The organism is Mesorhizobium temperatum (assembly GCF_002284575.1).
GTDB lineage: Bacteria > Pseudomonadota > Alphaproteobacteria > Rhizobiales > Rhizobiaceae > Mesorhizobium > Mesorhizobium temperatum.
In genome coordinates, this window is sequence record NZ_NPKJ01000068.1 from 501,229 (window position 1) to 599,032 (window position 97,804).

The 97,804-nt window shown below is 62.4% G+C and carries 82 protein-coding genes and 2 pseudogenes; 52 read left to right on the plus strand and 32 right to left on the minus strand.

What is annotated here, in order from left to right:
• Nucleotides 1-257 precede the first annotated feature (257 nt).
• Both CIT26_RS28885 and CIT26_RS28890 read left to right on the plus strand, forming a co-directional pair.
• Complete coding sequence (locus CIT26_RS28885) at nt 258-1,217, plus strand: MurR/RpiR family transcriptional regulator (protein WP_095495686.1); 960 nt, start codon at nt 258-260, stop codon at nt 1,215-1,217.
• Between the two features lie 200 nt (nt 1,218-1,417).
• The gene (locus CIT26_RS28890) at nt 1,418-3,199 is read left to right on the plus strand and encodes a flavin-containing monooxygenase (protein WP_095495687.1); all 1,782 of its coding nucleotides are present in this window, start codon (nt 1,418-1,420) and stop codon (nt 3,197-3,199) included.
• A 175-nt stretch (nt 3,200-3,374) separates the two neighbouring features.
• On the opposite strand, the gene CIT26_RS28895 is transcribed toward CIT26_RS28890, so the two are convergent.
• Entirely contained in the window at nt 3,375-4,610 is a 1,236-nt protein-coding gene (locus tag CIT26_RS28895) for an amidohydrolase/deacetylase family metallohydrolase (protein WP_095495688.1), read from the minus strand.
• Entirely contained in the window at nt 4,600-4,992 is a 393-nt protein-coding gene (locus CIT26_RS28900; protein ID WP_095495689.1) for a RidA family protein, read from the minus strand. Before CIT26_RS28900 ends, CIT26_RS28895 begins: the two co-directional genes overlap by 11 nt.
• A gap of 270 nt (nt 4,993-5,262) precedes the next feature.
• Here CIT26_RS28900 and CIT26_RS28905 point away from each other — a divergent pair, with 270 nt between their 5' ends.
• From CIT26_RS28905 to CIT26_RS28920, 4 genes are all read left to right on the plus strand, one after another.
• Nucleotides 5,263-6,021, plus strand: a complete 759-nt coding sequence (locus CIT26_RS28905) for an SDR family NAD(P)-dependent oxidoreductase (protein WP_095495803.1) — start codon at nt 5,263-5,265, stop codon at nt 6,019-6,021.
• Between the two features lie 70 nt (nt 6,022-6,091).
• On the plus strand, nt 6,092-6,577 hold the full coding sequence (locus tag CIT26_RS28910; RefSeq protein WP_095495690.1) for a hypothetical protein: 486 nt from the start codon (nt 6,092-6,094) through the stop codon (nt 6,575-6,577).
• Nucleotides 6,578-6,618: 41 nt separating this feature from the next.
• Entirely contained in the window at nt 6,619-7,362 is a 744-nt protein-coding gene (locus tag CIT26_RS28915) for a COG4280 domain-containing protein (protein ID WP_095495691.1), read from the plus strand.
• Nucleotides 7,359-7,568, plus strand: coding sequence for a hypothetical protein (locus CIT26_RS28920; RefSeq protein ID WP_095495692.1), 210 nt, complete (start codon nt 7,359-7,361; stop codon nt 7,566-7,568). Before CIT26_RS28915 ends, CIT26_RS28920 begins: the two co-directional genes overlap by 4 nt.
• Before the next feature lie 12 nt (nt 7,569-7,580).
• On the opposite strand, the gene CIT26_RS28925 is transcribed toward CIT26_RS28920, so the two are convergent.
• The gene (locus tag CIT26_RS28925; protein WP_095495693.1) at nt 7,581-8,009 is read right to left on the minus strand and encodes an Lrp/AsnC family transcriptional regulator; all 429 of its coding nucleotides are present in this window, start codon (nt 8,007-8,009) and stop codon (nt 7,581-7,583) included.
• Between the two features lie 125 nt (nt 8,010-8,134).
• Between CIT26_RS28925 and CIT26_RS28930 the strand changes: the two genes are divergently transcribed.
• Nucleotides 8,135-9,238 (plus strand): saccharopine dehydrogenase family protein, encoded by a 1,104-nt coding sequence (locus tag CIT26_RS28930; RefSeq protein ID WP_095495694.1) that lies wholly within the window; start codon nt 8,135-8,137, stop codon nt 9,236-9,238.
• Nucleotides 9,239-9,412: 174 nt separating this feature from the next.
• Here CIT26_RS28930 and lpdA read toward each other — a convergent pair whose 3' ends face one another.
• From lpdA to CIT26_RS28950, 4 genes are all read right to left on the minus strand, one after another.
• Nucleotides 9,413-10,810 (minus strand): dihydrolipoyl dehydrogenase, encoded by a 1,398-nt coding sequence (lpdA, locus tag CIT26_RS28935; RefSeq protein ID WP_095495804.1) that lies wholly within the window; start codon nt 10,808-10,810, stop codon nt 9,413-9,415.
• Between the two features lie 179 nt (nt 10,811-10,989).
• Nucleotides 10,990-12,372 carry a dihydrolipoamide acetyltransferase family protein gene (locus tag CIT26_RS28940; protein ID WP_095495695.1) on the minus strand — a complete coding sequence of 461 codons (1,383 nt, stop codon included), beginning with the start codon at nt 12,370-12,372 and terminating at the stop codon, nt 10,990-10,992.
• A 5-nt stretch (nt 12,373-12,377) separates the two neighbouring features.
• On the minus strand, nt 12,378-13,391 hold the full coding sequence (locus tag CIT26_RS28945) for an alpha-ketoacid dehydrogenase subunit beta (RefSeq protein WP_095495696.1): 1,014 nt from the start codon (nt 13,389-13,391) through the stop codon (nt 12,378-12,380).
• Nucleotides 13,392-13,393: 2 nt separating this feature from the next.
• Nucleotides 13,394-14,626, minus strand: coding sequence for a 3-methyl-2-oxobutanoate dehydrogenase (2-methylpropanoyl-transferring) subunit alpha (locus CIT26_RS28950; protein WP_095495697.1), 1,233 nt, complete (start codon nt 14,624-14,626; stop codon nt 13,394-13,396).
• Between the two features lie 434 nt (nt 14,627-15,060).
• On the opposite strand from CIT26_RS28950, the gene holA reads away from it, so the two are divergent.
• The gene (holA, locus tag CIT26_RS28955; protein WP_095495698.1) at nt 15,061-16,113 is read left to right on the plus strand and encodes a DNA polymerase III subunit delta; all 1,053 of its coding nucleotides are present in this window, start codon (nt 15,061-15,063) and stop codon (nt 16,111-16,113) included.
• A 530-nt stretch (nt 16,114-16,643) separates the two neighbouring features.
• On the opposite strand, the gene CIT26_RS28965 is transcribed toward holA, so the two are convergent.
• The 5 genes from CIT26_RS28965 to mnmE form a co-directional block, all read right to left on the minus strand.
• Entirely contained in the window at nt 16,644-17,528 is an 885-nt protein-coding gene (locus CIT26_RS28965; RefSeq protein WP_095495700.1) for a ParB/RepB/Spo0J family partition protein, read from the minus strand.
• A 71-nt stretch (nt 17,529-17,599) separates the two neighbouring features.
• Nucleotides 17,600-18,400: a ParA family protein gene (locus CIT26_RS28970; RefSeq protein ID WP_084646769.1), complete on the minus strand. Its 801-nt coding sequence runs from the start codon at nt 18,398-18,400 to the stop codon at nt 17,600-17,602.
• A gap of 36 nt (nt 18,401-18,436) precedes the next feature.
• Nucleotides 18,437-19,072 carry a 16S rRNA (guanine(527)-N(7))-methyltransferase RsmG gene (gene rsmG / locus CIT26_RS28975; protein WP_095495701.1) on the minus strand — a complete coding sequence of 212 codons (636 nt, stop codon included), beginning with the start codon at nt 19,070-19,072 and terminating at the stop codon, nt 18,437-18,439.
• The gene (gene mnmG, locus CIT26_RS28980) at nt 19,069-20,943 is read right to left on the minus strand and encodes a tRNA uridine-5-carboxymethylaminomethyl(34) synthesis enzyme MnmG (protein WP_095495702.1); all 1,875 of its coding nucleotides are present in this window, start codon (nt 20,941-20,943) and stop codon (nt 19,069-19,071) included. Before mnmG ends, rsmG begins: the two co-directional genes overlap by 4 nt.
• 473 nt (nt 20,944-21,416) lie before the next feature.
• Entirely contained in the window at nt 21,417-22,745 is a 1,329-nt protein-coding gene (mnmE, locus tag CIT26_RS28985) for a tRNA uridine-5-carboxymethylaminomethyl(34) synthesis GTPase MnmE (protein ID WP_095495805.1), read from the minus strand.
• A gap of 64 nt (nt 22,746-22,809) precedes the next feature.
• Here mnmE and CIT26_RS28990 point away from each other — a divergent pair, with 64 nt between their 5' ends.
• Nucleotides 22,810-24,843 carry a thioredoxin domain-containing protein gene (locus CIT26_RS28990; protein ID WP_245319591.1) on the plus strand — a complete coding sequence of 678 codons (2,034 nt, stop codon included), beginning with the start codon at nt 22,810-22,812 and terminating at the stop codon, nt 24,841-24,843.
• 232 nt (nt 24,844-25,075) lie between these two features.
• Here CIT26_RS28990 and rho read toward each other — a convergent pair whose 3' ends face one another.
• The 3 genes from rho to hemE form a co-directional block, all read right to left on the minus strand.
• Entirely contained in the window at nt 25,076-26,341 is a 1,266-nt protein-coding gene (gene rho / locus CIT26_RS28995; protein WP_027153631.1) for a transcription termination factor Rho, read from the minus strand.
• 261 nt (nt 26,342-26,602) lie between these two features.
• On the minus strand, nt 26,603-27,145 hold the full coding sequence (gene hemJ, locus CIT26_RS29000; protein WP_095495704.1) for a protoporphyrinogen oxidase HemJ: 543 nt from the start codon (nt 27,143-27,145) through the stop codon (nt 26,603-26,605).
• Nucleotides 27,142-28,170 (minus strand): uroporphyrinogen decarboxylase, encoded by a 1,029-nt coding sequence (hemE, locus tag CIT26_RS29005; RefSeq protein WP_095495705.1) that lies wholly within the window; start codon nt 28,168-28,170, stop codon nt 27,142-27,144. The genes hemJ and hemE overlap by 4 nt, the downstream gene beginning before the upstream one ends.
• Before the next feature lie 404 nt (nt 28,171-28,574).
• On the opposite strand from hemE, the gene CIT26_RS29010 reads away from it, so the two are divergent.
• The 5 genes from CIT26_RS29010 (at nt 28,575) to dnaQ (ending at nt 32,425) form a co-directional block, all read left to right on the plus strand.
• Nucleotides 28,575-29,396: a pyruvate, water dikinase regulatory protein gene (locus CIT26_RS29010; protein WP_095495706.1), complete on the plus strand. Its 822-nt coding sequence runs from the start codon at nt 28,575-28,577 to the stop codon at nt 29,394-29,396.
• A gap of 169 nt (nt 29,397-29,565) precedes the next feature.
• Nucleotides 29,566-30,165: a Maf-like protein gene (locus tag CIT26_RS29015; RefSeq protein ID WP_095495707.1), complete on the plus strand. Its 600-nt coding sequence runs from the start codon at nt 29,566-29,568 to the stop codon at nt 30,163-30,165.
• Nucleotides 30,158-31,012, plus strand: coding sequence for a shikimate dehydrogenase (locus CIT26_RS29020; protein WP_095495708.1), 855 nt, complete (start codon nt 30,158-30,160; stop codon nt 31,010-31,012). The genes CIT26_RS29015 and CIT26_RS29020 overlap by 8 nt, the downstream gene beginning before the upstream one ends.
• A 5-nt stretch (nt 31,013-31,017) precedes the next feature.
• Nucleotides 31,018-31,620, plus strand: coding sequence for a dephospho-CoA kinase (gene coaE / locus CIT26_RS29025; protein ID WP_095495709.1), 603 nt, complete (start codon nt 31,018-31,020; stop codon nt 31,618-31,620).
• Between the two features lie 85 nt (nt 31,621-31,705).
• A complete protein-coding gene (gene dnaQ / locus CIT26_RS29030; RefSeq protein WP_095495710.1) occupies nt 31,706-32,425 on the plus strand; it encodes a DNA polymerase III subunit epsilon in 720 nt (239 codons plus the stop codon).
• 455 nt (nt 32,426-32,880) lie between these two features.
• Here dnaQ and secB read toward each other — a convergent pair whose 3' ends face one another.
• Both secB and CIT26_RS29045 read right to left on the minus strand, forming a co-directional pair.
• Nucleotides 32,881-33,381, minus strand: a complete 501-nt coding sequence (secB, locus tag CIT26_RS29040) for a protein-export chaperone SecB (RefSeq protein ID WP_029348040.1) — start codon at nt 33,379-33,381, stop codon at nt 32,881-32,883.
• Between the two features lie 99 nt (nt 33,382-33,480).
• Nucleotides 33,481-33,975, minus strand: coding sequence for an FxsA family protein (locus tag CIT26_RS29045; RefSeq protein ID WP_095495806.1), 495 nt, complete (start codon nt 33,973-33,975; stop codon nt 33,481-33,483).
• A 199-nt stretch (nt 33,976-34,174) separates the two neighbouring features.
• On the opposite strand from CIT26_RS29045, the gene CIT26_RS29050 reads away from it, so the two are divergent.
• From CIT26_RS29050 to CIT26_RS29065, 4 genes are read left to right on the plus strand one after another with little or no spacing between them, the layout of a single operon-like run.
• Nucleotides 34,175-34,876, plus strand: coding sequence for a Tim44/TimA family putative adaptor protein (locus CIT26_RS29050; protein ID WP_095495711.1), 702 nt, complete (start codon nt 34,175-34,177; stop codon nt 34,874-34,876).
• Between the two features lie 24 nt (nt 34,877-34,900).
• Complete coding sequence (gene mltA, locus CIT26_RS29055; RefSeq protein WP_095495712.1) at nt 34,901-36,082, plus strand: murein transglycosylase A; 1,182 nt, start codon at nt 34,901-34,903, stop codon at nt 36,080-36,082.
• Nucleotides 36,079-36,612 (plus strand): Smr/MutS family protein, encoded by a 534-nt coding sequence (locus CIT26_RS29060; RefSeq protein ID WP_095495713.1) that lies wholly within the window; start codon nt 36,079-36,081, stop codon nt 36,610-36,612. Before mltA ends, CIT26_RS29060 begins: the two co-directional genes overlap by 4 nt.
• Before the next feature lie 25 nt (nt 36,613-36,637).
• Nucleotides 36,638-37,003 carry a helix-turn-helix domain-containing protein gene (locus CIT26_RS29065; RefSeq protein WP_095495807.1) on the plus strand — a complete coding sequence of 122 codons (366 nt, stop codon included), beginning with the start codon at nt 36,638-36,640 and terminating at the stop codon, nt 37,001-37,003.
• 269 nt (nt 37,004-37,272) lie between these two features.
• On the opposite strand, the gene CIT26_RS29070 is transcribed toward CIT26_RS29065, so the two are convergent.
• The 3 genes from CIT26_RS29070 to CIT26_RS29080 all read right to left on the minus strand — a co-directional run bounded on the left by CIT26_RS29070 (nt 37,273) and on the right by CIT26_RS29080 (nt 39,929).
• The gene (locus tag CIT26_RS29070) at nt 37,273-37,890 is read right to left on the minus strand and encodes a transglutaminase-like cysteine peptidase (RefSeq protein WP_095495714.1); all 618 of its coding nucleotides are present in this window, start codon (nt 37,888-37,890) and stop codon (nt 37,273-37,275) included.
• 169 nt (nt 37,891-38,059) lie between these two features.
• Nucleotides 38,060-39,337, minus strand: a complete 1,278-nt coding sequence (locus CIT26_RS29075) for a polyhydroxyalkanoate depolymerase (RefSeq protein ID WP_095495715.1) — start codon at nt 39,335-39,337, stop codon at nt 38,060-38,062.
• A gap of 232 nt (nt 39,338-39,569) precedes the next feature.
• A complete protein-coding gene (locus CIT26_RS29080; protein WP_095495716.1) occupies nt 39,570-39,929 on the minus strand; it encodes a septal ring lytic transglycosylase RlpA family protein in 360 nt (119 codons plus the stop codon).
• Between the two features lie 282 nt (nt 39,930-40,211).
• Between CIT26_RS29080 and CIT26_RS29085 the strand changes: the two genes are divergently transcribed.
• From CIT26_RS29085 to CIT26_RS29145, 11 genes are all read left to right on the plus strand, one after another.
• Nucleotides 40,212-40,394 carry a hypothetical protein gene (locus CIT26_RS29085; protein WP_095495717.1) on the plus strand — a complete coding sequence of 61 codons (183 nt, stop codon included), beginning with the start codon at nt 40,212-40,214 and terminating at the stop codon, nt 40,392-40,394.
• A 506-nt stretch (nt 40,395-40,900) separates the two neighbouring features.
• Nucleotides 40,901-41,353: an RrF2 family transcriptional regulator gene (locus CIT26_RS29090; RefSeq protein ID WP_095495718.1), complete on the plus strand. Its 453-nt coding sequence runs from the start codon at nt 40,901-40,903 to the stop codon at nt 41,351-41,353.
• Between the two features lie 37 nt (nt 41,354-41,390).
• Complete coding sequence (locus CIT26_RS29095; protein WP_095495719.1) at nt 41,391-42,740, plus strand: FAD/NAD(P)-binding protein; 1,350 nt, start codon at nt 41,391-41,393, stop codon at nt 42,738-42,740.
• 350 nt (nt 42,741-43,090) lie between these two features.
• Nucleotides 43,091-44,563 carry a pyridoxal-phosphate dependent enzyme gene (locus tag CIT26_RS29105; RefSeq protein ID WP_095495720.1) on the plus strand — a complete coding sequence of 491 codons (1,473 nt, stop codon included), beginning with the start codon at nt 43,091-43,093 and terminating at the stop codon, nt 44,561-44,563.
• Nucleotides 44,560-45,741, plus strand: a complete 1,182-nt coding sequence (locus CIT26_RS29110; protein ID WP_095495721.1) for a cystathionine gamma-synthase — start codon at nt 44,560-44,562, stop codon at nt 45,739-45,741. Before CIT26_RS29105 ends, CIT26_RS29110 begins: the two co-directional genes overlap by 4 nt.
• Before the next feature lie 127 nt (nt 45,742-45,868).
• Nucleotides 45,869-46,057, plus strand: a complete 189-nt coding sequence (locus CIT26_RS29115) for a DUF1059 domain-containing protein (RefSeq protein WP_095495722.1) — start codon at nt 45,869-45,871, stop codon at nt 46,055-46,057.
• A 198-nt stretch (nt 46,058-46,255) separates the two neighbouring features.
• Nucleotides 46,256-47,233, plus strand: coding sequence for a GlxA family transcriptional regulator (locus CIT26_RS29120; RefSeq protein ID WP_095495723.1), 978 nt, complete (start codon nt 46,256-46,258; stop codon nt 47,231-47,233).
• Nucleotides 47,234-47,535: 302 nt separating this feature from the next.
• Nucleotides 47,536-48,840: a M24 family metallopeptidase gene (locus tag CIT26_RS29125; protein ID WP_095495724.1), complete on the plus strand. Its 1,305-nt coding sequence runs from the start codon at nt 47,536-47,538 to the stop codon at nt 48,838-48,840.
• Between the two features lie 268 nt (nt 48,841-49,108).
• Nucleotides 49,109-49,789 (plus strand): isochorismatase family protein, encoded by a 681-nt coding sequence (locus CIT26_RS29135; protein ID WP_095495725.1) that lies wholly within the window; start codon nt 49,109-49,111, stop codon nt 49,787-49,789.
• A 34-nt stretch (nt 49,790-49,823) separates the two neighbouring features.
• A complete protein-coding gene (locus CIT26_RS29140; RefSeq protein WP_095495726.1) occupies nt 49,824-50,810 on the plus strand; it encodes an alpha/beta hydrolase in 987 nt (328 codons plus the stop codon).
• Nucleotides 50,811-51,182: 372 nt separating this feature from the next.
• On the plus strand, nt 51,183-52,823 hold the full coding sequence (locus tag CIT26_RS29145) for an ABC transporter substrate-binding protein (protein WP_095495727.1): 1,641 nt from the start codon (nt 51,183-51,185) through the stop codon (nt 52,821-52,823).
• Between the two features lie 237 nt (nt 52,824-53,060).
• Here the strand turns inward: CIT26_RS29145 and CIT26_RS29150 are convergent, their stop codons facing one another.
• Nucleotides 53,061-54,548: a pyridoxal phosphate-dependent decarboxylase family protein gene (locus CIT26_RS29150; RefSeq protein ID WP_425350384.1), complete on the minus strand. Its 1,488-nt coding sequence runs from the start codon at nt 54,546-54,548 to the stop codon at nt 53,061-53,063.
• Nucleotides 54,549-54,579: 31 nt separating this feature from the next.
• The gene (locus tag CIT26_RS29155; protein WP_095495729.1) at nt 54,580-55,668 is read right to left on the minus strand and encodes a PLP-dependent cysteine synthase family protein; all 1,089 of its coding nucleotides are present in this window, start codon (nt 55,666-55,668) and stop codon (nt 54,580-54,582) included.
• 213 nt (nt 55,669-55,881) lie between these two features.
• Here CIT26_RS29155 and CIT26_RS29160 point away from each other — a divergent pair, with 213 nt between their 5' ends.
• Nucleotides 55,882-57,933, plus strand: a complete 2,052-nt coding sequence (locus tag CIT26_RS29160) for a transcriptional regulator (protein ID WP_245319592.1) — start codon at nt 55,882-55,884, stop codon at nt 57,931-57,933.
• 107 nt (nt 57,934-58,040) lie between these two features.
• On the opposite strand, the gene CIT26_RS29165 is transcribed toward CIT26_RS29160, so the two are convergent.
• From CIT26_RS29165 to CIT26_RS29180, 4 genes are all read right to left on the minus strand, one after another.
• On the minus strand, nt 58,041-58,280 hold the full coding sequence (locus CIT26_RS29165) for a hypothetical protein (RefSeq protein WP_095495730.1): 240 nt from the start codon (nt 58,278-58,280) through the stop codon (nt 58,041-58,043).
• Between the two features lie 218 nt (nt 58,281-58,498).
• Nucleotides 58,499-58,828 (minus strand): hypothetical protein, encoded by a 330-nt coding sequence (locus tag CIT26_RS29170; protein ID WP_095495731.1) that lies wholly within the window; start codon nt 58,826-58,828, stop codon nt 58,499-58,501.
• A 40-nt stretch (nt 58,829-58,868) separates the two neighbouring features.
• Complete coding sequence (locus CIT26_RS29175) at nt 58,869-59,561, minus strand: L,D-transpeptidase (RefSeq protein ID WP_167391556.1); 693 nt, start codon at nt 59,559-59,561, stop codon at nt 58,869-58,871.
• Nucleotides 59,558-60,523: an ABC transporter substrate-binding protein gene (locus tag CIT26_RS29180; RefSeq protein ID WP_095495733.1), complete on the minus strand. Its 966-nt coding sequence runs from the start codon at nt 60,521-60,523 to the stop codon at nt 59,558-59,560. The genes CIT26_RS29175 and CIT26_RS29180 overlap by 4 nt, the downstream gene beginning before the upstream one ends.
• Before the next feature lie 481 nt (nt 60,524-61,004).
• Here CIT26_RS29180 and CIT26_RS29185 point away from each other — a divergent pair, with 481 nt between their 5' ends.
• Genes CIT26_RS29185 through CIT26_RS29195 form a run of 3 tightly spaced genes read left to right on the plus strand, consistent with a single transcriptional unit; the run spans nt 61,005 to nt 64,658 of the window.
• On the plus strand, nt 61,005-62,219 hold the full coding sequence (locus CIT26_RS29185) for a glycosyltransferase family protein (protein ID WP_095495734.1): 1,215 nt from the start codon (nt 61,005-61,007) through the stop codon (nt 62,217-62,219).
• 1 nt (nt 62,220) lies between these two features.
• The gene (locus tag CIT26_RS29190) at nt 62,221-63,465 is read left to right on the plus strand and encodes a glycosyltransferase (protein WP_095495735.1); all 1,245 of its coding nucleotides are present in this window, start codon (nt 62,221-62,223) and stop codon (nt 63,463-63,465) included.
• Nucleotides 63,462-64,658 carry a glycosyltransferase family protein gene (locus tag CIT26_RS29195; protein WP_095495736.1) on the plus strand — a complete coding sequence of 399 codons (1,197 nt, stop codon included), beginning with the start codon at nt 63,462-63,464 and terminating at the stop codon, nt 64,656-64,658. The genes CIT26_RS29190 and CIT26_RS29195 overlap by 4 nt, the downstream gene beginning before the upstream one ends.
• 58 nt (nt 64,659-64,716) lie before the next feature.
• Here the strand turns inward: CIT26_RS29195 and CIT26_RS29200 are convergent, their stop codons facing one another.
• On the minus strand, nt 64,717-65,391 hold the full coding sequence (locus CIT26_RS29200; protein ID WP_425350382.1) for a class I SAM-dependent methyltransferase: 675 nt from the start codon (nt 65,389-65,391) through the stop codon (nt 64,717-64,719).
• Nucleotides 65,388-65,825, minus strand: coding sequence for a hypothetical protein (locus tag CIT26_RS36825; RefSeq protein ID WP_167391557.1), 438 nt, complete (start codon nt 65,823-65,825; stop codon nt 65,388-65,390). The genes CIT26_RS29200 and CIT26_RS36825 overlap by 4 nt, the downstream gene beginning before the upstream one ends.
• A 29-nt stretch (nt 65,826-65,854) precedes the next feature.
• Between CIT26_RS36825 and CIT26_RS29210 the strand changes: the two genes are divergently transcribed.
• The 3 genes from CIT26_RS29210 (at nt 65,855) to CIT26_RS29220 (ending at nt 70,158) form a co-directional block, all read left to right on the plus strand.
• On the plus strand, nt 65,855-68,569 hold the full coding sequence (locus CIT26_RS29210) for an ABC transporter transmembrane domain-containing protein (RefSeq protein ID WP_095495738.1): 2,715 nt from the start codon (nt 65,855-65,857) through the stop codon (nt 68,567-68,569).
• 161 nt (nt 68,570-68,730) lie between these two features.
• On the plus strand, nt 68,731-69,180 hold the full coding sequence (locus CIT26_RS29215; RefSeq protein WP_023675957.1) for a cyclic nucleotide-binding domain-containing protein: 450 nt from the start codon (nt 68,731-68,733) through the stop codon (nt 69,178-69,180).
• Nucleotides 69,181-69,303: 123 nt separating this feature from the next.
• A complete protein-coding gene (locus CIT26_RS29220) occupies nt 69,304-70,158 on the plus strand; it encodes an MBL fold metallo-hydrolase (RefSeq protein ID WP_095495739.1) in 855 nt (284 codons plus the stop codon).
• 1 nt (nt 70,159) lies between these two features.
• Here CIT26_RS29220 and CIT26_RS29225 read toward each other — a convergent pair whose 3' ends face one another.
• On the minus strand, nt 70,160-70,924 hold the full coding sequence (locus tag CIT26_RS29225) for a polysaccharide deacetylase family protein (protein WP_095495740.1): 765 nt from the start codon (nt 70,922-70,924) through the stop codon (nt 70,160-70,162).
• Nucleotides 70,921-72,009: a glycosyltransferase family 4 protein gene (locus CIT26_RS29230; RefSeq protein WP_095495741.1), complete on the minus strand. Its 1,089-nt coding sequence runs from the start codon at nt 72,007-72,009 to the stop codon at nt 70,921-70,923. The genes CIT26_RS29225 and CIT26_RS29230 overlap by 4 nt, the downstream gene beginning before the upstream one ends.
• 93 nt (nt 72,010-72,102) lie before the next feature.
• On the opposite strand from CIT26_RS29230, the gene CIT26_RS29235 reads away from it, so the two are divergent.
• The 8 genes from CIT26_RS29235 (at nt 72,103) to CIT26_RS29270 (ending at nt 83,075) form a co-directional block, all read left to right on the plus strand.
• Nucleotides 72,103-73,263 carry a DUF3095 domain-containing protein gene (locus tag CIT26_RS29235; RefSeq protein WP_095495810.1) on the plus strand — a complete coding sequence of 387 codons (1,161 nt, stop codon included), beginning with the start codon at nt 72,103-72,105 and terminating at the stop codon, nt 73,261-73,263.
• A 100-nt stretch (nt 73,264-73,363) separates the two neighbouring features.
• Complete coding sequence (locus CIT26_RS29240; protein ID WP_095495811.1) at nt 73,364-74,707, plus strand: nucleotide sugar dehydrogenase; 1,344 nt, start codon at nt 73,364-73,366, stop codon at nt 74,705-74,707.
• 205 nt (nt 74,708-74,912) lie between these two features.
• Nucleotides 74,913-76,253 (plus strand): adenylate/guanylate cyclase domain-containing protein, encoded by a 1,341-nt coding sequence (locus tag CIT26_RS29245; protein ID WP_095495742.1) that lies wholly within the window; start codon nt 74,913-74,915, stop codon nt 76,251-76,253.
• Between the two features lie 161 nt (nt 76,254-76,414).
• Entirely contained in the window at nt 76,415-78,310 is a 1,896-nt protein-coding gene (locus CIT26_RS29250; protein ID WP_095495743.1) for an ABC transporter ATP-binding protein, read from the plus strand.
• Nucleotides 78,307-80,205, plus strand: coding sequence for an ABC transporter substrate-binding protein (locus CIT26_RS29255; RefSeq protein ID WP_095495744.1), 1,899 nt, complete (start codon nt 78,307-78,309; stop codon nt 80,203-80,205). Before CIT26_RS29250 ends, CIT26_RS29255 begins: the two co-directional genes overlap by 4 nt.
• 2 nt (nt 80,206-80,207) lie before the next feature.
• Nucleotides 80,208-81,206 carry an ABC transporter permease gene (locus CIT26_RS29260; protein ID WP_095495745.1) on the plus strand — a complete coding sequence of 333 codons (999 nt, stop codon included), beginning with the start codon at nt 80,208-80,210 and terminating at the stop codon, nt 81,204-81,206.
• Complete coding sequence (locus CIT26_RS29265; protein WP_095495746.1) at nt 81,203-82,384, plus strand: ABC transporter permease; 1,182 nt, start codon at nt 81,203-81,205, stop codon at nt 82,382-82,384. The genes CIT26_RS29260 and CIT26_RS29265 overlap by 4 nt, the downstream gene beginning before the upstream one ends.
• 211 nt (nt 82,385-82,595) lie before the next feature.
• Nucleotides 82,596-83,075 (plus strand): class I SAM-dependent methyltransferase, encoded by a 480-nt coding sequence (locus tag CIT26_RS29270; RefSeq protein WP_095495747.1) that lies wholly within the window; start codon nt 82,596-82,598, stop codon nt 83,073-83,075.
• A 37-nt stretch (nt 83,076-83,112) separates the two neighbouring features.
• On the opposite strand, the gene CIT26_RS29275 is transcribed toward CIT26_RS29270, so the two are convergent.
• Nucleotides 83,113-84,528, minus strand: a complete 1,416-nt coding sequence (locus tag CIT26_RS29275; RefSeq protein WP_095495748.1) for an adenylate/guanylate cyclase domain-containing protein — start codon at nt 84,526-84,528, stop codon at nt 83,113-83,115.
• 204 nt (nt 84,529-84,732) lie between these two features.
• Between CIT26_RS29275 and CIT26_RS29280 the strand changes: the two genes are divergently transcribed.
• The 5 genes from CIT26_RS29280 to CIT26_RS29300 all read left to right on the plus strand — a co-directional run bounded on the left by CIT26_RS29280 (nt 84,733) and on the right by CIT26_RS29300 (nt 92,020).
• A complete protein-coding gene (locus CIT26_RS29280; protein WP_095495749.1) occupies nt 84,733-85,557 on the plus strand; it encodes a hypothetical protein in 825 nt (274 codons plus the stop codon).
• A gap of 74 nt (nt 85,558-85,631) precedes the next feature.
• Nucleotides 85,632-86,156 (plus strand): GNAT family N-acetyltransferase, encoded by a 525-nt coding sequence (locus CIT26_RS29285; RefSeq protein ID WP_095483612.1) that lies wholly within the window; start codon nt 85,632-85,634, stop codon nt 86,154-86,156.
• Nucleotides 86,157-86,350: 194 nt separating this feature from the next.
• Nucleotides 86,351-87,736: a hypothetical protein gene (locus CIT26_RS29290; RefSeq protein ID WP_095495750.1), complete on the plus strand. Its 1,386-nt coding sequence runs from the start codon at nt 86,351-86,353 to the stop codon at nt 87,734-87,736.
• A 285-nt stretch (nt 87,737-88,021) separates the two neighbouring features.
• Nucleotides 88,022-91,321, plus strand: coding sequence for an ATP-binding protein (locus CIT26_RS29295; RefSeq protein ID WP_143747933.1), 3,300 nt, complete (start codon nt 88,022-88,024; stop codon nt 91,319-91,321).
• Nucleotides 91,322-91,339: 18 nt separating this feature from the next.
• Nucleotides 91,340-92,020, plus strand: a complete 681-nt coding sequence (locus CIT26_RS29300) for a peroxiredoxin-like family protein (RefSeq protein ID WP_095495752.1) — start codon at nt 91,340-91,342, stop codon at nt 92,018-92,020.
• A gap of 45 nt (nt 92,021-92,065) precedes the next feature.
• On the opposite strand, the gene CIT26_RS29305 is transcribed toward CIT26_RS29300, so the two are convergent.
• The gene (locus CIT26_RS29305) at nt 92,066-95,038 is read right to left on the minus strand and encodes a trifunctional glycosyltransferase/class I SAM-dependent methyltransferase/polysaccharide deacetylase (protein WP_095495753.1); all 2,973 of its coding nucleotides are present in this window, start codon (nt 95,036-95,038) and stop codon (nt 92,066-92,068) included.
• 160 nt (nt 95,039-95,198) lie between these two features.
• Here CIT26_RS29305 and CIT26_RS37995 point away from each other — a divergent pair.
• From CIT26_RS37995 to CIT26_RS29320, 3 genes and pseudogenes are all read left to right on the plus strand, one after another.
• Nucleotides 95,199-95,350: pseudogene (locus tag CIT26_RS37995) on the plus strand (IS110 family transposase); the annotation flags it as partial.
• 603 nt (nt 95,351-95,953) lie between these two features.
• The gene (locus CIT26_RS29315; RefSeq protein ID WP_095495754.1) at nt 95,954-96,619 is read left to right on the plus strand and encodes a coiled-coil domain-containing protein; all 666 of its coding nucleotides are present in this window, start codon (nt 95,954-95,956) and stop codon (nt 96,617-96,619) included.
• A 7-nt stretch (nt 96,620-96,626) separates the two neighbouring features.
• Nucleotides 96,627-97,804 (plus strand): annotated as a pseudogene (locus CIT26_RS29320) (OmpA family protein); the annotation flags it as partial.

The window sequence follows — 97,804 nt, forward strand, 5'->3', positions numbered from 1 at the left end:
TTGCGCGATGATCCAATGGTCATCCGTCCGCAAAATCAGTCTGTAACTATCCTACTTTACTGTCAAGCGGCGACCGCAGCTCTGGTCAGAGAGATCGTTTGTACCACGACTACACCATTGATTGAATTAGCTTTTCTATTTCTTGAAATGCTTGTTGCTTTCCTACATACTTCGGAAACCGACCGCATGAGGCGGAGCAGGCAAGCGGTGCGCAAACATGGTAGAGGTCGAGTTCCACGAACGGCAGGGGATAACTCATGACCGAAGCTGACGGCCAGGGACGGCCGACCTCGGACGGCGACCCGGATGGGCGCGATCCAGGTGGACGCGATCATGTCAGGCGCATCCCCGACATCATTTCGCTGGTGAAGGACTCTTACGGTGAATTGCGCCCGGCGGAGCGGCGCGTCGCCGATGTCGTGCTCGACGACGTTAGGTTCGCGGTCGACGCTTCCAATGCCGTACTCGCCCAGCGCGCCCAGGTCAGCGAACCGACCGTGACCCGGTTCTGCCGCGCCATTGGCTGCGAGGGCGTGCGCGACTTCAAGCTGAAACTGGCGCAGAGCCTCGTCGTCGGTGCGCTCTATCTGAGCAAGCCGCCGCCCACCAGCAGCGACAATGGCATGCCGTTCTGGAATGCCGTCTTCGGCGAGGCCCGCCGGGCGCTGCAGGAGGCCGAACGGCAGCTTGATCCGGCACAGCTGGTGAAGGCCGCCGAGCTCATCGCCAAGGCGCGCCAGGTTACCGTGTTCGGCCTCGGCGGCAGCTCTTCGGCGTTGGCGCAGGAAACCCAATACCGGCTGTTCCGCTACGGCATCACCGTCAGCGCCCAGTGCGACCCCTATCTGATGCGGATGACCGCATCGACCCTGAAGCCCAGCGATCTGGTGATCGCCATTTCGGCGACGGGACGCACGCGTGAAGTGATCGAGGCTGTCGAGCTCGCCAAGCATTACCGCGCCAACGCGATCGGCGTGACCGCGCCCGACACCGACCTTGCCCGCGCCTGCGACGTCAGGCTGACGGTGGCGGTGCCCGAATATCCCGACACGCTGAAGCCGACGGCCTCGCGCTTCGCCTTTTTGGCCGCGATCGACCTGATGGCGGTGGCGGCCGCCTACAAGCTCGACGGCTCGGCCCGCGAAACGGTCCGCCGCATCAAATACAACGCCCAGATCCACCGCACGGGCAAAGAGATGGAGCCGCTGGGGGATTGAGGCACAAAGTCCCTTCTCCCCCTGTGGGAGAAGGTGGATTGGCGCGGAGCGCCAAGACGGATGAGGGGTGTTGGACGGAGTGCGGTCGGTGCCGGCCGGACCACCCCTCATCCGACCGAGCTCCGCTCGGCCACCTTTCTCCCACAAGGGGAGAAGGAAAGACCCGGCGGCGGCGACTTGAAAAGGAAGAAGGACAACAGATGCTCGACATCGCACCATCGAAACAGGCGGCCACCTGGCTTTCCTCCTTCTCCCACGCGCTCGAGGCGTGCGACGCTGCAGCCGCGACCAACCTGTTCGTCGAAGATTGCTACTGGCGCGACTTGCTGACCTTCACCTGGAACATCAAGACGATGGAAGGCCGCGCGGCGATCCGCGACATGCTGGAAGCCACGCTGGCGACGACAAAGCCGACCGCCTGGCAGCTCAGTGGCGAGGCAAGCGCGGACGAAGGCATCGTCGAGGCCTGGTTCACCTTCGAGACATCATCGGCGTGGGGCCAAGGCATCATGCGCCTACAGGACGGCAGATGCCGGACGCTGTTCACGGCGATGAGCGACCTCAAGGGTTTTGAGGAGCGCAAGGGACCAGCGCGGCCGCTGGGTGTCCGCCACAAAGCCGACCCGGACCGCGAGACTTGGGCAGAGGCGAGGGCGCGCGAGGCGCGTAGTCTCGGCGCCATTGATCAGCCTTACTGCCTGGTCATCGGCGGCGGCCAGGGCGGCATCATGCTGGGGGCAAGGCTGCGGCAGCTCGGCGTAGCGACCATCATCATCGAGAAGAATGCGGAAGCCGGTGATTCCTGGCGCAACCGCTATCGCTCGCTCGTGCTGCACGACCCGGTCTGGTACGACCATCTGCCCTACATCCCGTTTCCGGAAAACTGGCCTGTGTTCACGCCCAAGGACAAGATGGGCGACTGGCTGGAAATGTATACGCGCGTCATGGAGCTCAATTACTGGACGTCCACAACATGCATCAGCGCGTCCTACGACGAAGTCGAAAAGGTCTGGACGGTCGAGGTCGATCGCGACGGCGAGCGCATCACGCTGAAGCCGAAGCATATCGTCTTTGCGACCGGCGCTTATGGCCCGCCGAGGCAAATCGACCTGCCGGGCGCCGAGGCCTTCCAGGGCGAAATCCTGCACTCCAGCCAATACTCCAGCGGCGAGAAATTCCGTGGCAGACGCGTCGCGGTCATCGGCGCAGCGAGTTCGGGGCACGATGTCGCCGTCGACCTCTGGGAGAGCGGCGCTGAGGTGACCATGATCCAGCGCTCGCCGACGACAGTGGTCAAGTCCGACACGCTGATGGAGGTCGGCTTCGAGATCTTTTCGGAGAAGGCGCTGGCCCGCGGCATCACCACCGAAAAGGCTGACATGATCGTCGCCTCGACGCCGTTCGCGCTGCTGCCGCAAAGCCAGCGGGCGCTCTACGACATCATCAAGGCCCGCGACGCGGCCTTTTACGACCGCTTGCGCGGCGCCGGCTTCGCCATCGATTTCGGCGACGACGAGACCGGGCTGCTGATGAAGGCCTACCGCACCGGTTCGGGCTACTACATCGACGTCGGCGCCTCGGATCTGATCATCGACGGCGAGATCGGCGTCCGCAGCGGTGTCGAGATCAAATCGCTGACGCCGACCGGGATCCTGCTCGACGACGGCACCGAACTGGCGGCCGATGCGATCATCTCCTGCACCGGCTATCAGTCGATGAACGAGACCGTGGCGACGATCGTGTCGCGCGAGGTCGCCGACAAGGTCGGGCCGTGCTGGGGGATTGGCTCGGGCGTGAAAGGCGACCCGAGTCCGTGGCAAGGCGAATTGCGCAACATGTGGAAGCCGACGGCGCAGGAAGCGCTGTGGTTCCACGGCGGCAATTTGGCGCTGTCGCGTTTCTATTCCAAGTTCGTGGCGCTGCAGATCAAGGCGCGCATGGAAGGGGTTGCAACGCCGGTTTACGAGGCGCCGGGGCGGTAGCAGCGCACTTCTCCCTTCTCCCCCTGTGGGAGAAGGTGGATCGGCGCGTAGCGCCGAGACGGTTGAGGGGTGCTGGACGGAGTGCCATCCTTGCCAAGCTGGAACACCCCTCATCCGACCGAGCTTCGCTCGGCCACCTTCTCCCACAAGGGGAGAAGGGAGAGCCGCCCAGCCTTCAACCGTGGCTGTGCCCGAAATGCCGGGCAGCAACCTCGACATGCGTCTCGTGCCCATGCGCTTCGAAGCGCTCGGTGTCGCCAAAATCGTTAGCCGCCTCGTTCGGCCACCAGGTGCCGCCAACCACGATACCATCCGAGACCAGGCTCTGCTCGGCGACCAGCGAGGCGCCGACCGCATCGACGAAGGTGAAGCGCCCCGGACGCAGCCGCAGCACCGCGATGTCGCCGACGGCACCGACCGCAAGTGCGCCAAGATCGGTCCGCCCGATCGCCTCGGCCGGCCGCTGTGTCGCCGCGCGCAGCACCTCGACCAGCGGCATGCCGAGCGCCAGCAGTTTCGACATGCAGACCAGAATGTCGAAGGCGGGACCGTCGACGCAGTAGAGATGCACGTCGCTGCTGATCACATCCGGCGCCAGCCCTTCGCTGAGCATCGCCCTGGCGACCTCGAAATCGAACGAGCCCATGCCGTGGCCGATATCGAAGATGACGCCGCGCTCGCGCGCCAGCCGCATGTCGGGCCGCACCGCGCCCGAGGCGAAGATCGGCGCATTGGGAAACGGCCGGAAGCAGTGGGTGAGGATGTCGCCCTTGCGCAGCCGCGGCAGCACTTCCGAGCGGCCGGGCGGCGGCTCGTCGATATGCGCCATCAGCGGCAGGCCGGCCTGGTCGGCAGCCTCGAGCGCCAGATCAACCGGGGCGATGCCGCTGCTGCCGCCGGCATGGCGACCCGAGCGAACTTTTACGCCGACAACCACGTCTGCGTGCTCGCGCATCGCCGCCACCGTCTCGCGCGGTTCGCAGAGCCGGAGATCGCTGCACTCGCCGACCGCCACGGTCTGCGAGAAGCCGAAGATGCCGGCAAACGAAATGTTGACATAGGCGAGGATGCGGACCTTCGAGCGCTCGATGACATGGCGGCGAAAGCCGAGGAAGTTGCCGGCGCCGGCACTTCCCGCGTCGATGAAGGTGGTGGTGCCGCTTTTGGCGGCGAGGCGGTCGGCATCGACGCCGAGTGAGGTGCCACCCCAATAGACGTGGCTGTGCAGGTCGATGAGGCCGGGCGCGACGATGGAGCCGGTGGCATCGACGACGCGCGCCGCACGGTCGAAGGGAATGTCGGCATCGATCGCGGCGATGCGGCCGTCGGCGATGGCCAGATCGCGTTGCGCGTCGAGGCCGGACGCCGGGTCGATGAGGCGGCCACCCTTCAGGAGGAGATCAAATTGCATCGGCGTCCGCCTTCGTTACGTCCGGTCTGTAGGCGACGGCCTCGACCTCGATCTTGATGTCGATCATCAGGCGCGACTCGACGGTGGTGCGGGCCGGCGGATCCTTTGGGAAATGCCTGGCATAGACAGCATTGAAGGCGCCGAAATCGCGGGCGTCCTCGAGCCAGACCGTCGTCTTGACCACGTCGTCCATGGTGCAGCCGGCCAGCGCCAGGGCTGCCTTGACGTTCGAAAGCACCTGCTCGGTCTGCTCGGCGATGCCGCCCTTGACCACCACGCCGTCGCTGCCGACCGGAACCTGGCCGGAGACATAGACCATGTCACCGGCCCGGACCGCCGGCGACAGCGGGACATGGGATGTTCCAAAACACTGCTTGGGCAAGGAAAAAGTCTCCTGTTCAAAAACATTGGCGCCTTGTCGTCCAGCACGCGGAGCCTCCGCGTGGTTTGGCTCTTTCGCTGCGCCGGTCTGCCCGTTTCCTGCCGCAAGGTCTACGCCTGCCCGAGCGATTCTCATACAGGCCGTGTTGGAAAGCAACATTTTTTGGAATTCATGTTGCTTTATTACAAGAGCATCAGCATCTTGCGTGGCAGGCGGTTGCGTCAAGTCATCGGGCAAGCGAGGATTGGCGAGAGAAAAGCGAGGAGCCGCATGATCGATTTCGGTGGCCGCAGCGTGGTCGTGACAGGTGCGGCCGGCGGCGTCGGCAGTGCACTGGTCGCTGTCCTGTCCGCCTGCGGAGCCAGGGTGATCGCCTGTGATCGTGAGGGCACCGACCTTACCGGCGCTGGAATTGAAGAAGCGCATCATTTCGACCTGCTCGACGACGACGCCGTGGCGGCATTTACCAAGCGCATCGGCGAAAGCCCGGCGCCGGCGGCGGTCATCTCCAACGCCGGCTGGACGCGGGCGGAAACGCTCGCCGAGGTCTCGACGGCAGCCCTCGATCACGAGATGGATCTGAATTTCCGCAGCGCCGCCCTGCTGTCGCAGGCATTGCTCCCCGCCATGCGCAAACAACCGCAGGGCGCCGCCTTCGTGTTCATCTCCTCGGTCAACGCGCAGGCTCATTTCGGCAACCCCGCCTACGCCGCCGCCAAGGCGGCACTCAACGCCTGGATGCGCGCCATCGCCACGGAGGAAGGCCGCAACGGCATCCGCGCCAATGCCGTCATTCCCGGCTCGATCCGGACCGGAGCCTGGGAGCATCGCCTCGCCCACAAGCCGGAGATCCTCGCCGCCGTCGGCAAGCTCTATCCGCTGGGCAGGCTGGTCGAGCCCGTCGAGGTCGCCCGCGCCGCGGTGTTCCTGGCATCACCCTTCGCCAGCGGCATCACCGGCACGACCTTGAATGTCGATGCAGGCCTGATGGCCAGCAATCTGCCGTTTCTGGACCAGATCGGCGGTTGAGCGGATCAAGTCGAGCCTCAGCCGACCGAAACATCGCAACACCCGAAAATCGCAAGATAGGGGAGCAAAAGTGACCTTCGACAAGAACCCGTTTCCGCCCGGCGACGCCGACCGCCATGCGCTTTGGGAGATGCTGGTGCGGCGCGACATCGACGCCTTCCTCGGCCAGGACTGGGCGATGGTCGAGGATGATTTCGTCGCCTCGAGCTTCTTCGGCATGCACGCTCATTTCCTCAGCGATGCGGATGCCTGGCGGCTGCAGTTCCCGACGCTCGCCTCCTACCGCGACGAGTGGCTGCGCCAGGCTAGGGAAACCGCGGCGACGACATTCGCCGAACCGTTGCGCGAGGCGCTGTTTCGCGTCACCAACATGCGCGACATCGACGTCGACGGTGACCGCGCCGTGCTGCACAAGAAGTTCAACGGCTCGGTCGCCAAGACCGACGGCAGCGCCGAGAGGCTGAAATGGCAGACCCTCTATTTCTGCACCAAGGTCGAGGGAAGCTGGAAGATATCAGGCTTCGTCGGCTACATGCCGCATCCGCTCGGCAGCTAGCCGAACGCCACCCTTCGGTCACCCGGCCGGCAAACAAATTTGTGAAGATCGGTGGCGGGTGCACCGCCGCCTTTCTCGCTTCCTTCGTCGAGGTCGTCGAAGCCTTCACGATCGTGCTTGCAGTCGGCGTGACGCGCAGCTGGCGACCGGCGCTGGTCGGCGCGGCGCTGGCGCTGGCGCTGCTCGCCGCACTGGTCCTGGCGTTCGGGCCGCTGCTGGCGCTCGTTCCCATCACTGTTCTGCAGTTCGTCGTCGGTGTCCTGCTGATCCTGTTCGGCATGCGCTGGCTGCGCAAGGCCATCCTGCGCGCCGCCAGTGTCATCGCCCTGCATGACGAGGAGGCGGCCTTTTCCAGGGAAACCGCGGTGCTGCATCGGCAGGCCAATGACCGGCGGGCCGACTATCTGGCGGGGGTGGCGGCGTTCAAGGCGGTGTTGCTCGAAGGTGTCGAGGTGGTGTTCATCGTCATCGCGGTCAGCGCAGCACACGGCCAGACGCTCTATGCGAGCCTCGGCGCCCTGGCGGCGTTCTTCCTGGTGATGCTCATCGGCCTCGCTTTGCATCGGCCACTGGCGCGCGTCCCTGAAAATGCGCTCAAATTCGTCGTCGGGCTGATGCTGACCAGCTTCGGCATCTTCTGGACCGGCGAAGGCATCGATGCGCACTGGCCGGGCGACGATCTGGCCCTGCTCGCGATCTTCGCGATCGTCGCGCTGGCGTCCTTTACCATCGTCCGCCGGCTGCGCAGCGCCTATCCTGCAGCCATCGGAGGGTTGGCCCGATGAACATCGTTCGCCTTGCCGTCAGGGAATTCATCGGCATGTTCGTCGACGATGGCAATCTGGCGCTGCTCGCTCTGCTGCTGATCGCGGCGATTACGGCGTCGGTAAAGTTTCTGGCGCTGCCGCCGCTGCTTGGCGGTGTCCTGCTGCTGATCGGCTGCCTCGCGATCCTGCTGCAGAGCGTCCGCCGCGCCGCGCGGCACCAGTGAACAGGCCAGCGCTCAGCGGTCGATCCGCGTCGACAGGATGATCGAGGACGACGTCCGCTCGACCCCGTCCATCGCGCCGATCTGGTCGAGGAGCGTGTCGAGATCCTTGATCGACGGTGCGTCGACGATGACGATCATGTCGAAATTGCCGCTCACCGAATGCAGCGTCCGCACCGGCGGCAGCGCCTGCAGGCTGCGCACCACCTTGTCGGCGAGCTTGGGCGTGACGGTGAGCAGGACATGCGCCCGCACCAGTCCCTGTTCGTAATCGGGCGAAAGCCTGACGCCATAACCGGTGATGATGCCGCGCTGCTCCAGCCGCTCGATCCGGCTCTGCACCGTTGTCCGCGACACGCCCAGCCGCCGCGCCAGCTCGGCTGTCGAGGCGCGCGCATTCACGCGCAGCAGGGAAAGCAGGGCCTGTTCGGCGTTGCTAAGCACTTTCGACGAACCTCATCGGCAGATTGATCAGAAGGACACTTCGTTTCGAACAATTCCACGCTTCCTTTCGACAGGCAAGCTGCGATTCTGTGCTTCGCAATCAATGTTCGGGCGAGGGAACTGTCATGAAGAAAATCATCGTTGTCGGTGCCGGCAAGATCGGCTCGACCATCGCCGAGATGCTGGCGTCCACGGGCGACTATCAGGTCACCCTCGTCGACCGCTCGGCCGCACAGCTCGGCGCGGCCGAATTGCCTGCCACGGTCGAGACACTGGAGCTCGACATCGAAGCCGCCGGCACGCTTGAAGCGGCCTTGGCCGGCAAGTTCGCGGTGCTCAGCGCAGCACCCTTCCATCTGACCACGCGCACCGCCGAAGCGGCAGCCAGCGCCGGCGTCCACTATCTCGACCTGACCGAGGACGTCGTCGCGACCCGACGCGTCAAGCAACTGGCGCGCTCCGCCAACAGCGCATTCATCCCGCAATGCGGGCTGGCGCCGGGCTTCATCTCGATCGTCGCCAATGATCTCGCCAGCCGCTTCGACACGCTGGAGAGCGTGCGCATGCGGGTCGGCGCGCTGCCGCAATACCCGTCGAACGCGCTGAACTACAATCTGACCTGGAGCACGGACGGCGTCATCAACGAATATTGCGAGCCTTGCGAGGCGATCGTTGAAGGCGAGCTTATCGAGGTGCCGCCGCTGGAGGAGCGCGAGGAATTCTCGCTCGACGGCGTCACTTACGAGGCGTTCAACACGTCGGGAGGGCTCGGCACGCTGGCCGAAACGCTGAAGGGCAAGGTGCGCACGCTGAACTACCGCACCATCCGCTACCCCGGCCACGCCGCGATCATGAAGGCGCTGCTCAACGATCTCGGCCTGCGCCACCGCCGCGACGTGCTGAAGGACATTTTTGAAAGCGCCCTGCCGGCGACGCTGCAGGACGTAGTCATCATCTTCGTCACCGTCAGCGGCCGCAAGAACGGCCGCCTGCTGCAGGAGACCTACGCCAACAAGATCTACGCCAAGCGCGTCGGCAATACGGTGCGCAGCGCCATCCAGATCACCACCGCGTCAGCCATCTGCGCGGTGCTCGACATGCTGGCCGACGGCACCTTGCCGGCGAAGGGTTTCATCAAGCAAGAGGACATTGCGCTCGATGCCTTCCTTGCCAACCGCTTCGGCCACGCCTATGCGCAACACGAGATGGTTAGCCGGCTGGCGGGATGAGGTTCGGACCTGTTTCCTTCTCCCCTTGTGGGAGAAGGTGGATTGGCGCATAGCGCCAAGACGGTTGAGGGGTGCTGGACGAAGCGCCGCGGTGCAGGCTGGAACACCCCTCATCCGTCGCCCTCGGCGACACCCACTCCCACAAGGGGAGAAGGAAGATCGCGCTAGCAGCCCTCAAACATGCAGCGCGTGCCCAAGCGCCTTCAGCGCGGCTTCCTGAAAACCCTCGCCCTGTGTCGGATGGGCATGGATGGTGCCGGCGATGTCCTCCAGCCGCGCGCCCATCTCCAGTGCCAGGCCGAACGCCGCCGACAGTTCCGACACGCCCTGGCCGACCGCCTGGATGCCGAGCACCAGATGGTTGTCCGCGCGGGCAACGACCCGGACAAATCCATCTTCACCCATCTTGGTCATCGCCCGGCCATTGGCGGCAAACGGAAACAGCCCGACCTTGATCTCACCACCGAGCCCCTTTGCCTCCTCCGGCGAAAGGCCTGCGGTGACCAGCTCCGGATCCGTGAAGCAGATGGCGGGAATGCAGCGTTTGTCCCAGCTGCGCTTGTGGCCGGCGACGATCTCGGCGACCATTTCGCCTTGCGCCATCGCCCGGTGCGCCAGCATCGGCTCGCCGGTGACGTCGCCAATGGCAAAGATGCCGCGCATCGAGGTGCGGCACTGGTCGTCGATGCGGATGAATTTGCCTGCCATGTCGAGGTCGATCTGCTCCAGCCCCCAGTCTTCGATCACCGGCTTGCGCCCGACGGTGACCAGAATCCTGTGGGCAGCGATCTTGCCATTCTTGCCGGTGGCCGTCTCGACCAGCAGCGCATCGCGCTTGGTCGACAGCCCCTTGGCCTTGGCGTTCACGAGCACCTCGATACCGAGCTCAGTGAGCCGCTTCACCACCGGCCGGGTCAGTTCGGCATCATATTGCGCCAGTATGCGCGGCAAAGCCTCGACCACGGTCACCCTGGCGCCCATCTTGGCGAAGGCCATGCCGAGCTCGAGCCCGATATAGCCGCCACCGACGACGGCAAGCCTTTCCGGCACTTCGCTCAGCCCCAGCGCTTCGGTGGACGAGATCACCGGCCCACCGAACGGCAGGAGCGGCAATTCGACCGACGCCGAGCCGGTGGCGATCACCACCGTCTCGGCGCGGACGACCTGTGTGCCGGTCTCAGTCTCGACCTCGACGGTCTTGCCGTCACGGAATTTCGCCCAGCCATGCACGGTCTTGACCCCGGCCTTCTTGAGAAGGCCGGCGACGCCGCTGTTCAGCCGGCTAACAATGCCGTCCTTCCAGGCGATGGTCGTTTCGAGATCAATGGATGGTGTTGCGACTGAAATGCCGAGCGGGGTCTTGCCGCCGGCCATGTGCGAGATTTTCTCGAACTCCTCGGCCGCATGGATCAGCGCCTTGGACGGAATGCAGCCGACATTGAGACAAGTGCCGCCCGGCTTGCCGAACTCGACGATAACCGTATCGATGCCGAGCTGGCCGGCGCGAATAGCACAGACATAGCCGCCGGGCCCGGCGCCGATGACGAGCAGCTTGCAGGATATTTCCTTCATGTCGATACGCTCTTTTTGGCGAAGAAAAGCCCCCTCATCCGGCCGCTTCGCGGCCACCTTCTCCCCGTTGGGGAGAAGAGGCTGGCCCGGCGCTGGCGACCTCCTCTCCCCTCGGGGAGAGTGTGGCCGTAGCGAAGCGGTGGCCGGGTGAGGGTGCCTTTGCGACCGTTCTCATCTCATCAATCCACAAAAATCAGCGCCGGGGTTTCCAGCAGCGCCTTGATCCGTTGAATAAACACTGCGGCATCCCAGCCGTCGATCACGCGGTGGTCGAAGCTGGAGGACAGGTTCATCATCTTGCGCGGAATAAATTGGGTGCCGTCCCATACCGGCCGCACCATCATCTTGTTGACGCCGAGGATCGCCACTTCCGGATGATTGATCACCGGCGTCGTCGCCACACCGCCCATGGCGCCGAGCGAGGTGATGGTGATGGTCGATCCCGACAGCTCGTCGCGCGTCGCCGTGCCTGATCTGGCCGCCTCAGCGAGCCGGTTGAGCTCGGCGGCGCAGTCCCAGATGTCGCGCGCCTCGGCGTGCTTGACCACCGGCACCACGAGCCCAGAAGGCGTCTGCGCGGCGATGCCGATATGGACGCCGCCATGCTGGTGGACGATGCCGCCCTCGTCATCGAACAGCGCGTTGATATTTGGCTGGTCGGCGATCGCCTTGACCATCGCCCGCATCAGGAACGGCAGCAGAGTCAGCTTTGGCCTATCCGCCCCGCTGCGCTTTTCCTTGTTGAGCGCCGCGCGCAAATCCTCGAGCGCGGTGACGTCGATCTCCTCGACATAGGTGATGTGCGGGATGCGCGACTTGGCCAGCGTCATCTTCTCGGCGATTTTTCGCCTGAGCCCGATGATCTTGATGTCTTCGACGGCCTCGTTGCGGGCGAGGCCGGAGACCTTTGCCAGCTGCGGCCCGCGTGCCAGGAAAGCCTCGATGTCCTCGTGCTGGATACGCCCGGCCGGGCCGCTTCCCGCAACCTGACGGAGATCGATGCCGGCCTCTTTTGCCCTCAGGCGTATGGCCGGCGATGCCGGCGGCTTTTCACCTTCGAGGCGCGGTGCGCCGAGCGGCGCAGTACCCCCACCCCTAACCCCTCCCCACAAGGGGGAGGCGGATTCCCTATCTGCCTCACGCACACTCTCAATTGGTGCACGCTTCAGTGCGGGTGACTTGGCATCGGCCTTGGGAGCCGAAGCTCGTCCCCCTCCCCCTTGTGGGGAGGGGTCAGGGGTGGGGGTACTGCGGTCGGTGGGGGTACTCTTGGCGCCCGCCTCACCCCCCGACTCCGCGCCTGCCTTCACATTGCCTTCGCCGGCCACCTTCAACCTGACAATGGGCGAGCCGATCGCCACCGTGTCGCCGATCTCGGCGCCCAGCCAGACGATCTCGCCATCGACGGGCGAGGGAATCTCGACGGTCGCCTTGTCGGTCATGACAGCGGCAAGCACCGCGTCCTCGCGCACCAGGTCGCCGACCTTGACCTGCCATTCGACGAGCTCGGCCTCGGCGACGCCTTCGCCGACATCGGGCAGCTTGATCACATATTCGCCCATCGTCGTCAGGCCTCCATCGTTTCAAGCAAGGCGCGGCCGAGCCGGGCGGGACCGGGAAAATAATCCCACTCCTGGGCATGCGGATAGGGCGTGTCCCAGCCGGCGACCCGCGCTACCGGCGCTTCCAGATGATAGAAGCAATGTTCCTGCACCAGCGCCGAAAGTTCGGCGCCGAAGCCGGATGTCAGCGTCGCCTCGTGCACGACCACGCAGCGCCCGGTCTTGTTGACCGAGGCGACGATCGTCTCGAGATCGAGCGGCAGCAGCGTTCTCAGATCGATGATCTCGGCATCGATGCCGGTCTCCTCGGCCGCCGCCTGCGCGACATAAACCATCGTGCCGTAGGCAAACACGGTGACAGCCGCCCCCGGTCGCCGGATCACCGCCTTGCCGAGCGGCACCGTATAATGGCCGTCGGCGACCTCGCCGAGCTCATGCTTCGACCACGGCGTCACCGGGCGGTCGTGATGACCGTCGAACGGACCGTTGTAGAGCCGCTTCGGCTCCAGGAAGATGACTGGATCGGGATCCTCGATCGCTGCAATCAAAAGGCCCTTGGCGTCATGCGGGTTGGACGGCACGACGACCTTCAGGCCGGAGACGTGGGTGAACAGCGCCTCCGGGCTCTGGCTGTGGGTCTGGCCGCCAAAGATGCCGCCGCCGGTCGGCATCCTGACCACGATCGGGCAGGTGAAGTCGCCGTTCGACCGGTAGCGCAGCCGCGCCGCCTCCGAGACGATCTGGTCATAGGCCGGATAGACATAGTCGGCAAACTGCACCTCGACGCAAGGTTTCAGGCCGTAGGCGGCCATGCCGATGGCCGAGCCGACGATGCCGGATTCGCTGATCGGCGTATCGAAGCATCGGCTCTTGCCGTACTTCGCCTGCAAGCCCTGCGTGCAGCGAAAGACGCCGCCGAAAAAGCCGACATCCTCGCCGAACACGATGACGCGTTCGTCACGCGCCATCGACACGTCCATGGCGTCGCGGATCGCCTCGATCATGGTCCGTCTTGGCATGGTCAGACCCCCGCCTGCTGGCGCTGGCGCCTGAGATGCGGCGGCATCTCGGCATAGACGCCCTCGAACATGTCACGCGCCGAGGGCTTGCCGCCGGCATGCAGCGTGCCGTGGCGCTCGGCCTCCCTTTGCGCCGCGATCACCGTTTCGAGAATTTCCGCCTCGGCCTGGGTGTGGCGCTCGTCCGACCAGACGCCGCGCTGGATGAGATGGTTTTTCAGCCTGACGATCGGGTCACCGAGCGGCCACGCGTCAGACTCTGCCTTGGGCCGGTAGGCCGACGGGTCGTCGGAGCTCGAATGCGCGCCGACCCGGTAGGTGACATACTCGATCAGCGTCGGCCCGAGGTTTTTCCGCGCCCGCTCGGCTGCCCATTTCGCCACCGCATGGACGGCGAGATAGTCGTTGCCGTCGACCCGCAGCGACGGAATGCCGAAGCCGAGACCGCGGGCGGCGAAAGTGCCGGAGCCACCGCGGGCGATGCCCTGGAAGGTCGAGATCGCCCACTGGTTGTTGACGACGTTGAGCACGACCGGCGCCTTGTAGGTCGAGGCGAACACGAGCGCCGAATGGAAGTCGGACTCGGCGGTCGAGCCGTCGCCGATCCAGGCGGCGGCGATCTTCGAATCATTGCTGATCGCCGAAGCCATCGCCCAGCCGACCGCCTGGATATATTGCGTCGCCAGATTGCCGGAGATCGAGAAGAAGCCATGCTCCTTCGACGAATACATGATCGGCAGCTGCCGGCCCTTTAGCGGATCGGCCTCGTTCGAATAGATCTGGTTCATCATCGTGACCATCGGATAGCCGTCGGCGATGAGCAGCCCGGCCTGCCGATAGGTCGGAAAATTCATGTCGCCCGGCGCCAGCGCCTTGCGGAAGGCGCAGCTCACCGCCTCTTCGCCGAGGTGCTGCATGTAGAAGGAGGTCTTGCCCTGGCGCTGCGCCATCTGCATGCGCGCGTCGAAGCTGCGCAGCGTCATCATATGGCGCAGCCCTTCCAGCAACTCGTCGTCGGAAAGCAGGCCGGCCCACGGACCGACGGCTTCGCCGGCGCGGTTCAGCACGCGGATGATCGAGAACGCCATGTCGCGGATGGTACGCGGATCGACATCGATCTCCGCGCGCGGCACCGAGCCGGCCTTGGGAATGGTCACATCAGAGAAATCCGGCGTCCCGCCCGGCCGCACCTCCGGCTCCGGCACATGGAAACGCAACATTCCTGCATCAGCCATGACCTTCGTCCTCCAGTGTTGCCCGGCGCGATATTTGCACACCGCTAGACCAGTGCCAATTCGTCGGGCAGGGCTTCAGGCCAGCGACGCGCTAGCCAGCACTCGCCAAGATGAAGATATGTCGGCGAAATTTCTTGTCGATCTTCCGCCGCCATGCGCAATTTGGCGTATGATTGCGCCGGGTTTCCCGCCAGATAAGACAATGCGTCGGATTGAGGCCTCGCGCGGCGCCCCTTTCCTTCTCCCCTCGTTGTGGGAGAAGATGTCGCCGAAGGCGACGGATGAGGGGTGTTCCAGCTTGGCAAGGACGGCACTCCGTCCAACACCCCTCTTCCGGCTTGGCGCTGCGCGCCAATCCACCTTCTCCCACAAGGGGAGAAGGAAAGGAGGAGCGGCGCCGTTCACCCCGCACCGGCATCATGCTATCAGAACCCATGGCACAGAAGAAAGGTTACGAGGTCGATTCGTGGTTGGCGCGGCCGGATCCGCGCATCTCGATCGTCCTGCTTTACGGGCCCGACCGCGGGCTCGTCGCCGAGCGGGCGAAGGCCTTCGCCGGCAAAACCGGCCTGCCGCTCGACGATCCGTTCTCGGTGGTCAGGCTGGACGGTTCGGAAGTCGATCGCGACGAGGGCCGCCTGCTCGACGAGGCGCGCACCGTGCCGATGTTTTCGGAGCGGCGCCTGCTTTGGGTGCGCAATGCCTCCGGCCAGAAGGCGCTGGCCGACGACGTCAAGGCGCTGACATCAGAGCCCGCGCGGGACGCGATCATCCTGATCGAGGCCGGCGACCTGAAGAAAGGCGTCGGGCTGCGTTCCATCGTCGAGGCGGCAGACATTGCCATGGCCTTGCCGTGCTACGCCGACGAGGCCCGGGACATTGATACGGTCATCGACGACGAATTGCGCAAGGCCGGCATGTCGATGACGCTGGAGGCCCGTCAGGCGCTGCGCCGTAACCTCGGTGGTGACCGGCTGGCCTCGCGCGGCGAGATCGAAAAGCTGGTACTTTATGCCCACGGTCAGGCCGAAATCGGCCTCGACGACGTCAAGGCGACGTCGGGCGACGTCTCCGGCCGCTCCTTCGACGACGCCGTCGATGCCTTGCTCGAAGGCAAGGTCAGCGACTTCGACATCGCCTTCACCCGCCACTGCCAGTCCGGCGGCCAGGCTTTTCTGGTGCTTTCCTCGGCGATGCGGCAGCTGCAGGCGATCCAGGCGATGCGCGGCCTGATGGACACCGGCGGCCGCAACGCCGCGGCGGTCGTTGCCGCGGCGCGCCCGCCGGTTTTTTTCTCGCGGCGCAAGCTGGTGGAGAAAGCCCTCGAACGGTGGAACAGCGAGGCGCTTGGCCGCGCTTTGACCAGGCTGCAGACGGCGGTCCTGCAGACGCGGCGCCGGCCGGACCTCTCGGTCGCGCTGGCACGGCAGGCGCTGCTCGGCATTGCTGTGGAAAGCGCCCGGCTGCTCCGAGGTAACGGCTTGTAGGGGCCTCGTGGAAAAGAAGAAACCAAAGCTCAATCTGTCAGAGCGAATCAAGCTCGCATTTCGTTATGGCGATCTTAATCCGACTACTGATTCCGAAGAACTCAAACGAAGGGATGAGTTTCTCGTCAGTATCTCAGGCTATTTCGTTATTATATTCAAACTGATACTCGTGGGCTTCGCCATCTTCGCGATTGCCGCTACAATAGTCATTAATCTTCAGTGAGGGCGTCCAGCCCAGACAAAACTCCAAATTTGGAGGATAGCAGTTGTCGATGGTTGCGCCGCCCCTCATTGCCCTGCCGGGCATTTCTCCCCGTAAACGGGGAGAAAGAGGCTGACCGCAGCCTCGGCACCTTTTCTGCAACGTTGGTGATTGGCGAAACCGTCGATGACAGCCCCCTCTCCCCGTCGCTACGGGGAGAGGATGCCGGCAGGCAGGTGAGGGGCGGCGGAAACGCTGGAGCAGGTAGGCTATAAGGTCGCCTATCCTCGCCTAAAACAAGCAGACCCCGAGGCCATTTGCCGGCTAATCACCGCTCTTGCTTCAACCGCCGGCACAGCTCGTCGAGCTGCTCCAGCGTCCGATAGGCGACGCTGATCACGCCGCCGCGTTCCTTGTGCTCGATCGTGACGATCATGCCGATCGTGCCGGTCATCAACTTTTCCAGCGCCAGCGTATCGGCATCCTTCTGTGCCGGTGCTGCAGGCTGTCGCTTTGCCGTTGGAGCGCCGGTCGGCATCTGCGCCAGCGCTTCGGCCTGGCGCACCGAAAGCCCGTCCTCGACGATCCGCTTGGCCAGGCCCGCCGGATCCTGCGCCGTTACCAATGTGCGGGCGTGGCCGGCCGACAGCGCGCCATCGACCAGCATGTCGCGAATCACGTCCGGCAGCTTCAGCAGCCTGAGCGTGTTGGCGACGTGGCTGCGGCTCTTGCCGATCACCTGGCCGAGATCAGCCTGCGTGTAGCCGTGATCGTCGATCAGCTGCTGGTAGCCCATCGCCTCCTCGACCGGGTTGAGGTCGGTGCGCTGGACGTTTTCGATGATCGCCAGTTCGAGCGCGGTGCGATCGTTGACATCGCGCACGATGATCGGGATCTCGGCCAGCCCGGCGCGCTGCGCCGCGCGCCAGCGCCGCTCGCCGGCGATGATCTCGTAGTGGCCGGGCTGGGTCGGCGACGGCCGTGCCACCACCGGCTGCACCACGCCATGTTCACGGATCGACTGGGCAAGATCGGTCAGGTCGGCGTCGCCAAAATGCCGGCGCGGATTCTTTGGGTTCGGGCTCAGGAACTCGATCGGAACCTTGCCGTCGGCATTCATGCTCTGCTTTTCCGGCGCTGCCGGACGATCGATTTCGCCGATCAGCGCCGCCAGTCCCCGCCCCAGTCTTTTTCTTGAAAGGTCTTCGCTCATCGTCTGTCCAGATCGTTTCGGTATCAAATCAGCTTGTGCATGTCGTTATCCCGATAATTTGGGCGACTGCATTAAGCGGCGCGCAGTTTGCGCTCGCGGCGGATCACCTCGGAGGCAAGCTGCAGATAGGCCTGGCTGCCGGAGCATTTGAGGTCGTAGAGGATCGCCGGCTTGCCGTAGGACGGCGCCTCGGAGACACGCACATTGCGCGGGATCACGGTTTCATAGACCTTGTCGCCCATATGCGCCCGCACGTCCTGCACCACCTGGTTGGCGAGGTTGTTGCGCCCGTCGAACATGGTTAGCACGATGCCCTGGATCGTCAGCTCGGGATTGATCGAGCGGCGAACCTGCTCGACCGTCTCCAGCAGCTGGCTCAAGCCTTCGAGCGCGAAGAACTCGCATTGCAGCGGCACCAGCACGGAATCGGCTGCCGCCATCGAGTTCAGCGTCAGAAGATTGAGCGACGGCGGGCAATCGATCAGCACATAACCAAAATTGGCCGAGCGCTCGGCCGAGGCGCGTAAGGCGTTGCGCAGCCGCAGCACCCGGTCCGGCGCCGAGGCGATCTCCATCTCGATGCCGAGCAGGTCGAGCGTCGACGGCACGATCGACAGGCCCGGCACCGCCGTCGGGATCGCCGCCGCTTCCAGATCGAGCTCGCCGGTCAGCACGTCATAGGAGGAAACGGTGCGGTCGCGCCGGTCGATGCCGAGGCCGGTGCTGGCATTGCCTTGCGGATCGAGATCGACGATCAGCACCCGCTCGCCGATCGCCGCCAGCGCCGTGGCCAGATTGATGGCCGTCGTCGTCTTGCCGACGCCGCCCTTCTGGTTGGCTACGGTGATGATTCGGGGGCCATTCTTCATCATGGGTCTATGCCAGAAATTCATTCCGAGGTCGCCGATCTAAGTCAGTTGGCGCAAATCAGACAGTTCGAGGATGACGCCATGAGCGTCGGTCGCGCTGGCATGTTCTACCAGATCGAATGACCATCGTTGAGCGCTTTCTGCCACCTCAGTGCGGTAATCCCGGCCTTTGTGGAACAGGCCGCGCGCGCCGGCCGTCAGCCACGGCGCCGACAGTTCGAGCAAGACCGGAAGCGACGCCAGCGCTCTGGCAGTGACGATTTGAGGTGTTGAAACAAACGGATAGGCGTCGTCGATGCGACGCGCGACGACCCTGGCGGGCAGGTTGAACTGCCCGACGACCGCTTGCAGGAACGATGCTTTTTTCCGATTGCTTTCAACCAGATCGATGCTGGCGCCGTCGCGCTCGGCAAGCAGGAAGGCAAGCACCAGGCCGGGGAAACCGCCACCCGAGCCCAGATCGACCCAGCGCTTCGCCTCTGGTTTGATTCGCGCCAGCTGCGCGCTGTCGAGGATGTGGCGGTGCCAGACATCGTCCTGCGTCGATTGCGCCGCCAGGTTTATCCGGCGGTTCCATTTCTGGAAGACCGTCTCGAACTCGACCAGGCGGTCGAATGTTTCACGTGAAACCGGACCGGCAGCCTCTTGCAGGCTCGCCCATGAGGCAGCGCTCACGCAACATTCCTTCGCGCAGCAGCCTCGGCGTTGCGGACATGCGCGACAATGATGGCCAATGCAGCCGGCGTCATGCCTTCCATACGCTGGGCGTCGGCGATCGAGCGCGGCTGGCGCGCGAGCATCTTCTGCTTCAGCTCGTTGGACAGGCCCGGAACAGTAGCGAAATCGAGCGAAGCCGGGATCAGCCGGCTCTCCTCATGCCGGATCTGCGTGACATCGGCCTGCTGGCGCTCGAGATAGACCGAATATTTCGCCTCCGTTTCGAGGCGTTCGGCCGTTTTGGCATCGATGGCGCCGAATTCGGGAGCGATTCGGGCCATCCAGGCGACATCAACGCCCGGATAGGCCAGCAACTCATAGGCGGAGCGGCGCACCCCGTCCCTGTTGATCTCGAGCCCATGGCGCGCCGCTTCGTTGGGGGTCATGGTCGTACCAAGCGCAAGGTCCCTCGCCTTTTCAAGGTCCTGCACGACGTCGCTAAACCGTTGCATCCGCTCCTGCGAGGCAATGCCGAGCTTCATCGCCAGCGGCGTCAGCCGCTCATCAGCATTGTCGGCCCTTAGCGACAGCCGGAACTCGGCCCGCGAAGTGAACATACGGTAGGGTTCGGCGATGCCGCGGCTGGTCAAATCGTCGACCATCACCCCGATATAGGCCTCGGTGCGGCTGAGCACGATCTGCTCGCTTGCCGATGCCTGCCGCGCGGCGTTGAGGCCGGCGAGCAGCCCTTGCGCCCCGGCCTCCTCGTAACCGGTGGTGCCGTTGATCTGTCCGGCCAGAAAAAGGCCGCCAATCCGCTTCGTTTCCAGCGTCGGCTTGAGCTCGCGCGGATCGACATGGTCATATTCGATGGCATAGCCGGGCTGCAGCATGGTGGCGCGTTCAAGGCCAGCAATGGTTTTTAGCATGTCGAGTTGCACGTCCTCGGGCAGCGAGGTCGAAATGCCATTCGGGTATACGGTGTCATCGTCCACCCCTTCCGGCTCCAGAAAAATCTGGTGGCCTTCGCGGTCGCCGAACTTGACGATCTTGTCCTCGATCGACGGGCAGTAACGCGGCCCCACGCCTTCGATCGAGCCGGAATACATGGCCGAACGGCCCAGATTGGCGCGGATCAGCTCGTGCGTGGCTCCAGTTGTACGCGTGATGCCGCAATGGATCTGCGGATTGTCGATGCGGTCGGTCATCAGCGAGAACGGCACCGGGTCGTCATCCGCCGCCTGGCTCTCCAGCGACGCCCAATCGATCGTGCGCCCGTCCAGCCGTGGCGGCGTGCCGGTCTTCAGCCGCCCGAGCTTGAAGCCGGCGCGGCTCATCGTCCCCGACAGGCCGAGGCTGGCCTGCTCGTTCATGCGGCCGGCAACGATCTTCTTCTCGCCGATATGGATCAGCCCGCGCAGGAAAGTGCCGGTCGTCAGCACCACAGCGCCGCAGGCAAGCCGGCGGCCATCCGCTAGCAGCACGGCCGCTAGGCGCCCATTGGCGATTTCGAAATCCAGAACCTCGCCCTCGACCACGTCGAGACCCGCCTGTTCGCGAATCGCCGCTTGCATGGCGAGCCGATAGAGTTTTCTGTCCGCTTGCGTGCGCGGCCCGCGAACTGCCGGGCCCTTGCGGCGGTTGAGCAAACGGAACTGGATGCCGGCCGCATCGGCAACGCGCCCCATCAGCCCGTCCATGGCGTCGATCTCGCGAACCAGATGTCCCTTGCCGAGCCCGCCGATCGCTGGATTGCACGACATGACGCCGATCGTATCGAAGCGCAGTGTCACCAAAGCCGTTTTCGCGCCAGCGCGCGCGGCAGCGCTGGCCGCCTCGCAACCAGCATGGCCGCCACCCACCACAACCACATCATAGTGATCGGTCATTTCAGAATCCCGAATTCAAGTCGCCCGACACATGTCGCCGGAGGCGCGCGCTGTCAAGGACAGCTCGGCGAATCGTTTCACGTGAAACAATGCCATCTGCGTGGGTTGGGAGTTGTTTCACGTGAATCACTGCCCCGGTTCCTTCGCCAGAGGAGATGATTTTGCCCGAGCCTAAAAGGAGTGTCGGCGTTGGTCCCCAGCTTTACTTCACCGAAGCGAAGCGCAGTCCCTGCGATCTGCCGGCGCGAGGGAGCTCGCAGCGCCTGTCCTGCCGGATATCACCCCCACACAGGGGGAGATCGGCCGTCATCTCTGCTTTCGCCAATCGCCAACGCTGAAGGAGAGGCGGTACGTTGACGCTGCCAATCTCCCCACTCGTGGGGAGATGTCCGGCAGGACAGAGGGGGGCGCGAAGGATCGCCAGCATTCCGTCTCCATCGCTGTGTTCTCCGCTCCCCAATGTTTCACGTGAGTCATTTGCCGATGCAGAACTGCGAGAAGATCACGTCCAGCATGTCCTCGACATCGACGGCGCCAACGATCCGGCCAAGCCGATCCGCTGCCAGCCGCAATTCCTCGGCCCTCAACTCCTGCCCGCGCCCATTGCCTGTCACTGCCGCAAGCAGGAAGCGTTTCGTCTCGTTGAGAAGCTCGACGTGCCGCAGCCGCGACGGCAGGATATCGCCGGCGTCGCCGATCTGCGCTGCGGCGCGATCGCCGATCTCCGCCAGTAGTTCTGCCAGCCCGGTGCCGTCCTTGGTCGAGATAACCGTGTCGTAGCGCGTCGCAAGCGCCGGCGATTCATCTCGCAGCAGATCGACCTTTGTCCCGACCCGCAATGTCGGGACATCGGCCGGTATTGCGCCGATCGGGGCCGGGTCCGCCATATCCTCCAGCACCAGCAGCAGATCGGCAGTACCGGCCTTGCTCCTTGCCCTTTCGATGCCAATCGCCTCGATCCTCCCGGGCGTCTCGCGCAGACCGGCAGTATCGGTCACCCTTACCCGCATTCCCTCCAAATCCAGCACGACTTCAAGCAGATCGCGGGTCGTGCCGGGCTCCTCCGTCACGATCGCCGCTTCGCGCCGCGCCAGGGCGTTAAACAGGCTTGATTTACCGGCATTCGGCGCGCCGAGAATGACAACCTCGAAACCGTCGCGGATGATCTCGGCCGCTCGGAAACCTTCGACATGATGCTCGATTTCGTCGATCATCGCGCGAACGTCCGACCAGACCGTCTCTGCAACGGAACCCGGCACATCGTCTTCGTCGGCAAAGTCGATCTCGGCCTCGATCATCGCTCGCGCATGAATGAGCCGCCGGCGCCAACCCAGATAGAGTTCGCTCTGCGCACCCTCGGCATTCTGAACGGCAAAGCGCCGCTGCGCCTCCGTCTCGGCATTGACGAGATCGGCCAGCGCCTCGGTCTCGACCAGATCGACCTTGCCGTTGAGAAAGGCGCGGCGGGTGAACTCGCCAGGCTCGGCATGCCTGACGCCGTCGAAGCCGGCGATCGTCTCAAGCATCTTCGCCACGACGGCGCGTCCGCCGTGGACATGGAACTCGGCGATGTCCTCACCAGTGAAGCTGTTAGGGCCGGCAAAGAAAACGACCAGGCCGCTGTCGAGCACCGATCCGTCCGGCGCCCTGAACCAGCGATAGGCCGCAACGCGGTTTTTGACCATCGAGCCGGCAATCGTTTCAACGACGAATCGACTTTGCGGGCCGGAAATGCGGATCACGGCAACACCAGCGGGCAGGCGGCCGCTCGACAGGGCAACTATGGAATCACCTGAAATCATTTGCCGACCCAGCACAACCGCCCTAGCTTCGCTTATTCATCGACAATTCGCCGAGTGCCCGACCGTGACATTACCCGCGCAAAATCTGCCCGCGCAAAATCTACTTGCCGAAGAGGCCAGCCCCTATCTGCAGCAGCATAGCGGCAACCCGGTGCATTGGCGGGCATGGTCGCCAGCATCGCTCGCCGAGGCAAAGGCGCTGCAGCGGCCAATCCTGCTCTCGGTCGGTTACGCCGCCTGCCACTGGTGCCATGTCATGGCGCACGAAAGCTTCGAGAACGATGACGTCGCCGCCGTCATGAACCGTCTCTTCGTCAATATCAAGGTCGATCGCGAGGAGCGGCCGGACATCGACCAGATCTATATGGCCGCACTGTCGTCGATGGGCGAGCAGGGCGGATGGCCGCTGACAATGTTTCTGACGCCGGACGGAAAGCCTTTCTGGGGCGGCACCTATTTTCCGCGCGAAGCCCGTTACGGCCGCCCGGGCTTCGTCCAGGTGCTGGAGGCGGTCGACAAGGCGTGGCGGGAGAAGAAAGAAAGCGTTAACCAAAGCGCCGACGGCCTGACCACGCATGTCGAGGCGCGGCTGGCGGGCACGCATGCCAAGGCCGTGCTCGATCGCGACACGCTCGCCACGCTCGCCAACGGCATCAACGGCATGATCGACCGGGAGCTGGGCGGCCTGCGCGGCGCGCCCAAATTCCCCAATGCGCCGTTCATGCAGACGCTCTGGCTGTCCTGGCTGCGCGACGGCGCCATAGCCCATCGCGACGCCGTCCTGCTCAGCCTAGAAAAGATGCTAGCGGGCGGCATCTACGACCATATCGGCGGCGGGCTGAGCCGCTATTCGACCGATGCCGAGTGGCTGGTGCCGCATTTCGAAAAAATGCTCTACGACAACGCCCAGCTCATCCGGCTGTGCAACTGGGCCTATGCGGCGACCGGCGATAAATTGTTCCGGGTGCGAATCGAAGGGACGATCGACTGGCTCTTGCGTGAGATGCGCGTCGATGGCGGTGCCTTCGCTGCCAGCCTCGACGCCGACAGCGAGGGCGAGGAGGGGTTGTTCTACACCTGGAGCAGGGATGAGATAGAAACCGCTCTCGGCGACGAATCGGCCTTATTTTTCCAGTACTTCACGCTTACCGGCCCGCATGGCTGGGAGGGCAAGCCGATCATCCACCAGACTGACGCCCAGCAAACGCAAAGCGTCGCCGATCGCGACCGGCTCATTCCGCTGAAAGAAGAAATGCTGGTAGCCAGGGAACAGCGTGTAAGGCCCGGGCGTGACGGCAAAGTCCTGACCGATTGGAACGGCCTGGTGATCGCGGCTCTCGCCGAAGCCGGGCGCGCCCTGAAACGGATCGACTGGATCGAGGCGGCGGAACAGGCCTTTGTCGCCATTGCCAGCTCTGCTCGAGACGGCCGCTTGCCCCATTCGATGCTTGGCGTAAAGAAGCTTTTTCCGGCGCTGTCGAGCGACTACGCCGCCATGGCCAACGCCGCGATCTCCTTGTTCGAGGCTACCGGCACATCGAACTACGCCGAGTTGGCCGGCCAATTCATCGCGCAGCTCGACCGATGGCATAGCGATGAGAACAACACCGGCTACTATCTCACCGCGTCGGATAGCAGCGACGTGCCGATCCGCATCAGGGGCGATGCCGACGAGGCCATTCCTTCAGCCACAGGCCAGATCATCGAGGCCATGGTCCGGTTTTCCTCGCTCTCCGGCGATTTCGAATTGCAGGAAAAGACGTGGAAGGTCGCCGAACACGCGGCGGGCCGGGCGGCGCATCAGGCCTATGGCCAGGCAGGCATCGTCAACGCCTGTGCCTTGGCGATCGAGCCGTTGAAACTGGTGCTGGTAGACAACCCTGAAAATCCCGGGCTTGTTCCGGTTGCGAATCGAAATCCGGACCCGCGCCGGATCGACACTATCGTGCCGGTCGGCTCAGCAACGAACCTGCCGATGCTGCCAGGCGGCGCTCTGCCGCCAACCGACACGCCCGGCGCCTGGCTGTGCACGGGGCAGGTCTGCCTGCCGACTATAACAAGCGCTGAGGAGCTCGAGCGGCGGTTGCGGCGCCAGTAGGGGTAGGTGCTGCGCGGTTCTCCCTTCTCCCCTTGTGGGAGAAGGTGGCCGAGCCCACGGGTCTTGCCTCCGGCAAGCCCGAGGACAGGCTCCGCTCGGTCGGATGAGGGGTGTTCCAGCTTGGCACCGCCGCATTCCGTCCAACACCCCTCATCCGTCTTGGCGCTGCGCGCCAATCCACCTTCTCCCACAGGGGGAGAAGGCAAGAGGGGTCAGCGCCAGACCAGTCCCCTTACGTATTCATCGAATCGAAGAAGTCCGCGTTGGTCTTGGTCTGCTTGAGCTTGTCGATCAGGAACTCGATGGCGTCGGTCGTTCCCATCGGCGCCAGGATGCGGCGCAGCACGAAGATCTTCTGCAGGTCCTGGCGGGCGACCAAAAGATCTTCCTTGCGGGTGCCGGACTTGAGGATGTCCATGGCCGGATAAATGCGCTTGTCCGCCACCTTGCGGTCGAGCACGATTTCCGAGTTGCCGGTACCCTTGAACTCTTCGAAGATGACCTCGTCCATGCGGCTGCCGGTGTCGATCAGCGCGGTGGCGATGATGGTCAGCGAGCCGCCTTCCTCGATGTTGCGGGCCGCACCGAAGAAGCGCTTCGGCCGCTGAAGGGCATTTGCGTCGACACCGCCGGTCAGGACCTTGCCGGATGACGGCACCACGGTGTTGTAGGCGCGGCCGAGGCGGGTGATCGAATCCAGCAGGATGACGACGTCGCGCCCGTGCTCGACAAGGCGCTTGGCCTTCTCGATCACCATTTCGGCGACCTGGACGTGGCGCACCGCCGGCTCGTCGAAGGTCGAGGAGACGACCTCGCCCTTCACCGAACGCTGCATGTCGGTGACTTCTTCCGGCCGCTCGTCGATCAAGAGCACGATCAGATAGCATTCGGGATGATTGGTGGTGATCGAGTGGGCGATGTTCTGTAAGAGCACCGTCTTGCCGGTGCGCGGCTGCGCCACGATCAGGGCGCGTTGGCCTTTACCGAGCGGCGCCACCAGGTCGATGACGCGGGCCGAAATGTCCTTCGAGGTCGGAACATCCATTTCCATCTTCAGCCGCGAGGTCGGGTAAAGCGGCGTCAGATTGTCGAAATGGATCTTGTGGCGGATCTTTTCCGGGTCGTCGAAATTGATCGTGTTGACCTTGAGCAGCGCGAAATAGCGCTCGCCCTCTTTCGGGCTACGGATCGGGCCTTCGACCGTGTCGCCGGTCTTCAGCGAGAACCGGCGGATCTGCGACGGCGAGATGTAGATATCGTCCGGACCCGGCAGATAATTGGCATTGGCCGAGCGCAGGAAACCAAAACCGTCCTGCAGCACTTCGACGACGCCGTCACCGATGATCTCGATATCCTGGGTCGCCAGCCGCTTCAGGATCGCGAACATCAGCTCCTGCTTGCGCATCACACTGGCGTTCTCGACCTCGAGCGATTCGGCATAAGCGATCAGCTCTGGCGGTTTCTTGTTCTTGAACTCGGTGAGTTTCATTTCTTGCATCATTAGACGGACTCTGAGTGAGTAAGCATGGGGAAAATATCGGCGGGATGCGACAAATGCCGGGCGCGGCCGAAGCGATGAATGGGCGGCGCATGACGGGAAGGAAGACCCGTCTTTTATCGTCGGTCGACTAAAAGAGCAAGCCGCCTTTTGTGGCCGCTGCGCGTCTCTCTTGACGCGCAAAGGGCGCTGTAGGACTTTTTGAGTTCCGCATCGTACCTTCCGAAAATCGATTCCGATTTTCTGGCCGATGCGGCGGCGTCAAAACGGCTTCACGATGACCAGCACGACGATGACGATCATCAGCAATGTGGGGATCTCGTTGACGATCCGCCAGTGCTTCGCTGGCTTTTCGTTGCGGTCCTCGGCGAATTTGCGAACCGCACCGGCCAGATAGCCGTGAACGGCCGACAGGCCAAGCACCGCGGCGATCTTGGCATGTAGCCAGCCGCCCTGAAAAGCAAAACCCTTCCAGGCAAGCCAGAGGCCGAACGCCCAGGTGATGATCATGGCCGGATTGATAATGCCGCGCAGCAGCCGGCGCTCCATCACCTTGAAGGTTTCCGACTGGACGGAGCCTTTCTCGGCGTCGGCATGATAGACCAGCAGCCGCGGCAGATAGAGCATGCCCGCCATCCACGAGATGACGGCGATGACATGGATCGCCTTTGCCCAGGGGTAGAAATCATCCGGCCCGAATAGGAACAGAAGCCCAGCCAACACGAGGAAAATGGCAATCGCGATCGCTGCGCGACGCATTGCGCCAGCACCACCTTCCACAGAGCCTTTCCCCATCATCGTCATGACGCGCTCCGCACCAGTTTCACCATGGCCTCGACATGCGCGATCGGCGTCTCCGGCGTGATGCCATGGCCGAGATTGAAGATCAGCGGCCCATCGCCCAGCGCTTTCAGGATTGCGTCGACGCCGTCGGCTAGAGCCTTGCCGCCGACCACCAGACGCAACGGATCGAGATTGCCCTGTACGGCGCCATCGCGCTGCAGTTCCTTCGCCGTCGTCAACGGCACGGTCCAGTCTAGCCCCAGCCCCGTCACGCCGGTCTTCTGGCGGTAACTCCGGTAGTGGGCGCCGGCGCCCTTGGGAAAACCGATGATCGGAACGTTGGGATGGACGGCCCGAACCTGCCTGACGATCTCCGCCACCGGCTTGACGCAAAAGGCCTCGAAGGAAACGTCATCGAGCACGCCGGACCACGAGTCAAAGATCTGCACCACATCGGCGCCGGCTTCGATCTGGCGGATCAGATAGGCGGCCGAATGATCGGCAAGGACGTTCAGCAGCTGCAGGAAAGCCACCGGCTCGCGATAGGCAAACAGCCGCGCCGGCGTCTGGTCTGAAGTGCCGTGGCCGGCGATCATATAGGTCGCCACCGTCCACGGCGCGCCGCAGAAGCCGATCAGCGTCGTTTCATCAGGCAGTTTTGCCCGCAGCCGTCTGACCGTCTCGTAGACCGGTTCGAGATTCACGTGAAACGTTTCGCCGTCCAGAGCCGCAATCTCTGCCACCGAGATCGGCGTCAACAGCGGCCCGCGTCCCTCCTCGAAGCGCACGTCGCGGCCCAGCGCATGCGGCACGACAAGGATATCGGAAAACAGGATCGATGCGTCGAAGCCGAACCGTTCGATCGGCTGCAGCGTCACTTCCACGGCAAGATCGGGATCGTAGCAAAGGTCGAGGAACGATCCGGCCCGCCTGCGTGTTTCCCGATATTCCGGCAGATAGCGGCCGGCCTGGCGCATCATCCAGATCGGCGGCGGAAACGCAGCCTTGCCTCTCAACACGTCCAGCATGATCCGGTTTTCAGGCATTCAGCGCTCGCCTCTCCAGGCTTCTCTATAATTTAAATATTCTATTTCTAGGAATCTTATGATTCTAAGAGTCTGTTGGTATCGGTGGTTGTCTGCTGTCCCGCTTTGCCCCGGAAAAGGCCAGCCAGCATATTGTCGCGTGCTTCTTCTGCCGGATAGGAGGAGTTTGGGGACAGTTGGAAATTTCCGACTGGAGTCAATGCGTTGCCGCCCGCGCAAAGAAAACCGACCTGTGGATGACGCCTAGTCAAAAAAGCACGTCCCCGAACTTGTCCCCAGGCGCCCGACGAAGCCGACAGCGCATCGAATTGTGGACAAACTGGCATCTGATACAGTCGCCCCGAACCGGCCGATCTTTCCGACCGACCTTATCCACATCGGCCCACAGCTTGGAACGAACCCCTGTGAACAAACCCCAGAGCTTCTTTCACCTTCACCTGATTTCCGATGCCACCGGTGAAACGCTGCTGGCGGCCGGCCGCGCGGCTTCGGCGCAATATAAGGATGCGCGCGCCATCGAACATATCTACCCGCTCATCCGCACCGAAAAGCAGGTGACGAAAGTGTTCGAGGACATCGAGGAGGAGCCGGGCATCATCCTCTATACGGTCGTCGACCAGAAGCTCGCCCGCGGCATCGACGAACGCTGCGCCGCCATGGGCCTGCCTTGCGTCTCCGTACTGGAACCGGTGCTGACCGTGTTCCAGTCCTATCTCGGCACGCCGGCCGGTCGCCGCGTCGGCGCCCAGCACGTTCTCGACGCCGAATATTTTCGCCGCATCGACGCGCTCAACTTCACCATGGAGCATGATGACGGCCAGCTGCCGGCCAATATGGACGACGCCGACATCGTGCTCGTCGGCATTTCGCGCACCTCGAAGACGCCGACCAGCATCTATCTCGCCAATCGCGGCATCAAGACCGCAAATATCCCGATCGTGCTCGGCGTGCCGGTGCCGGAAAGCCTGGTCAACGCCACGAAGCCGCTGATCGTCGGGCTGATCGCCACCGCCGAGCGCATCTCGCAGGTCCGCCAGAACCGCATCCTCGGCACCACCAGCGCCTATGAGCCGACCGACTATGTCGACCGCGCCGCGATCAGCGAAGAGCTTGCCTATGCCCGCAAGATCTGCACCCGGCATGGCTGGCCGATGATCGACGTCAGCCGCCGCTCGATCGAGGAGACGGCGGCGGCTATCGTTGCCCTGCGGGGAAAGACGCGCTAGGGCGTGTGATATTCAGGTGATGCCGGCCTGCAAACGGCGGCTTCCTGCGCTTCCGGTGCTCACGTACGAAAAGTACGCTCCGCTCCGGTTCTCGGAAGCCACCATTTTCGGCTCGGCCTGACCTGAATCTCGACACACCCTAGTGAGCGTCAGAAATCGGGCGATAAAAATGACCGAAAAAATCATCCTTGCCTCGGGCAGCCCATTCCGCAAGGCGCTGCTTGTCCATGCCGGCGTGGCGGTCGAGGCGGTTCCGGCGGAAGTCGACGAGCGCGCGCTCGAAGCGCCCTTGCAGGGCAGCGGTATCTCGCCCGAGGACGTCGCACTGGTGCTGGCCGAGGCCAAGTCCACCGAGGTCAGCGAGCGAAAGCCCGGCGCCCTTGTGCTCGGTTGCGACCAGACGCTGTCGCTCGGCGACGAAGTGTTCCACAAGCCGGCCGACATGGAAGCCGCGCGCCGCCATCTCTTGGCGCTGTCGGGCAAGACCCATCAGCTCAACAGTGCTGTGGTGCTGGCCCGCAACAGTGAAGTTCTGTGGCGGCATGTCGGTATCGCCAGCCTGACCATGCGAAAGCTCGATCCGGCCTTCATCGGCCGCCATCTGGCGCGGGTCGGCGCCAAGGCGCTGTCCAGCGTCGGCGCCTACCAGATCGAAGGCGAGGGCATCCAGCTGTTCGAAAAAATAGAAGGCGACTATTTCACCATTGTCGGGCTGCCGCTGCTGCCCGTCCTGGCCAAGCTGCGTGACCTCGGCGCCATCGATGGCTGAGGCCGCGAAAAAGGCCTTCGTCACCGGCCACCCGGTAGCGCATTCCCGGTCGCCGAAAATCCACGGCTATTGGCTGGCGAAGTACGGTATCGACGGCAGCTATCAGGCGATCGACGTCACGCCGGAGGCTTTTGCCGAATTCATGAGAACGCTCGCGGCGAATGGCTACCGTGGCGGCAACGTCACCATCCCGCACAAGGAGGCCGCCTTCGCGCTGGCGGCGCGCCGCGACGACGCGGCCGAACAGATCGGCGCGGTCAATACGCTGTGGTTCGAGAGCGGAAAACTGTGGGGCGGAAACACCGACGCCCATGGCTTTACCGCCAATCTCGACGAGCATGCGCCGGGCTGGGCAGACAATGGCCCGGCCGTGGTGCTCGGCGCCGGCGGCGCCTCGCGCGCGGTCATTCAGGCGCTGAAGCAGCGCGGGGTTGACGATATCCGCATCGTCAACCGGACGCTCGCCCGAGCCGAGGAGCTGCGCCACCGCTTCGGCGGCGGGGTCTCGGCCCACAGCACGGCCGCGACCGGCGAGCTGCTTGCCGATGCCGGCCTGCTGGTCAACACGTCAGCGCTCGGCATGCACGGCAATGAGGGCCTGTCCGCCGATCCGGCCAGGCTGCCGGACCATGCCATCGTCACCGACATTGTCTATGTGCCGTTGGAAACGCCATTACTGGCCGCTGCCAGAGCACGGGGCCTGAAGACCGTCGACGGGCTCGGCATGCTTTTGCATCAGGCGGTGCCCGGCTTCGAGCGCTGGTTCGGCATCAGGCCGCAGGTCACTGCCGAATTGCGGCAGATGATCGTCGCCGATCTTGGCGCCCAAGCAATGACCAGGGAATGAAAAGCATGATCGTGCTCGGCCTCACGGGATCGATCGGCATGGGCAAGTCGACGACGGCGAAGATGTTTGCCGAGGCTGGCGTGCCCGTCCACGATTCGGACGAGGCGGTGCATCGCCTCTACGCCGGCAAGGCGGCTCCGCTGGTAGAGGCGGCCTTTCCCGGAACGACAAAATCCGGGTCGGTCGATCGCACCAAGCTGGCCGAGCGGGTGCTCGGCGATGCAGCCGCGCTGAAACGGCTGGAAGCGATCATCCACCCGCTGGTCCGCGCCGACGCCGACGCCTTCCTTGCCAGGAACCGCGCTGCCGGCGTACCGGTTGTCGTTCTCGACATCCCGCTGCTGTTCGAAACCGGCGGCCGCGACCGCGTCGACAAGGTCGTGGTCGTCACCGCCTCGCCCGACATCCAGCGCGCCCGGGTGCTGGCGCGGCCGGGCATGAGCGAGGAGAAACTGGCGTCGATCCTGGCCAGGCAGGTTCCCGACGCCGAAAAGCGCAAGCGCGCCGATTTCATCATCGATACCGGACAAGGTTTTGATGCGGCGCGCGCGGCGGTCGATGCGATCGTCGCCGAACTGGTGGGGGATAAAGCCGGCAAGCCTGCTTAACGCGCTTGCGTCCGGCGTAATATGTTGCCAATTTGTTCCCTTCATGATTCGGCAAAAATGACGCCGGAACCAACGGACTGATTCGATGCGCGAGATCATCTTCGATACGGAAACCACCGGTCTCGATTTCCGTGATGACCGCGTCATTGAGCTTGGCTGCATCGAGTTGGTCAATCGTTTCCCGACCGGCCGCACCTTCCACCATTACATCAATCCGCAAGGACGACCGATTCACGCGGAGGCGCAGGCCGTTCATGGCATTAGCACCGCCGACCTCATGGGCAAGCCGACCTTCAGCGACATCGCCGAGGAGTTTCTTGCCTTCATCGACGGCGCCAAGCTGGTCGCCCACAATGCCACTTTCGACATCGCTTTCCTCAATGTCGAGTTTGGCCGGCTTGGCCACCCGGTCGTCGACCCCGGACTTGTCGTCGACACGCTGGCGCTGGCGCGCCGCAAGCATCCGATGGGCCCCAATTCGCTGGACGCGCTGTGCCGGCGCTATGGCATCGACAATGCCCGCCGAACCAAGCACGGCGCGTTGCTCGATTCGGAATTGCTGGCCGAGGTCTATATCGAGCTCATCGGCGGCAAGCAGGCGGCCCTCATCCTAGACAGTGCCACGGCGCCGGCCGGCGGCAGGAGAAACGTCGACGATATCGACATCAGCATCGGCGTGCGGCCGATTGCGCTGCCGTCTCGCCTGACCGACGCAGAGCGCAGCGCGCACGCGAGCATGGTCGGCACATTAGGCGAAAAGGCGCTCTGGCTGCGCGTCGCCCCCGAAGCGAGTTCCGCGGCATAGTGATGCGGCATAGTGATTTTGACTGGTCGGATGCCGATCGGCAGTGGCGTCGATAGTTTCGTTCGGGGAATCGCAGACTTTTGAGATTGGCCGAAGCACCCCTCCACTTCGTCATCCCAGGGCGGAGCAAGGAGCGCAGCGACGCGGCGCAGACCCTGGGATCCATGCCGTGACATCAGCCGAAGAATGCAGCGTTCAGGATCAGCCGACCCGTAGCGCTCCTTCGCGCCCCCCTCTGTCCTGCCGGACATCTCCCCCACGAGGGGGGAGATTGGCAGTTTCGGCGCTCCGCTCACTCCGGCAAGGTTGGCGATTGGCGAAAGCCGGTGTGAAGTCCGATCTCCCCCCTTGTGGGGGAGATGTCCGGCAGGACAGAGGGGGCGCTGTCCCGCCGGCGTCGCAAACAAAAAACCCGGCGCGAAGCCGGGTTTTTCAAACGTCACCGAGCAATCGCCTCAGCTCACCTTGACCTTGCCGGCGGCCTGGTCCTCGGCCAGCTTCTGCTGGAACATTTGCGCGAAATCGATCGGGTCGAGCATCAGGGGCGGGAAGCCGCCATTGCGGGTTGCCTCGGCGATGATCTGCCTGGCGAACGGGAACAGCAGCCGCGGGCATTCGATGAACAGCAGCGGCAGCATGTGCTCCTGCGGGAAGCCGCTGATGGCGAACACGCCACCATAGACCAGCTCGACGTTGAACAGCACTTCCTTATCGAAGGACGCCTTGGCGTTCAGCGTCAGATTGACGTCGAACTGCTTGTCCGAAAGCGGGTTGGCGTTGACATTGACGTTGATGGCGATGCCGGGGGCCTTATCGCGGCCGCGCAGCGAGTTCGGCGCGCCGGGGCTTTCGAAGGAAAGGTCTTTCACATATTGGGCAAGCACGTTGAGCGAAGGCTGCGTCGCGTCGCCGTTGCCACTGGCCGCGCCGGTCGGCGCGTCGTCTTTGCTGGCCATAAGCTTTGTCCTTTTGCCTCGGCAGCGTTGCTGACCGGATTGAAATCGGGCGTTCGCTATCATGGTCGGCATGACAAGACAAGGTTTGCCGCGCCGACCCTACTCATCCTTGAGGCGGCGCCAGGGGGAATTGTGATCCGGGCCGCGCCCGTCGCCGCGCGAATAGTCGCTGTCGTCGAGGTCGATGGTCTTGTCGCGTTGCCGGGCCCGGAATCCGCCGGTGCCGACACTGGTGGCCAGCACGATGCGGCCTTTCAACAGGCGCCAGGCGAGGTCGCGGACCGGCGGCAGGAACAGCAGAATGCCGAAAATGTCGGTGATGAAGCCGGGAATGATGAGCAGGATCGCGGCCAGAACGATCATGGCGCCGTGCGCGAGCTGGCGGCTTGGATCACGTCCCGCGTCCATTTCGGCACGGACCCGGGTCATGACGCCGAAACCCTGGTATCGCAACAACAGAGCGCCGGTGATGCTCGAAGCCAGCACCAGGCCGACCGTCGCCAGCGCGCCGACCTGGCGGCCGACAATGACGAAACCGGCGATCTCCAGAAGCGGAAGCGCGAGGATGAACAGGGGAAGCAGCGAAATGCGCAAATCTTGACCGATCGTTTCGATGTTTTGTCGGCCGGCGGGCAATCGCCGCTGGCACTGAACCTTTTAGATAGGTATGGCTGCCTTTAATTTGAATGATTGCAGCTTGCGTTCTATATGCTTTGGATGTTGAACGCTATGCGACCGCAGCCATTGCCTGGCCGGGCGGTCCGGCCGGAGTAGGGATTGATTGGCGGAAGATATGGGATTCTTCGACTTCGGCACGATTTTCTTTCTGGTTGCGGCGGTTGTGATTTTTTTCCAGCTGCGCAATGTGCTCGGCCGCCGCACCGGCAGCGAACGCCCGCCCTTCGATCCCTATACGGCGGGCCGCACGCGCGAGGACGCCCAGAAGCCCGAGAATGTGGTCTCGCTGCCGCGCAAGCGAGCGCCGGGAGAGCCGGCAATCGACGCCTATGCGGCGATCGACGCCTTCGCCAAGCCTGACACCGATCTCAACAAGGGCCTGCGCACGATCAAGGACAATGATCCGGCATTCGACCCGAAGACCTTCGTCGACGGCGCCAAGATGGCCTATGAGATGATCGTCATGGCCTATGCCGATGGCGATCGCAAGACGCTGAAGAACCTGTTGTCGCGCGAGGTCTATGACGGCTTTGTCGCGGCCATCGGCGACCGCGAGGCGAAATCGGAAAAGATCCAGTCCTCCTTCGTCGGTATCGACAAGGCCGACATCGTTTCCGCCGAGATGAAGGGCAGCGAGGCGCATATCACGCTGCGCATCGTCAGCGAACTGATTTCGGCGACGCGCGACAAGGCCGGCGCCGTCATCGACGGCGATCCCGAAACCGTCGCCGAGGTCAAGGATGTCTGGACCTTTGCCCGCGATACGCGCTCGCGCGACCCGAACTGGAAGCTCGTCGCCACCGAAGAAGAAGACTGAGCCCGGACCACGGCGGGGTCTGTCGTGTCGCTTTCTCAGGCGTTCAGCGAAAAATCCTTTGACGATCTGCCCGGTTGGGACGAGGACGACCATCTGGCTGCGTTCGCCGCTTTCCGGCGCTCGGCTTTTCATGTCCTGACGAAACCCTATCGCTCCGGCGGGCTCGGCGTCGACTTCAATGCCTTCACCGAAGTCTACGCTGCAGCCCGCACCGTGTCGCCAGCCGACCGGCGCGAAGCCCGCGCCTTCTTCGAGCGGCATTTCATCCCGGCGCACATAGGAGCCGAAAGCGGCGGCGCCGGCCTCGTCACCGGCTTTTATGAACCCGTGGTCGACGCCTCGCCGGTGCGAACCGAACGATTTACGGTGCCGCTGCTGTCGCGTCCGGCCGATCTCGTCGACATCGACGACGCCAACCGGCCACACGGCATGGATCCCTATCTCGCCTTCGGCCGCACCACACCGAACGGGACGGTCGAGTATTTCGACCGCGGCGAGATCGAGCGCGGCGCGCTTGCTGGCAAGGGTTTGGCTGGCAAGGGTTTGGCTGGCAAGAGTGTGGCCGGCAAGAGTGTGGCCGGCAAGGGTTTGGAAATCGCCTGGATCGCCGACAAGGTCGACGCCTTCTTCATCCACGTACAAGGTTCTGCGCGGCTCACCATGACCGACGGCCGGCTTTGCCGCGTCACCTATGCCGCCAAATCCGGCCAGCGCTTTACCGGACCGGGCAAGATCCTGAGCGAGACAGGCGAAATCCCGCTCGAAGCGGTGACCATGCAGTCGGTCCGCGCCTGGTTCAAGGCGCATCCGGATCGCATCGACGAGATCCTTTGGCGCAACCGCTCCTATATTTTTTTCCGCGAGATTTCGGTCAGCGAGGCGGCTGTCGACGACCCGGAACTCGGGCCGATCGCTGCCGCCAAAGTGCCGCTGACACCGGGCCGCTCCGTCGCTGTCGACCGTCTGCTGCATACATTCGGGACGCCGTTCTACATCGATGGGCCGTCGCTGACCGCTTTCGATAACAAGCCGTTCCGGCGGCTGATGATCGCGCAGGACACCGGCTCGGCCATTACCGGGCCAGCCCGTGGCGACCTGTTCGCCGGAACGGGACATGCGGCCGGCGAAATCGCCGGCGTCGTCCGCAACCCTGCCGATTTCTACGCGCTGATCCCGCGTCGGCTTGTTCCCGGGGCGGGGCGATGACCCGGCGCATCGACAGGCTGAGCGAGGACGACCGGGTCCTGTGGAACCTGGTGGCGCGCACCGCCAAGCCGCTGAAGGGCAAGTCCGCCATCGACAGTCCGGACATCGGCCCGGGCATCGCTGATGACACGAAGCCACCGCCGCGTGTCCAGGCGATGGCTTCGGCTGCGGCGGCGAAAGCCAAGACGCAGCATGTTTCGCATGCGCTCGACGAACCGACGCTGGAAAAACTGTCGAAGGGCCGGCTGCCGATCGAAGGCCGCGTCGACCTGCATGGCCTGAGCCAGGACGAAGCCTATTCACTGCTGTTTTCCTTCCTGCACCGGGCGCACGCCGGCGGCATTCGCTACGTGCTGGTCATCACCGGCAAAGGCTCCTCGTCGGGCGGCGACGGCATCCTGCGGCGCGCCGTGCCGGCCTGGCTGTCGACACCTGCATTCAGGCCGCTCGTCTCCAGCCACGACCATGCTGCCCGCAACCATGGCGGCTCGGGCGCGCTCTATGTCCGCCTGCGGCGCGCGCGCACATGAGAATGCACCCCATGAGGATGCACTTGTGACTCCGTTCGGCGAAAAGCTTCGCGCCCTGCGAAGCGAACGCGGCGTCAGTCAGAAGGCGATGGCCGAGGCGATCGGCGTCAGCGCCGCCTATCTGTCGGCGCTGGAGCATGGTCGCCGCGGCGCGCCGACCTGGACGCTGATCCAGAAGATCATCGGCTATTTCAACGTCATATGGGACGATGCCGAAGAACTCGCGCGGCTGGCCGAGACCTCGCACCCACGGGTTAAGCTCGACACATCGGGCCTCAGCCCCGCCGCCACCGAGCTTGCCAATGTTTTGGCCGAAAACATCGAAAAACTCGACGAAGCGGAGCTTCGCCGCATCACCGCATCGATCCGCGCCGCGCTGAAGCAGCCGTAGGGCTTGTCCAACTCGAGCGGAGGCGATCAATTGTTGATGTTGGCACCGCCCCTCATTGCCCCTGCCGGGCATTTCTCTCCGTAAACGGGGAGAAAGAGGCTGACCGCGAACTTGGCACCCCTCTTGCAACGCCGGCGATTGGCGAAATCGTCGATGACAGCGCCCCTCTCCCGTCCCTATACGGGGAGAGGATGCCGGCAGGCAGGTGAGGGGCAGCCCAAATGCCTGGAACAGGTAACGGCGAAAAGCAGCGATCCAGTGCAAAAACCTTACTGGACCGCGCCGACCAGAACCGGCTGGCCATCACGGATCGAGACCCAGCGGCCGGTATTGTCGATCGCTTGTCGCTTGAGGAAGCGGTAGCCGGTCCGGTCCCATGAGCGGACCTTTCCGTCCAGATTGTCGAGGATGTAGTCGCCCTTGCTTGTGCGCACCGTCAGCACGGCATGGCCCTCGCCGTCCGGCTTGCGCACGACGGTCATCAGAAGATTGGCGTAGGACACGCCCAAGCGGTTCAATTCGCGGCGCTTTTCCAGGACATAGTCCTCACAGTCGCCAACGCCCTTGACGGGATAGGCCCAGACCTCGTCCCTGCCATAGATGTCGATGTCGCTTATCGGCTTGACGGCGGTGTTGACGCTGGCATTGACGCTGAGGATCTTGCGCCAGAGCGCACCGGTCATGGTGGCGGGGGCGAGATTGCCCGGGTGGATCGAGCATTCGGCCGGACTGGTCTTGCAGAAATCATAGTGGCCGATCGGCTGCGATGTCGGCCCGCCGGTTGCCATTGGTCCGGCCGCCGATGCCGTCGTCGACCAGCCTGCCGCAAGTGCCAGCCCAAACAGTGCGCACACGCGTAGCGTTCTCGCCAGTGGTGAGGAAATCATTGTCCCCCTCGTCCCTTGTTGTTAACGAAAGGTTAAGGGCGATCTACAGTCCCTGTCAATTATACCAACGGCCAGTTTTGCGACATGGTTACCCGCGCGGCCGAAACAGCGGCTATTGTGCAACAGATCGACTGAGCGGACACGAGACCGCCGTTCCAGGGCCGCTCCCTTACTTTCTGGCGGTGCGAACCAGCTTCGGCTTCACCGCAACGCGGGTCTGGCGGCCATAGCTGGTGATGAAGTCGACGATGCGCGGCACGATTTCGGAGCGGAAGCGCGAGCCGTTGAAGACGCCGTAATGGCCGACCGCCGGCTGCATATAGTGAGCGTGCCTGTCCGCCGGGATGTTGACGCAGAGGTCGTGCGCGGCCTGGGTCTGGCCGAGGCCGGAAATGTCGTCGTTCTCACCCTCGACCGTGAACAGGGCGACATTGCGGATATTGGAGGGATCGATGGCAACGCCCCGATGCGTCATTTCGCCCTTGGGCAAGGCGTGGCGGACAAACACGGTGTCGACCGTCTGCAGGTAGAACTCCGCCGTCAGATCCATCACCGCCATATATTCGTCGTAAAAGTCGCGGTGCTTCTCGGCATTGTCGCCATCATTCTTCACCAGATGCATGAAGAAGTCCTTGTGGGCGATGATGTGGCGGTCGAGATTCATGCTCATGAAGCCCGAAAGCTGCAGGAAGCCGGGATAGACCTCGCGGCCGAAGGCCGGTACCGGCCACGGCGCGTGCATGATAACGTTGTCGCGGAACCAGTCGACGCCCTTTTCCTCGGCCAGAAGGTTGACCGCGGTCGGATTGCGGCGGGTGTCGATCGGCCCGCCCATCAGCGTCATCGTCGAGGGAACGAACGGGTCGCCGCGCGTTTCCATCAGTGCCACCGCCGCCAGGACCGGCACCGAAGGCTGGCACACCGCCATGACATGGGTGTCGGGGCCCAGCGCATGCAGCATGTCGACAATGTAGTCGATATAGTCGTCGAGGTCGAAGCTGCCCTCGCTGAGCGGTACCATGCGGGCGTCGACCCAGTCGGTGATGTGGACGTCGGCATGGGGCAGCATCGCCTCGACCGTGCCGCGCAGGAGCGTCGCGTAGTGGCCGGACATCGGCGCCACGATCAGCAGCTTCGGATCAGGCCGGCGGCCGCCGGGAACGGCCCGCTCGAAACGGAGCAAATTGCAGAACGGCCGCGACCACACCGTCTTTTCGGTGACATCGACGCTTTTCCAGTCGACCACGGTCTTGGTCAGTCCGAATTGCGGCTTGCTGTAGCGGCGCGTCGTGCGCTCGAACAATTCGGCCGTTGCCGCGATCGAACGGCCCCAGGACGTGTGCGTGAACGGATTGAGCGGATTGGTGTAGAACATCCGCATCGCATCGGCATACAGCCGGGCCGGCTGCACGGCGGCGTGGTTCAATTCGTAGAACTGGTAGAACATCGACAACCCCGCTGCTGCGACCGAAGGGACGACGCAGCGCCGAGCCTTGAATCTCTCGCGGGAAGGTTAACAACAAACTGCTGCGATGCAATACGTCAAGTGAAGTGATTTATGCTGATACTTTCGTCTAAGGCGTTGAAAACCGGCTTTGAACGGCCGGAGCCGGCTTATTGTGCAATGCGAAAGTGTAGCGAGGCAGGGCGTGTCCGGCCGTAGCCGGATCCGAGACCGGTCACACGCGGTCGGTGCACACAGAGGTATGGCCCGAACTGATGAAGCCGAGCCGTCTGGCGGCGCCCTTCGACAGGTCGATCACGCGTCCCTTGATGAACGGGCCGCGGTCGTTGATGCGCACGACGACGCTGCGGCCGTTGTTGCGGTTGGTGACCTTCAGCTTGGTGCCAAAAGGCAAGGTGCGGTGGGCGGCGGTCAGCGCCGACGGGTTCATCCGCTCGCCGGAAGCGGTCTTCGAGTGCAGCGCGTACCAGGAGGCGCGGCCGCATTGAGCGGCGGCAGGGGAGGTGGATGCGCCGACCATCAGGCCAGCCGCGATCGTCACCGCGACAAGCGCGGTCTGGTTTGGTTTCTTCATCTGCGGCAAATGGCTCCGTTTGACAACCCGGCCGTTACGGATCGAATGTGGCACGAAATGCGGCAGTCATCTGGCGGTTCCATGACTACAGTACACGTTTGGAGTCGGTGGGAAACACTTTGTCAGAGGGTTATTCGGCGTTGCCGCGTATCCCGATGGTCTTCGTCCCGATATCCGACGTCGATATACAAGCAGAAGCGAATACGATCGGGTCGCTTCCTTTCGCTTTGCCGTCGCGGTCATGGCTGAATTTATTATCGACTGGGGAAGGAAATTCCGACGATGAGATTGATCAAAAATCTGCTGGCGTTGATCGTGCTCGCCATCGGCGCGCTCTGGTCGCTGCAGGGCGTCGGCCTCGTCGGCGGCAGCTTCATGACCGGCCAGTCGCAATGGCTCTATATCGGCATCGTCACCGCGCTGGTCGGCCTGATCGGGCTGGTGTGGGCGAACCCGCGCGGCTGAGAGTCACATTCCGGACGGGCCACTGATCCGGGCCGGTCACAGGAACCACGTCAGCGCATTGCCGCGTTTCGGGCGATTGGCGAATGCAGCCATTGCAAACAAGCATTTCTCGTTTTGCGCCTTCCTTCGGCAAATCCATGCTGCGGATAGCCGACGATTTGAAAACCGGTCCGCTGTATTCGCGATTAAGTACAGTAACCTTATCGACATTAAAGAAATTGGAGAGGACGCTGAGCGACGGCAGCCTCCATATCGATCGCCGGCGGTGCATCGGCCTTCAATGCCGACGCGCTGGCTGCCCAGCCGCCTCTGTGCCCTCAAGGGCACAAAGGTCGGATAAAATGGCCGCAGCGGCTTGAAAACGAAGCAAAATCAACGGTGCTCGGCTTGTATATCATGTCACTAGAATTTATGTGTCATGTCAGCTTGGACGCGGTGGGGACGCACGCCAAGCGTTTCACAATCGGTGGCCCTGCGCCATCGCATGACAGAGAAACGTTCGGTCTATGCTCACGAAAAAGGGCAAGTACGGCCTCAAGGCGCTCGTCCATCTTGCGCGGCTGTCGGTTGGACAGCTCGCCTTCGTTGGCGATATCGCCACCGGAAACAACATTCCGAAGAAATTTCTCGATGCCATCCTGGTCGAGTTGCGCAATGCCGGTTTTGTCCAGAGCCGCAAAGGCAAGGAGGGCGGCTATCGCTTGGCGCGGCCGGCTGATGAAATCAAGATCGGCCATGTCGTGCGCGTGCTCGATGGGCCACTTGCCCCCATCCCCTGCGCCAGCCGCACCCGATATCAGCGCTGTGAAGACTGCAACGAGGCGACATGCCAAGTCCGACATCTGATGCTGGAGGTCCGGCAGGCGATCGCCGAGGTGCTGGATCAGCGCAGCCTCGCCGAGATGCGCGATATCGCCGGCGACGACGACCTTTCGGCTGCGTTGGAGATTCAGGCCTGAGCCGGAACCGACGGCTCCTAAGGCAATTGGTGCGCGCATGACCGGCCGCGCAAATTCGATCGTCCCGAATTCGATCATTATTGTCGGCGGCGGCGCCAGCGGCGTCGTCCTTGCCGCGCATCTGTTGAAGTCGCCCAATCCCGATCTCCGCGTCACGCTGATCGAAAAGCGTCCGCATTTCGGACAGGGCATCGCCTATTCCACGCTGCTGTCGGCGCATGTGCTGAATGTCAGCGCGGCCGGCATGAGCGCCTATGCCGACGACCCCGGCAATTTCTGGCGCTGGCTGCTTGAACGCGGCCTGTCTACCCCAGAGCAGGCGCCGGTCTACGCACCGCGCAGTGTCTATGCCCGCTATCTGAAGGAACTGCTGGACGAGCTCGAGGCTCGCGAGACCGGGCGTCTTCGCCTGATCCGCGAGGAGAGCCTGTCGATCTCGCCGACCGGGTCCGGGGTCGAGGTGGCGCTGGCCAACGGCACCAGCGTCGTCGCCCACCTTGCCGTGCTGGCGACCGGGCATGACGAGGAGCCGGGCGCCGGCCAGGGCCACGCGATCAGGATGGGATCGGAGGCCGACACCGCGCTGGACCCCGAAGCCCGAGTCCTGGTGCTGGGCACCGGCTTGAGCATGGTCGATGCCTTCCTGTCACTCGAACAGCGCGGTCATCGCGGCGAGATCGTTGCGGTGGCGCGGCGCGGCCTGCTGCCTTCGCCGCACCGCAAGGGCAATCCGATCAAGCTCGACGTCGCCGACATTCCGCTCGGCACCCAGCTTTCCTATTTTGTCGGCTGGTTCCGCGACCTGATCCGGGAAAACCAGAAGGCCGGCATCGACTGGCGCGACGTCGTCGACGGTCTCAGGCCGTTCAACCAGAAGATCTGGCAGAACTGGCCGTCGTCGGCCAGGCGCCGCTTTGTCGAGCACACCAAGGCGTGGTGGGATATCCACCGCCATCGCATGGCGCCGGAAGTCTATGGCCGCGTCACCGAGGCGGTGCAGTCGGGCCGCATCCGGCTTGTCGCCGGGCGTGTCGTCGGCATTACGGCGGGCGACGATTTCACCGTGCAGGTCCAGTCGCGGCACACGCAAAACATCGAGACGTTCGAAGTCGCCCGCATCTACGATTGCACCGGCATCGCCAGGGACATCTCGACCACGTCGAACAGCGTGGTGCGGTCGCTGGTCGACCGCGGGCTGGCCCGGCCGGACCCGCTGCGCCTTGGCCTCGACGTATCAGACAATTGCGAGGTCATCGCCTGCGACGGCACCGTATCGGCCAAGATTCTCGCGGTCGGGCCGCTGACGCGCGGCACCTTCTTCGAGATCGACGCCATTCCCGACATCCGCGTCCAATGCGCGCGGGTGAGCCGGCGGCTGCTGGGGTGAGGGTTTGAGGTCGGCGCTCTACGGCCCCCCTCTGTCCTGCCGGACATCTCCCCCACAAGGAGGGAGATCGGCAGCTTCGCTGACTGCGCCATTCTTTCAACGTTTGAGATTGGCGAAACCGATTGCGACATCCAATCTCCCCCCACGTGGGGGGAGATGGCCGGCAGGCCAGAGGGGGGCGCTGTCCCGCAGCCTTTCGCGAGCGGCCCACACGTCCAGCCGTGGAATCCCATTCCCCGTCTGGCCAACGGATTGGCACGATCTATCTTCTTTCAGACTGCAAACGGCTGGAAAAGAAGGATAGGCTGACAGCCTGCCCAAGGCGGTCGCTTGACCATGGAGCATCTGATATGAGCAAGCATAAGATCGCCGCACCCGACAGTGCCCCCTCGGGCAGTGCCCTTTCGGACAGGGCCCCATCCTCTGACAGTGCAATGTCCCGCCTGCGTCCGCCCTATGCATCGGTTCTCGACCTGATCGGGCAGACGCCGGTCGTCGAGCTGACCAAATTCGACATCGGCAAGTGCCGGCTGTTCATCAAGCTCGAAAGCCAGAACCCCGGCGGCTCGATCAAGGACCGCATCGCGCTGTCGATGATTGCCGCCGCCGAAAAACAGGGCAAGCTGAAGCGCGGCGGCACCATCGTCGAGGCGACCGCCGGCAACACCGGTCTTGGCCTCGCCCAGGTCGGTATCCCCAAGGGCTACAGCATCATTCTCGTCGTGCCCGACAAGATGTCGCGCGAAAAGATCCAGCATTTGCGGGCGCTCGGTGCGGAAGTACGCATGACCCGTTCCGATGTCGGCAAGGGTCACGCCGAATACTATCAGGACATGGCCGAAAAGATCGCCGCCGAGCTGCCCGGCGCCTTCTATGCCAATCAGTTCGCCAATCCGGCCAACCCGCTGGCCCATGAAACCACGACCGGTCCGGAAATCTTTCAACAGCTCGATGGCGACGTCGACGCGGTAGTCGTCGGCGTCGGTTCGGGCGGCACGCTGACCGGGCTTGGCCGCTATTTCGCTGATGTCTCGCCGAAGACCGAGATGATTCTCGCCGATCCGGTCGGCTCGGTGCTGGCGCCCCTGATCAAGACCGGCAAGATGATAGAGGCCGGAAGTTGGACCGTGGAAGGCATCGGCGAGGATTTCGTCCCGCCCAATGCCGATCTGTCGCTGGTTAAGAAGGCCTACTCCATCACCGACAAGCAGAGCATGCTGGCCGTGCGCGACCTGCTTTCGCGGGAAGGCATCCTCGCCGGCTCGTCGTCCGGCACGCTGCTTTCGACCGCGCTTCGCTATTGCCGCGAGCAGACCGTGCCGAAACGGGTCGTCACCTTCGTCTGCGACAGCGGCAACAAGTACCTGTCGAAAGTATTCGACGACTTCTGGCTGGCCGAGCAAGGCTTGGCCGAGCAGGAGCAGCACGGCGACCTGCGCGATCTGGTGATGCGCACGCTGCGCACCGGCGACATAGTGTCTGTCGGCCCGGACGAAAGCCTGCTCAACGCCTATGGCCGCATGCGCCGTTCGGATGTCTCGCAACTGCCGGTGCTGGACGACGGCAAGCTGGTCGGCATCGTCGACGAAAGCGATATCCTCGCCCACGTCGAAGGCCCCTATGACAGCCGCTGGGACCGTTTTAAGGCCCCGGTCCGCACGGCGATGACCTCCAATTTGCACACGCTGCAGGCCAGCCAGACGCTGGACGCGCTGCTGCCGGTGTTCGACCGCAACGAAGTCGCCATCGTCTTCGATGGCGACGAATTCATTGGCCTGATAACCCGCATCGACCTGATCAACCATCTGAGGCGCGCCCGATGACCGTAAGAGAAACCCTATCGGGCAGGAACCGTCTGGCCTTCTCGACGCGCACGATCCATGGCGGCCAGAGCCACGACCCGACGACGGGCGCGGTGATGGTGCCGATCTATGCGACCTCGACCTATGGCCAGCAGAGCCCGGGCGTGCACAAGGGATTTGAATACGCCCGCAGCCAGAACCCGACCCGCTTCGCCTTCGAGCGCGCGGTGGCCGATCTCGAAAGCGGCGCAGCCGCCTTCGCCTTTGCCTCGGGCCTGGCGGCGATCGCCACCATTTTCGAACTGCTCGATTCCGGCGCCCATGTCGTCGCCACCGACGACATCTATGGCGGCACCTTCCGGCTGCTCGAGCGGGTGCGCAAGCGCTCGGCCAATTTGCAGGTCGACTTCGTCGACTTCACCGATCTGGCCGCGGTCGAGGCGGCGATCCGCCCGGAAACCAGAATGCTCTGGGTCGAGACGCCGACCAACCCGCTGCTGCGCGTCGTCGATCTCGAAGCGGTCGCAGCACTGGCCAGGCGCAAAGGCGTGCTCTCGGTAGCCGACAACACCTTCTGCAGCCCCTATCTGCAGCGGCCGCTGGAGCTCGGCATCGACATATCAGTCCACTCGACGACGAAATACCTCAACGGCCATTCCGACATGGTCGGCGGCGTCGCCGTGGTCGGCGACAACAAGGATCTCGTCGACCGCCTGAAATTCCTGCAGAACGCCATCGGCGCTATTTCCGGCCCATTCGACAGTTTCCTGGCGCTGCGCGGCCTCAAGACGCTGGCGCTCAGGATGGAGCGCCATTCGTCGAACGGTCAGAAGATCGCGCACTGGCTGGAAAGCCGCCCCGACATTCGCCGCGTCATCTATCCCGGTCTCCCCAGCCACCCGCAGCACGCCGTTGCCAGGCGGCAGATGCATGCCTTCGGCGGCATGATCACGGTCGAGCTCGACCGCGACCTCGCCGGCACCAAACGTTTCCTCGAACACACGCAACTGTTCACGCTGGCCGAAAGCCTCGGCGGCGTCGAAAGCCTGATCGAGCACCCGGCGCTGATGACACATGGCTCGATCCCGGCCGGGAAGCGGGCCACGATCGGGATTTCCGATTCGCTGGTGCGGTTGTCGGCCGGGATCGAGGATGGCGACGATCTGATTGCGGATTTGGATCAGGCGCTGGCGAGTTGAAGGGGGCCGTGCCCTGTTGGATAGTGAGGTCAGTTTGAAATTTCCTGGCTGAATGGCGCATCCAACTGTGAATTGACAAAGCGACGTACCCTCGCTTTGCTATCGGGGCAACCTGGGAGGGAAAGCCATGGCTTACTCGTATCGTTGCAGGGACTATCCAGGAAACGAGGCCTGTCCAGCGACGTTCACGGCAGAGACCGAGGCGGAAGTGATGAAGCACGTCGAGCTTCACGGCGCGATCGCTCATGGGGAAGACCCGAAGCAATGGTCTCCGGAAGACCGTAAACAGGTCAAGAAGCTAATTGTAGCGACCTAAACTCGCTTCTTGTACGGGCCGCGCAGTGCGCCCGTCACTATCTCCAATGCTTCGGCAAGCATTTAGGAGTTCGGCCGATAGGCGACAACGCCTAGGCACGGTCGAAATTTCAAACTGACCCACCACCGCCCGTTGACCTGAGTGGCATCCGGCGGAATTGTGGTCTTTCCTGCAATTGCCGACAGGCACGATTGAAGCATGTCCATTCGCGAGCGCAACCTACCGAGGGCAAACGACGCCCCCCTCACCTTTGCCGTCCTGGTCTTCCCCGGCTTTCCGATGATGGCGTTCAGCTCGGTGATCGAGCCGTTGCGCGCGGCCAATGTGCTGGCGAAGCGGCAATGCTACCGCTGGATCATCGTCGGCGCCGCCGAAGGGCCGGTCGAGGCCTCGAACGGCGTCGTCATCCAGCCCGGCTTTTTTGCCGGCGATGCGCCGAAGGTCGATCGCATCGTCGTCTGCTCGGGCGGTGATGCCGATCATCTCGTCGCCGAGGACGCGGTTAGCTGGATCCGCAGGAGTCTGCGCGGCGGCGCTCATATCGGCGCGGTGGCGGATGCCGCCTTCTTCCTGGCGCGGGCCGGCCTGCTCGACGGCCATGCCTGCACCTTGCACTGGACCAGCCAGGCGGCCTTCACCGAGGCGTTCCCGGACATCGAGCTCAGGCGCGATCTCTATGTCATCGACCGCAAGCGCTTCACCTCGGCCGGCGGCGTTGGCAGCCTCGACATGATGCTGGAGATCATCACCAACGATTTTGGCGCCGAACTCGCGGCCGGCGTCGCCGAATGGTTCGTGCACAGCCAGCTGCGCTCCAGCGTCGACCGCAAGCTGATGCCGCTGCGGTTACGCACCGGCGTCCAGAACGAACTGGTGCTGTCGGCCATCGCCATCATGGAGGATGCGGTGGAGGAGCGGCTCGGCATGGCGGCGCTGGCGGAAAAGCTCGGCGTGTCCTCCGACAAGCTCGAACGAAACTTCCGCTCCGAGCTCAGCATCTCGCCCAACGGCTATTACCGCCGCCTGCGGCTGAAGCGCGCCGCCGATCTCCTGGCGCATTCGACGCTGATGGTGCGCGACGTGGCGCTCGCCTGCGGTTTTGCTTCGATGTCGAGTTTTGCGCGGGCTTTCAGGGAGGAGCATGGCCACGCGCCGAAGGTGGCGCGGAGGCATTAGGCGTCCGCGCGCTGACGCGGCGCAACGACGGCGGGACAGCGCCCCCCTCTGGCCTGCCGGCCATCTCCCCCACTTGGGGGGAGATCGGCTGTCACCGCTGATTTCGCCAATCGCCAACGTTGCAGGAATGTGCGGAACGCCGAAGCCGCCAATCTCCCCCAAGTGGGGGAGATGTCCGGTAGGACAGAGGGGGGCGCCGTAGAGCGCTACGGACGCTAAGCGGCATTCGGCACAACACCTGCGGGATTCCGCACAAGCTCTTCGCGGCGCACAGCTATGTTCAGGGCTTCCAGGAGGCACCCATGAGCATTGTCGTGTTCGACCCCGACAGCACTGAGGACGTCGACTTCAAAAACCGCATGCGCCACCCGGCGGCCGCCGATCCGGCCGGCGGCATGTGGCTGTCCGACACCGAGCCGTCCTTCATCGATGCGGACGCGCTGCGCAAGGGGCGGCTGGCCAAGCTGCGCGCCTGGATGCGCGAGGCCGGTTATGGCGCCGTCGTGCTGTTCGATCCCTATAACCAGCGCTACGCCACCGGCTCGCGCAACATGTTCGGTTATTTCCTTCGCAACTCGACCCGCTACTTCTTCATCCCGACCGAAGGGCCGATCGTGCTGTTCGAATATCCGCAGAGCTATCATGTCTCGATGGTGCTCGACACGATCGACGAGGCGCGGCCGTCCAAGCTGGTGTGGTCTTCGGTGTCGGGCCGCGACGACGAAACCGCGGGTCCCTTCGCCGACGAGATCGCCGAACTGCTCAAGGCGCATGGCGGCGGCTCGATGAAGCTCGGCCTCGACCGTTGCGGCCATCTGCAGGCGCTGGCGCTGGAAAAGCGCGGCTGCGAGGTCCGGGATTGTCAGGGCGAGATCCTCGCCGTGCGGGCGGTCAAGACGCCCGAAGAAATAAAATGCCTGCAGGTCTCGATGGCCGGCGCCGAGGCCGCCGTCTATGCCGTGCGTGAGGCGATCAAGCCCGGCGTGTCCGAAAACGATCTGTTCGCCATCATGTATCACGAGGTGATCCGGCAGGGCGGTGAGTTCATCGAAACGCGTTTGCTGACTTCGGGCCAGCGCACCAACCCGTGGTTCAACGAAGCCAGCGGCCGCAAGATCAGGCCGGGCGAACTTTTGGCGCTGGATACCGATACGATCGGCTGCTACGGCTATTATTCGGACTTCTCGCGCACCTTCCGCTGCGGCCCGGGCAAGCCGACGGATTATCAGAAATCGCTCTACCGCATGGCCCACGACCAGGTTCAGCACAACATCTCGATCGTCAGGCCGGGCATGGCGTTTCGCGAGATTGCCGAAAAGGCCTGGAAGATCCCGGACCGTTTCGTCGACCAGCGCTACACGTCTGTCATGCACGGCGTCGGCATGCATGGCGAGACGCCGTTCATCGCGCACGCCATGGACTACGAGACCTACGGCCGCGACGGTTTTGTCGTGCCCGGCATGGTGGTCAGCGTCGAGAGCTATATCGGCGAAAAAGGCGGACGCGAGGGTGTCAAGCTCGAGGACGAGATCCTGGTCACCGAGACCGGCACCGAGCTTCTGTCGCGCTTTCCCTATGAGGACGATTTTCTGGAGGAACAGGTTTGATCCCAGTATCCACCAGTGGCCCCAGTGCAGTATCGCAAACATTCGAGACTAGCCGCAGCGCTCATGCTTTCGTCATCCTAGGGCGGAGCAAGGAGCGAAGCGACGCAGCGCAGACCCTAAGATCCATGCCGCTACATCTCGGCTTCGAGACGGTGCAGAACTCTGTTCCGCTGCATTCTTCGCTAGAGGTAACGGCATGGATTCCAGGGTCTCCGCGACGCCGCTTCGCGGCTGCTACGCCCTGGAATGACGAAGTTCAGGTATCCGAATGAAAGGCCCGATCTCGATCAAACGCGGCACGGTGGCCGCGGTGTTCGTCGACCTCCAGGAGGAGCATCGGCAGGACAAGCGCTATCTGGTCGAAGGTTTCGCCGACATCCTCGCCAACGTCCAGCGCCTGCAGGCGGCGGCACGGGCCAACGATGTGCTGCTCTACCATTCGGCCTATATCGTCGATCTCACCAGGGAGGCGCGGCGGTTCCATCCGGTCGATGCGAATGGCAGGTCGGCCTTCTCCGACAAGGACGATCCGCTGACGGCGATCTGCCCGGAAGTGGCGCCGGTCGCCGGCGAGATGATGCTGGTCAAGACTGAGGCCAGCGCCTTCGGTGCGGGCCCTGCCGCCGGCCGGCTCAAGGCCGAAGGGATCGAGTGGCTGGTCGTTGCCGGCGTGTGGACCGAGGCCTGCATCGACGCCACCGTCAGGGATGCAGTGTCATCAGGCTTTCGGGTGCTGCTGGTCAAGGATGCGTGCGGCAGCGGCAGCACGGCGATGCACCAGACCGCCATCCTCAACCTTGCCAACCGGCTCTATGGCGGCGCCGTCACCACCACCGACGGCGCCTGCCGGCTGATGGCAGGCGAGACGGTCGATGCATGGCAGGTCGTGGGCTCGGTGCCTTTGCGCTTCACCTATGAAAACGCCGCCCGGCTATACGACGAACTCTGACGCTTCCAGGGTCCAGAAACAAGGGTCCGGAAGGATGGCCACGACTGTCGATCAGCCCGAAACAGCAAAACGGGAAAAATACGCGACGCTGCTCGAGCCGGCACTGTGGACCTATATCGACCGGGTCAACGCATGGTATCCGCCCGAAATGGACCTGCCGGTCGACAAGCAGCGGGCGATCTATGACGCGATGTGCCGGGCATTCCACGCAGGCACTCCCGCAGGCGTCGAAGCCAGTGACGGGACGGTTGCCGCCGGCGACCATGCGATCCCGATCAGGCGCTACCAGTTGGCGGGCAAGGCGCCACAAGCGATGGTCGTCTATTATCACGGCGGCGGCTTTGTGCTTGGCGGGCTCGACAGCCATGACGACATCTGCGCCGAGATCTGCGCCGGCACCGGCTTTGCAGTCTTGTCCGCCGACTACCGGCTGGCGCCAGAACATCTACATCCGGCCGCTTTCGACGATGCGCTGGCGGTGTTCGAGTGGGCGGCGACAACAACGGCCCTGCCGATCGTGCTGTGCGGTGAGAGCGCCGGCGGCAATCTTGCCGCCGGGGTGGCGCATGCGGCGCGCCGCCACCCCCGCCCCGCAATTGGCCAGGTGCTGGTCTACCCCGAGTTGGGCGGTCCGGAGCCAGGCGGCAAAGAGAGCGCCGGCTCGTATGTCGAGCACGCCGAGGCGCCGCTGCTGACGCTCAGCGACATCGAATTCTATCGCCAGGTCCGCTCCGGCAAGGCACAATCACCGGACGACCCGACCTTCCTGCCGCTGCGCGACACTGACTTCTCCGGCCTGCCGCCGACGGTCATCGTCACAGCGCAATGCGATCCGCTGTCATCGGACGGCGAGGCCTATCGCGACCGCATCCTTGCCGCCGGCGGCCGCGCCTGGTGGTACGAGGAGCAGCGCCTCGTGCACAGTTTCCTGCGCGCCCGCAAAACCGTGCCACGGGCCGGCGAAGCGTTCACCCGCATCGTCGCCGCCATCGTCACGCTCGGCAAGGGCGACTGGTTGTAGGGAGGGCGAAGCGCGACGCTCGTGCCGGCCAGGGAAGCGCGAAGGCCCCCTCTCCGGTTTGCTACTGCAAACCACCTCTCCCCCAGTTTGTGGGGGCGAGGAACCCAAGCTTTCCTAGATCGCGACTTCAGCGAATGGCGATTCCTCGCCCCCATTCTTCATGGGGGAGAGGTGGTTTGCGCAGCAAACCGGAGAGGGGCCTTCCTTCCATGCGCTGCCCATCTCTCGTGCGGAACAGCGCACAACAACTGCGGAAACCCGAACACTTCGCCCGTGAAACCCGCACTATCATTGCCCATGGCTAAAGGCGCCCGGCCGACCGCATCCGCCCCGCGAAGCGGTCGACCGGGCGCCGACAGGGAGGATACGACGATGAAATTCATGCTGACCGACAGAGCGTTGCATCCGCAGGCTGAGCCCGTCGCCGACGGCTTCAGGAAGGGCAGCATGAACCGGCGCGAGTATCTCGCCACCATGGCTGCGCTCGGTGTCAGCGCCGCCGGCGCGTTGGCGCTTGGCGGCCTCGCGCCTTCCCCGGCCAGGGCGCAGGAGCCGAAGCGCGGCGGCGTCTTACGCGTCGCCATGAACGTCAAGGGCTGGAAGGACCCGCGCACCTTTGACGGCGTTGAAATGTCCAATGTCGCCCGCCAGTGCAACGAATATCTGGTGCGCTGGAACCGCGATTTCACCTTCGAGCCGTGGCTGCTCGAGAGCTGGGAGACCAGCGATGACGCTCGCGTGCTGACGCTGCACGTCCGCAAGGGTATCACTTGGTCGAACGGCGACACCTTCAACGCCGACGATGTCGTCCACAACCTGACGCGCTGGTGCGACGCGAGCGTTGCCGGCAATTCGGTCGCCGAGCGCATGGGCGCGCTGGTCGACGCCGCCACCAAGAAACCCATCGACGGCGGCATCGAGCGTGTCGACGACTTTACCGTCCGGCTCAATTTGCCGAAGCCCGACATTTCGCTGATTGCCGGCATGACCGACTATCCGGCACTGATCATGCACCGCAGCTACGATGGCGACGGCGATCCGCTGAAGGCGCTGGCGATTACCACTGGACCTTGCGAACTGGTGGCATGGGACGCCGAAGTCGGCGCCGAGGTCCGCCGCAAGGACAAGCCGTGGTGGAAAGGCGACTTCTGGCTCGACGGCATCCAATGGGTCGACTACGGCTCCGATCCTAATGCGATGTTCTCGGCTTTTGAATCGGGCGAGATCGACACCAACCACGAAACCGCCGCCGATACGGTTTCGCAAACCGACGCCATGGATCTGAGCAATTCGGAGCTTGCCACCGGCTCGACCATCGTCGCGCGTTTCAACGTCGGCAATCCACCCTATGACGACATCAGGGTGCGGCGCGCCGCCCAGCTCGCGGTCGACAACAGCGCGATCCTGAAGATCGGCATGGACGACCGCGGCAAGCCGGCCGAGAACCACCATGTCGGGCCGATGCATGCCGAATACGCCGACATCGGCCCGGCCGTCCGCAATGTGGATCAAGCCAAGGCGCTGCTTGCCGAGGCCGGCAAATCCGACCACGAATACGACCTCATCTCCGTCGATGTCGACTGGCAGAAGAACACCGGCGACGCCATCGCCGCGCAGATGCGCGACGCCGGGCTGAAGGTCAAACGCACCGTGCTGCCGGCGGCGACGTTCTGGAACGACTGGAGCAAATATCCCTTCTCCTGCACCGAGTGGCTCGGCCGGCCGCTGGGCGTCCAGGTGCTGGCGCTGGCCTACAGATCGGGTGCTGCCTGGAACGAGACCGCTTATGCCAATCCGGAGTTCGATGCTTTGCTCGACAAGGCGCTGGCCACACCCGACGCCGGCGAGCGCCGCGAGATCATGGCCAAGATCGAACAGAATTTGCGCGATTCCGGCATCATCATCCAGCCCTACTGGCGCTCGGTCTACCGCACCTATCGCAAGGGCGTGCATGGCTGCGAGCAGCACCAGTCGCTGGAGCAGCATTTCGACAAGGTTTGGCTCGAGGCGTGATAGCGGGTGCCGTCCCTCCAGCCTCTCAAGACCTGGGTTCCTCGCCCACGCGAAGCGGGGGAGAGGTGGCCGCGAAGCGGCCGGAGAGGGGGCTTTCGTAGAGCGCGGTTCCCCCTCTCCGTCTCGGCTTCGCCGAGCCACCTCTCCCCCACTTTCGTGGGGGCGAGGAACCCAAGCTGGAATGAAGCCGCCTTTCCCGCCAATCTCGGAGCATCGACGATCGTCGCGCCACACGGGTCAGCGAGCGGTGCCCGATTTTGAAATCTCCCGTCCAAGCCGCACCGTTTCGCGCACCAGCAGGTCCAGATCGTCGCGCCGGGTGCGGTGGTTGTTGATCGCGACCCTGAGGCAATGCTGGCCGTGCACCGTCGTATCCGAAAGGGCTGCGATGCCTTCTTCCTGCAGCCTCAGCATGATCTCGGTGTTGAGTGCCTTCTGCCGCTCTCCCGTCAGCCCGTCGCCGCGGTAGCGAAAACAGACAATGTTGATGCTCGGCGGCGCGACCAGTTCCAGCAGCGGCTCGGCCTCGATCAGCATGCCGAGCGTGTGGCCCTGCGCGATGTTCTGGTCGATCAGACGGCCAAACTTCTCGATGCCGTGCTCCTTCAGCGCCATCCAAACTTTCAGGGCCCTGAAACCGCGTGACGTCTGCAGGCCAAAATCATGCAGCCACTGTCCGGAGGCGAGGCCGCGCGGCGTCGATTCCAGATATTCCGGCGTCACCGCGAACGTATTGCGATGGGCCGAGGCATCTCGGATCAGGGCGCAGCCGACCTCGAAGGGAGCGTGCAGCCATTTGTGCGGATCGAGCGCGATGGAGTGGGCCTGCTCGATGCCGGCCACACGATGGGAATTTTCCGGTGCAATGGCGATCAGCGCGCCGATGCAGCCGTCGACATGGAACCAGAGGTCCTCTTGCACCGCCAGCCTTGCAAGCGCCTGCAGATCGTCGATCGCTCCGGTGTTCACCGTGCCGGCCGTGCCGATCACGCAGGCCGGCCGAAAACCCGCCTTGCGGTCCTCGGCGATCGCCGCCCGCAAGGCTCCGATGTCGATCCGCAATCCGGCATCGGTCGGGATGCGGCGCAGCGCCCGATTGCCGAGGCCAAGCGCCTCCATCGCCTTGCGATGGCAGGAGTGAAGCTGATCCGAGCCATAGAAACGCAGCGGCTTGTCGATGGCGGCAACGCCATGCTCGCGCACGTCGATGCCTGCCCTAGCGTTGCGTGCCACGGTCAGCCCGATGATGTTGGCCATCGAGCCGCCGCTGACCAGCGTGCCGCTGGCCGACTGGGGAAAGCCCATCATCTGCTTGCACCAGTCGACGACCTGGCTATCCATCAGCGCGGCGGCATGGTTGCCGCCGCCGAGGTTGGAACCCTGGACCGCCGCCAGGAAATCGCCGAGCGCCCCGGTGAAATTGCTCGACCCCATGTACCAGGACCAGAAGCGCGGATGGATGTTGCCCATGGGGTAGGCCATCACGTTCCGCGCAACCTCGCCATAGACTTGGGCAAGCGGTTGAGGCGATCGCGGCAGCGGTGCCGCGAAGAAGGTTTTCACCTCTTCGGGCATGTCCTGCCACACCGGGCGCTCGCGGACATCGCGCAGATAGTCGACGGCATCGTCGACGATCCGGTGCGACAGCGCTTGAACCTCGGCCCAGTCGACCGGATCGAGCGTTTCTTCGGCAACCATACCGCCCCTACTGGCGGCCTTCAGCATGGCGTCCATCCGCGTCGCTCCCGATCCGCAATTACTCGGCCGGGAACTGGCAGCCCGGCGTCGAACGCGACAGCGCGATCTCCTCCGCGTCCATCTCGGCTTCGATGCCGTCGAACAGCGGCGTCGTCATGTAGCGTTCGCCGGTGTCGGGAAGCATGCACAGGATCACCGAGCCGGGTGCAGCTTTTTCCGCGATCTGGCGCGCCACGGCAAAAGTGGCCCCGCCGGAGATGCCGGTGAAAATCCCTTCCTTTTGCGCCAGCGCCTTGGCCCATTTGATGCCCTCGGGTCCGGGAACAGGCACCACCTCGTCATAGAGGCTGGCATCGACCGCCTCCTGCAGGACGTGGGGGATGAAATCCGGGGTCCAGCCCTGGATCGGGTGCGGCTCGAACGCCGGATGGCTGGCGGCTGGCGCGCCGTCGGGGCCGCGCTCCTGCGCCTTGCCGCTGCCGATCAGCTGGGCATTGGCGGGCTCGGCCAGAACGATCCGGGTTTCGGGACGCTCACGGCGCAGCACGCGCCCGACACCGACCACGGTGCCGCCGGTTCCGTAGCCGGTGACGAAGCAGTCGAGCCGCGATCCGGCGAAGTCGTTGATGATCTCGCGCGCCGTCGTCGCCTCGTGAATGGCGGCATTGGCCTTGGTCTCGAATTGGCGGGCCAGGAACCAGCCATTGGCCTCGGCGAGCTCGACCGCCTTGTTGTACATGCCAAAACCCTTCTGGGCGCGGGGCGTCAGCACCACCTTGGCGCCCAGCATGCGCATCAGCTTGCGGCGCTCGATGGAGAAACTGTCGGCCATCGTCACCACCAGCGGATAACCCTTCTGCGCGCAGACCATGGCCAGCCCGATGCCGGTGTTGCCACTGGTCGCCTCGACGACGGTCTGGCCCGGCTTCAAGGCGCCGCTGCGCTCGCCCTCCTCGATGATGTTGAGCGCCAGCCGGTCCTTCACCGACGCCGCCGGATTGAAGAACTCGGCCTTCACATAGATCGTCACATGATCGGGGCCGAGATTGTTGACCCTGATCACCGGCGTATCGCCGACCGTGTCGATAATGCTGTCGAACAGGCGGCCGCGCCCGGCCGTGGTTCTGATTTTCCGTTGCTGCAACATGTCTGCTCTCCTCTTTTTGTTGTTGTCACGAGCCGGTTACAAACCGGCGGCTTGGGCGGCGAGGTTTCGAGACCTTGCCGCAGTACGGTTGCTTTGCCGGCATGTGGCCCGGAAAAGGGCGATGCCAGCAGCCGGCGCGGAAATTCGTTGCCGGATGCACTCTATCGCTTTCGATGGTAGAACAGAGGACAACTGGCCAGCGTGGGAGCAAGCGTGGAAACGCACGTGGAATCCGCTCGATCGAGCCTGGACGGCGCAACGGCCGGGCTGTCCGTGCGGCTGCTCGGACCGCTGACGGTCATCCGCGACGGCGCCACCGTGCAATTGCCGGCATCGCGCAAGCTGCGCGCGCTCTTCGCCTATCTGGCGCTTGCGCCACATGCCGTCGGCCGCAGCCGTCTGTGCGAGCTGCTGTGGGATGTGCCGAACGATCCGCGCGGCGAGCTTCGCTGGTGCCTCAGCAAGCTCAGGGGCGTTCTCGACGAACCGGATCACCGCAGGATCGAAACGTCAGGCGACACGATCGCGCTTCATCTGAAAGGCGTTTCCGTCGACGCGATCGACATCGCCTCGGCGGCCGCTGGAGGAATCGAGACGCTCGATCTTGAGCGGCTGAAAGCCCTGTCCGGGCTGCTCGTCGGCGATTTCCTCGATGGGCTGGAGATCGACCGCAGCCCGCATTTCAACAGCTGGCTGGTCGCGCAGCGCCGCCGCTTCAGCTCCTGGCACGCCGCCATCCTGGAACATCTCGTCAGCAAGCTCCCGGCGGATGCCGACGAAACGTTAGCGCATCTGGAAAAGTGGGTGGAACTCGCCCCCTTCGACGGGCGTGCGCATCTGACTCTTCTGACAAGGCTGGCGCAGCGCGGCCAGATCGGCGAGTGTGAGGAACATCTCGCTTCCGCGGCGCAGCTGTTTGCTTCGGAGGATCTGGATTTTGGACCCGTTCGTGAGGCATGGCAGACGATCCGCAGCGAACGACCTGCCGCGACGCTTTGGGCGCGACCGGCACTCTTGCCCGCGGCCTCGCCAGCGTCAATTGTGCTTCCTGATACTGCCGCATCGGAGAAGGCTTCGCTTGCGGTTATGCCGTTTGTCGAGGAGGCGGCTATCTCAGGTGTTTGCGGCGGCCCCTCTCGCGGCGGATTGGCCGACGGCCTGACCCACGACATCATCACCCGTCTGGCCAAGCTGAGGGACTTCTTCGTCATCGCCCGCGGCTCGGTCTTTGCGCTGGCGGAGAAAAATATCGCGCCGGAAGATGCCGGCCGGCGGCTGAACGTCGACTATGTGACCACCGGGACGGTGCGCAGCCAGGGAGGCCGCGTCGTGGTCGCCGTCGAACTTGTCGAGGTGCGCACAGCCAGGATCATCTGGGCCGAGACGTTCGAACGCAAGCCCGACGACATCTTTGCCGTCCTCGACGATATCGGCAACAGCATCGTCTCGTCGATCTCGACCGAGATCGAGGTGGTCGAGCGCAACCGCGCCATGCTTAAAGCGCCCAACTCGCTGAACGCCTGGGAGGCCTACCATCGAGGTCTCTGGCACATGTATCGCTTCACCCGCACCGAAAACGAGCAGGCCCGGCATTTCTTCGGCATGGCCCTGAAGCTCGATCCGACCTTCGCCCGCGCCTATGCCGGCCTGTCCTTCACCCATTGGCAGAACGCCTTTCAGCGCTGGGGAGACCGCGACCAGGAAAGCGCGCGCGCCTTTGAGGCGGCCGGCCAAAGTCTTCTGGTCGACGATCACAATCCGGCCGCGCACTGGGCTATGGGCCGGGCTCTGTGGCTGCGCGGCGAGCAGGACGGCTCTCTCATCGAGCTGGAACGGGCCGTGGATCTCAGCCCGAACTTCGCGCTCGGCCACTACGCGCTTTCGTTTGTACACTCGCAGTCGGGCGATCCAAACGCCGCGATCGGTTCATCCGACCATTCGCGTCATCTGAGCCCGTTCGATCCGCTGCTGTTCGGCATGCTCGGCGCCAGGGCGATGGCGCATGTCCGCCTCGGCCAGTTCGACGAGGCCGCCGAATGGGCGCTCAAAGCCGCCGCCCGGCCCAACGCCCATGCCATCATCCTGGCGATCGCAGCCCACTGCCTTGCGCTGGCGGGGCGGCTTGACGAGGCCCGCACTTTCGCGGCCGCCATCCGCAAGACGCTGCCGAACTACTGCGCCGACGATTTCATCGGCACCTTCCGGTTCGAGCCGGACGCATCGGCACTGTTCCGGCAAGGCGCCAAGCGCATCGGGCTGGGGTGATCCAACCCCAGCTCGGCCTGACACTGCTCTAACGGTCAAGACCACGATCCTCGCCGGCCGAAAACCGACAAAAAGCCCCGCAATCGCGAAAGCCGCGTTAGTCGCAGCTATATGCCGAGCATCGTCTTGGCTTGGTTGAGGGCAGCCTCCGACCCTGCATGATCACCGGCCGCGTGCAATTTCTCGCCTTGGGCGCGCAGTTCTTTGACTTTGGTCATATCGGCCTCGGAGAGGGTCGCGGTCGGCAACGCCGCGTCGATCGCGGCCATGATGGTCGGGCATGATTTTGCAAAGGCTGTCGCAGGAACGACCGCCAGGAAAACCGCAAGCGAAATTGATCGTAACATGGACGTTTCTCCCTCGCCGGCTCGCGGAACGCGCCGCGTCGACGACCGGCATAGGGATGGTACAGCTAATGCTTGGGTGTGCCAATCACGATGATGCCGCTGGGTTCGTTTCTGAACCTTTCATCACGGCTGGTCGCCACCAACATCGTCATGTCCAACGCAGACGCCAGGTTCGCAGCAATCGTCGGACCGTCGCAAAATTCCTCGACCACAGCGGATCAGGTGGGCTCAACGGATCTGACATTGCCTTCGGTATCCACAAGGCAGCGTGTCTTCTTTCCGCTGGCATCGAGTTCGACCTGATAGGTTTTGGGATCGAGCTTGCTCGATGAAACCGGAAGTATCTTCGTGCTGTCGACGCCGCTCGCCTTGGCGACCGCGTTAGCGCAAAGAAGCTGAAGGTCCGCCGGGGCCGTCTCGACCTGGGTCCTGGACATCTGATCCTGAGGAGGCGGCGGCGGCGCGCTGACGCAAGCGCTCAGGGCCCCTACCAAGAATCCAATTGCTGTTGCCCGGATCGACGTTCTCACTGCACGTTTTGCCAACATTGCTTGTCCCTCTCCGAATGCCGCTTCACACACCCCGGCTTCACACACCCTTGTAAAGTGCCGCCCCCTGCATGAGAACGATGACCTTGGCCCCAACCTTGACGCGGGATGCGAGATCGGTGATGTCGTCGTTCCTCATCCGGATACACCCTGATGACACGTCGAGCCCGATCGTCCAGGGCTCCGGCGTGCCGTGTATCCGGTAGATCGTGTCTTGATCGCGCTCATACAGATAGAGCGCCCTTGCGCCGAGCGGATTGTCAGGCCCCCCCGGCATGCCTCCCGCATGTTTGACCGCGTTCGGATCACGAGCGATCATTTCGGCCGGAGGCGTCCAGGTCGGCCATTCTGCCATGCGGCCGACGCGCACGATTCCAGCCCATCCAAATCCTTCCCGGCCCACGCCGATACCGTAGCGCATGGCCCGCTGACCCGGCTGCACAAGGTAGAGGAAATGCTGGTTGCCATCGATGATGATCGTACCGGGCACTTCCGCGGTGCGGAACTTGACCATCTGCGGACGAAACGCCTCTGGCACTTCATTATGCGCGGCATAGTATTTGCGCGCCTTGGTACGGTCGTAGTCCACCCATTTGCGGGTTTTCGGATCGAAAACCTGTGTTCCCGCAGCCAGCGCCGCAACCGCGACAAGACCGAGCGCTGCCGCGACAATTGCCGTAAGGGATTTCCGCTGGAGAGCGGCGCGTCCTGCGATGATCAGCTTTCTGGTCATGGATTTGCCCACCCGTGCACCCGAGCGCCCTGCGCGGCAACCCATTGCTTGGCGTATTCGTAAGGATCCTGACGCTCCACCTGAAGCGCATAACTCATCTTTGTAACGTCCTCGGGTTTGAGGTCGACCTGTTCCAGGAACTCGACCACCTTCGGATATTTCTTGCGCAATGAGGTGGCATAAGCGATGTGGAAATGTGCGGTATCCCATGACACCGGCGCGCTGGACTTCGAGACCCAGAGCGGGTCCTCGGAAGGCAGCACGATCTTCCACTTTGCCGGGTCAAAAGGCGGCTCGGTAAGCCGGACAATTTCGTGCAGTTTAAACACGTGATGCGGCGCGTAGCAGGCAAACACCATCGGATGAGCCGTAGCAACCGCGGCATCGACAGCCGCCATTCCGACATCCTCCGGCGTCTCCAGCAATGTCATTGTCTTGGCATAGCCATAGCTGTTGGCGCGTACACGCTCGATGGCTGTGGAGGACCAACCCTCAGCGCCAATCCAGAGTTCTCCACGTCCGTCCCGATCAGTGTCCAACGCGGCAGTTTTGCGTGGGTCGGTGAGATCCGAAATGTCGCGAATGCCAAATTTGTCGGCAGTTTCGCGGGTAGCGCATATGCCTTGCCATGCCTGCACACCGATGGGACTGATGGCTACCGTGCCGGCACCGTCGACATACTTCTTCACCAGATTGTCGAGATTGGGCAGCCAGATTTCGGGATGAATATCCACCTCGCCCGAATTGAGGCCGGCAAAGGCGATAAGCGTCCCCATCTCGCGCACATCGGCATCGAGCCCGAAATGTTGCTTCAGGCTTACCTTGAGAATGTTTGCCGTCGCCTGGCCCGACGGCCAGTTCGGCATTGCAATGACGAGATCAGCCGCGTGGACCGGGACCGCCAGCATCGTCAATGCCGCCAGCGACATTCTCCGCAGGCACTGCCGAAATCGGTTGTGCATTTTCTTCCCCCTCGATTCGGTGCTGAAATGAACCGGGACGGGTACAATCTGTCACGGCAAGCACCGGGTTGTGACACCAGCCCCCATCTGCCGACGGCAACTGCTGAAGGTGCGGCAGTGCATTCGCCAAAGAGAGCGCCGTCACATGCCGCCCTGCACGCTACTCGATGACATCCCGTCTGGGAAGATACTCAAAACGCGGCCCCCGGGCCCAATGTTTAGGATGTCCGCGGTGGCGGTCAAGGCCGCCGAGAATCCGAGATGGTCAATACCAGTGAAATGATGCAGGTTCTTCTGGACCACGTGGCAAGCAGGCCGCTAAGTAGACGCAGCTTCCTGGTTTCAGCATATGGACCCTCTTGGGTAATACGAATTGAAAATTGCGCCCTCATGTTTCAAAACAGGTCGGTAGATTCGCGAGGATGGTTTCGTGCGGGTCACCGACGGTCCTCAAGCCGAGAATTCTAAAAGACTTTCAACAATGACCCAGCACGTACAAAATGCTCGAATTCTCATGTACAGCCACGACACGTTCGGGCTCGGCCACTTGCAGCGCTGCCGGACGATCGCGCATTCGCTGGTTGAGGATTTCCGCGGACTTCAGGTGCTTATCATTTCGGGTGCGACTATCGCTGGCGCCTTCGACTACCGCGCCCGTGTCGACTTCGTGAAGATCCCCAGCGTCATCAAGTTGCGCAACGGCGAATACACCTCGCTGGAAAAGGATATCGATCTGCATGAGACACTAAGGATGCGCCAGTCGATCATCCGCCACACAGCCGAGACCTTCCGGCCGGATATCTTCATCGTCGACAAGGAACCGCTCGGCCTGCGTGGTGAAATCGAGGACACCCTGTCCTACCTCAAGACGCGGGGCACCACGCTCGTGCTTGGCCTGCGCGAGGTGATGGACGCGCCGCATCTGCTCGAAGCAGAGTGGGCACGCAGGGATGTGATGCGCAAGATAGGCCTGTTCTACGACAAGATCTGGGCCTATGGTCCGCCGGATTTCTACGATCCGTTGACCGGCTTGGATGTGCCGCCGGCTATCAGAGCAAAGATGAAGTTCGTCGGTTTCCTGCAACGGAGCCTGCAGAAGAACGAGTTGCCCGGCCACCGGCCCGAGGGCGACTATATCCTCGTTACCACCGGTGGCGGCGGTGACGGCGCCGAACTGATCCACAGCGTCATCGATGCCTATCAGCAGGATCCGCAATTGCAGCATAGGGCGCTGATCGTGCTCGGGCCTTACATGCCGGCGCGCAAGCGCAACAAGCTGCTCAAGAAGGGGTCCAAGATCCCATATATCAAGATCATCGAGTTCGACAACCGCATGGAAGAGCTGATTGCCGGCGCCAAGGCAGTCGTGGCGATGGGCGGTTACAACACCTATTGCGAGATACTGTCTTTCGACAAGCCGGCGCTGATCGTGCCGCGCGTCAAGCCCCGCGAGGAACAACTGATCCGAGCACGGCGCGCAGCCGAACTCGGCCTCATCGAGATGCTTTTGCCGGAAGAAGCCGAGGATTCCCAGCGGTTTGCCAATGCACTGGAGGTGCTGCCGGACCGGCCCGGCCCATCGCAGAGCCATCCGCATCTGACGCTGGAAGGGCTGCCTCACATTTCCGAAATCGTCGCGGAACTGCTCGACCGGCGGGGCGGCCATCACCTTTCGGTCATTGAAGGCATGAACTGAGTTGCAACATCGCAAGATCGTCGTGGTTCTGAAGGGCTATCCGCGGCTGTCGGAAACCTTCATCGCGCAGGAACTGCTCGGTCTGGAGCGTGCGGGGTTCGACCTGACACTCGTCGCGCTCAGGCGGCCGACCGACGCAAAACGCCACCCTGTGCATGACGAGATCAAAGCGCCCGTCCATTATCTGCCGGAATATCTGCATGAAGAGCCGCTGCGCGTGGTTCGCTCGCTGTTTGCTTATCTGCTGCGGCCGGGCTTCTGGCGCGCGCTCGGATCGCTGGCTACCGATATCCGCCGCGACTTTACGCGCAATCGCGCGCGCCGCTTCGGGCAAGCGCTCGTGCTGGCGGCCGAATGGCCGGAAGGCGCGAGCTGGCTGCATGCACATTTCGCGCACACACCGGCATCGGTGACGCGCTATACCAGCCAGCTTCGTGGCCTGCCCTGGAGCTGCTCGGCCCATGCCAAGGACATCTGGACTTCGGCGGACTGGGATCTGGCTGGCAAGCTTTCCTCGGCGCGCTGGACGGTCACTTGCACGAAAGCCGGCTTCGACCGTCTGAAAAAACTCGCTAACGGCAACTCGTCTGTGCATCTGAGCTATCATGGGCTAGACCTTGATCGCTTCGGCGGTTTCGGCGAGGCGCGAAAACAGCATGACGGCTCGGCGCTGGCCGAACCGGTTATCGTTCTGAGTGTCGGGCGCGCCGTTGAAAAGAAAGGTTACGATACCTTGCTGGAGGCCCTTGCCCTCTTGCCTGGTGATTTGGCGTGGCGTTTCGAGCATATCGGCGGCGGCGAGGAACTGGAACGGTTCAAGGCGCTGGCGCAAAAGCTCGGCCTGGATGGTCGCGTCTCTTGGAAAGGCGCGCTTGCGCAGGAGGAGGTGCTTGAGCACTACCGCTGTGCCGACATCTTCGCCCTGGCCTGCAGGATCGCCGCAAATGGCGACCGGGACGGTCTGCCGAATGTTCTGGTGGAGGCGGCTAGCCAGCGGCTTGCCTGCGTATCGACCGATATTTCCGGCGTGCCTGAGCTTTTATCGCCGGATGAAACCGGGCTGCTGGTTCCGACGGAAAACCCAATTGCCCTGGCACAGGCGCTGGAGCGCCTGATCCGTGATCCCGTGTTGCGCGCCCGCCTCGGCGACGCCGCAGAGCGGCGCGTGCGCGGCAATTTCGATCATATGGCAAGCATTGGACAGCTCAAGGAACTGTTCGAGCGGGAGTGGCGGGCCGCCGAATGAAGCGGCTGCGCGCTTTCTTCTATGTCCAGCACCTGCTCGGTATCGGCCATCTCGCGCGCGCCAGCCGCATTGCGGCGGCTCTGGTCGATGACGGGTTTGACGTAACCGTCGTGACCGGCGGAGCGCCGATCGCGGGGTTTCCGGGACTGGGTGTAAAATCTGTAACCCTGCCACCTGTCACCTCCGGTGATGAAGGATTTTCCGGACTTGTCGACCTGCAGGGCAAACCCATCGACGATGATTTCAAGAAATGGCGTTCAGAGATGCTGCTGCAGGCATTCCGGGATTGCAGGCCTGATATCGTCATTGTCGAGGCGTTTCCTTTTGGACGCCGGCAGATGCGTTTCGAACTCCTGCCGCTGATCGAGGCCATCGGCGCGACGTCGCCCAGACCGCTGCTGGCGACGTCCGTCCGTGATATCCTTCAGGAGCGCGTCAAGCCGGGCCGGAACGAGGAAACGGTCGATCTGATCAACAGGCATTTCGACCTTGTTATGGTCCACGGCGATCCGGCTTTCGCAACCATCGACAAGACATTTCCACTGGCTGGGGCGATCAAGGCCGAGGTCACCTACACAGGGCTCGTTGCCGCGCCGCCATCGCCCGCGGCCTCCGAGCGCTTCGACGTTCTGGTGTCGGTTGGCGGCGGGGCTGCCGGAAAGAGCCTTGTCAGCTCAACCATCGCAGCGGCGCGGAATGCCAACAACGCTTGGAAATGGTGTTTGATCACCGGCCCAAACCTGCCGAAAGACGAGTTTGACGCGATCGCAGGCGATGCCTCGCCGGTCCTGTCCATCTTCCGGTTCCGCGAGGATTTCGCCAGCCTGCTGACCGGCGCCCGCCTGTCAGTCTCGCAGGCGGGTTACAACACGGTCTGCGATGTCCTGCGCGCGGGTTGTCGCTCTCTGCTCGTTCCATTTGCAGCCGGCGGGGAAACCGAACAGACGGTTCGCACCCTGATGCTCGAAGAACTCGGTCTTGCAACGGTGCTGATGGAAAAGGACCTAACGCCTGAAGGTTTGGCGCAAGCGATCGAACGGGCGCTTGTGGGACCGACGCCAGCCGCGCATCGTCTCGATCTGGAAGGCGCGCGTCGCTCGGCGCAAATCCTGCGCGAGCGGTATCGAATATGGTCCCTAAAAGTGGGGCCCGGTTTCGGAAAAGTTCATGGTCAAACAGACGATAGATCCTAACGCGCGTCGCGTCTGGCGAGATTCGTGCGACGCGCTACGCACTTTTGGGCGAAATGCATCAAACAGTTCCAATCAACATGAAGCGGGTATAATTTTTTGTCGGCAGTTCGCCGGAGAACCGCACCTCCCGTAGCGCCGCCATTGCTTCGAAGGCTGCAAGTGAAGCCACGCAGTTGATGTGCGTCGGCTCGCTGAAATAATCGTTCGATTGCAGCAGTACATTCGTGCCCCGCGGAAGCAGAGCAAGCCAGGCGCGCAGATCGGCTATGTGTTCGCAGCTCGTATTGACCACCAGGTCGGGCTGCCCGGCCGCATAGTCGAGTGCGTACATATCTGCCGTCAGCGCCCGGAACCGGTCGCCGGCTTCCCGGTTGAGGGTCCGGGCGACCGGCGCGACTTCGGGATCGATGTCGATGCTATCGAGCGCCGCGATGTCGAAGCGGGCGTCGTTGAAAAGCATTGCCGGCAATACGCCGTACCATCCACCCAGAACCCATATGCGCCCGAACCGGCCGCCGCAGCTTTCGAACAGCCTGTCGAGCGCCCACATCTTGCAGGCGACCTGCTTGTGGTTGAAGGCGTTGGCGATATCGGCCTTCGGATGCTTGGTGATGACGCGGGCCAGCCCTGCCACCAGAGGGCAGTTGACATAGGCAGCAATTCCCCGCGTCAGGTCAAAGGCTTGCTCGTGCCAGTCCAGGCCGGCATTGCGTGGTTGCGTGACATCCATCATATTCGTCTTGTATGTTGGGATTTCGGGCGACACAACGCAATCTTGCCTCCCGGAAGGGCTGTTGATTCGCGGACGTGATTATGCTGCAAGCCGCTTCGCCATTGCCCGGTGCCGGAGAGAGCCTGTTGCATCTGTCCGGACCATCGGCATCCATCCGCCAGCACCAGCCGCGCAGCTGCGGCCTCGTGCTGCTCGGCTATTCGCCAAAACCCTACGGAAGCCGCGAACCGTTTGGCCAGCTGCTTTCTTCGCTGATCAGCAATGCCCATGTCGTTGTCATCGACCATGCGCCGGAACTGGATCGCGCCGCCTCGCAGGTTCCTTCCATCGTTGAGCGCAGGACAATCTCCGTGCGCTGCAGCTTCGAGCTTGTCGTTGGCGACGAAGAAATTGCCGATACCCCATTCGCCAGCAGGTGCTTTTACATCCTGCATCCTTCCAACTGAAGGGTCCACAGCCGCATATGGAACCCAGCATAGCCCGCTATATCTGGAAGCACACCAAGAAGCAGCAGCTCTGGATATTGATGATCGTCGTGCTTTCGATGATCCCGTATTTCATGTCCTTCGACCTGCCGAAGCTGATCGTCAACGGCCCGATCCAAGGTGGCGGCTTCGAGCAACCGGGCGCGACCCAGCCATTCATGAGGCTACACTATAACCTGCCGTTCATCGGAGAGGTCCAGTTCTTCTCCGGTTTTCAGCTCGACCGCAAGGCGACGCTGTTTGCCCTGAGCTTTGTGTTCCTCTTGCTAGTCGTCATCAACGGCCTGTTCAAACTCTACATCAACACCTACAAGGGCCGCCTCGGCGAACGCATGCTGCGGCGTATCCGCTTCGATCTGGTCGATCGTGTGCTGCGGTTTCCGCCGTTTTACTTCAAGCGGGTGAAATCCGCCGAAGTGGCGACCATGGTGAAGGACGAGGTGGAGCCGCTGGGCGGCTTCATCGGCGATGCCTTCGTGCAGCCGGTGCTGCTCGGCGGCCAGGCGCTGACAGCCATGCTGTTCATCGTGGTCCAGAACTTCTGGCTCGGAATGATAGCGGCCGTGATCGTGGTGATCCAGATCGCGCTCATCCCGCGAATGCGGCGGCGGCTGATCGTGCTCGGGCGCGAACGGCAGTTGACGGCGCGCGCGCTTTCGGGCCGGGTTGGCGAAATCGTCGACGGCATCGGCGCGGTTCACGTCCACGACACATCAAACTACGAGCGCGCCGACATAGCTGCCCGGCTCGGGCTCATCTTTAAGATCCGCTTCGATCTTTACCAATGGAAATTCATGGTGAAGTTCCTCAACAATTTTCTCGCGCAGGTCACGCCCTTTCTGTTCTACATGATCGGCGGGTATCTGGTCATCCAGGGGCGGCTCGACGTCGGTCAGCTCGTGGCCGTGATCGGCGCCTACAAGGACCTGCCCGGACCGATGAAAGAACTGATCGACTGGGATCAGGCGCGGCAGGATATCCAGGTCAAATATCAGCAGGTCGTTGAACAGTTCACCGCCGAGGGTCTCATTGCGCCGAGAATCGGGGCATTGACGATCGACGATCCCGATCCGATGACCAACCCCCTGTCGGCGATCAGTCTGTCCATAGCAGACGATGGCGGTGCAATGCTCCTCGACCGTATCTCCCTCCAGATCAAGCCGGGTGAGACGGTGGCGCTGGTCAGTACCGCAACAGGTGGAGCCGAGGCGCTTGCAGAAGCCTTCGCGCGGCTGAACTGGCCGGACAGCGGAAGGATCGCTTCGGGCGCCGACGACCTGCTTGAACTCCCCGAATCAGTGACCGGCCGGCGCATGTCCTATGCCTCGTCGGATGTTTTCCTGTTCCAGGCAAGCCTCCGCGATAACCTGCTCTACGGGTTGAAGCATGCGCCGCTGACATCGGTGCCTTATGACGGTGCTGCGGCAGACCAGCACCGCTGGAACATCAACGAGGCGCGCCGGTCGGGCAATCCGGATTTTGATATCCACAGCGACTGGATCAACTATGCTTCCGCTGGCGCTACCGGCCCGCACGACCTCTTTGAAGCCGTGCGCCGGGTGCTCGACGCGGTTGTTCTATCGCGCGACATTCTGGATCTTGGCTTGCGTTCTTCGGCCGACCTCACGCGTCACACGGAGCTTGCCAGGCGGATCGTCGAACTGCGTGCGGCGCTGCGAACCCGGCTGGAACACGAAGGGCTGAGCGGACTGGTGGTTCCTTTCGAACCGGGCGCCTATAACAAGGAAGCAACGATCGGCCAAAACCTGCTCTTCGGCGCTGCCGCCGGCCCCGAACTCGCCGACAGGGCTCTAGCGGCCAATCCCTATTTTGCTTCTGTGCTGAGGCAGGCCGGCCTCGACCGCACGCTCTACGAAATGGGCATGGAGATCGCCGAACAGGCGATCGAGCTGTTTGCCGACCTGCCGCCCGATCACCAGTTCTTCCAGCAGCTCGCCTTCATGAGCGCCGAGGAGATACCCACCTACGAAACCTTGCTGCAACGGCTCAAGAACCGTCCCCACGAGGCGGTTTCGGAGAACGACCGCGCCATGATCGTCACCTTGAGCTTTGCCTATATCGAGCCCCGGCACCGCTTCGGCCTGCTGAGCGACGAGCTGATGAGCAAGATCGTCGCCGCACGCAACCGGTTCTATGAAAACCTGCCGCCCGAGCTGCAAAATGCGATCGAACGGTATGATCCTGCCAAATACATTGCCGCGGCCACCGTCATGGATAATGTCCTGTTCGGGCGTGTGGGCAACAACCATCCCGACGCGCCGGACCGCATACGCTCCATCGTCTATGACATTCTTGACGAACTGGGGCTTTATGCCGAACTTCTGGATGTCGGCCTGGACTTCAACGTCGGCTCCGGCGGCAGGCGGCTGACCGGTGGACAGCGACAGAAGCTCGATGTTGCCCGGGCCCTGCTCAAGCGTCCTGATTTTCTCATTCTCAACCGGCCGCTGTCGGCGCTCGACCAGCGCATGCAGGATAAGGTGCTGCGAAACGTGCTCGAGGAAGCCAGGCGCGACGACCATTCGCCGGCAATTGTGTGGGTCGTGACGAATCCGGCGATGGGGATGATGTTCGATCGCGTTATCGTCTTCAACTCGGGTAAGTTGGTGGAAGACGGAACACCCGAGACACTTTTGGCAGGGAGCGGTATCTTCAAGGAACTGTTGTCATAGAGCAACGGACATTCAGATGGGATCATTCTGCCGGTGGGAATTTACTGCAAGCTCAAGGGATTCGGCGAAGGGCGTCTCGCCATCCCGGAAGCAGAATTCATTCCATCTGGGCGTCCGTTGCTCTAGTCTGGCAAACGCGAATTTTGGGAAGGTTTGCGACAATGCTGCTCAAGGATGAAGTTGGAATGCTGCAACGCGTTCCCTTGTTCTCTGCCATCGAGCCGACAAAGCTCAAGCTGCTTGCGTTCACATCCGATCGTGTGAGCTACAGCGCCGGTCAGATCCTTTTCCGGCAGGGCGACGAGGGAGACGCCGCCTATGTCATCCTTTCAGGCAGGGCGGATATTCTGGTCGATTCCGACAGCGGACCGATAAAAGTTGCCGAACTGGAGCCAAATTCGATTGTTGGCGAGATCGCCATATTGTGCAACAGCTCCCGCACTGCCACCGTCAGAGCGGCGAGTCCGCTGGAAGCCTTGAGAATCCGCAAGGATCATTTCCTGAGGCTTATGAGGGAGTTCCCGGAAATGACCATCGAGATATTGCGGGTTCTTGCCGATCGCCTAAGCCATACGACCGCGGATCTGATCGATGCACGAAGCGCCAAATAACGAATGACGTGCGCTCGATCCTCGCCGTCGTGATGGGGACTGTCCTCTTGCTGAGAAGGTCACCCGGAGAAAGCCTGTCTCGCCTAGCAGCAGTTGTTTGGCTAAGATGGGCAAAGGGGTAGCATGTACGACGACGTTTTCCTGGTCAGGTTTTGGGGTGTGCGCGGCAGCATTTCGGTATCAGGGCCAGAATTCTCACGCTATGGCGGCAACACAATCTGCATTGAGATGCGATGCGGTAAGCATACGCTTCTGTTCGACGCAGGCTCTGGCCTACGGCCTGCCGGCGGGGCCCTTCAGGCGTTGGCCGTGACCGATTTCGACCTGCTTTTCACCCATTGCCATTACGATCACATCATCGGGCTGCCGTCTTTTGCGCCGATCTATGACCGGAGCGTCAAGGTTACGCTTTGGTCCGGGCATCTTGCAGGACACATGACGACCCGGCAGATGGTCGATGAGTTCATGCGGCCGCCGTGGTTTCCGGTGAAACTGGGGATCTGCAAGGCAAGCCTCGACTATCGCGATTTCGTATCCGGAGACGTGCTTCGGCCGCGCGAAGGGGTGGTGGTCCGAACCGGCAGCCTTATCCATCCGGGCGGCTGCATAGGCTACCGAGTCGAATGGGGTGGCCGCGTCGTGGCGGTGATCACAGACACTGAGCACGAACCGGACAAACTCGATCAGGCGGTGCTCGGCCTGATCGAAGATGCCGACCTCGTCATTTACGATTGCACCTACACCGAGGAGGAAATGGAACGCCGCCGCGGTTACGGGCACTCGACATGGCAACAGGGCGTCAAGCTCTGTGAGGCGGCCGGTGCGCGGGGGCTTGCGCTGTTTCACCACGATCCGACGCGGACCGACGCGGAACTGGACGAGATCGAGAAACTGGCCAAAGACAAGTTCACCGGCGCTTTTGCCGCGCGGGATGGCCAGACGCTCAAATTTCCAGTCTCATTGCGCAAAAAGCGCTGAGCTATTTTCCTCTACCGGCGCTGCGCCCGATCAATGTCCTGATCGGAAGCCATGCGCAGGCTTCAGTCTGTGCGGTGACTGTGAACAGCCGTTCGAGGAAGAGCCAGGCCGATTCATCATGTACGAGATGGTGGGTGAGCAGGCCGACCGGTTCGCCGCCGTCGGATGCATGCTGCAATTGCGCGATGATAGCCTGAACCAATAGGCCATGATCGCGGCAGCCGCGCGTGCCATGCCAATCCATGATGTCGACATTGCTGTTGATGACCGCCAGTGGAGCCGGCTTCGGCGGCCCATAGATCGACAATGCCGAAAATCCTATCGATTCAAGGTCGGATACCAAGCCGGCGTCGATCCTGTTCCAGGGTGGCACCAGCATCGGAACGGCACGTGCGCCGTGCAGGTCGGTTACGTGCGTCAGCCCGCGAGCCAGATCATCGAGCACCGCCTCGCGCGGCCGATGCGCGCCGAGCTCCTGCTTTTTCTGGTGCTCGGGCGCATGATTTCGGTGCGCCCAGCCATGGATGGCGACCGTGGCATGCGGCGCCTCGCCAAGCCGGACGACAAGCTTCTCATCAGTCAGGGCCGGAATGACGGCCAGAGTGACCGGAACCGCGAATTCACCGGTGAGGTCGAGCAGCCGATCAAGCGCAGGCGTCGGATCCACGGCGTCGTCGTCGCGCAGCCAAAACTCTGCCTTACGGTCCGCCCGTTGCCGGCACGCCAGTTCTTCCACCAAGGGCCGCCAGATCTGATCGGACGTCATGAAACCGGGATCTTCGCAAGAAGTTCGGCCAGACGCGCCACTGCAGCACCGAGGGAACGTTCTTCGAGGATGAAACGTCTGGCTTCCGCGGCCATGATGGTTCTTTCGTCGTTACGGGCGAGAAGCCTTTCAATGGCAGAAGCGAACGCCGCCACATCGCCCGGCGGGGTGAGAAACCCGGTCTGGCCATCCCGCACGACCTCCGGCACGCCGGCGATGTCCTGTGCCACCACCGGAAGGCCGGCAGCCTGTGCTTCAAGATAGGCAACGCCATAGGCCTCGCCGTAACCCGGCCAGACGTAAATTCCCCCACTGTAGAGGACATTCGGCACGGCGGCTGGCTCAATCGCGCCAAGCCATTCGATACGGTCGGCGGGCAAGCCGGCGAATTGCGCTTTGACCTCGTCACGGGCAGGCCCATCCCCGACGACCGACATGGTCCAGGGCAGGTGGCCGATCGAACCGAGCGCCTGCGCCAGCATGCGATAGCTTTCGACTTTGTCGCCCAGGCGCATCATGGCGACGGTAACGAGGCGCGTCGGACAACCCCGTGCCGGCATTTCCCGGAATACCGATGTGTCGATGAAGGGCGAAAGCATACCGAGAGCGGCGTCGGGAATCGCATCCGTCAGTCCCTGACGATCCCTTTGCGTGAAGCAGATGTTCAGCGCTGCCTGTTCGACGGCTCGCGCCACCAACGCTTGCGTATCGGCCCACAAACCGGCGTTGCGCCGCCTCGAATAGGAGGCTTCCGCTGTCACATAGGGGATAGCAAAGGCCGACGCCAGCTCGGGTCCGATCAGGTCGGGCGCCTTGTAATAGGGATGGTAGGAGAACCAGAGATCGGGCTTGCCGTCGCGATCCCAAAGCTTTGTCAGCCGCGCGGCTTCCTCTCGGGCCTCGATCTTGAGCGCATCGAAACTTTTCGACTCCGGTTCGCGTAGATAGAAGCGCAATTCGGATGCTAGTTCGACGCTATGCCCTCCATGCTCCAGCGCCTTGACCAGCATCCGTGCCATCTGGCGGTCGCCGGAGGCAACGGGATGGTTGGGCGACTTCAGCGGCGCGTAGAAGGCAATTCGCATCGCCGGAACCCTATCATCGGAAAGCCTGCGCAAGTCAATTTCGAAGCATGATCGACTTCACCTTCAAGCAGTGGAATGTGCTATCTGATGCCTATGGAAACAGCTGCCGCGTCCGACCCATTTGTCGCTTCTTTGCCGGTTTTCGCAAAATTCGAAAGCGTTGCCGATATCGATAACTATCGGCCTCTTCCGGATGGCTGGGCGCTGGCCACCGCCGACATCGTCGGCTCGACTAAGGCGATCGGGGCTGGGCGCTATAAAACCGTCAATATGGCCGGCGCCAGCGTCATTTCGGCGCTGCTCAATGCGCTGGGTCGGAAAGATCTTCCCTTTGTCTTCGGCGGCGACGGCGCGCTCGTGGCGTTTCCCGGCTCGGCGCTGGAGATCACCCGCAACGCGCTGGCGGCTGTCCAGAGATGGGTGGCGGACGAACTGGACCTGACCTTGCGTGCCGCAATCGTGCCGATAAAGGATATAAGAGCGCAAGGCCTCGACGTTCGCGTGGCGAGGTTCCGGGCCTCCGAAGCGGTCTTCTATGCCATGTTCGCCGGGGGTGGCGGCAGTTGGGCGGAAGCCGAGATGAAAGCGGGGCGCTACCGCATCGATCCTGCGCCGGCCGGCGCGCGGCCGGATCTGACCGGCCTCTCCTGCCGCTGGAACCCGATCGAAGCCCGGCATGGCGAAATCGTCTCGATCATAGCCATACCGGGGGCGTCGCGCGACTTCCGCGGTTTTCAGTTTCTGGCTTCCGACATCATCGCCCTTGCCGGCGGGCAGGAACGCGAAGGCCACCCGTTGCCGGTGAACGGGCCGGCCTACAGTTTTTCGCCCGCCGGCATCGATATCGAGGCGCGGGCCATGGCACCGGCAGGTTGGCGGTGGCTGTCGAAGCTGTGGATATTGTTCCTGCTGACGCTTACGGCTGTCACCGACAGATATGGCTGGACGATCGGCAGTTTCGATCCGAAGATCTACAAACGCGACGTGGCCAGCAATTCGGATTTCCGGAAGTTCGACGACGGCTTGAAGATGACTATCGACGTTGACGCGGATGTGTTGCAACGGATCGAGAACCGGCTGAAACAGGCGGAAGAGGCGGGCATCTGCAACTATGGCCTGCACCGCCAGAAGTCGGCCTTGATGACATGCCTCGTCGCCTCGCCGCTGCAGCGCGATCACGTTCATTTCATCGATGGCGCCGCCGGCGGCTATGCGATGGCCGCCGCAAGCCTGAAGGCGAAGGTGCCGGTCTGACGACGGCTTGCGGAAATCGATTTTCCGCAATATGCCTCGGGACCAGGTGAGCCTCGCCATGGGAGCGGACGGCCTGTCCGAATTGACGGAAAGCAGATTTTTGGACGCCTCACGATCGACATATGACCGTCTTCTGAACCGGATTTCGACACGCGCCGCGCAAGTCGGCGTGATCGGACTGGGCTATGTCGGGTTGCCGCTGGCGGTTGCGATCGCACGCGCCGGCTTCCCGGTTTCCGGCTTCGACATCGAAGCCCAGAAGGTCGAGAGCCTGAACAACGGCCAATCCTATATTGAGGCGGTGACGTCGACAGCCCTTGCCGGCCAGGTGGCGAGCGGACGGTTCCGCGCCACTGCGGATTTTGTGGAACTGGCCGTCTGCGATGTCATCATTATCTGCGTTCCGACACCGCTGACGAAAAACCGTGAGCCGGATCTCTCCTTTGTCAGGAACACGGCAGGCACCATCGCGAAGCATCTGCGTCTCGGCCAGATGATCGTGCTGGAATCGACCACCTATCCCGGCACCACCGACGACGTGATCAAGCCCATACTGGAAGAAACCGGCTTGCAGTCGAAGATAGACTTCTTCCTCGGCTTCTCGCCCGAACGCGAGGATCCCGGCAACCGCAGCTTTGAAGTCGCAACGATCCCCAAGGTCGTGGCAGGCGACGGCATTGAAGCGGCGACACTCGTGCAGGCTTTCTACCAGGCCGTGGTCAAGACCGTCGTTCCAGTTTCCACCACGGCGACCGCCGAGGCGGTCAAGCTGACGGAAAACATCTTCCGCTCGGTCAACATAGCCCTGGTCAACGAGTTGAAGGTCGTGCTCGGTGCGATGGGCATCGACATCTGGGAGGTGATCGAGGCGGCAAAGAGCAAGCCCTTCGGCTACATGCCTTTCTATCCTAGCCCCGGACTTGGCGGCCACTGCGTTCCGATCGATCCCTTCTACCTGACGTGGAAGGCGCGCGAATACGACCTGCCGACCCGCTTCATCGAGCTGGCGGCAGAGATCAACACGGCCATGCCGCGTCATGTGGTCGATGAACTGGCGAAGGCGCTGGACCGGCGCTGCGGCAAGGCGCTCAGCCGCTCGCGCATTCTCATCATCGGGCTCGCCTATAAGAAGAATGTGCCCGACATCCGCGAAAGCCCTTCATTGCGGCTCATTGAACTCATCGAGGAATGGGGCGGCAAGGCGGAATTCCACGATCCGCATGTTACCGAGATCCCGACGACACGGGAGCATATGGCGATCAAAGGGCGTCGCTCGGTCGAATTGACCGAGGCGGTCTTGAAGGATTTCGATGCTGTCGTCGTTGCAACCGACCACGACGCGATCGACTATCAGGCGATCGCTGATCACGCTCTTCTGATCGTCGACACACGCAATGTTTTTGGCCGCATCGGGCTAGCCCGAGAGACGGTGGTGAAAGCCTAATGGCGTCTGAGCCGGTGAATTTTTTGCCCGATGGCAGGATCATGATTGCACTCCGCCGGCAGCCTCGCCACATAAGCCCCTTCGCCGGCTTTTACCGCCGAAGCCGACTTTATTGACTTCGAGGGTCTTGTCTTTGGGTCGTTAGCGGACCGTGTCGTGGCGGATCAAAGGAGAATGGCTCGTCTTTGACGGGTCTCGAGATAGCATGAGCACAGCGCAAGCAGAAATTTCCACCATTCTCATGGATAAGGTTGCCGATTGGCTGACCCAATCGGCGCTGGCGGGCAACGACCTGGAAACATTGGTAAAGGGCTTTTGTGAACGGCTGGCTGCTGCCGGCCTGCCGCTGAAGCGGGTGCATTTGAGCTTTTCGATGCTTCATCCGCTTTATGACGCGCTTGGCTTCACCTGGCTTCGCGGCCAGGGCATGGAAGTGGAAGGCTTCCGCAAAGAGGACGGCGTTCATTCTGACAGATTCCTGACCAGCCCATACTACCATCTGCTCAGCAACAAGCTCGACCATCTGCGGCGCCGGCTCGACCCGTCGGTGCCGTCGGAATTTCCTGTTTTCGATGAACTCAGGCTTATGGGCGTGACCGATTACATGGCTTTCGTCCATCCCTTCAGCGGCAATACCAGTCAGGGCATGATCGGGTCCTGGTCCACCGACAGTGCTTCAGGCTTCAGCGACAGCATGATTTCGGCGCTGCTGCGCATCCAGAACCATCTCGCTATTGCAACCAAGATGGCGGTGCTCACCAGGCTCGCCGACAACATGATGATCACTTATCTCGGCGGCGACGCCGGCAGGCGCGTGCTGGACGGCCAGATCAAGCGCGGCGAGGGCGACACAATCCGGGCCGCACTGGTCATGGCCGATATGCGCGGGTCGACAAGGCTTGCCGAAACTTCCGGCCGCGAAATCTACATCGATACGCTGAACCAGTTTTTCGATGCCATTGCTGCACCTTTCAATCGCAGAGGCGGGCAGATCATGAGTTTCATTGGGGATGGCTTCATTGCCGTCTACCCTTGCGAAAGGCACCGTGCGCAGTCCGAGACCGCCTGCCAGGCTGCTCTTGCGGCAACGCACAAGGCCACCGCGCGCATGATGGATCTCAATCTGCGCAGAAAGGAGCAGGGATTGGGCGACATAAAATTTGGCATCGGCCTGCATGTCGGCAATGTGATGTTCGGCAATGTCGGACTTACCGACCGGCTAACATTCTCTGTCTTCGGCTCGGCTGTAAACGAGGTCCAGCGCCTCCAGACCCTGACCAAGAAATATCCGCACAGCGTTCTCGCCAGCAAAGGCTTCGCCAGCTATTGCGGCGCCAACAGCTGGCTGACGCTCGGCAACGAGGAACTGGCGGGCATCAAGCAGAAGCTGACGGTGCTTTCACCCGATCTATCGGGTGCTCTCGCACTCGATGAAGACGGTGCGCTGGAGCCGATTTACGACCGAATATCGGACGCCGAACAGGTCATGCTGCTCCATCGCGATGCGGCGCGGCTGTCGGCGGGCGACCCGAGGAAGCTCCAGTAACCGCCACGATCTGATCCGAACGCCTTGGTATGCAGTCGGGTCGCCGGTTCCGCCAGGAACGGCGCCCGATTCGAATCCAAGTTGCTCTAGGCTGGCAATGCGTTAGTCTCGCTTTCTGGGCCTGCCGCCCGGCAGGCTGCCAGAGTGGGGCTGGTGTGAGAATGAATTCGGGTGTTGATTTGCTGCGGATCGAGGATGTTGGCATCTCTTTTGCCATTATCGGGGGACCGTTGCATGCCGTCAGGCGTGCAAATCTTCGCGTCCTGCCCGGCAAGGTTACCGCGCTTGTGGGCGAGTCCGGTTCCGGAAAATCGGTTATAAGCCAGGCAGTGATGGGCATTTTGCCGAAGACAGCCCATGTTCGCGGCCGTATTCTGTTTTCCGATCCTGAAAAGCCCGGCACGACGCAGGATATCCTGCAGATGCCGCGTGACGGACCCGATATCCGGGCGTTGAGAGGCAGCCGCATCGGCAAGATCTTTCAGGAGCCGATGACATCGCTGTCGCCGCTGCACACGATCGGCAACCAGGTCAGCGAATCCCTGCAGATTCATAAGCCCACGGCTCGGGCAGAGCGCAAGGCGCGGACCGAGGAAATGCTCGGCCTTGTCGGCTTTCCCAATCCCAAGCGCGCCTACGACATGTATCCCTTTGAACTTTCGGGAGGATTGCGTCAACGCGCCATGATCGCCATGGCGCTTATCTGCCGGCCCGCCCTGTTGATCGCCGACGAGCCGACGACGGCGTTGGACGTCACCATCCAGGCGCAAATCCTGCAATTGCTGCGCGGGCTTCAGACCAAGCTGAACATGGCGATACTACTGATCACGCACGACCTCGGCGTGGTCGCCAATGTCGCCGACGAGGTGGTGGTCATCTACCATGGCGAGATCATGGAAGCGGGACCTGTCGAGGCGATATTCCGCCGGCCAGGTCACCCTTACCTGAAGGGCCTGATGGCAGCCGTTCCGCATTTCGACCTGAAGCCTGGCGAAAGGCTAAAGGCGCTCCGCGAGGTGCCGGTGAATGTCGGGAACCTGCTCGGCGAGCAGACGGCGCCGGCATCGAAGGGGCCGGACGACATCCTGCTGTCGGTCAGGGATCTGAAAAAGACCTTCACCACCCGCAAGTCCGGATGGTTCGGCGGGGATCATCAAACCTCTGTTCGCGCCGTGGACAGCGTGAGCTTCGATATCAGGCGGGGTGAGTGCCTGGGTCTGGTCGGCGAAAGCGGCTCCGGCAAAACCACCGTCAGCAAGATCCTCATGCGGGCTGTCACCCCTAGCGGCGGCTCTTTGATCTTCAACGGCCGCGATGGACCGATCGACGTCTTGGAAGCCGAGGGTGACGCCCTGCGCATGCTGCGCGCGAAAATCCAGATGGTCTTCCAGGATCCGGTTTCGTCGCTTTCACCTCGCATGACGGTGGAGAACATCTTGAGCGAGCCGCTGGAAATCCATCAGCGTGGCAATGCCGCGTCCCGACTCGCCACGGTCAAGAGCCTGATGCAGGCAATCGGGCTCGATCCGCGCTTCATCAAGCGTTATCCGCACAGTTTCTCCGGCGGGCAGCGTCAGCGTATCGGCATCGCGCGCGCGTTGGCTCTGGGGCCTGAACTCCTGATCTGCGACGAGCCGGTTTCGGCGCTCGATGTCTCTGTCCAGGCGCAGATCCTGAACCTTCTGAAGGACCTGCAGAAGGAATTGGGCCTGACCTACCTGTTTATATCCCACAACCTGGCGGTGGTGGACTACATGGCAGACCGCATCGCGGTGATGTGCGGCGGGCGTATCGTCGAGCTTGCGCCGCGCGAAATTCTGCTTAGGAAACCGGTCCACCCCTACACGCGCTCACTGGTCGCCGCAGTACCTTTCGCCGATCTCGACAGGCCGATGGATTTCAAGACGCTGAAGCTCAGCGGCGCTTCCGACACCAGCGCATGGGGACCACAATTCCGCGACGAGGGCGACGAGGACATGCTGTCGCCGCACGACCTTGGCGGCGGCCACCTCGTGCTGGCCCGGCGTACGGCCGATGTCAGCGAGTTACGCCATTGATCAGCCGGCGCACCGTCCTTGGACTCATGGCTTCGGCATTTCTGCCGGGCACGTTGCGCGCCGGCGATCTGGAGCCGGAATTTCTTCAGCCGCAGCTGAAGGCCAAGACGCTGCCGGCACTCGCCGAACGCCTGCCCAAAAGCCCGCGCGCGTTGAATCTCGCTGCGATGGGCCGGCAGCCCGGCCAGTATGGTGGCACGCTGCGCACGATCATCGGCAGCCAGAAAGATATCCGGATGATGACGATTTACGGGTATGCTCGCCTGGTCGGCTATGACGAAAAGCTTAACTTGCAACCCGACATTCTCGAAAGTTTCGACGTAGCGGAAGATCGCATCTTCACTTTCAAGATTCGGGAAGGGCATAAATGGTCTGACGGTAGCCTGCTGACGCCGGAGGATTTTCGCTATTGCTGGGAAGATGTCTGGCTGAACGATGAGCTTTCGCAAGGCGGGCTTGCCCCGGCCCTCCTGGCGGACGGCAGGCCGCCACGCTTCGAGATCGTCGATCCGTCGACGGTCCGCTATAGTTGGGATGCGCCCAATCCCGACTTCCTGCCCAAGCTCGCTGCTGCTTCGCCGCTATCGCTTGTTCTGCCGGCCGCCTATCTCAAGCAGTTTCACAAGAAATACCAGGATCCATTCCGGCTCGCCGGCCTAATGAAGGAGAACCGGGCCCAGAAATGGACGCTCCTGCATATCCGCATGTCGCGGCAGTATCGCCCGGAGAACCCGGATCTGCCGACACTCGATCCCTGGCGGAACCGGACCAAGCCGCCGGCTGAGCAGTTCGTCTTCGAGCGCAACCCGTTCTTTCATCGAATAGACGAGAATGGCCGGCAACTGCCCTATGTTGACCGGATTGTCATGAATGTCAGCTCGCCGGCGATCATTTCCGCCAAGACCGGTGCGGGCGAGAGCGACCTGCAAAGCATGGGAATTGACTTCACCGACTACTCCTTCCTGAAGGATGCGGAGAAGCGCTACCCGGTGAAGATGCATCTCTGGAAACGCACACAGGGTTCGCGGCTGGCGCTGCTGCCCAATCTGAATTGTGCCGACCAGGTGTGGCGTGGCCTTCTTCGTGACGTGCGCGTGCGCCGCGCCCTTTCGCTCGCTGTGGACAGGCGCGAGATCAATTTGGCCGTGTTCTACGGATTGGCGCAGGAAAGTGCCGATACGGTCCTGCCGGAGAGCCCGCTCTACCGGCCGGAATTCGCGAAAGCCTGGGTCGCCCATGATCCCGACCAGGCCAATGCCCTGCTCGACGAGGTCGGGCTTCAGACGCGTGACGATGACGGCCTGCGGATACTTCCCGATGGACGCCCTGCGCAGATCATAGTGGAAACGGCCGGCGAAAGCACGCTGGAAACCGACGCGCTCGAACTCATCACCGATCACTGGCGCAAGATCGGGATCGCCCTGTTCATCCGGACTTCGCAGCGCGATATTTTCCGCAGCCGCGCGCTTGGCGGCCAGATCATGATGTCGATGTGGTCGGGCATCGACAATGGCGTGCCGACCGCCGACATGAACCCGTACCAGCTGGCCCCCACCATCGACGACCAGCTGCAATGGCCGCTCTGGGGTGCTCACTACTTGTCTCATGGCAAGGTCGGTGAGGCGCCCGATCTTCCGCCTGTGGTCGAGCTGATGGCTTTACTCAAGCGCTGGAAGGCATCGACCGAAGCCACGGAGCGCGCCGAAATCTGGAATTCAATGCTGTCGATCTACACCGATCAGGTGTTTTCGATCGGCACCGTGAACGGAACGCATCAGCCGGTTCTGGCGTCCTCGCGGCTGCGCAATCTGCCTGACAAGGCGCTCTACGGCTACGACCCGACCGCCTATTTCGGTGTCTACATGCCGGATACATTCTGGCTTGGAGAGTCCTGAGCGTGTTTCGATATTTTGTCTGGCGCATCGCCGTGATGGTTCCAACGCTGCTGGTCATATCGGCGCTGGTGTTCACGATCATCGAACTTCCCCCAGGCGACTATTTCGACAGCTATGTTGCCGAGCTTCGGGCTCAGGGCGAAGCGGTGGATTCTGATCGCATCGAGATGATGCGCAGGGACTATGGTTTCGACCAGCCACCGGTCATTCGCTACTTCTACTGGGTCGGCGGGATGCTACACGGCGATTTCGGCTATTCCTTCGAATATGAGATGCCCGTTCGCGACGTCGTCGGGGACCGAATGTGGCTGACCGTGCTGGTTTCCTTCGTCACGATCATCTTCACCTGGCTCATCGCCTTTCCGATCGGCATGTACTCCGCCACGCATCAATACAGCTGGGGCGACTACGGCCTGACTTTCTTCGGCCTTCTCGGCCTTGCCATTCCGAACTTCATGCTGGCGCTGATCCTGATGTATTTCGCCAACATCTGGTTCGGCACATCCATCGGCCATCTCATGGACCAGCAATATCTCGGCGAGCCGATGAGCTGGGCCAAGGCGAAGTCGATCCTCGCCCATCTCTGGATTCCGGTCTTGATCATTGGCACCGGGGGCACGGCAAGCATGATCCGGCGGCTGCGCGCCAATCTTCTCGATGAGCTACACAAGCAATATGTCGTGACCGCGCGCGCCAAAGGACTTCATCCGTTCAAGGCGCTGGTCAAATATCCGCTGCGCATGGCGCTCAATTTCTTCATTTCCGACATCGGCTCTATCCTGCCGGCCATCATCTCCGGCGCCGAAATCACTGCGATCGTGCTGTCTTTGGAAACGACCGGGCCGATGCTGATCAAGGCGCTGCAAAGCCAGGACATGTATCTGGCAGGGTCGTTCCTCATGTTCCTCGCCTTCCTGACCGTCATCGGTGTCCTGATTTCCGACCTGGCGCTGGCGCTGCTTGATCCACGAATTCGTTTGCAGGGCGGCAGCACCAAATGAACACGCATTCGCCGCTGCCCGCTCCGGGTGCTCCACTTCAACACTACGTTTCCACCGCGCCCATTGACCTGCAGTCGGTCGAGGCGATGACGCCGGAGCAGTCGAAGGTCTTTCAGGCGTCGCAGTTACGGCTGATGTGGTGGAAATTCCGGATGCACCGGCTTGCCGTTATATCCGGCATATTCCTGGCAGCGCTTTATTTCGGGATACTGATTTGCGAGTTCCTGGCGCCCTACAATCTGCACACGCGCAACATGGACTACATCTATTCGCCGCCGCAGCGGGTGCACCTGTTCCACAACGGCCAGCTCGTCGGGCCGTTCGTCTATGGCCGCCAGATGACGCTGGATATGGACACGCTTAAGCGGAACTACATCGAGAATCAGGATGATGTTCAGCGGATCCGTTTCTTCTGCAAGGGCGACAGTTATCAGTTCTGGGGCCTGATCGAAGGTGACAGGCATTTTGTCTGCCCTGCCGAAAACGGCCAGCTCTTTCTAGCCGGCACTGACAGGCTGGGGCGCGATGTGCTCTCGCGCATCATCTATGGTGCACGCATTTCACTGACAATCGGCCTCGTCGGCATCAGTTTCAGCTTCCTGCTCGGCATTGTCATCGGCGGACTGGCCGGCTATCACGGCGGTATCTTCGACCTGATCGTTCAACGGATAATCGAAGTTCTGCAATCGATCCCCAGCATTCCGCTATGGCTGGCTCTGGCGGCGATCATGCCGATAACCTGGAGTCCGATCCTGATCTATTTCGGCATCACCGTCATCCTCGGGCTGCTCGACTGGACCGGACTGGCGCGGGCCGTGCGTTCAAAGCTTCTAGCCTTGCGCGAGGAGGATTACGTTCTGGCCGCGCAATTGATGGGCGCCAGAAGCAGCCGCATCATCGGGCGGCATCTCATTCCCGGCTTCATGTCGCATCTGATCGCGACGGCGACGATCTCCATACCCGGCATGATCCTGGGCGAGACGGCGCTGAGCTTCCTCGGGCTCGGCCTGAGGGCGCCGATAACCAGCTGGGGCATCCTGCTCACCGAGGCGCGCAGCGTCAGCGTCATCGCGTTCTATCCATGGCTGCTTTTGCCGATGCTCCCCGTCATTCTCGTCATCTTGGCGTTCAACTTCCTCGGCGACGGCTTGCGGGACGCCGCAGACCCCTACAAGTGAGATCGCTATTCCGCCGCGCGCCGGGCCGCCGACTCCACCCAGTATGATCCTTGTCGGCGGCCTGTTCGGTTATTGCAGGGTTCATCGCTCGCCTCTATATGTGGCGAGACGCGATCGGGGTTTAACACGTCGCCCTCGGGTTTCACCCGTAAACCGTTCTGGTCGCGGGCATTGCCGATCTCTTGAGCTGGTTCAGGACACACAAACGCTTATGACTCGCCTCGAGAATTTCATCAGCAGGATGACCGCACAGCGCGACATTCTCGATCAAGTCTGCCCCGAGGTGGCGAAGATGGAAGGGCTGGTGCTTGAGCTCGGCCTCGGCAATGGCCGGACGTTCCACCATCTGCGCGAGCGCCTGCCCGGGCGCCGGATCGTGGCGTTCGACCGTGCACTTGGCGCACACGCCAGCTCAATTCCCGAAGCTGAAAACCTCGTGCTCGGCGAAATACGCGAGACGGCGAGCAGGTTCATTGGCATCGACGCGGCTCTTGTTCATGCCGACATCGGCACCGGCTATGACGATCGCGATGCAGTGACCTCTACCTGGCTTCCCGATCTGATCGCGCGCCTGCTTCGCGTCGGTGGCATCGCGGTCAGCGGCACGCCGCTCGATCACCCGCTGTTGCAACGCCTCCCGCCACCGCCTTCGGTGCCCGCCGATCGTTATTTTGTCTGCAGGCGCGTGTGAGGGGCCGAGACGACCCAAATCTTCAGGGGCCAAATCTTCAGGGGATCGTATATACTGCTATCTCCCGCTCAATGCCGCGCAGCGAGACCTCGTGGGGCACGGGCGTCAGCGCGTTCCTGTGCAACAGATCGGCGGTGAGATTGTCGTCGACCACCGCACGAGTGGCGAAGATCGCCCGTGCGTTGGCAAGGTTCTGGACCCGCGAAGCAATGTTGACCGTCTGGCCGAAATAGTCCTGTCGCTCGTTCATAGACACGGCGATGCAGGGGCCGGCATGGACTCCGATCTTGAGCAGCAGATCCTCGCGCCCGCTCTTGTCGTTGAGCTCACGCATGGCATCGCGCATCCTGAGGGCCGCAGCAATCGCACGATCAGGCGTCGCGAAGGTCGCCATCACCGCATCACCGATCGTCTTCACCACCGCGCCTGCCTCCGCCGCGACGATCTCGTGCAGAACCTGGAAATGCACGCGCACGAGATCGAAGGCTGAAAGATCGCCCACCCGCTCGTAAAGCTCGGTCGATCCGCGCAGGTCGGTGAACAGGAAGGTCAGGCTGGTGATCTTCAGGCGCTGGTTGATGTCGAGTGTATCCGTGCGATAGAGATCGCGGAACGTCTGGTTGGTGAGTAGGCGCTTGGCGGTCAGGAAGGGCCGGCGTTTGCCCAGGAAATCATGCAATTCCTGGCCGGCGATGAAGACCGTCGGCAGCACGCGGGTGTCGGTCCTGTTTTCCAGCGAAATGCGCAACGGGCCGGGTTGCATCTCCAGCGTCTGGTTCTGGACATGGTCGCGATCGAAGACCAAAGAGAGGCTTCGGCGCTCTTTTGTTGGTTCGCCCTTCCCGTCGATGAACTGCGCTGAATGGGTGACCGGCTCGAAGACGATGATGAATTCAGACGGAAGCTGTATGGGCAGAACCGCCTTTTCACCGGGGGCAAGCTCGATATCTTCCAGCGAGAACGCCTCTATCTTTTTCGCGAAATCCTCTTCCGGCAGATCGACGCCGGACGCCCAGTAGATCTGGCGGAAATATTCCACCAACGGCAGTTCGTGTGGATTGTGGGCGGCAATCCTGCGCACGCGGGGACTGACGGTGAATGTCACCTCGACCATCTCGTCGAGGGTCGGCGAATAGCCCTCGGAGCACAGCGCGCAGGTGTATTCGTCCTTCTGCAGGGTTTTTAGCGTGGCGTTGGTGTCGAGCACGCCGCCACAGCCGGGGCATAGAACATTCCAGGAAATGTCGAAGATGCCCACCCGTGCCGCATGGAGAAAGGCGCTTATGGCGCGTTCCTCGTCGAGGCCATGCTTGCTGGCGAAGGCTGGCGCATTGATGCGGCAAAGTTCGCGGTCCTTGCCCTCCGCGATGGTTCGCTTGATCGCGTCGATTGCCTGCGGATCGACATCGGTCGATTGCCGCAGAAGCGAGAACAGATCCTGAGCTTCGTTCATCGTGCAGGCTCCGGAAAATGCACCCCCGACGCGTCTTGGCCGGACCGGTCTTGGTCCGAGTGCTCCATCTTACTGCGAAACGGATCGTACGGCCATTCGAATAGACAAGCCTGGTGACAGTTCAATTTCCATTCGGCGGATTTTCACCGGCCGCTAGCGGCACTATGATGGTCCATGGGGCATTCATCTTTGGGACTTTCTCCCATGCCGACATCCAACAACCCGCCATTTCCCGCGGCCCTGCGCCTTTTCTCTGTGGTGGTCATCATCGTCCTGATCGTAGGCGCCGGCCTGTTTTTCGCGCCTGTGCTGGTCAAGCCGCGCTGGCCTTGGGCCGTCACGCCGTTCAATGCCCGCTTCCTCGGCGGCTTCTACACCGCCGAAATGGTCGTGATGGCGGCGCTGCTGGTCTGGAATCGCTGGTCGCCCGGCAGGCTCGTGCTCGTCATGGCCTTCATCTTCACCGCCATCGTGTCGGTGGCTTCGTTCATCAATCTCGGCTATTTCAACTTCGAGCGCAAAGCGCCCTGGCTCTGGTTTTTGGTCTATCTTGCTTCGGTCGCGGTATCCGGGCTGTTCCTGTGGCGGGCCAGGGCCCGTCCTTCTGCAAAAGGCGTGACCTTAAACCCCGCATGGCGCGGCTACATGCCGGTGGAATCGGCGATCCTTGGGTTCTATGGCGTCGGCCTGCTGCTGTTTCCCCTGACATTCAGCAGCATCTGGCCATGGCCGATCGATGCCTTCCACGCTCAGGTCTACAGCGCCATCTTCCTGGCCGGTGCGGGCGGTATATATCTCGTCTGGAAAAGCGCGCCGCGCGAGGAACTGCTGGTGCTCGGCTTGGCGCAGTTTCTGATTGGCCTGCTTGCCATCCTTGGCGTCGTCATCACCGACGCTGCGGTGCACCGGATCGACTGGACGGCGACCGGGACATTGTGCTGGCTCGCCCTTTTCGGCGGGATCGGCATCAGCGGCGTCTTCAAACTCTACGCCGCCTCCCGGTATTTTAGATCGCAATCGGCATTATAGGTTGCAGAGACGGCTGGATTTTCAGGTGACGTCCGGTGCATCGTACCGGGCCGATTGTCTTCGCCGGGAACGCCATGACCAGCACGACCTCGCCATCCTCGGAGAAAATCCAGCCGCAGCTCCGGTCCGTCCGGCTAAGCGATGCGGAGGCGCTTTGCGCTATCTTCAACATGCCGGGCTTCCGCTGGGGCACGCTGAGGATGCCCTTCGAGATGGTGGAGCAGGTGGAGCGGCGCATCGCCAAGTCCGGCCAGGAAACCACCTGGATCGTTGCCGAGTTGGACGGCAAGGTCGTCGGCCATGGCAGCCTGGTCGTGCAGGGTTCGCCGCGCCGTTCGCATATCGGCGAGATCAATATCGGCCTTGACGATGCCTTTGTCGGCAAGGGTATCGGCTCTGCCATACTCGGCGCGCTGCTTGACGTGGCCGACAACTGGCGCGCCCTGAAGCGGGTCGAATTGACCGTCTATGCCGACAACGAACCGGCCGTCCGTCTCTACACAAGCCACGGCTTCGAGGTCGAAGGCCGGCATGTGAAGGCTGGTTTTACCGACGGGCAGTACCACGACCTCCTGAGCATGGCCCGGCTGCGGTTCTGAGATCCGCTGTTTAGCCAGTCTAACAATTCGTGCCGAGTCGGCGAACCGGCGATTGCTCATGGAGAACTCCGTTGGATACGGTCAATTTCGTCTCACACCATCTTGATCGAGTTGACAATCTATGTGTGGGCCGGTCGCATCCAGCAAGTCTGGTCTCCCTTGGCGTTTGCACCGCAAGCGGCTAGACGGGACCAATGACCGCCGTCTTTGACCCAACCCCTACGCCTCCGGTGGAAATTCTGGCTGTGCTGTCGCTGCTCTGCCCGGAAGTCGTGCGTGACATCGAGCAGAACTGGAATGCACCGGTTTCCGATTACGCCCGCAATCTGTGGCGGCCGGTGGCAAGGCCTGCATCGGGCCCGGCGATCGCTGCCCGCTCGATCCTGCGCGAAGTCCTGCATCAGCGCCTTGGTGTGATCATGCAGCCTGAAGAGATCGGCAGGGCCCTTGAAGAGTTCGAGCACAGACCGGTGATTCAGTCCGGCCTGCACTGCCTGCTTCTGATGGACAGGATCACCTTCGATGCCCTCCTGCTTGCCTGGCTCGGCGCGGTCGAAAACGGGCTGTCGGCCTTCTTCGGCTTCATGGGAACGACGATGACCATGGAGACAATTGGCCGGGAGGGGCCGGGATGGCTCGATGTCGGTGACGACAAGGTCAACCTGTTTGGCATGGGGCGCCACAAACTGTGCCGCAAAAGCGCCTGCGTGGCCGGTCCCGTCTCCCTCAACAAGCGCGCGCTCGAGGCGGTGGGCGATGAAAAGGATGCCAGCCGCTGGCTGGGCACACTGCTTGCCAGCCAGGACAAGGTGTTTGGAACCGCCGCCGATGCGCTGACAGCCCTCAACGAGGATCTGGTCGCCGATTGGGATCGTTCCGGTATGGCCCTGCCGGTTTTCATCGATGATCGGCTCGCCGCGGCTGCCATGGCGCGGCATCTAGAATATGACAGCAGCCTTCTTTCCAGGCTGCTCATTGAGCCCGCAAGGCGCCAGCGTCTCGAACGTGCCTTGCAAGAGGCCGCATCAAGCCCATTTGGCAGATTCCTGCCCAATACCACGGCCTATTTCTGGGGCATCCGCGAGGAGCGCGTGCGCAAGCTCGTCCTCGAGAACGGGCACCTGATCGAGCCTGGCAGGCCGCATGGTCTTTCCATCCCGTTCGAGCGGCCGCATCTCAGGCAGGCGCTGCTGGACGGCGTGCTGCTGCCGAATTTGTTCCTGATGTTCCTCGTCCTTGCCATATTGCCGCGCGTGCGGGTTGTGGGCGGCCTGAGACAGATTGGTTATGTAGCGCTTTTCCACTCGATCCTGCTGGCTGCGCTAGACGAAAACGCGCCGGAAGAGCGCGATCTGGCTGCGGAGCTGCAGGTTCGGGAAAATGCCTGGGGCATGCGGGTTATCGACGAAAAGATCTCGGTCCGCGAGCAGCTTGCCGGCCTGCCGGAAGGGGCGCTTTTCCCGGACCTGCTCCGGCAATACCGTTTGCGGACATTTGCCGAGACGACCGACGACCTGAAGCTGGTTCGCGAAAACGCCCGATGGCGCAAGATCGGCCAGGCAGAGATCAAGGCGAGCTGAGCCTTACTTCAGGTTGATTTTCTGGTGCGCAACCGCAAGCGACGGCGATCTTTCGGTGAGCCTCTGGCTCTGATCCGGCCGCTTCCTTGACGCTGATGCCTTTCGGGATTTCGACGACTGCTTCCGCCCGAATCGGCATCTGCCACCGGACCCACACGGATCGCTCGATGCCCATTTGCGCTGCCGCTTGCCGGTCGACGGCTATCGGTGCATCCTTGTGAATGGCCTGGCCGTGAAGTGCGTGGCGAGATCACGCCGTCACGGCCTCTAGTGAGGTCTTGTTCGATGGACTGCTCGGGCTGCGGTTTCGAGGTTGAGGGCGGTTACGCCTTCTGTCCGAGGTGTGGCAGGCGCCAGCCCGTGCCATGCGCCAGTTGCGGCTACCCCTGCGCACCTGATTTCGAGTTCTGTCCGAAATGTGGGGCAAGCCTCGGTGCGCCCGCAAAAGCCGTCGAACAGCCTGCTCCGACGCCAAGCCGGACCATTGTGCCGCCTTCTCGAACTCCGTCGCTGCTTCCGAACATCGAAAGCGAAGATGGGCTGCATCCCGTCTCCGACGCCGATCGACGGACGGTAACGGTCCTGTTCGCAGACCTTTGCGGCTTCACGACACTCAGCGAGCAGCTCGACCCCGAGGTCATGCAAGCGCTGCAGAACCAACTGTTCAAGGAATTGACGGCGGCCGTGCGAAACTTTGGTGGTTTCGTCGACAAATTCATCGGCGATGCACTGCTCGCTTTGTTCGGTGCGCCGGTCGCGCATGAGGACGATCCGGAACGTGCGCTTCGCGCCGCTCTCGACATGATCGCCCGGACGGCGCGGCTCGGCGAAAGCACCCCCCACTCCGGCTCGCCTCTGTTACTCCACATCGGCATAAACACTGGTCCGGTCGTTACTGGCGGATTGGGCATCGGCACCGCCAAATCCTATTCGGTGACCGGCGACACAGTGAATACGGCGCAACGCCTGCAATCGCTGGCCGCACCGGGTGAGGTGTTGGTAGGCGAGCTCACTCACAGGCTGACCCGGCATGCCTTCTCTTACGAGTCGCTGGGTGATGTCGTGTTTCGCGGCAAGGCTGGCAGTGTGCTCGTCCATCGACTGAATGCACCGCTTGCGGCGCCGCGTGCAGCGCGTGGGCTCGAAGCGCTCGGCCTCAGCGCGCCGATGATTGGTCGTGGTGCGGAGCTCAATAGAATGCTGGCGAGCCTTGACCAGGCGTGCAGCGGCTCGGCCCAACTTGTCCGCCTCGTCGGAGAAGCCGGTATCGGGAAATCGCGGCTGGTGAAGGAGTTCGTCGCCCGCGTCGGCGACGAGGATCGTTTTCGCAACGTCGCCGTGCGGCTGGCCACGTGCTCACCGCTGGGCGAACAATCATTTGGCGCCTTGGGCGCAGTGGTGCGCAGCGCTGCCGGGATGATGCAAAACGACAATGGGGACGAAATGCGGGGGAAGCTCGCAGGCTTGCTTACCGATCTCGGCCTGCCGGGCGAGGAGGCGAAGCGGCTGATGCCTTTGCTCTACCATGTGCTCGGCCTTGGCGACCCCGATGCCACCTTGCAGCATGTCGAGCCCGAGCAGCTGCGGCGGCAAATTCTCTACGCAGTCCGCACAATCATCGAACGGCGGCTTGCGTTGTCGCCGCTGTTGATTGTCGTCGAAGACCTGCACTGGGCCGACGCCGTGTCGCTCGAGGCACTACGTTTCGTGATGGACAGGTTGGAACGCACGCGGTTGATGTTGCTGGTCACGCATCGTCCGGCGCCGGACAACGGCCAGCTCGACTCAAGTCGGGTCAGTCACACAGCGCTCAGGCTTTCGCCGCTCAACAATGATGACGGACGCAGCCTGCTGGCGGCGCTTTTCGGCGAGAGCTGGGTAACCTCCGCAGGAGGGCTTCTCGACCAGATCCTCGAGCGCGCGGGCGGCAACCCCCTTTTTGTAGAGGAGATCGTCCGCGGCCTTATCGATCGCGGTGTACTGATGCGCGAGGGCCAGCGATGGCGGACTGTGGCAGGCGAAGTCGCAACCGACATTCCCGCCACTATCCAGGCAATGTTGCTTGCTCGCGTCGACCGGCTGCCCCAAGAGGTGCGCCGGTTGGCCCAGGAAGCCGCGGTAATCGGCCCGCGCTTCGATACCACACTTCTGAAAGCCGTGACATCCGATCCCGGCCGGCTAGAAGCCGGTTGCGAACTGCTTTGCGATGCGGAAATCATCGAGGAAGTTGCCGGATCAGGCTCGGTCTCGTCGCAAAGCTACCGCTTTACGCAAACATTGCTGCAGGACGTGATCTACCAGAATATGCTCCTGCAACGTCGGACCGACATCCACGGGCGGGTCGGTGCTGCCTTGGAGCAACTGTCCGGCGACAAGCCGGAACGGCTCGAGGATTTGACCGTGCTCGGTCATCATTTCGCAAAGAGCGCCGAGCGGGAGAGGGGCGCGCATTACCTGCAGGCGGCGGGCGATCGCGCTCGCATGATATACGCCAACGACGACGCCCTTCGTTTCTACGAGCGAGCACTGACTGCGTTGAGCGCGATCGGGCAAACACCGCTCAAACTGGCAATTGCAGAGCGCATTGCCGATTTGAGCGGCCCGGTAGGCCGCCGCGAGATCGCGCACCACCACTACGAGACGGTGTTGCAGGCATACCGCGAGTCAGCCAATCGTGTCGCGTCGGCGCGAGTTTTGCGTAAGATCGGTCGGCTGCTCTGGGACGTCGGCAAGCGGGACAACGCAGAATCCCGCTATGCTGAAGCGGCAGCGCTCCTCGATGGAGCGGATGCCCCGATCGAGCAGGCGCATCTCTGGCAAGAACGTGGCCGACAGGCGTTCCGTAGCGGAGATCACGCTCTCGCGGCAAAATGGGCAGACGCGGCGCTGGATTGCGTACGCTCTCTGACAACGGAGCATGTCTCCGAGGTAGGGTGTGATGCCACTCTTGTGACCGCCGAGGCACTTAATACCAAGGCTGTTGCGTTGGCTCGCCTTGGGCGAAACCGTGAAGCCGTGCGTCAGGTTGAGCATAGCATTGAATTGGCCGAAGCCGCCGGTCTACTGGGCGCGGCCTGCCGCGGCTACACCAATCTCGGCGTGCTTTACACGACCATCGATCCGGCACAGGCGATGGAGGTCTGTCGGCGCGGTCTTGAAGTGGCGCGCCATATTGGTGATTTGGGTTTCCAGGCGCGCCTCCTCGCCAATCTGGCGGTCGCTTGTTGTACTTTCACGGATCGCTGTCCAACAGAGGGCGTGCCTGCTGCCGAGAAGGCCATCGAGATCGACCGGGCGCTCGACCAGCGCGAGCACCTGCCGGTGCCGTTGATCGTGCTTGGGCAGATCCACCAGTGCAACGGCCGTCCGGAACTGGCGGTTGGCTTGTTCCAGGAAGCACTGGACGTAGCCCGCGAAACGGGCGAGCCCCAACTGCTGTTTCCGTGCTATGATGGTCTCGCAACGCTTAATCTCGACCTCGACAATCTGGCCGAGGCCGAACGCTACTTTTCCCTGGCGCAGGGTATATGCGCCCAGCACGGGCTCGACCCGGAAGCGCTTGTGGTGCTGCCTTTTCTCGATTAGCCGGGTTGGAGGTTGGAAATGTCCGCGCGTAGTGACTTGGTACCGCTTCAACCGGGCGACCGTGCGCCGAACGTGGTACTCGACGCCATTACCCAGGAAGGCAAGATCGCGCTTGACGACTTTCGCGGACAAAAACCGGTGCTGGTCGGCCTGTTTCGAGGTCTGCATTGTGCGTTTTGCCGGCGCCATATCGCCGCCCAGGCGCGGCTTGATCCGGAGCTGCGCGAAAAGGGCGTGGAGAGCCTGACGGTGGTCAACACGCCGATCGAACGGGCGCGTCTCTATTTCCGTTACCACCCGATGCCGAATCTGCTTGCGGCCTCCGACCCTGAACGCGCTTCACATCGTGCTTTTGGACTGCCCAATCTCGAATTCACCGAAAACGAGACGAACTGGCCGTACAAGGTCTCGATGGCAGCAGTAAAGGATATGCGGGTCGACATACCAAGCGAATTGCCCGGTCCTATGGATCCTATTGCGGCCGGCGAAATCCTCGACAAGAGGGACCATTACGAACTGACCGAAGCCGACGAGCAGATGATGGCAACGGGACACGGACAACTGGTCGGTCAGTTCCTGCTGGACCGGCAGGGGATCGTCCGCTGGAGCTTCACGGAGGTTCCAGAGGGTGGGCGATACATGTTTGGGGCGCCAAACCCGCAGGAGCTGATGTCGGCGGTGTCCCAAGTCGCCCAATAGACTTGCGAACGAGGTAAACGGGCGGGACACTGACAAGTTCACCGTTCATTCGAGCACGGCCTCGACCCTGGCAACAAAGTCATCGAGCGAGCGATCCCCGCGAATCTCGATGCGCGGAAGGTCGATGGGATCGCAATCGAGGTCCGCCGGCCCGTGTCTGCCGCCGAAGCCGATTCGATAGCCGCACTCCTTGGCCAGCCTGCCAAGCCGTTGGTCGGTGACAGAAAAGGGTGCCGCGAACGCCGTGGTTGGCCGACCGGTCCACCGTTCGATGAACGTACGAGAGCGCAGCAGCTCGGCGGCCAAGTCAGAGCTCGACAGACCATCGATCGCGCGATGCGTCGCCAGATGGCTTCCGAAGAACGCACCTTCGGCGGCGAGGCGTCGCACCGTCCCGGCGTCCATAAGCTGTGTCGGCGGACCGCTGTCGGCGTCCCACAGTGCACTTTCACCCACCAGGTCCGTCACCAGGAACACTTCCGCGGTCAGGTCGTTCGCGCGCAAGATCGGCCAGGCATGGTCGGCAAAGTTCTGGAAGCCGTCGTCGAAGGTGATGAGCACTGGGCGGCCAACGAAAGGTTGACGGTTGGCGATGAACCAATCCAGCTGCTCGGACCTAATCGCGTGAAAGCCATTGGCGCGCAGCCATGCCATCTGGCTGTGGAATGCGGCGGGCGTGAGCCGAAAACGGGCGAGCGCGGCCGGACCTTCATCGGAGACGCTGTGATACATGAGGACAGGGATACGCTGCCGCCGCTCGCTACGCGCAACGTCGCGGCGCAAGGCCCGCGCCCCGCCCCAGACGATATTTCGCGCGACCCCGATTTCGAGGGGCGCGCGGACTGGCACTTGATCAATCATCGGTTCCGTCGCCACGTCGTCCGGTGACAGGCGGCGGAAGCGGTCTATGCGATAGAGCTCGGTCTGGATCGATTGATCGAGGACGAGGCCTTCGGTCGCTGCCAGCGTCTCTGAGATCGCTTGTGCACCGAATGTGTTCCAGTCGAAGCCGGTCCTTTCAACATTGTCACGTAACACGAATGCGTGTGCGTTGATGAAACTGCCGCCAGGCGCCAATGCCTCAACGATTTTTTTGGCGATGCGCCGCAACTCGGCGAGATCATCCAGATAGTAGAGCACTTCCGAACAGACGATCAGGTCCATCTCACCAGGCAGTGTGTCCGCGCAGAAATCCAGTACGCCGAACTCAACATTCGGCTGATCGCTGCATCGCGCGCGCGCTCGCCCGATGGCTACGGCGGAGATGTCGGTTGCGGTCAAATGGCCCACCCGCGGCGCCAGCTGCCGCGTAAAGTGGCCCTCCGCGCAGGCCAGCTCAAGCGCCCGTCCGATCGGACCGGCAGGCAGAATTTCGAGCTGCCGCTCATATTTTTCCTGTTCATAGGACGAACCGTAGTTCCAGGGATCCTCGGTCGCGAAACGGCGATTCCAGAACGACGTGCGATCATTGTCGTGCCCATCCGCGGCCGATGCACGGCGCCGCGCTGCAAGCGGCTCTGTAGCTTCGGCGCTCGACCGAACCAGCCCCCGCGCTTCCGCGGCCAACCGCGCGAGTTTGCCGAAGTGGCTGTCCCGATCAGACCGGCGTCCCGCGATGGACAACAATGCCTCGGCTGCAAACATGTTTGACTTGTCGGCAACGGCGCCCTGTTGCGGGGCATGTACAGGAGATCGCCTCGCAAGCCGCGCGGCACTGTGTATAAGCCGCTCAGGGGGCACGAAATCCCGGCTCAATTCAATCCAATGGCGCCTTGTCACTCTCCCGAGTACGCCGAACTGCACGACAGCCTCGATCTGGCCATCCATCGTCAGATAGGCATAAATTTGATCGATTCCTTCCGGAAGTTCGATCGAGGTCGGATTTCGAATATCGACGCGAATTCCAAGCGTCCGCGCCAGCCTGCGCGGCGCGGCAAGATCGTCGAAGTCGAGAAGCATTTGCTCAAGGTGATACTGGACGCGGCGACCCGCGACGGGATCGTCCCAGACCTTGCCGAGTTCGATGATCAACACGGTGAGGGAGCCGCCGAACCTGTCCCACCTGGCAGCCAATTGCGCTGGCACCGATAGGCTTCCTACCATAAGGCCATCGAAGACCACCTTGGCGATCTCATGCGCCCACTTACGTCCTGCCGGGAGCGCGCGCAGGGTCTGCGGGTTGATCGAGCGGCGGCCGCAGCCGCAATCCGACGCGGCGTTCCACAACGCGAACCACGCGAGTGCTTCGGAAGCGGTGCGGCCGTTCGCCTCGATCGCTCCATTGGCGTGAGCCGATGCTGGCTGTTTGACCCTGGGATCAGCAGAAAAGCCGCGGGCGATCACGATTTCCGCATCGGCCAGCATCTGCGTCGAATTGCGGCTGAGCGAGTTGGGGCTGGTCCGATAGAAAGCGAGCGGCTCGTCGACCATCACCCAACGTTTGCCTAGACGTGCGAGGCGCTGCCACAGATCCCAGTCCTCGCAGGTGCGCAGCGAAACATCGAAGCCGCCCAACTCGACAATTGTCTCCCGGCCGACGAGCAGCGCGTGAGTGCGGATGGCGCACCGGCGCGCGAATGTTTCGAAGGGCTGGATAGCAACCTCCGTCGGGATGCTCGACGGGGTGAGTTCGCCATCGGGCATCACGCGCCGGGAACCGCAATAGGCGGCGACCGCATCGGGCGCGGCTTCAAGTGCGGCCAGCATTTTCACAAGGAAGCTGGCGTCCACCCAATCGTCCGCATCCAGGAACATGAGCCAGCGTCCGCGCGCTGTCGAGATCCCGCTATTGCGCGCGCCGGCGGCGCTATACGCGCAAGAGCTCAACGTCCGAAACCGGGCATCGCGCTCCACATAACCGGCGACAATCGCGGCGGTGGCGTCCGTGGAGGCGTCGTCGACGACGATCGCCTCCCAGTCCATTATTTCCTGATCGAGAAGGCAATCGAGTGCGCGCGCCAGCGTCACCTCCGCGTTGTGCGCAGGAACCACGATTGAAACCAAGGGATTATGCACCACGCCGTCTTACCCGCGCCTGGTTCGAAGGTAGAACAAGAGTCCCGAAACATAGCCGGCGATTTCCTGCCAAAGGGAACGGTCCTCAGGGACGCTGCGTCCAACCAGTCTCCTGCGAACTCTTCCGAGCAGCCGCGACGCCGCCATTTGGCTGCAGAGCGAGCTTGCTCCTGTCGTGCTACCGATGTTGGAAGCCTGGCGCAGCATTCGCATCCGTGCCGCCGAGCTTGGGCGCCAGCTGTCGCAGATGCCCGTCAAAGCCAAGCATGCCGCATATTCATGTCGATCCCCGGAGTCGGCGCCATGACCACAAGCTGCGGTCCCTGGCACCGTATGAGTGCAACAGCTACGGCAAACTGACGTCTTTTGCAATCGGGGGCGCAATGCAAGCCCACTGAAGCTTTGGTGTGAATGACTGCAGTTATTGGGGCTATTGCTCCCCTCCTATCGACCGAAACGCCTCGATTCCGAGGTGCATTCTCGAACAGCCATTCTCCGTGCGAAAGAAGACCTTCCTTCTACCGTTGGACCCGCATCGGAAGCTGATCGTCGCAGTATACAGCCGGGTGCGAGACGGTATGTGCACCGCCAGACAAGCTAATTTAGATACTTCTAATGAGTCCGCGCTACTTAATTGCGCTCAAGTAGCTATAGCCTGACATTGTATTACTCATTTCGATAGTAGATTGCGTCCAATGGTCGATTAGATTAGGCGGTTATGGCTGCTATCACAAAGAGATGCGAGAGCGACACCAATCGGAACTCGTGCATTTGCTGCTAGTCCAAGAGATGTAAAAGGGGCGCACGAATTGGCTTAAGTCAAGAAGATTCCGGCTTGCGAGCCGGGTATTTTGCTGACATGCTTGGGTGTTTTTGAGTTTTGCACTGTGGCAGGTGTTCAAATGAAGGGGCATAAGGATGGCTAAGGAATCTTCGAGTACCGCTTCTTCAGCAAATAAAGCGGACGAAAATCTGATAAGTAATGCAGACGGAAACGGGCTGGCCTTCATGGGGGTCCAGGCTCGCGAGAGCGGGGTCTCCGGCGACGCTGTAGGTGTCGACAAGATACGTGATCTGCTGTTCGGCAACCAGATGCAGGACTATGACCGCCGTTTTTCCAAGCTTGAAGAACGGTTCTTGCAGCGCTTCAAGGATGTCGAATCCGAGGCCAAGCGCAATCTTGAAATGTACGAGTCAAATGCAAAGAAGCAGGTCGAATCGCTCGCGGCGCAATTGCGGAACGAAAAAGATGCACGAGCCGAGGCCGACAAGGAGATTGACCGGAATCTTCGCGAGCAAAATCAGGCGCTTGAAAAGCAGGTGCGCGCGTTGTCGGATCAATTGAGCGAGCTTGAGCGCGAAGTTGCGGACCGGATAAATCGGAGCGATCAATTGCTGCGTGAGGAAATCAAGCAAAAGAATGAAAGCATGCAGATGCTAATGGAAAAAATGTTTTCCGATCTCAGCAACGTAAAGACCGACCGAAATCTTTTGGCTGGCCTGTTTGTCGAGGTTGCAAAATGTCTAAATCAGGATCCCGCCGGCAGCAAGAGCAACTCGGAACGTAGTTGGAAAGTGAGTTGATCGGAACTTGACGTCGACCGTCGACCCAATCAGCCTTCCTCAAAGAGCAGCTTCGAACGATACAGAGATTGATCGCGAGGCTCTGGCTAGTCTTTTGGTCGAAATTGCCCGGAACGTCGATCCGGACTATCGTGCGCGTTTCCACGGAGTTCCAACCGCCGATCCTCGCATGGAAACGCTGCGCCAGTTGCTGGTCGGCCGCGAAATTTCGGAGCTTTCACGAGTTACGCAGCTGCTCGACGAACCTGAGCAGCTTGCGGCTGCAGTGGGGGGCGTTCTCCCCAGTGCAGCCGCACGTGCGCCTCATGCGCAACTCGGCGAGGCCCTTGCGCCAGCTGTCGAGAGGGCCGTGCAACGGTCCATCCAGAAGAGCCCGCGCACGCTTACGGATATATTATACCCGGTGTTTCTGCCGGCAATTCGCAAGTCGATCGGGGAAAAGATCGACCAGACCTTTCAGTCGCTGAATGAAACTTTAAGACATATATTTACCTGGCATGGGCTCAAGTGGAGATTTGAAGCTTGGAGAACGGGTGCAAGCTTCTCAGAAGTTGTTCTTAAGCATTCCCTTGTCTATCGTGTAGAGCATGTCTTTCTCATTAACCGCAATTCCGGGCTTTTGATAGCGCATGTAACTGCCGATAATGCAACGAGCGAAGATCCTCAACTCATTTCTTCGATGCTTAGTGCAATTCAAGATTTTGTGAAAGACTCATTTAACGAGAAAGAACAGAGCGGCCTGGACACTATCCGTTTCGGGGAGCTTCGTCTCTGGTCGGAAGTTGGACCGTTTGCGACCTTGGTCGCGGTGATCCGGGGAAATCCGCCAGAGGAATTACATGAAATCGTTCGCGATGTGTTGCTTCGCATCCATGATGAATGCTCACAGGCTTTAGAGCAGTTTGACGGCGACAGTTCGCAGTTGGCCGGCATAGAGACGCAGTTGCAGACCTGCGTTGAACTGAAGCAGGAGGACTCAAACCAGGGATTTCCGTGGCTGGTGGTGGCTGCTGTCCTGCTGGTTTTGATTCCGGCAGGCGGTTGGCTCTTTCTTTCCTGGCAATCCGGGCAGCGCTGGCAGGCCTATGTGTCGCGACTGGAGACCCAACCGGGAATCATCGTCGCCCAACAAACGGCGAGGGGCGGACAATTCTATATTGCCGGCCTGAGAGACCCGCTTGCCGC

Coding starts and splice junctions, on each gene's coding strand:
- CIT26_RS29295 (WP_143747933.1), top strand. CDS start 88,022: ATGGACTGCTCGGGCTGCGGTTTCGAGGTTGAGGGCGGTTACGCCTTC.
- CIT26_RS29150 (WP_425350384.1), bottom strand. CDS start 54,548: ATGCTGAAGGCCGCCAGTAGGGGCGGTATGGTTGCCGAAGAAACGCTC.
- CIT26_RS29110 (WP_095495721.1), top strand. CDS start 44,560: ATGACCGTAAGAGAAACCCTATCGGGCAGGAACCGTCTGGCCTTCTCG.
- CIT26_RS29210 (WP_095495738.1), top strand. CDS start 65,855: ATGGAACCCAGCATAGCCCGCTATATCTGGAAGCACACCAAGAAGCAG.
- CIT26_RS29020 (WP_095495708.1), top strand. CDS start 30,158: ATGGCTGAGGCCGCGAAAAAGGCCTTCGTCACCGGCCACCCGGTAGCG.
- CIT26_RS28970 (WP_084646769.1), bottom strand. CDS start 18,400: ATGATGAAGAATGGCCCCCGAATCATCACCGTAGCCAACCAGAAGGGC.
- hemJ (WP_095495704.1), bottom strand. CDS start 27,145: ATGACGATGATGGGGAAAGGCTCTGTGGAAGGTGGTGCTGGCGCAATG.
- CIT26_RS28885 (WP_095495686.1), top strand. CDS start 258: ATGACCGAAGCTGACGGCCAGGGACGGCCGACCTCGGACGGCGACCCG.
- CIT26_RS28905 (WP_095495803.1), top strand. CDS start 5,263: ATGATCGATTTCGGTGGCCGCAGCGTGGTCGTGACAGGTGCGGCCGGC.
- mnmE (WP_095495805.1), bottom strand. CDS start 22,745: ATGATTTCAGGTGATTCCATAGTTGCCCTGTCGAGCGGCCGCCTGCCC.
- CIT26_RS29015 (WP_095495707.1), top strand. CDS start 29,566: ATGACCGAAAAAATCATCCTTGCCTCGGGCAGCCCATTCCGCAAGGCG.
- CIT26_RS29125 (WP_095495724.1), top strand. CDS start 47,536: ATGAGCATTGTCGTGTTCGACCCCGACAGCACTGAGGACGTCGACTTC.
- CIT26_RS29235 (WP_095495810.1), top strand. CDS start 72,103: ATGGAAACAGCTGCCGCGTCCGACCCATTTGTCGCTTCTTTGCCGGTT.
- holA (WP_095495698.1), top strand. CDS start 15,061: ATGGCACAGAAGAAAGGTTACGAGGTCGATTCGTGGTTGGCGCGGCCG.
- CIT26_RS29285 (WP_095483612.1), top strand. CDS start 85,632: ATGACCAGCACGACCTCGCCATCCTCGGAGAAAATCCAGCCGCAGCTC.
- CIT26_RS28945 (WP_095495696.1), bottom strand. CDS start 13,391: ATGCCAAGACGGACCATGATCGAGGCGATCCGCGACGCCATGGACGTG.
- CIT26_RS29220 (WP_095495739.1), top strand. CDS start 69,304: ATGTACGACGACGTTTTCCTGGTCAGGTTTTGGGGTGTGCGCGGCAGC.
- CIT26_RS28950 (WP_095495697.1), bottom strand. CDS start 14,626: ATGGCTGATGCAGGAATGTTGCGTTTCCATGTGCCGGAGCCGGAGGTG.
- rho (WP_027153631.1), bottom strand. CDS start 26,341: ATGCAAGAAATGAAACTCACCGAGTTCAAGAACAAGAAACCGCCAGAG.
- CIT26_RS29180 (WP_095495733.1), bottom strand. CDS start 60,523: ATGCACAACCGATTTCGGCAGTGCCTGCGGAGAATGTCGCTGGCGGCA.
- CIT26_RS28930 (WP_095495694.1), top strand. CDS start 8,135: ATGAAGAAAATCATCGTTGTCGGTGCCGGCAAGATCGGCTCGACCATC.
- CIT26_RS29155 (WP_095495729.1), bottom strand. CDS start 55,668: ATGTTGCAGCAACGGAAAATCAGAACCACGGCCGGGCGCGGCCGCCTG.
- CIT26_RS29120 (WP_095495723.1), top strand. CDS start 46,256: ATGTCCATTCGCGAGCGCAACCTACCGAGGGCAAACGACGCCCCCCTC.
- CIT26_RS29135 (WP_095495725.1), top strand. CDS start 49,109: ATGAAAGGCCCGATCTCGATCAAACGCGGCACGGTGGCCGCGGTGTTC.
- CIT26_RS29140 (WP_095495726.1), top strand. CDS start 49,824: ATGGCCACGACTGTCGATCAGCCCGAAACAGCAAAACGGGAAAAATAC.
- coaE (WP_095495709.1), top strand. CDS start 31,018: ATGATCGTGCTCGGCCTCACGGGATCGATCGGCATGGGCAAGTCGACG.
- hemE (WP_095495705.1), bottom strand. CDS start 28,170: ATGCCTGAAAACCGGATCATGCTGGACGTGTTGAGAGGCAAGGCTGCG.
- CIT26_RS29175 (WP_167391556.1), bottom strand. CDS start 59,561: ATGACCAGAAAGCTGATCATCGCAGGACGCGCCGCTCTCCAGCGGAAA.
- CIT26_RS28920 (WP_095495692.1), top strand. CDS start 7,359: ATGAACATCGTTCGCCTTGCCGTCAGGGAATTCATCGGCATGTTCGTC.
- CIT26_RS29165 (WP_095495730.1), bottom strand. CDS start 58,280: ATGTTACGATCAATTTCGCTTGCGGTTTTCCTGGCGGTCGTTCCTGCG.
- CIT26_RS29105 (WP_095495720.1), top strand. CDS start 43,091: ATGAGCAAGCATAAGATCGCCGCACCCGACAGTGCCCCCTCGGGCAGT.
- dnaQ (WP_095495710.1), top strand. CDS start 31,706: ATGCGCGAGATCATCTTCGATACGGAAACCACCGGTCTCGATTTCCGT.
- CIT26_RS29280 (WP_095495749.1), top strand. CDS start 84,733: ATGCCGACATCCAACAACCCGCCATTTCCCGCGGCCCTGCGCCTTTTC.
- lpdA (WP_095495804.1), bottom strand. CDS start 10,810: ATGAAGGAAATATCCTGCAAGCTGCTCGTCATCGGCGCCGGGCCCGGC.
- CIT26_RS29215 (WP_023675957.1), top strand. CDS start 68,731: ATGCTGCTCAAGGATGAAGTTGGAATGCTGCAACGCGTTCCCTTGTTC.
- secB (WP_029348040.1), bottom strand. CDS start 33,381: ATGGCCAGCAAAGACGACGCGCCGACCGGCGCGGCCAGTGGCAACGGC.
- CIT26_RS29095 (WP_095495719.1), top strand. CDS start 41,391: ATGACCGGCCGCGCAAATTCGATCGTCCCGAATTCGATCATTATTGTC.
- CIT26_RS29270 (WP_095495747.1), top strand. CDS start 82,596: ATGACTCGCCTCGAGAATTTCATCAGCAGGATGACCGCACAGCGCGAC.
- CIT26_RS29300 (WP_095495752.1), top strand. CDS start 91,340: ATGTCCGCGCGTAGTGACTTGGTACCGCTTCAACCGGGCGACCGTGCG.
- CIT26_RS29290 (WP_095495750.1), top strand. CDS start 86,351: ATGACCGCCGTCTTTGACCCAACCCCTACGCCTCCGGTGGAAATTCTG.
- CIT26_RS29080 (WP_095495716.1), bottom strand. CDS start 39,929: ATGAAGAAACCAAACCAGACCGCGCTTGTCGCGGTGACGATCGCGGCT.
- CIT26_RS29315 (WP_095495754.1), top strand. CDS start 95,954: ATGGCTAAGGAATCTTCGAGTACCGCTTCTTCAGCAAATAAAGCGGAC.
- CIT26_RS29115 (WP_095495722.1), top strand. CDS start 45,869: ATGGCTTACTCGTATCGTTGCAGGGACTATCCAGGAAACGAGGCCTGT.
- CIT26_RS29275 (WP_095495748.1), bottom strand. CDS start 84,528: ATGAACGAAGCTCAGGATCTGTTCTCGCTTCTGCGGCAATCGACCGAT.
- CIT26_RS29085 (WP_095495717.1), top strand. CDS start 40,212: ATGAGATTGATCAAAAATCTGCTGGCGTTGATCGTGCTCGCCATCGGC.
- CIT26_RS29050 (WP_095495711.1), top strand. CDS start 34,175: ATGGGATTCTTCGACTTCGGCACGATTTTCTTTCTGGTTGCGGCGGTT.
- CIT26_RS36825 (WP_167391557.1), bottom strand. CDS start 65,825: ATGCAGGATGTAAAAGCACCTGCTGGCGAATGGGGTATCGGCAATTTC.
- CIT26_RS29245 (WP_095495742.1), top strand. CDS start 74,913: ATGAGCACAGCGCAAGCAGAAATTTCCACCATTCTCATGGATAAGGTT.
- CIT26_RS29090 (WP_095495718.1), top strand. CDS start 40,901: ATGCTCACGAAAAAGGGCAAGTACGGCCTCAAGGCGCTCGTCCATCTT.
- mnmG (WP_095495702.1), bottom strand. CDS start 20,943: ATGACCGATCACTATGATGTGGTTGTGGTGGGTGGCGGCCATGCTGGT.
- CIT26_RS29265 (WP_095495746.1), top strand. CDS start 81,203: ATGAACACGCATTCGCCGCTGCCCGCTCCGGGTGCTCCACTTCAACAC.
- CIT26_RS29070 (WP_095495714.1), bottom strand. CDS start 37,890: ATGATTTCCTCACCACTGGCGAGAACGCTACGCGTGTGCGCACTGTTT.
- CIT26_RS29195 (WP_095495736.1), top strand. CDS start 63,462: ATGAAGCGGCTGCGCGCTTTCTTCTATGTCCAGCACCTGCTCGGTATC.
- CIT26_RS28895 (WP_095495688.1), bottom strand. CDS start 4,610: ATGCAATTTGATCTCCTCCTGAAGGGTGGCCGCCTCATCGACCCGGCG.
- CIT26_RS29060 (WP_095495713.1), top strand. CDS start 36,079: ATGACCCGGCGCATCGACAGGCTGAGCGAGGACGACCGGGTCCTGTGG.
- CIT26_RS28890 (WP_095495687.1), top strand. CDS start 1,418: ATGCTCGACATCGCACCATCGAAACAGGCGGCCACCTGGCTTTCCTCC.
- CIT26_RS29230 (WP_095495741.1), bottom strand. CDS start 72,009: ATGCGAATTGCCTTCTACGCGCCGCTGAAGTCGCCCAACCATCCCGTT.
- CIT26_RS29250 (WP_095495743.1), top strand. CDS start 76,415: ATGAATTCGGGTGTTGATTTGCTGCGGATCGAGGATGTTGGCATCTCT.
- CIT26_RS29145 (WP_095495727.1), top strand. CDS start 51,183: ATGAAATTCATGCTGACCGACAGAGCGTTGCATCCGCAGGCTGAGCCC.
- CIT26_RS28940 (WP_095495695.1), bottom strand. CDS start 12,372: ATGGGCGAATATGTGATCAAGCTGCCCGATGTCGGCGAAGGCGTCGCC.
- CIT26_RS28965 (WP_095495700.1), bottom strand. CDS start 17,528: ATGAGCGAAGACCTTTCAAGAAAAAGACTGGGGCGGGGACTGGCGGCG.
- CIT26_RS29200 (WP_425350382.1), bottom strand. CDS start 65,391: ATGATGGATGTCACGCAACCACGCAATGCCGGCCTGGACTGGCACGAG.
- CIT26_RS29225 (WP_095495740.1), bottom strand. CDS start 70,924: ATGACGTCCGATCAGATCTGGCGGCCCTTGGTGGAAGAACTGGCGTGC.
- CIT26_RS29075 (WP_095495715.1), bottom strand. CDS start 39,337: ATGTTCTACCAGTTCTACGAATTGAACCACGCCGCCGTGCAGCCGGCC.
- CIT26_RS29170 (WP_095495731.1), bottom strand. CDS start 58,828: ATGTTGGCAAAACGTGCAGTGAGAACGTCGATCCGGGCAACAGCAATT.
- CIT26_RS29185 (WP_095495734.1), top strand. CDS start 61,005: ATGACCCAGCACGTACAAAATGCTCGAATTCTCATGTACAGCCACGAC.